At 64.6% G+C, this 109,738-nt stretch carries 115 protein-coding genes, 1 pseudogene and 1 riboswitch (2 of these 117 only partly in view); of the genes and pseudogenes, 56 read left to right on the top strand and 60 right to left on the bottom strand.

From position 1 onward, the window contains the following. A protein-coding gene (gene egtD, locus IVB23_RS35130) for an L-histidine N(alpha)-methyltransferase (RefSeq protein ID WP_247801552.1) crosses the window boundary here: on the top strand, positions 1–212 show its 3' end. It extends 760 nt beyond the left edge of the window; the window shows 212 of its 972 coding nt (coding positions 761–972); its start codon lies off the left edge, out of view; its stop codon occupies positions 210–212. Between the two features lie 9 nt (positions 213–221). On the opposite strand, the gene IVB23_RS35125 is transcribed toward egtD, so the two are convergent. Both IVB23_RS35125 and IVB23_RS35120 read right to left on the bottom strand, forming a co-directional pair. Continuing rightward, the gene (locus IVB23_RS35125) at positions 222–1,415 is read right to left on the bottom strand and encodes a low temperature requirement protein A (protein ID WP_061883063.1); all 1,194 of its coding nucleotides are present in this window, start codon (positions 1,413–1,415) and stop codon (positions 222–224) included. A gap of 24 nt (positions 1,416–1,439) precedes the next feature. Beyond that, positions 1,440–1,676 (bottom strand): BolA family transcriptional regulator, encoded by a 237-nt coding sequence (locus tag IVB23_RS35120; protein WP_008139419.1) that lies wholly within the window; start codon positions 1,674–1,676, stop codon positions 1,440–1,442. Between the two features lie 192 nt (positions 1,677–1,868). Between IVB23_RS35120 and IVB23_RS35115 the strand changes: the two genes are divergently transcribed. After that, the gene (locus tag IVB23_RS35115) at positions 1,869–2,228 is read left to right on the top strand and encodes a DUF427 domain-containing protein (protein ID WP_247801550.1); all 360 of its coding nucleotides are present in this window, start codon (positions 1,869–1,871) and stop codon (positions 2,226–2,228) included. A gap of 111 nt (positions 2,229–2,339) precedes the next feature. Here IVB23_RS35115 and IVB23_RS35110 read toward each other — a convergent pair whose 3' ends face one another. Further along, the gene (locus IVB23_RS35110; RefSeq protein WP_061883064.1) at positions 2,340–2,513 is read right to left on the bottom strand and encodes a DUF1328 domain-containing protein; all 174 of its coding nucleotides are present in this window, start codon (positions 2,511–2,513) and stop codon (positions 2,340–2,342) included. Positions 2,514–2,702: 189 nt separating this feature from the next. On the opposite strand from IVB23_RS35110, the gene IVB23_RS35105 reads away from it, so the two are divergent. Next, positions 2,703–3,887 carry an acyltransferase gene (locus IVB23_RS35105; protein WP_061882956.1) on the top strand — a complete coding sequence of 395 codons (1,185 nt, stop codon included), beginning with the start codon at positions 2,703–2,705 and terminating at the stop codon, positions 3,885–3,887. A 134-nt stretch (positions 3,888–4,021) separates the two neighbouring features. Here IVB23_RS35105 and purL read toward each other — a convergent pair whose 3' ends face one another. Next, positions 4,022–6,235 (bottom strand): phosphoribosylformylglycinamidine synthase subunit PurL, encoded by a 2,214-nt coding sequence (gene purL, locus IVB23_RS35100; protein ID WP_247801548.1) that lies wholly within the window; start codon positions 6,233–6,235, stop codon positions 4,022–4,024. 423 nt (positions 6,236–6,658) lie between these two features. Between purL and IVB23_RS35095 the strand changes: the two genes are divergently transcribed. From IVB23_RS35095 to IVB23_RS35085, 3 genes are all read left to right on the top strand, one after another. After that, positions 6,659–7,138: a PaaI family thioesterase gene (locus IVB23_RS35095; RefSeq protein WP_247801546.1), complete on the top strand. Its 480-nt coding sequence runs from the start codon at positions 6,659–6,661 to the stop codon at positions 7,136–7,138. Between the two features lie 76 nt (positions 7,139–7,214). Beyond that, positions 7,215–8,180: a DMT family transporter gene (locus IVB23_RS35090; RefSeq protein WP_061882959.1), complete on the top strand. Its 966-nt coding sequence runs from the start codon at positions 7,215–7,217 to the stop codon at positions 8,178–8,180. Positions 8,181–8,240: 60 nt separating this feature from the next. After that, a complete protein-coding gene (locus IVB23_RS35085; RefSeq protein WP_061882960.1) occupies positions 8,241–8,666 on the top strand; it encodes a GFA family protein in 426 nt (141 codons plus the stop codon). Between the two features lie 76 nt (positions 8,667–8,742). Here IVB23_RS35085 and purQ read toward each other — a convergent pair whose 3' ends face one another. After that, positions 8,743–9,444 carry a phosphoribosylformylglycinamidine synthase subunit PurQ gene (gene purQ / locus IVB23_RS35080; RefSeq protein WP_197967337.1) on the bottom strand — a complete coding sequence of 234 codons (702 nt, stop codon included), beginning with the start codon at positions 9,442–9,444 and terminating at the stop codon, positions 8,743–8,745. 169 nt (positions 9,445–9,613) lie between these two features. Between purQ and IVB23_RS35075 the strand changes: the two genes are divergently transcribed. Continuing rightward, on the top strand, positions 9,614–10,630 hold the full coding sequence (locus tag IVB23_RS35075) for a magnesium and cobalt transport protein CorA (RefSeq protein WP_028178834.1): 1,017 nt from the start codon (positions 9,614–9,616) through the stop codon (positions 10,628–10,630). Between the two features lie 10 nt (positions 10,631–10,640). Here the strand turns inward: IVB23_RS35075 and purS are convergent, their stop codons facing one another. Both purS and purC read right to left on the bottom strand, forming a co-directional pair. Then, a complete protein-coding gene (purS, locus tag IVB23_RS35070) occupies positions 10,641–10,883 on the bottom strand; it encodes a phosphoribosylformylglycinamidine synthase subunit PurS (protein WP_025037302.1) in 243 nt (80 codons plus the stop codon). 12 nt (positions 10,884–10,895) lie between these two features. Beyond that, positions 10,896–11,663 carry a phosphoribosylaminoimidazolesuccinocarboxamide synthase gene (gene purC, locus IVB23_RS35065; protein ID WP_173015815.1) on the bottom strand — a complete coding sequence of 256 codons (768 nt, stop codon included), beginning with the start codon at positions 11,661–11,663 and terminating at the stop codon, positions 10,896–10,898. A gap of 322 nt (positions 11,664–11,985) precedes the next feature. Here purC and IVB23_RS35060 point away from each other — a divergent pair, with 322 nt between their 5' ends. Next, positions 11,986–12,309 (top strand): DUF1476 domain-containing protein, encoded by a 324-nt coding sequence (locus IVB23_RS35060; protein WP_061882963.1) that lies wholly within the window; start codon positions 11,986–11,988, stop codon positions 12,307–12,309. Between the two features lie 133 nt (positions 12,310–12,442). On the opposite strand, the gene cynS is transcribed toward IVB23_RS35060, so the two are convergent. The 4 genes from cynS to IVB23_RS35040 form a co-directional block, all read right to left on the bottom strand. Next, on the bottom strand, positions 12,443–12,925 hold the full coding sequence (gene cynS, locus IVB23_RS35055; RefSeq protein WP_050991028.1) for a cyanase: 483 nt from the start codon (positions 12,923–12,925) through the stop codon (positions 12,443–12,445). A 14-nt stretch (positions 12,926–12,939) separates the two neighbouring features. Beyond that, on the bottom strand, positions 12,940–13,863 hold the full coding sequence (locus IVB23_RS35050) for an ABC transporter ATP-binding protein (protein WP_247801544.1): 924 nt from the start codon (positions 13,861–13,863) through the stop codon (positions 12,940–12,942). Positions 13,864–13,868: 5 nt separating this feature from the next. Further along, positions 13,869–14,711, bottom strand: coding sequence for a nitrate ABC transporter permease (gene ntrB / locus IVB23_RS35045; protein ID WP_247801543.1), 843 nt, complete (start codon positions 14,709–14,711; stop codon positions 13,869–13,871). Positions 14,712–14,865: 154 nt separating this feature from the next. Further along, the gene (locus tag IVB23_RS35040) at positions 14,866–16,248 is read right to left on the bottom strand and encodes a CmpA/NrtA family ABC transporter substrate-binding protein (RefSeq protein ID WP_247801542.1); all 1,383 of its coding nucleotides are present in this window, start codon (positions 16,246–16,248) and stop codon (positions 14,866–14,868) included. 160 nt (positions 16,249–16,408) lie between these two features. Here IVB23_RS35040 and IVB23_RS35035 point away from each other — a divergent pair, with 160 nt between their 5' ends. Then, a complete protein-coding gene (locus tag IVB23_RS35035; protein ID WP_247801540.1) occupies positions 16,409–18,358 on the top strand; it encodes a sigma 54-interacting transcriptional regulator in 1,950 nt (649 codons plus the stop codon). Between the two features lie 117 nt (positions 18,359–18,475). Here the strand turns inward: IVB23_RS35035 and IVB23_RS35030 are convergent, their stop codons facing one another. The 3 genes from IVB23_RS35030 to IVB23_RS35020 form a co-directional block, all read right to left on the bottom strand. Further along, complete coding sequence (locus IVB23_RS35030; RefSeq protein ID WP_061882968.1) at positions 18,476–19,354, bottom strand: sulfurtransferase; 879 nt, start codon at positions 19,352–19,354, stop codon at positions 18,476–18,478. 63 nt (positions 19,355–19,417) lie between these two features. After that, positions 19,418–20,551 carry an acyl-CoA dehydrogenase family protein gene (locus IVB23_RS35025; RefSeq protein WP_061882969.1) on the bottom strand — a complete coding sequence of 378 codons (1,134 nt, stop codon included), beginning with the start codon at positions 20,549–20,551 and terminating at the stop codon, positions 19,418–19,420. A gap of 35 nt (positions 20,552–20,586) precedes the next feature. Continuing rightward, positions 20,587–21,129, bottom strand: coding sequence for an OsmC family protein (locus tag IVB23_RS35020; protein ID WP_061882970.1), 543 nt, complete (start codon positions 21,127–21,129; stop codon positions 20,587–20,589). 247 nt (positions 21,130–21,376) lie between these two features. Here IVB23_RS35020 and IVB23_RS35015 point away from each other — a divergent pair, with 247 nt between their 5' ends. Next, positions 21,377–22,030: a TetR/AcrR family transcriptional regulator gene (locus IVB23_RS35015; protein WP_061882971.1), complete on the top strand. Its 654-nt coding sequence runs from the start codon at positions 21,377–21,379 to the stop codon at positions 22,028–22,030. A gap of 281 nt (positions 22,031–22,311) precedes the next feature. After that, on the top strand, positions 22,312–22,461 hold the full coding sequence (locus IVB23_RS35010) for a hypothetical protein (RefSeq protein WP_197488810.1): 150 nt from the start codon (positions 22,312–22,314) through the stop codon (positions 22,459–22,461). Between the two features lie 6 nt (positions 22,462–22,467). Here IVB23_RS35010 and IVB23_RS35005 read toward each other — a convergent pair whose 3' ends face one another. Beyond that, the gene (locus IVB23_RS35005) at positions 22,468–22,911 is read right to left on the bottom strand and encodes a DoxX family protein (protein ID WP_247801539.1); all 444 of its coding nucleotides are present in this window, start codon (positions 22,909–22,911) and stop codon (positions 22,468–22,470) included. Positions 22,912–23,089: 178 nt separating this feature from the next. Next, positions 23,090–24,298 (bottom strand): TrmJ/YjtD family RNA methyltransferase, encoded by a 1,209-nt coding sequence (locus IVB23_RS35000; RefSeq protein WP_247801537.1) that lies wholly within the window; start codon positions 24,296–24,298, stop codon positions 23,090–23,092. Positions 24,299–24,633: 335 nt separating this feature from the next. On the opposite strand from IVB23_RS35000, the gene IVB23_RS34995 reads away from it, so the two are divergent. After that, entirely contained in the window at positions 24,634–25,845 is a 1,212-nt protein-coding gene (locus IVB23_RS34995; RefSeq protein ID WP_061882974.1) for an NADP-dependent isocitrate dehydrogenase, read from the top strand. A 159-nt stretch (positions 25,846–26,004) separates the two neighbouring features. On the opposite strand, the gene ltrA is transcribed toward IVB23_RS34995, so the two are convergent. The 3 genes from ltrA to alaS form a co-directional block, all read right to left on the bottom strand. After that, entirely contained in the window at positions 26,005–27,381 is a 1,377-nt protein-coding gene (gene ltrA, locus IVB23_RS34990; RefSeq protein ID WP_247799886.1) for a group II intron reverse transcriptase/maturase, read from the bottom strand. A gap of 504 nt (positions 27,382–27,885) precedes the next feature. Further along, the gene (locus IVB23_RS34985; RefSeq protein ID WP_247801535.1) at positions 27,886–29,112 is read right to left on the bottom strand and encodes a cyclic nucleotide-gated ion channel; all 1,227 of its coding nucleotides are present in this window, start codon (positions 29,110–29,112) and stop codon (positions 27,886–27,888) included. 6 nt (positions 29,113–29,118) lie between these two features. Beyond that, positions 29,119–31,797 (bottom strand): alanine--tRNA ligase, encoded by a 2,679-nt coding sequence (alaS, locus tag IVB23_RS34980; RefSeq protein ID WP_247801533.1) that lies wholly within the window; start codon positions 31,795–31,797, stop codon positions 29,119–29,121. A gap of 223 nt (positions 31,798–32,020) precedes the next feature. After that, positions 32,021–32,109, top strand: a riboswitch (glycine riboswitch). Between the two features lie 146 nt (positions 32,110–32,255). Here alaS and gcvT point away from each other — a divergent pair. From gcvT to gcvP, 3 genes are all read left to right on the top strand, one after another. Further along, the gene (gcvT, locus tag IVB23_RS34975; protein ID WP_247801531.1) at positions 32,256–33,404 is read left to right on the top strand and encodes a glycine cleavage system aminomethyltransferase GcvT; all 1,149 of its coding nucleotides are present in this window, start codon (positions 32,256–32,258) and stop codon (positions 33,402–33,404) included. Positions 33,405–33,414: 10 nt separating this feature from the next. Further along, a complete protein-coding gene (gene gcvH, locus IVB23_RS34970; RefSeq protein ID WP_197967327.1) occupies positions 33,415–33,783 on the top strand; it encodes a glycine cleavage system protein GcvH in 369 nt (122 codons plus the stop codon). Positions 33,784–33,945: 162 nt separating this feature from the next. Then, positions 33,946–36,813: an aminomethyl-transferring glycine dehydrogenase gene (gcvP, locus tag IVB23_RS34965; RefSeq protein WP_247805017.1), complete on the top strand. Its 2,868-nt coding sequence runs from the start codon at positions 33,946–33,948 to the stop codon at positions 36,811–36,813. A 236-nt stretch (positions 36,814–37,049) separates the two neighbouring features. Here gcvP and IVB23_RS34960 read toward each other — a convergent pair whose 3' ends face one another. Together IVB23_RS34960 and recA are read right to left on the bottom strand one after the other, a co-directional pair. Next, on the bottom strand, positions 37,050–38,042 hold the full coding sequence (locus IVB23_RS34960; RefSeq protein ID WP_247801530.1) for a hypothetical protein: 993 nt from the start codon (positions 38,040–38,042) through the stop codon (positions 37,050–37,052). 102 nt (positions 38,043–38,144) lie between these two features. Beyond that, a complete protein-coding gene (gene recA, locus IVB23_RS34955; RefSeq protein WP_061882979.1) occupies positions 38,145–39,233 on the bottom strand; it encodes a recombinase RecA in 1,089 nt (362 codons plus the stop codon). A gap of 645 nt (positions 39,234–39,878) precedes the next feature. On the opposite strand from recA, the gene IVB23_RS34950 reads away from it, so the two are divergent. Then, positions 39,879–40,853, top strand: coding sequence for a transporter (locus IVB23_RS34950; protein ID WP_247801529.1), 975 nt, complete (start codon positions 39,879–39,881; stop codon positions 40,851–40,853). A 162-nt stretch (positions 40,854–41,015) separates the two neighbouring features. Here the strand turns inward: IVB23_RS34950 and IVB23_RS34945 are convergent, their stop codons facing one another. Beyond that, the gene (locus IVB23_RS34945; RefSeq protein ID WP_247801528.1) at positions 41,016–42,116 is read right to left on the bottom strand and encodes a choloylglycine hydrolase family protein; all 1,101 of its coding nucleotides are present in this window, start codon (positions 42,114–42,116) and stop codon (positions 41,016–41,018) included. A 732-nt stretch (positions 42,117–42,848) separates the two neighbouring features. Then, positions 42,849–43,571: an SGNH/GDSL hydrolase family protein gene (locus IVB23_RS34940; protein WP_245312230.1), complete on the bottom strand. Its 723-nt coding sequence runs from the start codon at positions 43,569–43,571 to the stop codon at positions 42,849–42,851. 185 nt (positions 43,572–43,756) lie between these two features. Between IVB23_RS34940 and IVB23_RS34935 the strand changes: the two genes are divergently transcribed. From IVB23_RS34935 to IVB23_RS34900, 8 genes are all read left to right on the top strand, one after another. After that, positions 43,757–44,989, top strand: a complete 1,233-nt coding sequence (locus IVB23_RS34935; RefSeq protein WP_197967321.1) for a hypothetical protein — start codon at positions 43,757–43,759, stop codon at positions 44,987–44,989. A 5-nt stretch (positions 44,990–44,994) separates the two neighbouring features. Further along, entirely contained in the window at positions 44,995–45,579 is a 585-nt protein-coding gene (locus tag IVB23_RS34930; RefSeq protein WP_061882984.1) for a protein-S-isoprenylcysteine O-methyltransferase, read from the top strand. Positions 45,580–45,788: 209 nt separating this feature from the next. Continuing rightward, positions 45,789–45,986 carry a hypothetical protein gene (locus IVB23_RS34925; RefSeq protein WP_082822273.1) on the top strand — a complete coding sequence of 66 codons (198 nt, stop codon included), beginning with the start codon at positions 45,789–45,791 and terminating at the stop codon, positions 45,984–45,986. Positions 45,987–46,078: 92 nt separating this feature from the next. Further along, positions 46,079–46,765, top strand: a complete 687-nt coding sequence (locus IVB23_RS34920; RefSeq protein WP_156505502.1) for a hypothetical protein — start codon at positions 46,079–46,081, stop codon at positions 46,763–46,765. A 665-nt stretch (positions 46,766–47,430) separates the two neighbouring features. Continuing rightward, positions 47,431–47,850 carry a Rap1a/Tai family immunity protein gene (locus tag IVB23_RS34915; RefSeq protein ID WP_156505486.1) on the top strand — a complete coding sequence of 140 codons (420 nt, stop codon included), beginning with the start codon at positions 47,431–47,433 and terminating at the stop codon, positions 47,848–47,850. Positions 47,851–48,086: 236 nt separating this feature from the next. Then, the gene (locus IVB23_RS34910; protein ID WP_247801526.1) at positions 48,087–48,323 is read left to right on the top strand and encodes a hypothetical protein; all 237 of its coding nucleotides are present in this window, start codon (positions 48,087–48,089) and stop codon (positions 48,321–48,323) included. Positions 48,324–48,492: 169 nt separating this feature from the next. Then, positions 48,493–48,693, top strand: a complete 201-nt coding sequence (locus IVB23_RS34905) for a hypothetical protein (protein WP_061882986.1) — start codon at positions 48,493–48,495, stop codon at positions 48,691–48,693. 153 nt (positions 48,694–48,846) lie between these two features. Further along, a complete protein-coding gene (locus tag IVB23_RS34900; protein WP_061882987.1) occupies positions 48,847–49,017 on the top strand; it encodes a hypothetical protein in 171 nt (56 codons plus the stop codon). 655 nt (positions 49,018–49,672) lie between these two features. On the opposite strand, the gene IVB23_RS34895 is transcribed toward IVB23_RS34900, so the two are convergent. Continuing rightward, positions 49,673–49,942 carry a DUF2798 domain-containing protein gene (locus IVB23_RS34895; protein ID WP_061882988.1) on the bottom strand — a complete coding sequence of 90 codons (270 nt, stop codon included), beginning with the start codon at positions 49,940–49,942 and terminating at the stop codon, positions 49,673–49,675. 315 nt (positions 49,943–50,257) lie between these two features. Between IVB23_RS34895 and IVB23_RS34890 the strand changes: the two genes are divergently transcribed. Further along, positions 50,258–50,491 (top strand): hypothetical protein, encoded by a 234-nt coding sequence (locus IVB23_RS34890; RefSeq protein ID WP_247801524.1) that lies wholly within the window; start codon positions 50,258–50,260, stop codon positions 50,489–50,491. A 23-nt stretch (positions 50,492–50,514) separates the two neighbouring features. Here the strand turns inward: IVB23_RS34890 and IVB23_RS34885 are convergent, their stop codons facing one another. Next, entirely contained in the window at positions 50,515–50,769 is a 255-nt protein-coding gene (locus IVB23_RS34885) for a hypothetical protein (RefSeq protein ID WP_247801523.1), read from the bottom strand. 108 nt (positions 50,770–50,877) lie between these two features. Next, positions 50,878–51,174 carry a hypothetical protein gene (locus IVB23_RS34880; protein WP_061883069.1) on the bottom strand — a complete coding sequence of 99 codons (297 nt, stop codon included), beginning with the start codon at positions 51,172–51,174 and terminating at the stop codon, positions 50,878–50,880. 381 nt (positions 51,175–51,555) lie between these two features. On the opposite strand from IVB23_RS34880, the gene IVB23_RS34875 reads away from it, so the two are divergent. Next, on the top strand, positions 51,556–52,020 hold the full coding sequence (locus IVB23_RS34875; RefSeq protein ID WP_061882990.1) for a PaaI family thioesterase: 465 nt from the start codon (positions 51,556–51,558) through the stop codon (positions 52,018–52,020). Between the two features lie 122 nt (positions 52,021–52,142). Next, entirely contained in the window at positions 52,143–52,382 is a 240-nt protein-coding gene (locus IVB23_RS34870) for a PilZ domain-containing protein (protein ID WP_247801522.1), read from the top strand. Positions 52,383–52,560: 178 nt separating this feature from the next. On the opposite strand, the gene IVB23_RS34865 is transcribed toward IVB23_RS34870, so the two are convergent. Further along, positions 52,561–52,785 carry a hypothetical protein gene (locus IVB23_RS34865; protein WP_061883070.1) on the bottom strand — a complete coding sequence of 75 codons (225 nt, stop codon included), beginning with the start codon at positions 52,783–52,785 and terminating at the stop codon, positions 52,561–52,563. Positions 52,786–52,937: 152 nt separating this feature from the next. Between IVB23_RS34865 and IVB23_RS34860 the strand changes: the two genes are divergently transcribed. The 4 genes from IVB23_RS34860 to IVB23_RS34845 all read left to right on the top strand — a co-directional run bounded on the left by IVB23_RS34860 (position 52,938) and on the right by IVB23_RS34845 (position 54,963). Further along, positions 52,938–53,342 carry a hypothetical protein gene (locus IVB23_RS34860; protein WP_061882992.1) on the top strand — a complete coding sequence of 135 codons (405 nt, stop codon included), beginning with the start codon at positions 52,938–52,940 and terminating at the stop codon, positions 53,340–53,342. Between the two features lie 102 nt (positions 53,343–53,444). Further along, positions 53,445–54,026: an Ada metal-binding domain-containing protein gene (locus IVB23_RS34855; protein WP_061882993.1), complete on the top strand. Its 582-nt coding sequence runs from the start codon at positions 53,445–53,447 to the stop codon at positions 54,024–54,026. A gap of 19 nt (positions 54,027–54,045) precedes the next feature. Next, positions 54,046–54,516, top strand: a complete 471-nt coding sequence (locus IVB23_RS34850; RefSeq protein WP_061882994.1) for a PaaI family thioesterase — start codon at positions 54,046–54,048, stop codon at positions 54,514–54,516. A gap of 117 nt (positions 54,517–54,633) precedes the next feature. Continuing rightward, complete coding sequence (locus tag IVB23_RS34845; RefSeq protein WP_061882995.1) at positions 54,634–54,963, top strand: hypothetical protein; 330 nt, start codon at positions 54,634–54,636, stop codon at positions 54,961–54,963. A gap of 76 nt (positions 54,964–55,039) precedes the next feature. On the opposite strand, the gene IVB23_RS34840 is transcribed toward IVB23_RS34845, so the two are convergent. The 4 genes from IVB23_RS34840 to IVB23_RS34825 all read right to left on the bottom strand — a co-directional run bounded on the left by IVB23_RS34840 (position 55,040) and on the right by IVB23_RS34825 (position 60,069). Further along, positions 55,040–55,396 (bottom strand): carboxymuconolactone decarboxylase family protein, encoded by a 357-nt coding sequence (locus IVB23_RS34840; RefSeq protein ID WP_247801521.1) that lies wholly within the window; start codon positions 55,394–55,396, stop codon positions 55,040–55,042. 10 nt (positions 55,397–55,406) lie between these two features. Next, the gene (locus IVB23_RS34835) at positions 55,407–58,628 is read right to left on the bottom strand and encodes an efflux RND transporter permease subunit (RefSeq protein WP_247801519.1); all 3,222 of its coding nucleotides are present in this window, start codon (positions 58,626–58,628) and stop codon (positions 55,407–55,409) included. Next, entirely contained in the window at positions 58,625–59,629 is a 1,005-nt protein-coding gene (locus tag IVB23_RS34830) for an efflux RND transporter periplasmic adaptor subunit (RefSeq protein WP_247801518.1), read from the bottom strand. The genes IVB23_RS34835 and IVB23_RS34830 overlap by 4 nt, the downstream gene beginning before the upstream one ends. Before the next feature lie 119 nt (positions 59,630–59,748). Then, a complete protein-coding gene (locus IVB23_RS34825; protein ID WP_028181092.1) occupies positions 59,749–60,069 on the bottom strand; it encodes a metalloregulator ArsR/SmtB family transcription factor in 321 nt (106 codons plus the stop codon). Positions 60,070–60,164: 95 nt separating this feature from the next. On the opposite strand from IVB23_RS34825, the gene IVB23_RS34820 reads away from it, so the two are divergent. Genes IVB23_RS34820 through ccoG form a run of 4 tightly spaced genes read left to right on the top strand, consistent with a single transcriptional unit; the run spans position 60,165 to position 63,596 of the window. Continuing rightward, positions 60,165–61,451, top strand: a complete 1,287-nt coding sequence (locus IVB23_RS34820; RefSeq protein ID WP_247801516.1) for an FAD-dependent oxidoreductase — start codon at positions 60,165–60,167, stop codon at positions 61,449–61,451. Then, the gene (gene trxC / locus IVB23_RS34815) at positions 61,448–61,891 is read left to right on the top strand and encodes a thioredoxin TrxC (protein ID WP_061883000.1); all 444 of its coding nucleotides are present in this window, start codon (positions 61,448–61,450) and stop codon (positions 61,889–61,891) included. The genes IVB23_RS34820 and trxC overlap by 4 nt, the downstream gene beginning before the upstream one ends. A gap of 25 nt (positions 61,892–61,916) precedes the next feature. Beyond that, a complete protein-coding gene (locus tag IVB23_RS34810; RefSeq protein ID WP_061883001.1) occupies positions 61,917–62,120 on the top strand; it encodes a DUF2892 domain-containing protein in 204 nt (67 codons plus the stop codon). 36 nt (positions 62,121–62,156) lie between these two features. Then, on the top strand, positions 62,157–63,596 hold the full coding sequence (gene ccoG, locus IVB23_RS34805) for a cytochrome c oxidase accessory protein CcoG (RefSeq protein WP_247801514.1): 1,440 nt from the start codon (positions 62,157–62,159) through the stop codon (positions 63,594–63,596). Between the two features lie 88 nt (positions 63,597–63,684). Here ccoG and IVB23_RS34800 read toward each other — a convergent pair whose 3' ends face one another. Beyond that, complete coding sequence (locus IVB23_RS34800; RefSeq protein WP_197967309.1) at positions 63,685–64,548, bottom strand: transglutaminase family protein; 864 nt, start codon at positions 64,546–64,548, stop codon at positions 63,685–63,687. A 181-nt stretch (positions 64,549–64,729) separates the two neighbouring features. On the opposite strand from IVB23_RS34800, the gene IVB23_RS34795 reads away from it, so the two are divergent. Further along, positions 64,730–65,668, top strand: a complete 939-nt coding sequence (locus tag IVB23_RS34795) for a transglutaminase family protein (RefSeq protein WP_247805016.1) — start codon at positions 64,730–64,732, stop codon at positions 65,666–65,668. Positions 65,669–65,774: 106 nt separating this feature from the next. Further along, positions 65,775–66,944, top strand: coding sequence for a GNAT family N-acetyltransferase (locus IVB23_RS34790; protein WP_247801513.1), 1,170 nt, complete (start codon positions 65,775–65,777; stop codon positions 66,942–66,944). Between the two features lie 5 nt (positions 66,945–66,949). On the opposite strand, the gene IVB23_RS34785 is transcribed toward IVB23_RS34790, so the two are convergent. Then, complete coding sequence (locus tag IVB23_RS34785) at positions 66,950–67,615, bottom strand: DsbA family oxidoreductase (RefSeq protein ID WP_247801512.1); 666 nt, start codon at positions 67,613–67,615, stop codon at positions 66,950–66,952. A 70-nt stretch (positions 67,616–67,685) separates the two neighbouring features. Continuing rightward, on the bottom strand, positions 67,686–68,507 hold the full coding sequence (locus IVB23_RS34780; RefSeq protein WP_247801510.1) for a helix-turn-helix transcriptional regulator: 822 nt from the start codon (positions 68,505–68,507) through the stop codon (positions 67,686–67,688). 101 nt (positions 68,508–68,608) lie between these two features. On the opposite strand from IVB23_RS34780, the gene IVB23_RS34775 reads away from it, so the two are divergent. After that, positions 68,609–68,839: a hypothetical protein gene (locus IVB23_RS34775; RefSeq protein ID WP_124163159.1), complete on the top strand. Its 231-nt coding sequence runs from the start codon at positions 68,609–68,611 to the stop codon at positions 68,837–68,839. 38 nt (positions 68,840–68,877) lie between these two features. Then, on the top strand, positions 68,878–69,276 hold the full coding sequence (locus IVB23_RS34770; protein ID WP_247801509.1) for a hypothetical protein: 399 nt from the start codon (positions 68,878–68,880) through the stop codon (positions 69,274–69,276). 136 nt (positions 69,277–69,412) lie between these two features. Here IVB23_RS34770 and IVB23_RS34765 read toward each other — a convergent pair whose 3' ends face one another. Then, entirely contained in the window at positions 69,413–69,967 is a 555-nt protein-coding gene (locus IVB23_RS34765) for an SET domain-containing protein (RefSeq protein WP_247805015.1), read from the bottom strand. A gap of 162 nt (positions 69,968–70,129) precedes the next feature. Here IVB23_RS34765 and IVB23_RS34760 point away from each other — a divergent pair, with 162 nt between their 5' ends. Next, positions 70,130–70,735: a hypothetical protein gene (locus IVB23_RS34760; protein ID WP_247801508.1), complete on the top strand. Its 606-nt coding sequence runs from the start codon at positions 70,130–70,132 to the stop codon at positions 70,733–70,735. 55 nt (positions 70,736–70,790) lie between these two features. Here the strand turns inward: IVB23_RS34760 and IVB23_RS34755 are convergent, their stop codons facing one another. Then, complete coding sequence (locus IVB23_RS34755) at positions 70,791–71,516, bottom strand: TetR-like C-terminal domain-containing protein (RefSeq protein WP_247801507.1); 726 nt, start codon at positions 71,514–71,516, stop codon at positions 70,791–70,793. A gap of 105 nt (positions 71,517–71,621) precedes the next feature. Between IVB23_RS34755 and IVB23_RS34750 the strand changes: the two genes are divergently transcribed. The 5 genes from IVB23_RS34750 (at position 71,622) to IVB23_RS34730 (ending at position 75,418) form a co-directional block, all read left to right on the top strand. Next, positions 71,622–73,013 (top strand): carotenoid oxygenase family protein, encoded by a 1,392-nt coding sequence (locus tag IVB23_RS34750; protein WP_197967301.1) that lies wholly within the window; start codon positions 71,622–71,624, stop codon positions 73,011–73,013. Between the two features lie 61 nt (positions 73,014–73,074). Continuing rightward, the gene (locus tag IVB23_RS34745) at positions 73,075–73,329 is read left to right on the top strand and encodes a hypothetical protein (RefSeq protein ID WP_247805014.1); all 255 of its coding nucleotides are present in this window, start codon (positions 73,075–73,077) and stop codon (positions 73,327–73,329) included. Between the two features lie 197 nt (positions 73,330–73,526). Continuing rightward, positions 73,527–74,081: a septation protein IspZ gene (locus IVB23_RS34740; protein ID WP_247801506.1), complete on the top strand. Its 555-nt coding sequence runs from the start codon at positions 73,527–73,529 to the stop codon at positions 74,079–74,081. A gap of 105 nt (positions 74,082–74,186) precedes the next feature. Next, a complete protein-coding gene (locus IVB23_RS34735; RefSeq protein ID WP_131871360.1) occupies positions 74,187–74,483 on the top strand; it encodes a hypothetical protein in 297 nt (98 codons plus the stop codon). Between the two features lie 14 nt (positions 74,484–74,497). Beyond that, positions 74,498–75,418: an SH3 domain-containing protein gene (locus IVB23_RS34730; RefSeq protein ID WP_247801505.1), complete on the top strand. Its 921-nt coding sequence runs from the start codon at positions 74,498–74,500 to the stop codon at positions 75,416–75,418. Positions 75,419–75,575: 157 nt separating this feature from the next. Here IVB23_RS34730 and IVB23_RS34725 read toward each other — a convergent pair whose 3' ends face one another. Continuing rightward, positions 75,576–77,231 (bottom strand): fumarate hydratase, encoded by a 1,656-nt coding sequence (locus IVB23_RS34725; protein WP_197967298.1) that lies wholly within the window; start codon positions 77,229–77,231, stop codon positions 75,576–75,578. 211 nt (positions 77,232–77,442) lie between these two features. Here IVB23_RS34725 and IVB23_RS34720 point away from each other — a divergent pair, with 211 nt between their 5' ends. The 3 genes from IVB23_RS34720 to IVB23_RS34710 all read left to right on the top strand — a co-directional run bounded on the left by IVB23_RS34720 (position 77,443) and on the right by IVB23_RS34710 (position 79,222). Next, positions 77,443–77,916 carry a hypothetical protein gene (locus tag IVB23_RS34720; protein ID WP_061883074.1) on the top strand — a complete coding sequence of 158 codons (474 nt, stop codon included), beginning with the start codon at positions 77,443–77,445 and terminating at the stop codon, positions 77,914–77,916. Positions 77,917–78,257: 341 nt separating this feature from the next. Continuing rightward, positions 78,258–78,431: a hypothetical protein gene (locus IVB23_RS34715; RefSeq protein ID WP_194393053.1), complete on the top strand. Its 174-nt coding sequence runs from the start codon at positions 78,258–78,260 to the stop codon at positions 78,429–78,431. Positions 78,432–78,547: 116 nt separating this feature from the next. After that, on the top strand, positions 78,548–79,222 hold the full coding sequence (locus IVB23_RS34710) for an isoprenylcysteine carboxylmethyltransferase family protein (RefSeq protein ID WP_247801504.1): 675 nt from the start codon (positions 78,548–78,550) through the stop codon (positions 79,220–79,222). Between the two features lie 27 nt (positions 79,223–79,249). Here the strand turns inward: IVB23_RS34710 and IVB23_RS34705 are convergent, their stop codons facing one another. The 10 genes from IVB23_RS34705 to flgB all read right to left on the bottom strand — a co-directional run bounded on the left by IVB23_RS34705 (position 79,250) and on the right by flgB (position 88,582). Then, positions 79,250–79,957: a glutathione S-transferase gene (locus IVB23_RS34705; protein WP_061883016.1), complete on the bottom strand. Its 708-nt coding sequence runs from the start codon at positions 79,955–79,957 to the stop codon at positions 79,250–79,252. Between the two features lie 194 nt (positions 79,958–80,151). Beyond that, a complete protein-coding gene (locus tag IVB23_RS34700) occupies positions 80,152–80,832 on the bottom strand; it encodes a lectin (RefSeq protein WP_247801503.1) in 681 nt (226 codons plus the stop codon). A 144-nt stretch (positions 80,833–80,976) separates the two neighbouring features. Continuing rightward, a complete protein-coding gene (locus IVB23_RS34695; protein ID WP_247801502.1) occupies positions 80,977–82,008 on the bottom strand; it encodes a Tim44 domain-containing protein in 1,032 nt (343 codons plus the stop codon). Positions 82,009–82,378: 370 nt separating this feature from the next. Further along, on the bottom strand, positions 82,379–84,958 hold the full coding sequence (locus IVB23_RS34690) for a PAS domain-containing protein (RefSeq protein ID WP_197967294.1): 2,580 nt from the start codon (positions 84,956–84,958) through the stop codon (positions 82,379–82,381). A 154-nt stretch (positions 84,959–85,112) separates the two neighbouring features. Then, positions 85,113–86,192 carry a flagellar biosynthesis protein FlhB gene (flhB, locus tag IVB23_RS34685; RefSeq protein WP_028180902.1) on the bottom strand — a complete coding sequence of 360 codons (1,080 nt, stop codon included), beginning with the start codon at positions 86,190–86,192 and terminating at the stop codon, positions 85,113–85,115. 12 nt (positions 86,193–86,204) lie between these two features. Next, positions 86,205–86,975 carry a flagellar biosynthetic protein FliR gene (gene fliR / locus IVB23_RS34680; RefSeq protein WP_028180903.1) on the bottom strand — a complete coding sequence of 257 codons (771 nt, stop codon included), beginning with the start codon at positions 86,973–86,975 and terminating at the stop codon, positions 86,205–86,207. Positions 86,976–86,992: 17 nt separating this feature from the next. Further along, positions 86,993–87,256 (bottom strand): flagellar biosynthesis protein FliQ, encoded by a 264-nt coding sequence (gene fliQ, locus IVB23_RS34675; RefSeq protein ID WP_028180904.1) that lies wholly within the window; start codon positions 87,254–87,256, stop codon positions 86,993–86,995. Positions 87,257–87,389: 133 nt separating this feature from the next. Then, the gene (gene fliE, locus IVB23_RS34670) at positions 87,390–87,698 is read right to left on the bottom strand and encodes a flagellar hook-basal body complex protein FliE (protein WP_028180905.1); all 309 of its coding nucleotides are present in this window, start codon (positions 87,696–87,698) and stop codon (positions 87,390–87,392) included. 17 nt (positions 87,699–87,715) lie between these two features. After that, a complete protein-coding gene (gene flgC / locus IVB23_RS34665; protein ID WP_028180906.1) occupies positions 87,716–88,141 on the bottom strand; it encodes a flagellar basal body rod protein FlgC in 426 nt (141 codons plus the stop codon). Between the two features lie 36 nt (positions 88,142–88,177). Beyond that, positions 88,178–88,582 (bottom strand): flagellar basal body rod protein FlgB, encoded by a 405-nt coding sequence (gene flgB, locus IVB23_RS34660; RefSeq protein ID WP_197967293.1) that lies wholly within the window; start codon positions 88,580–88,582, stop codon positions 88,178–88,180. Positions 88,583–88,936: 354 nt separating this feature from the next. Here flgB and IVB23_RS34655 point away from each other — a divergent pair, with 354 nt between their 5' ends. Together IVB23_RS34655 and fliP are read left to right on the top strand one after the other, a co-directional pair. After that, positions 88,937–89,911, top strand: a complete 975-nt coding sequence (locus IVB23_RS34655; protein ID WP_247801501.1) for a flagellar biosynthetic protein FliO — start codon at positions 88,937–88,939, stop codon at positions 89,909–89,911. Beyond that, complete coding sequence (fliP, locus tag IVB23_RS34650) at positions 89,908–90,666, top strand: flagellar type III secretion system pore protein FliP (protein WP_061883023.1); 759 nt, start codon at positions 89,908–89,910, stop codon at positions 90,664–90,666. The genes IVB23_RS34655 and fliP overlap by 4 nt, the downstream gene beginning before the upstream one ends. 202 nt (positions 90,667–90,868) lie before the next feature. Here fliP and IVB23_RS34645 read toward each other — a convergent pair whose 3' ends face one another. The 5 genes from IVB23_RS34645 to fliL form a co-directional block, all read right to left on the bottom strand. Next, complete coding sequence (locus IVB23_RS34645; RefSeq protein ID WP_247801500.1) at positions 90,869–94,552, bottom strand: tetratricopeptide repeat protein; 3,684 nt, start codon at positions 94,550–94,552, stop codon at positions 90,869–90,871. A 101-nt stretch (positions 94,553–94,653) separates the two neighbouring features. Then, positions 94,654–95,415 carry a flagellar protein FlbB gene (locus tag IVB23_RS34640; protein ID WP_247801499.1) on the bottom strand — a complete coding sequence of 254 codons (762 nt, stop codon included), beginning with the start codon at positions 95,413–95,415 and terminating at the stop codon, positions 94,654–94,656. Positions 95,416–95,424: 9 nt separating this feature from the next. Further along, positions 95,425–95,871: a DUF6468 domain-containing protein gene (locus IVB23_RS34635; RefSeq protein ID WP_247801498.1), complete on the bottom strand. Its 447-nt coding sequence runs from the start codon at positions 95,869–95,871 to the stop codon at positions 95,425–95,427. Next, complete coding sequence (fliM, locus tag IVB23_RS34630) at positions 95,868–97,070, bottom strand: flagellar motor switch protein FliM (protein WP_061883026.1); 1,203 nt, start codon at positions 97,068–97,070, stop codon at positions 95,868–95,870. The genes IVB23_RS34635 and fliM overlap by 4 nt, the downstream gene beginning before the upstream one ends. 19 nt (positions 97,071–97,089) lie before the next feature. Further along, positions 97,090–97,587: a flagellar basal body-associated protein FliL gene (gene fliL / locus IVB23_RS34625; RefSeq protein ID WP_131874774.1), complete on the bottom strand. Its 498-nt coding sequence runs from the start codon at positions 97,585–97,587 to the stop codon at positions 97,090–97,092. A 383-nt stretch (positions 97,588–97,970) separates the two neighbouring features. On the opposite strand from fliL, the gene flgF reads away from it, so the two are divergent. From flgF to flgH, 4 genes are read left to right on the top strand one after another with little or no spacing between them, the layout of a single operon-like run. Continuing rightward, positions 97,971–98,732: a flagellar basal-body rod protein FlgF gene (flgF, locus tag IVB23_RS34620; RefSeq protein ID WP_247805013.1), complete on the top strand. Its 762-nt coding sequence runs from the start codon at positions 97,971–97,973 to the stop codon at positions 98,730–98,732. A 16-nt stretch (positions 98,733–98,748) separates the two neighbouring features. Beyond that, positions 98,749–99,537 (top strand): flagellar basal-body rod protein FlgG, encoded by a 789-nt coding sequence (gene flgG / locus IVB23_RS34615; RefSeq protein ID WP_028182232.1) that lies wholly within the window; start codon positions 98,749–98,751, stop codon positions 99,535–99,537. A gap of 10 nt (positions 99,538–99,547) precedes the next feature. Continuing rightward, complete coding sequence (gene flgA / locus IVB23_RS34610) at positions 99,548–100,693, top strand: flagellar basal body P-ring formation chaperone FlgA (protein WP_247801497.1); 1,146 nt, start codon at positions 99,548–99,550, stop codon at positions 100,691–100,693. Positions 100,694–100,696: 3 nt separating this feature from the next. Continuing rightward, positions 100,697–101,461, top strand: coding sequence for a flagellar basal body L-ring protein FlgH (flgH, locus tag IVB23_RS34605; RefSeq protein WP_197967287.1), 765 nt, complete (start codon positions 100,697–100,699; stop codon positions 101,459–101,461). A 275-nt stretch (positions 101,462–101,736) separates the two neighbouring features. Here flgH and IVB23_RS34600 read toward each other — a convergent pair whose 3' ends face one another. The 5 genes from IVB23_RS34600 to IVB23_RS34580 all read right to left on the bottom strand — a co-directional run bounded on the left by IVB23_RS34600 (position 101,737) and on the right by IVB23_RS34580 (position 106,867). Continuing rightward, positions 101,737–102,063, bottom strand: a complete 327-nt coding sequence (locus tag IVB23_RS34600; RefSeq protein WP_247801496.1) for a transcriptional regulator — start codon at positions 102,061–102,063, stop codon at positions 101,737–101,739. Positions 102,064–102,067: 4 nt separating this feature from the next. Continuing rightward, positions 102,068–102,391 (bottom strand): type II toxin-antitoxin system RelE/ParE family toxin, encoded by a 324-nt coding sequence (locus IVB23_RS34595; protein ID WP_247805012.1) that lies wholly within the window; start codon positions 102,389–102,391, stop codon positions 102,068–102,070. A 1,040-nt stretch (positions 102,392–103,431) separates the two neighbouring features. Then, complete coding sequence (locus IVB23_RS34590) at positions 103,432–104,703, bottom strand: IS110 family transposase (protein WP_247799878.1); 1,272 nt, start codon at positions 104,701–104,703, stop codon at positions 103,432–103,434. Between the two features lie 277 nt (positions 104,704–104,980). Next, positions 104,981–105,760, bottom strand: a complete 780-nt coding sequence (locus IVB23_RS34585; protein ID WP_061883031.1) for a fumarylacetoacetate hydrolase family protein — start codon at positions 105,758–105,760, stop codon at positions 104,981–104,983. Between the two features lie 78 nt (positions 105,761–105,838). Beyond that, entirely contained in the window at positions 105,839–106,867 is a 1,029-nt protein-coding gene (locus IVB23_RS34580) for an aldehyde reductase (protein ID WP_247801495.1), read from the bottom strand. Positions 106,868–106,963: 96 nt separating this feature from the next. Between IVB23_RS34580 and IVB23_RS34575 the strand changes: the two are divergent. Continuing rightward, a pseudogene (locus tag IVB23_RS34575) lies at positions 106,964–107,363 on the top strand (helix-turn-helix domain-containing protein). A gap of 281 nt (positions 107,364–107,644) precedes the next feature. Here the strand turns inward: IVB23_RS34575 and dksA are convergent. Continuing rightward, entirely contained in the window at positions 107,645–108,010 is a 366-nt protein-coding gene (dksA, locus tag IVB23_RS34570) for an RNA polymerase-binding protein DksA (RefSeq protein WP_085966600.1), read from the bottom strand. Positions 108,011–108,228: 218 nt separating this feature from the next. Beyond that, positions 108,229–108,840, bottom strand: coding sequence for an NAD(P)-dependent oxidoreductase (locus IVB23_RS34565; protein WP_247801494.1), 612 nt, complete (start codon positions 108,838–108,840; stop codon positions 108,229–108,231). Positions 108,841–109,005: 165 nt separating this feature from the next. On the opposite strand from IVB23_RS34565, the gene IVB23_RS34560 reads away from it, so the two are divergent. Continuing rightward, complete coding sequence (locus IVB23_RS34560; protein WP_061883034.1) at positions 109,006–109,377, top strand: helix-turn-helix domain-containing protein; 372 nt, start codon at positions 109,006–109,008, stop codon at positions 109,375–109,377. Between the two features lie 3 nt (positions 109,378–109,380). Here IVB23_RS34560 and IVB23_RS34555 read toward each other — a convergent pair whose 3' ends face one another. Further along, positions 109,381–109,738: the 3' portion of a flagellar assembly protein FliX gene (locus IVB23_RS34555; protein ID WP_061883035.1), read on the bottom strand. The gene runs 56 nt beyond the window's last position; 358 of the gene's 414 nt are visible here — the last part of the coding sequence; its start codon lies beyond the right edge, outside the window — the gene reads right to left on this strand; its stop codon occupies positions 109,381–109,383.

Raw genomic sequence — 109,738 nt, 5'->3', positions numbered from 1 at the left:
TGCACCTGATCAGCAAGAAGAGCCAGACCGTGCGGCTGCTCGGCACCAGCTTCTCGTTCCGCTCGGGCGAGAGCATCCACACCGAGAACAGCTACAAATACAGCATCGAGCGTTTCGCCACGCTGGCGCAGGGCGCGGGCTGGCGCGTCCGCGAGAGCTGGATGGACGCGGCGAACATGTTCTCGGTACATGCGCTGGAGGTCGCGGAGTAGCGCCGGGGCTCAATGCTCCGCCGCTTCTTCCGGCTCGGATCCCAGCGACACCGACTCCCAAACCGCCACAACGATCATGATCATCGTGGTGGCGACTGACAGCCAGAGCGGCGAGAGGTCGGCTGCGAACCACCACAGCACCAGCAGCAGGGTGATGCCGATCCCGTGCGAGAGCTGGAGGAAGCCGCGGATCGCGTACTTGAAAAGGATGGTGCCGACCAGGAACACCAGTGGGCCGCCGACCGTGCTCACGATGGTGCGGGTGTCGGAATGGCCGCTCGGGTGTTTCAGCACCAGCTCGTCCGAGACCGCGGTCAGGATGATGCCGGCCACGATCGGCGTGTGCAGATAGGTGTAGGCGAGCCGGGCCAGGCGGCCGGATTCGGCGGACTTCGAGATGCGCTCGGCTCCGGCCTCCGCGCCCTTGTGAAAATAGATCCACCACATCGCGATGGCGCCGACCAGCGCCGAGACGAAGGCCAGGATGTTGTTCGCGGTCCAGTCGAGCTCGGCAAAGGTGGCGCCGTTGACGACGATGGCCTCACCGAGCGCGATGATCACGAACAGCGCGCAGCGCTCGGCCATGTGGCCGCCTTCGACGGCCCACGCCTCGAGCGAGGAAAACCCGAGCTTCGGAACCCAGAAGCGTGCCGCCGGCGAGATGTATTCCCAGGTTACCGCCGCGATCCACAGCCACAGCCGCGTATCTCCCTCGGACAGGCCGCCTGCGATCCACAAGACGGCGGAGATCGACAACCAGATCAGGATACGGATCGCGTTATGCCGCACGGCCGTTCGATGCTCCGGCGTTGCGAGCAGCCAGAATGCGGTACGTCCGACCTGCATGGTCGCGTAGGCAATCGCGAACCACAGGCCGCGCCCCTCGAACGCGGTCGGGATCGTCGTCGACAGCACGAGGCCGCCCAGCATCATCGAAAAGAGCAGGAGGCGGACCGGCGTCAGCTCGGGATTGAGCCAGTTGGTGACCCAGGCGGTGTAGACCCATACCCACCACACCGCGAGAAACAGCACCGCGACGTGTACCGCGCCGAGCGGCGTGAAATGATGCAGGAGCGAGTGCGAGATTTGCGTGATGGCAAAGACGAAGACGAGGTCGAAGAACAGCTCGACAAAGGTGACGCGGCTGTGCTGGCTCGGCACGATAACGCGAAACATCGCGCCGCGAGGATTGTCCGCAGCCATCATCGCCCCCGTGGCACGATCAGGTCAGGTGCCGGGCACGCCGGTTTGCAGCGCCAGCGCGTGCAGGACGCCCCCCATCTGGCCCTGCAGGGACTGATAGACGATCTGGTGCTGCTGGACGCGCGACTTGCCGCGGAAGGATTCCGAGATCACGGTCGCGGCATAGTGGTCGCCGTCGCCGGCGAGGTCACGGATGGTCACCTCGGCATCGGGGATCGCTGCCTTGATCATCGCCTCGATATCGTGGGCGTCCATGGGCATTCGGGTCTCGCTCCTTCTTCCAACCGTTTTCCAAGCGTTCGAATCGCTACCGGGGTCCCCTCGCCGGCAAGCCCAAACTTAGCGTGAATGGCCTTCTCCGTCACGCTTTCCGCCACTATATCCGTGATCCCATCAGGATAAAGGCACGACAAAGTGCCGCGCGCGGCAGATTGATCGAAAAGGCGTGAAATCATGAAGCTTCCAGGGCCCGACCACCCCATCACCATCACCCCAAATCCCCGGCGCGTCCGGGTGACTGCAGGTGACATCGTCATCGCCGAGACCGGCAAGGCGCTGACCCTGAAGGAGGCCAGATATCCGGCGGTGCAATATGTGCCAAGAGAGGACATCAACATGGCCCTGCTGGAGCGCACCGACCGTGTCACCCACTGCCCCTACAAGGGGGACGCGAGCTATTTCAGCGTCAAGGCCGACGGCAAGATGCTGGACAACGCAATATGGACCTATGAGACGCCCTTCCCCGCCATGACCGAGATTGCCGGCCATCTCGCCTTCTATCCGGACAAGGTGAAGATCGAAGAAGTGGGGTAGCGCGCTCCGTATGCCGCCGTCATGGCCGGGGCTTCTTCCCGCCTTGGACGCAATCGATGGGTGCCCGGGTCAAGGCCGCTGTCACGACCGAGCGTGTGGGGCGCAGCCCCGCTAAGCCCTGAAGATCGTGAGGCCCAGTATCAGCAGGACGAGGAAGATCACGACAAAGACGTAGAACAGGAAGCGGGCGATATCGGCGGAGGCGGCCGAAATGTCGGTGAAGCCGAGCACGCCGGCCACGATCGAGACAAGAAGGAAGATCAACGCCCATTTGAGGATTGTCATTGCCTGCTCCGCGACCGCCATGGCCGCGACAACGGCGGCCGATCCATTCACTCGTTCTAACTGCGGGTTGCGTCACGGGTTCCGCAACAACCCGGAGCGGCGATGCGGAGCTGTCGGGGCATGATTCGGCCTTGCTGAATCAGGTTCCCCGCTGCAACATTTGACGACATAGCCTGCTGGGAGGCGTGCATGACATCGATTTCCACCGTGGGGCATGCCGACATCAGCGCAGTGCCTAAAGCCAAATCGCGAAACCTGGCGCTTGATCGCGCCCGCACCTTCCTGACGCTGGTGGTGCTGCTCCACCATGCCGTGCTTCCCTATACCTATTTTGGTCATACCGATCCGAAGTACTTCTTCGGCTTCGACATGATCGTGCTCGCCACCGACAGCTTCTTCATGGCGATGTTCTTCTTCCTGTCGGGCCTGTTTGCGTGGTCGGGCATCGCCCGCAAGGGACCGCTGAACTATCTTGCAGATCGCCTGCTTCGGCTTGGCCTGCCGTTCGTGATCTGCGCATTCACGGTCATTCCGCTCGCCTATTACGCCATCTCCCTCCGGCACCATCCCGAGATCGGCTTTTCGGAATTCTGGTGGAATATGGTCACGAAGGGCCCGTGGCCGAGCGGGCCGATTTGGTTCCTTTGGGTCTTGTTCGCCTTCGACCTGGTTGCCTGCATCCTGTATCGGCTGTCGCCCAATTTGCTTGGTCCGATCAACCGGCTCTCGCTGTACGGTCGCCGCCGGCCCGCCGTGTTCTTCGCAGTCATGCTCGCCGTCACCACGGCGTTCTATGTTCCCGGGCTGATGCGTTATGGCCAAAGCAGCTGGTTCGAATTCGGCCCATTCTCGGTCCAGCACGGACGCGTGATGCTCTATGCGAGCTACTTCTTTTTCGGGGCCGGCATCGGCGTCGCAAATATGGATCGCGGACTGCTCGCGGCAGACGGTCGGATGGCGAAAGTGAGCTGGGACTGGATGGTGCTGGCGATCGTTCCGTATTGCCTGCTCTGGGTGCTGATCTTCATCAAGCGCGAAATACTGGGAAATCCGTCGCCGTTGCCGAACTGGTATGAGGGGCTCTACGCCCTCTGCTTCGCTGTCTTCAGCGTGGCCATCATGTTTCTGATCCTGGCCTTCTTTCAGAGGTTCAGGCAATCAGGCTCAGCCAAGCTGCTCGATCCGATGCGGGCGGACGCCTACGGCATGTTTCTGGTGCACTACCCGATTGCGCTTTGGCTGCAATACTGGCTGTTCGACTATGACCTGCCGGCGATCGTCAAGGCCACGATCGGGTTCGTACTGACTGTCGCGGCGAGCTGGGCGCTGACGCGAGCGTTGCGGCAGATCCCGGGCGCGTCGAAAGTGCTGTGAGGCATGGCCTCCCGTTACGGCGGGGTCGTAGCCCGGATGAGCGCAGCGATATCCGGGGTCCTGCCACAAGCGACAGCGGTCCCGGATATCGCTGCGCTCATCCGGGCTACGGCACTGACGTCGAAGCAGCCGTCTCAGGCCGCCTTCCCGCCCATATAATCCGGCAACCAGCGCTCGTGTGACGTCCGCAAGCTGTCGATCGACACCGGCGCCTCGCCGGCGATCGCGATGGCATCTCCGCCGGTGGTCCCAATCCGCACGCAGGGCACCTCGCAGCCACGCATCTTGGCGAGCACGCGGCCGGCTTCCGTCTCCGGCACGGTGACGAGATAGCGCGCCTGGTCCTCGCCGAACCAGTAGGCCTGCGGCACCAGCGCGGTCGGCGCCGCCAAGAGCTTGGCGCCGATGCCGCCCGCCATCGCCATCTCGGCGAGCGCGATCAAAAGACCGCCGTCGGAGAGGTCGTGCACGGCGGTCGCGGTGCCCGCATGGATCATGCCGCGCACGCAATCGCCGTTGCGCTTCTCGGCGGCGAGATCGACCGGCGGCGGCGCGCCCTCCTCGCGGCCGCAGATGTCGCGCAGGTACACGGACTGGCCGAGCCAGCCATGGGTCTCGCCGATCAACAGGATCGCCTCGCCCTCGGCCTTGAAGGCGAGCGAAACCGATTTGGTGAAATCGTCGAGCAGGCCGACGCCGCCGATCGAGGGCGTCGGCAGGATCGCACGGCCGTTGGTCTCGTTGTAGAGCGAGACGTTGCCGGAGACGACCGGGAAGTCGAGCGTGCGGCAGGCTTCCGAGATGCCCTTCAGGCAGCCGACGAACTGGCCCATGATCTCGGGCCTTTCAGGGTTGCCGAAGTTGAGATTGTCGGTGATCGCGAGCGGCTTGCCGCCGACCGCGGTGATGTTGCGCCAGGCTTCCGCCACCGCCTGCTTGCCACCCTCGAACGGGTCCGCCTCGCAATAGCGCGGCGTGACGTCGACGGTCAGCGCGAGGCCCTTCGGCCCGTCCTGCACGCGCACCACGGCGGCATCGCCGCCCGGACGCTGCATGGTGTTGCCGAGGATGACGTGGTCGTACTGCTCCCAGACCCAGCGCTTAGAGCACATGTCCGGCGTGCCGATCAGCTTCTCCAGCGCAGGCCCGAGGCCCATCGGCGCCGGCACGTCGCGGGCGTGCACGACCGCCAGCGCGTCGGAGGGGACATGCGGGCGGTCATAGAGCGGCGCCTCGTCGCCGAGCTCCTTGATCGGCAGGTCGGCCATGACGTCGCCGCCATGCTTGACCACGAAACGCTTGCTCGGCGTGGTGTAGCCGACGACGGCGAAGTCGAGGCCCCATTTCTTGAAGATCGCCTCGGCCTCCTTTTCCTTCTCGGGCTTGAGCACCATGAGCATGCGCTCCTGGCTCTCCGAGAGCATCATCTCGTAGGCGCTCATGCCGGTCTCGCGGGTCGGCACTGCATCGAGATCGAGGTCGACGCCGAGATCGCCCTTGGCGCCCATCTCCACCGCCGAGCAGGTCAGGCCCGCCGCGCCCATGTCCTGGATCGCGATGACGCAGCCCTTCTCCATGATCTCGAGACAGGCTTCCAGCAGCAGCTTCTCGGCGAAGGGATCGCCGACCTGCACGGTCGGGCGCTTCTCCTCGGACTTGTCGTCGAACTCGGCGGAGGCCATCGAGGCGCCGTGGATGCCGTCGCGCCCCGTTTTGGAGCCGAGATAGACGATCGGCATGTTCACGCCGGAGGCCGCCGCATAGAAGATCTTGTCGGCGTCGGCGAGGCCCACCGCCATCGCATTGACCAGGATGTTGCCGTCGTAGCGGCTGTGGAAGCGCACCTGGCCGCCCACCGTCGGAACGCCGAAGGAATTGCCATAGCCGCCGACCCCCGCCACGACGCCGGACACGAGATGCCGCGTCTTCGGGTGCTCGGGCGCGCCGAAGCTGAGCGCATTGAGGCAGGCGATCGGGCGCGCGCCCATGGTGAAGACGTCACGCAGGATGCCGCCGACGCCGGTGGTCGCGCCCTGATACGGCTCGATATAGCTCGGGTGGTTGTGGCTCTCCATCTTGAAGACGACGGCCTGGCCGTCGCCAATGTCGATCACACCGGCGTTCTCGCCCGGGCCCTGAATCACCCAGGGCGCCTTGGTCGGCAAGCCGCGCAGATGGATGCGCGAGGACTTGTACGAGCAGTGCTCGTTCCACATCGCCGAGAAGATGCCGAGCTCGGTGAAGGTCGGCTCCCGCCCGATCAGCTTCAGGATGCGCTCATACTCGTCGGGCTTGAGCCCGTGGGCGGCAACCAGTTCGGGGGTGATCTTGGGTTCATTCTTCGACATGGGCTGACACTCTTGCGGCGCTGACCGCTGCGTTCCCTCCCCCCTTGTGGGGGAGGGTTAGGGAGGGGGGTAAGCCCCACGGCCGGTGCCCGCGGCTACCCCCCTCTCCAGCTCTCCCCCATCGCAAGTCGGGCCTGCCCGACTTGCGCCAACCAATTATGCGCAACCGGGGTAAACCCCGGTTGCGTGGGGGAGAGAGCAGAGCGGAGCACGTGGTGAGCGCAACGCCAGACATCGGAAGACGCTTTTCCCTTGGATTCGAGACCGTTCTTAGGAACATACGGGGCTCGCGAAAAGCCCTTTATGGCGCATTTTCCCGCTGTCCCACGTTTTGCGCCGGGGGGCCGGCGGGAACGGGAATTGCACGGCGCGGTCGGATCGGATTTAAGGACTCAAGACCCGCAATTGAAGGCCTGATTTCCTTTGCACGAATTGACCAACGCACCCCCGCCCCGCCGCCCCGACCTCCATGTCGCCACCGAGGGCGAATTTGTGGGCTGGCGGACCTGGATTCGCGACAGTTTCGAGTCCCATGTCGGCCCCTTCTGGCACCGGATCGAGGCGGACGGCAGCGTCAGCTGCGCGTTCCGGGTCGAGAAAAAGCACCTCAACGGCTCCGGGAACGTCCATGGCGGCTGCTTCATGGCCTTTGCCGACTACTCCCTGTTTGCGATCGCCACCCATGTCCTGGACAGCCGGGCGGTGACGACCAACTTCGCCTGCGAATTCCTCGACGCGGCACGCGAGGGCGAGCTGATCGAATGCACCGGCGAGGTCACCCGCGCCGGCGGCTCGCTGATCTTCCTGCGCGGCAAGATGACGTCCGGGACGCGCGTGCTGCTCACCTTTTCCGGCACGATCAAGCGGATGAAGCGGAAGGCGCTCCCTCAGCCAAACGCATAGCTCGGCGGCTTCCCTTTTCGCGCGCCCTCGCCCAGACTTCCCGGCAAGCGCGTTCGCGCCGGGGAGCAAGCAAAAGGTGCCGCAGAGCACATCGGAGGCGGGTCGCACGGCGGCGTCCGCATCAGCGCCGTTGCCGTCCATGCCCGCCACCGGCGTGCGGAGCTGGCGCGACTGTGCGTTGCTGCTGGCACTGGCCTGCTGCTGGAGTTCCACCTATCCGCTGGCGAAGCTGGCGCTGGATACGATCCCGCCCATCACCTTCATCTCGGCGCGCTCGCTGATCGCGGCCGCTTTCCTGTTCGCGATCCTGTGGATGCGCGGGGTCAGCATCCCGACCGACGCGAAAGCCTGGAAGCTGTTCGCAACCCAGCAATTGATCAACTCGACCTTCCCGTTCCTGATCATCACCTGGTCGCAGCAATATGTGCCGGCCTCGAACACGGTGGTGCTGGCCTCGACCACGCCGATCTTCGCCTTCCTGATCACCTCGCTGATCACGCGGCACGAGCCGGCGACGCTGCTCAAACTCACTGGTGCGATCCTCGGCCTTGCCGGCACGATTCTCATCGTCGGCCTCGATGCGCTGCGCGGCTTCGGCAGCGAGATCGTGGCCGAGATCGCGATCCTGCTCGCCACCATCTCCTTTGCCTGCGCAACGATCTTCGGCCTCCGCCTGTCCGAATACGACCCGATGGTGGTGGCGGCCGGCTCGCTGCTGTTCGGCGGCCTCGTGCTGCTGCCGCCCGCGCTGCTGATCGATCAGCCCTGGACGCTGCACCCGACGCCGACGGCGATCGTGGCCACCATCGTCATGGGCATCGTTTCGAGCGCGCTAGGCCTGATGCTGTTCTACGTCTGCCTCGGCCGGCTCGGCACGCTGACGACGAACGCCCAAGGCTATTTGCGCATCCCGATCGGCGTCGGGCTCTCCGTGCTGCTGCTCGGCGAGAGCGTGCCGTCGAACCTCGCGCTGGGGTTATTGCTGGTGATGGCCGGCGTTGCCGCGATGACGGTGCCTGCGGAGAAGCTCAAGCTGCGCTAGGGTCTGGACTCAGCCAAGCTGTGGCCGTGGAATCAATCTGAACAGGAGAAACAGAAAAACATGGTGAGCGACACGAACGTTTGGGCCGGCCAGTGCCATTGCGGCGCGGTGCGCTTCGAGGTGACGCTCAGCGACGGCTTCAATTCGATCCGCCGCTGCACTTGCTCTTACTGCCGGATGCGAGGCGCCGTCATGGCCATGGCGGAAATGAGTGGGTTCAAGTTCCTGCAGGGCGAGGACGCGCTCACAACCTACCGCTTCCATACCGGATCGGCGCAACATTTCTTCTGTTCTCGCTGCGGAATATACACGCATCATCAACGGCGATCTGACACGACATCATATGCCGTCAACGTGGCCTGCCTGGACGGGGTAAGCCCATTCGACTTTGCCGAGGTGCCCGTCATGGACGGCGTCAATCACACCAACGATACCGGCAAGCCAACGCGTCGAGCAGGCACGCTCCGGTTTATCCCGGCTGACTAAAGCGGAATGGCTTTCGCAGCGGTCGCGAACGACACCGCCGCAATCACGGCGAGCGTCCGCTTCGACACCGGCAGGATCACGCAGCCTTTTCCAGATGCTGGACGAGGCCGGCGAACAGGCCGCGGCCGTCGGTGCAGCCCATGATGTCTTCGACGTGGTTTTCCGGATGCGGCATCATGCCGAGCACGTTGCCCTTGTCGTTGACGATGCCGGCGATGGAGTGCGCCGCGCCGTTGATGTTATGGGCCTCGTCGACCACACCTTCAGGCGAACAATAACGATAGAGCACCCGCCCCTCGCCTTCGAGCCGCTTGATGGTCTCTTCGTCCGCCTCGTAATTGCCTTCGCCATGGGCGACCGGCACGCGGATCACCTGCCCGGCATTGTAGCCGCGGGTGAACGGCGTGTCGGAACGCTCGACGCGCAAATGCACGTCATGGCAGATGAATTTCAGCCGCGCGTTGCGCATCAGCACGCCCGGCAGCAGGCCGGATTCGCAGAGGATCTGAAAACCGTTGCAGACGCCGAGCACGAGCCCGCCGTTGGCGGCATAGTCGCGCACCGCATCCATCACCGGGGCCCGCGCCGCGATCGCGCCGCAGCGCAGATAGTCACCGTAGGAAAATCCGCCCGGCACCACCACGAGATCGGTGCCCGCCGGCAGCGACGTTTCGGCGTGCCACACCATCGCGGGCTCGCTGCCCGAGATCAGCCTCAACGCACGCGCCATGTCGCGCTCGCGGTTGATTCCGGGAAAGACGAGGATGGCGGCTTTCATGGCAGGGGTTCCGACGGTGGGCGGGAATCGGGGCTGGCCAAAGGGCCAATTCGTGAAGAGACATAACCATTTGACGGGGATTTTACCAGTGCTAGCCTTGGTCGCGCGCCTTGTACACAGGCGATAGTCGCATGCCGATCGGCCAGTCGTTTCGCCCGGGATTGAAGCCATGAACGTCCCGTCGCTGCCCGCGTCCCCCTCCGAGCCGGTGCCCACCGAGGGCGTCGTCGCCGCCGGCGCCTATGTCGACGGCCGGCGCGTCGCCAATATCGCCATCAGCGAGGCCTCGAGCTGGCGGGCCAAGCCCGGCCACGTGGTCTGGATCGGCCTGCACGAGCCGGACATGACGCTGCTCGGCGCGGTCCAGAAGCAGTTCGACCTGCATGAACTCGCGATCGAGGACGCCAATCACGCCCATCAGCGGCCCAAGATCGAGCAATATGGCGAGGCCCTGTTCATCGTGGCGCGCACCGCGCAACTGATCGAGGGCCGGATCGCCTTCGGCGAGACGCACATCTTCGTCGGCGAAGGCTATCTGGTCTCGGTGCGCCACGGCGCCTCGACGTCCTACACACCGGTACGCGAACGCTGCGAGAGCTGCCCGCGGGCACTCGCGCGCGGCGAGGACTACATCCTCTACGCCATCCTCGATTTTATCGTCGACAATTACTCGCCCGTGCTCGAGAGCATTCACGAGGAGGTCGAGGGCATCGAGGACGACGTGCTCTCCAAGCCCCTCAGCAAGGCGCAGATCGAGCGGCTCTACATGCTGCGCCGCGACCTGCTGCGGCTCAGGACCGCGATCGGCCCGCTGGTGGAGGTCTGCCGCCGGCTCGAGCATGATGAGCTGTCGATGGTGCGGCAGGCCATGCAGCCGCTGTTTCGCGACGTCACCGACCACGTCCGCAACATCCAGGAGCGCATCGATTCCATGCGCGAGGTGCTGGCCTTCGCCTTCGAGGCCAGCCTGCTGGTCGGCCAGGCCCAGGAGACGGCGGTGTCCAAGAAGCTCGCCTCGTGGCTCGCGATCATCGCGATCCCGACCGCGCTCGCCGGCATCTACGGCATGAACTTCAAGCACATGCCGGAGCTGGAATGGGAGTACGGCTACTACATGCTGCTCGGGGTGATGCTGACGGCATGCGGCTCGCTGTACTGGCGTTTTCGCAGCGTCGGTTGGCTGTGAGCCATCCTGCTCACCCGAGCAGCTCGACCCGATAATTCTCGATCACGGTGTTCGCCAGCAGCTTGTCGGCGGCCTCCTTCAGCGCGGCTTCCGCCTTGGCCTTGTCGGCGCCGGCGAGCTCGATGTCGAACACCTTGCCCTGGCGAACGCTGGCGACGCCGTCGACGCCAAGCGACTTCAGCGCGCCTTCGATGGCCTTGCCTTGCGGATCGAGGATGCCCGTCTTCAAGGTAACGGTGACACGTGCCTTCACGTCAAACCTCTCTCAGCTCTTCACCAGCACCGGGCCGGAGCCCTGCGGACGCTCGTTCTCCATGAGGATGCCGAGACGCTTTGCGACCTCGGTATAGGCCTCGAGCAGGCCGCCGAGATCCCTGCGGAAACGATCCTTGTCGAGCTTCTCGTTCGACTTGATGTCCCACAGACGGCAGCTATCCGGCGAGATCTCGTCGGCGACGATGATGCGCATCATCTCGTTCTCGAACAGGCGCCCGCACTCCATCTTGAAGTCGACGAGGCGGATGCCGATCCCGAGGAAGAGGCCGGTGAGGAAATCGTTGACGCGGATGGCGAGCGCCATGATGTCGTCGATCTCCTGCGGCGTCGCCCAGCCGAAGGCGGTGATGTGCTCTTCCGACACCATGGGGTCGTTGAGCTGGTCGTTCTTGTAGTAGAACTCGATGATCGAGCGGGGCAGCTGCGTGCCCTCCTCGATGCCGAGGCGCTGCGACAGCGAGCCGGCGGCGACGTTCCGCACCACCACCTCAAGCGGCACGATCTCGACCTCGCGAATCAGCTGCTCGCGCATGTTGAGCCGGCGGATGAAATGGGTCGGCACCCCGATGTCGTTGAGGTGCTGAAACAGGTACTCCGAGATCCGGTTGTTGAGGACACCCTTGCCCTCGATCACCTGATGCTTTTTCGCATTGAACGCGGTGGCGTCGTCCTTGAAGTGCTGGATCAGGGTACCGGGCTCGGGGCCTTCGTAAAGAACCTTTGCCTTGCCTTCATAAATGCGACGCCGACGGCTCATGGGGATGTACCGTGTTTTGTTGAAATCCATGAATTTGGTGTGCTCCGGTTGATTAGGATTACGACCCACAGCGGAGCTGCCGTGAACGGCTGGGAACCCATCCATAAACCCTTGGAAACAGAACGGGAACCAAGCCTTCAGGCAACCTATCCGATTGGCTGTCCGAGCACAATCGATCCGGCCGTCCGGCGCCAACTTATACCATCTTGCCTGCGGCTTAACGGCCCGTTGTTTTGCCGATTCGTGCTATCTATGTAGGCATGCAGCCGGGTCGCCGCAACGGAAGGCTCCCGCGCCATTCAGCAGGAGATTTGGAACAGGCATGAGCGAGTTCGACAAGCGCCAGGAAGGCTTCGAGAAGAAGTATGCCCTCGACGAGGAGCAGAAGTTCAAGGCGGAGGCCCGCCGCAACCGGCTGCTCGGCCTGTGGGCGGCCGAAAAGCTCGGCATTACCGGTGACGCCGCCACCGCTTATGCCAAGGAGGTGGTCGCGTCGGATTTCGAGGAGGCCGGCGATGCCGACGTCCTGCGCAAGCTGACGGCCGATTTCGCCGCCAAGAACGTCGCGGTCACCGAGCAGGCGATTCGCGCCAAGATGAGCGAACTGCTCGCGGTGGCGGCTGCCGAGGTGAAGGCGGGGAAATAAGCGCCCGCGCGTCTCCCCCACACACCGTCATTCCGGGGCGTGCGCCAGCGCGAACTCTGGTGCGCAATTGCGCACCTGAGAATCTCGAGATTCCGGATCGCCGCTGACGCGGCGTCCGGAATGACCCCAAACCTCACTCTTCCTTGAAGCCGTATTCCGGCACGTTGCCGCTGGCGCCGTAATATTTGTACGGCAGGAACTTGCCGCTCATGGTGATCTTGACGCGGTCGCCCTTCGGGTTCGGCAGGCGCTCCATCACCATGTCGAAATCGATCGCCGACATGATGCCGTCGCCGTACTCCTCCTCGATCAGCGCCTTCCATGCGGGGCCGTTGACCATCACCAACTCGTAGAAGCGGTAGATCAGAGGGTCGGTCGGCGGCATCGGCATGCCGCGCATCGGCGTCTCGTTCAGCATCGCAACTTCCGCCTTGGACAGCCCGAACAGCTCGCCGGCATTGGCGGCCTGCGGCTTCGTCAATTTCATCTGGCCGAGGATCGCGCCGACGATCAGCACTTCGGAATAGCCGCCGATCTTCTCGCAGATGTGCTTCCAGCTCCAGCCCTTCTCGCGCTTGATGTCGAGCAGTTTTTCGGTGAGGTCTTCGCGTTTCATCAGGGGTCTCCGTGTCAGGCAGTCAGTCCGGGACTGGTCCCGGAGGTCCAGGTCTGTCGTTGCTCTTCGCCGTTCGAGGCGATCGTCAATCCAGGCTTGCCGATCTGCACCATCGGAACGTTGCGAGGATCGTGATCGGGTGTCTCGGCGGCAAAGGACTTGCTGCGCGTCACCAGGAAATCGATGATGTGGTTGCGCAAGGCGTAGTAGAGCGGATGGCGGTGCAGATCGGTGCGGCCGCGATCCCGCGGCAGCGGGTTCTCGACGACCTCGGCCAGCACCGCGCCGGGACCGTTGGTCATCAGGAAGATCTTGTCGGCGAGATAGATCGCCTCATCGACGTCATGGGTGATCATGAACGCAGTCTGCCCGGTCTCCAGGCAGATGCGCCGCACCTCGTCCTGAAGCGTGCCGCGCGTCAGCGCGTCCAGCGCCGAGAACGGCTCGTCCATCAGCATCATCTTCGGCGTGATCGACAGCGCCCGCGCGATGCCGACGCGCTGCTTCATGCCGCCCGACAGCTCCGACGGCCGCTTGTGCTCGGAGCCGGTGAGACCGACGAGATCGATGAAGGTCTGCGCATGCGCCCTCACCTTGGCGCGATCCCACCTCCGCCATTTCGAGCTGACGGCATAGGCGACGTTGCCGAGCACGGTGCGCCAGGGCAGAAGCGCGTGGCTCTGGAAGATCACGGCGCGGTCGAGGCTGGTGCCCGAGATCGCCTGGCCGTCGACGATGACGGCGCCCTCGCTCGGCGCATCGAGGCCGGCGAGGATGTTGAGCACGGTGGTCTTGCCGCAGCCGGAATGGCCGATCACGCAACAGAACTCGCCGCGCGCCATCGAAAGCCACAGGTTCTCGAATACGGTTGTCGTCGCGCCGCCCGCACCGGGATAACGCTTGGCGATGCCTTCGATGGAGACGAATTTGTCGGTCACTTGCCCTACTCCGGAAACGTGACCATGCGCGTGAAGCGCGCGAGGATCTGGTCGAGCAGCATGCCGATGACCCCGATCAGCAGGATCGCGATGATGACGTTGGTGATCGAGAGGTTATTCCACTCGTTCCAGACGAAGTAGCCGATGCCGGTGCCGCCGACGAGCATCTCGGCTGCGACGATCACGAGCCAGGCGATGCCGATCGAGATGCGCATGCCGGTCAGGATCGTCGGTGCCGCCGCGGGCAGGATCACCGTGAAGGCGCGCCTGACGGTCCCGACCTCCAGCGTCCGAGCGACGTTGATCCATTCCTTGCGCACGCTGGCAACGCCGAAGACGGTGTTGAGCAGCATCGGCCAGATCGAGCAGATGAAGATGACGAAGATCGCGGAGACCGAGGAATCCTTGATGGTGTAGAGCGCGAGCGGCATCCAGGCCAGCGGCGAGATCGGCTTCAGCACCTGGATGAAGGGATCGAGCGCCTTGCTGAGCAGCGCCGACATGCCGATCAGGAAGCCGAGCGGAATTGCGACCAGCACGGCCAGCAGATAGCCGGCGCCGACCCGCGCGATGGAATAGCCGAGCTGGATGCCGAGCCCCTTGTCGTTCGGCCCGTTGTCGTAGAACGGCCGCTTCATATGCTCCCAGAGCTTGGCACCGACGTCGAGCGGTCCGGGCATCGCCGATTTGCCCTGCGTCGCGGTCAGGCCCATCAGCTTGGCGTATTCGGGGCTCATCGTCGCCGTCGTGCCGGTCGAGCGCGTGGCGAGATGCCAGACGCCGAGAAAGACGGCGAGCAGCACGATGGAGACGAGGCCGGCGCGGAGACGGAGGGAGGATGTTGTCATCTCCCTCTCCCCGCTTGCGGGGAGAGGGTCGGGGTGAGGGGGAGCCTCCGCAGGGACGGTGAGAGCGGTACTCGCGGAGAGTCCCCCTCACCCGATCGCTTCGCGATCGACCTCTCCCCGCAAGCGGGGCGAGGTGAAGAGAGAACGACGATCATCACGACTGCTTCCTGATCTTGAAGCTCGCCACATAATCCTCCGGCTTGGCCGGATCGAAGGTCTTGCCCATCACCGCGAAGGACTTGTACGCGCTTGCAGGCGGCGACAGCCCCATCTCGGTCATCAGCTTCTTGGTGTCGGTGGCGAGGTACACCTGCTCGGCGATCGCCTTGTAGTCGACGTCGCCCTTGATCTGGCCCCAGCGCTTCATCTGCGTCAGCATCCACACCGCGAAGGACTGCCAGGGAAACGGATCGAAATCGACCCGCTTGGGATCGGTCTTCACCCCGCCGAGGCCGTCGGCATAGGTGCCGGTCAAGACCTGCTCCAGCACCGTGACCGGCGCGTTGATGTAGTTCGCAGGCGCGATCGCCTCCGCGATCTGCTTGCGGTTCTCCGCCTTCGACGCATAGGCGGTGGCATCGACGATGGCCCGCGTCAGCGCCGCAAAGCTGTTCGGCGCCGTCGTGATGAATTCGCGGCTGGCGGCGAAGCTGCAGCAGGGATGACCGTCCCAGATCTCCTTGGACAGGATGTGCATGAAGCCGACGCCGTCATAAATCGCGCGCTGGCAGATGTTGTCGGGCGCGAGGAAGCCGTCGATGTTGTCGGCGCGCAGGTTCGCCACCATTTCCGGCGGCGGCACCGAGCGCAACTGCACGTCGGTATCAGGGTCGAGCCCGTGCTCGGCGAGATAATAGCGCAGCAGATAATTGTGCATGGAATAGTCGAAGGGAATGGCGAACTTCATGCCCTTCCAGTCTTTCGGGTCGCGCTTGTCCTTGTGCTTCATCGCAAGCGTGATGCCCTGCCCGTTGATGTTCTCGATCGCAGGCACCGCGAACGGAATGGCATTGGCACCCAGGCCGAGCGAGATCGCGATCGGCATCGGAGCCAGCATATGCGCGGCGTCGTATTCCTTGTTGATGGTCTTGTCGCGAACCACGGCCCAGCCTGCCGTCTTCACCACTTCGACATTGAGGCCGTGCTTGGAATAGAAGCCGAGCGGAGCCGCCATGATGATCGGCGTTGCGCAGGTGATGGGAATGAAGCCGACCTTGAGGTCCTTCTTCTCGGGCGCGCCGGTCGCGGCGAAGACCTCCGTCGCCGTCTTGAGCGGGAAGAATTGCGACAGCGCCGCGAGCGCGGTCGACGCACCGACAGATTTCAGGAAGGCGCGGCGCGCCACGTCCTGCGGAAACATCGCGCGCATCACGGCGGAGGCGACGACACCCTCGTAGCGCTTCTCCTCGCTTTCGACAGGCTCGCAGCGCAGCGCCGCGGCTGCCTGGTCATGCTCTGCCGCGGATCGGTGCTGGCCACAGGCACAGCCGGCCCGAAGGTTGCGGTCGGGATCAAATGGATTGTCGAACGTGGACATCAGCCCTCCTGCGCGTCGTTGCGAGGAAGAATTACGCAAGGAGCATGCCACGGCCTCCAGATCGGCCAGCGCCTTGACGACGCAGCACTTTCGATCGAGCTTGGCCACTACGAAAATTCGTGATAAACGAGATTTCGTAGTTCAATTACGAGATTTCGCAATGGCAACGACGCCAATGCCCGTCCACGACGACGTGGCTCCCCCGATCGATCCGCGCATCGCAGCGTTCGAATCCTCGGTCGAGGCGACACTGCTGGTCGATCCCTTCAGCGACCAGATCGTCGATGCCAATCCCGCCGCCTGCTCCCTGCTCGGCTATGACCGCGCGCTGCTGCGGCAGACCAGGCCCAGCACACTCCACGCCGGCGAGCTTCCGGCCCTCACCGTCTTCACCCAGGCCGTGCTGCACAAGGGCGCCTACTGGACCACGGCACTCACTCCCCGCCACGCGACGGGGCAAGATCTCCAGCTCGAATATGCAGGCTGCGTGCTGCCGCATGACGGCCGCACGCTGCTGCTGCTCACGCTGACCGATCTCGACGCGCGCCGTCGGCGCAATGTCGATGCCGCCGCCGAGGATCACATGCGCAGCGGCATATCGACCTGGCAGCGGGTCGAGCGCGTCTTTCAGGACATCGAGCGCGAGAACCAGCTGATCCTGCGCGCCGCCGGCGAAGGCATCTATGGCGTGAACGCGGAAGGAAAGACTACCTTCGTGAACCCCGCGGCGGAGCGGATGCTGGGCTGGACCGCCGAAGAGCTGGTCGGCAAGGAGATCCACCCGATCGTGCACCACACCCACCACGACGGCCGCCATTATCCCGATCACGACTGCCCGATCTATGCGGCGTTCCGTGACGGCGCCGTGCATCAGGTCGATGGCGAGGTGTTCTGGCGCAAGGACGGCTCGCCGGCCTGGGTCGAATACACCTCCACGCCCATCCGCGACCGCGGCGTCGTGGTCGGCGCGGTCGTCGTGTTTCGCGACGTCAGCCAGCGACGCGAGGCCGACGAGAAGCTGCATGCGGCGCTCGCCGAAGTCGATCGCCTGCGCGAGCGGCTCGAATTGGAAAACGCCTATCTGCAGGAGGAGATCCGCATCGAGACCAATCCGCGCGGCATCATCGGTGGAAGCGAGGCGATCCAGAAGACGCTGCGCCAGGTCAAGCTGGTGGCGCCGACCACGGCGGCGGTGATGATCACCGGCGAATCCGGCACCGGCAAGGAGCTGATCGCGCGCGCCATCCACGAGGACTCGACCCGCAGCGACCGGCCGCTGATCCGGGTCAACTGCGCCGCGATCCCGCGCGAATTGTTCGAGAGCGAGTTCTTCGGCCACGTCCGCGGCGCCTTCACCGGTGCAATGCGCGATCGCATCGGCCGCTTCGAGCTCGCCGACGGCGGCACGCTGTTTCTCGACGAGGTCGGCGAAATCCCGCTGGAATTGCAGGGCAAGCTGCTGCGCGTGTTGCAGGAAGGCCATTTCGAGCGCGTGGGACAAGAACGCACGCGCGCGGTCGACGTCCGCGTCATCGCCGCGACCAATCGCGACCTCAAGCAGGAGGTCCAGCGCGGCCGTTTCCGCGAGGACCTGTATTTCCGCCTCAACGTGTTCCCGATCGAGACCGTCCCCTTGCGCGAACGGCGCGAGGATATTCCGTTGCTCGCGCAGCACTTCCTGACGCGCGAGGGCAAGGCGCTGAAGTCGAACCTGCGTCTGTCCGAGGGCGATGCGCGGCGACTGACCCGCTACGACTGGCCCGGCAATGTCCGCGAATTGCAGAATGTGATCGAGCGCGCTGCGATCCTGTCCCAGAACGGCCGTCTGCGCATCGATCTGCCCGACGGCTCCGGCGCGCAGGTTCTGACCGGCGCCGCACGCCCGGAGGCCGATGCGCGCCCGGCGGTCATGACCTCATCCGAGATGCGCGAGCATGAGCGCGCCAACATCCTGGCTGCACTCGAGGCCTGCTCGGGAAAAGTCTTTGGCCCCGGCGGCGCGGCCGAAATGCTCGATATCAAGCCGACCACGCTCGCCTCGCGGATCAAGGCGCTGGGAATTATGCCTCGTCCGCCGCATGCGGCCCATCCTTCGAGACGCCCGCCATAGGCGGGCTCTTCAGGATGAGGGCGGAGTGCGCGGCAACGGAAGCAACAGACACCGATGCCGCTTAGCCTCATCCCGAGGAGACCGCGAAGCGGTCGTCTCGAAGGACGAGGCGCGCGCTCAGGCCGCCTTGGTCGTCACGTCAGCTGCAATCGGCAATCCCTGCTCGATCGGCAGCGACGGATCGCGCGACCATTCGTTCCAGGAGCCGAAATACATCCGCACGTCCTTCACGCCGGCATTCTTCAGCGCCAGGAACGTGTTCGAGGCGCGCGCCCCCTTGAAGCAGTAGAGGTAGACCGGCGTGGTCTGCGAGATGCCGACGGTGGCGCATTCCGCCAGGATCTCGTCCTTGGACTTGAAGCGCGGCCCTTCGCCGGTTGGCTTCATCATGCGGTACCATTCCAGCCACACCGCGCCGGGAATGCGGCCCTTGCGCGGGCAGAAGTCCTTCCCATAAGGAGACGAGCTGTCGCCGATCCACTCGTCGACGTCGCGCACGTCGAGGATGGCGATGCCCGGCTTGCCGACGGCGGCGAGCATGGTCTTGGCGTCGATCAGGATCTCGCCGGCTTCAGGCACGATCGCGAACGAAGCCGCGGCCGGGGTCGGGACATCCTTGGTCACCGGGAAGCCCGCGGCCGACCAGGCATCGAAGCCGCCATGCAGCACCTTCACCTTGGGATAGCCGAGCATGGTGAGCAGGTAATAGCCGCGGCAAGACTGGCCGAAGCCGGAATTCATCGACTGCTCGTAGATGACAGCCGTCTCCTTGCCGGAAAGTCCGGCGCCGCCGAACGCATCGGCGAACTTGGTCTTCAGCTCGGCCATGCCCTCGGGCGTGGAGGTCGCCAGGAACGTGAAAATCTCGTGCACGTTGACGGCGCCCGGCAGATGGCCGGCGGCGTAGGCGTCGGGATTGCGGGTGTCGATGACGACACACGGCTCAGTCTTCAAGAGATCGGCGAGTTCGACGGCAGTGATCAGGACGTCAGTCATGGCAGCCTCTCCGTTGAGGTTGGGGGTCTTCGGGTGGACTCGTAGAACTCAAGAACTTGGAACTCAGGACTCGGCGAGCATCTTGCGCAGCTGCTTGGTGGCCGGCGTGACGATCGCGACGAAATAGGCCTCGCGCATGCGCCGCTGCGCGCGGTGGCTTTTGAGGTAGCCGCGCGCGCCACAATGCAGCATCGCCGCATGCGCCGCCGCGACGCTGGCCTCGCCGGCGCGAAGCCGCAGCGCGATCACCTTGCGCCAGTAGGTCTCCTCCTCGTTGTAGGGATCGCGCGCCAGCGCCATGGTCTCGGCCTCGAGTTCGGCGGCGAGATCGCGGAAATGCACCGGCTGCTGCGGCAGATAACGGTTGATATGGCCGAGGGGACTGTCGACCTCGTCCATGATGTTGATGCAATCCTTGATGAGGCCGAGCGCCATGCCGGCCTGGAGCAGGATGAAGCCGGCACGGATCTTCTTGACGAAGGGCCCGGCCGGATCGGCCAGGATCAGCTCGTCCGGCACGAACACGTCGCGGAACTGCACGCCATAAGTGCCGGTGCCGTCCATGGCAAGGAACGGCTTGCACGGCGTCAGCGTGATCGCGGGGTCCGAGCAGTCGGCCAGGAACATCACGGTGCCCGGCTCGCCACTTGCGGTGCCCTGGTCGTCCTCACGCTCGAAGATGGTGCCGAAATAATGGTCGGGACCGAGATTGGAGACCCAGGGCAGCGCGCCGCGCACGATATAGCCGCCCTCGACCTTGCGCCCCTTCAGCTTCAATTTCTCGATGCCGAAGAAGCTCTTCATGGGGTTGGAGAGCCCGGTGCCGCCGAGCACGCGCCCGGTCGAGAAGGCATCGCCGAAGCGTTTGGCGAGCTTCAGGTTCGTCGAGTTCGCCGCGTACCAGACCAGCGTGTCCTGGCACCAGGCCATGAAGGCCGTGGCGCCGCAGACTTCCCCGATCGCGGCCATCGCCTGGATGGCGCAGCGTAGATCGGCGGGGCCTTCGTGCGGCACGTGACTGCCCCACGCTCCGACCGCGCCGAACTTGCGCAGCACCTCGGCCGGATAGACCGTACCGTCGTCGATACCAGCGGCGAGCGGCGCGAGCTGCTCGCGCGCGATCCGCGCCACCTCGCCCGCAATGGACGGTGCGGGCTGATCCAGAACTGCGGCCCGCGATAAAGCCAGTGAACCCATGATCGTCTCCCGCACCTTGTCCTGATTGCCGTCTGCTAGATGCCGACCTCGAGATTGACCGGCCGGGTGAAGGTGTTGGCGACCGGCGACCATTTCTTCACATGGGCAACCAGCGCATTGATCTCGTCCTGCGAGACGCCCTCGCATTCCATGTCGACCTTGACGCGGACATCGGTGAATCCGACCGGCTTGTCGGAGGTGTCGCCGGTGCCCCAGACCGCGGTGATGTTGAGATCACCTTCGAGTTCCAGCTCGAGCTTGTTGACGATCCAGCCGCGATGCACGGCATTGGCGTGCAGGCCGACCGCGAGGCAGGAGCCGAGCGCGGCGAGCGAGGCTTCGGACGGATTGGGCGCGGTGTCGTCGCCCAGCAGCCCCGGCGGCTCGTCGACGATGTAGGGCGGCAGGTTGCGGATGTAGTTGGCGTGGCGGAACTTGCCTTCCGCGACCGTCTTGCACTTCAAGGTCTTGATGACCTTCGGATTCGCCTTGCCGCTCGCGATCAGCTGCTCGAGCCCATTCTTGTCGATGGGCGCGAGGCACCCCGTCAGCACTGTCTTTTGAACGACGGCAGTCATCAGTCTTCTCCCTGGCAGAAGTGGAAATCGGTAGGATACCGAACGGTCTGTTTCCTTGCATGGAGCGTGCCAGAAGCAGCCAAAAGCGAAATGCGAAGCATTGGAGCCGCTTAAGCGTCGCTGCCTGCCGATTGGCCAGCCCCCTCCTGCTCAAAGCCGGAGCAGATGACTGAGCGGATGCGAATCTTTTCAGCGCCAACCAGATGCGGCTTGCTGATGTGATGCAGCTGCGATTAAGTTGCAGCCCATGGCAAAGACGTCATCGAAGAAGAATTCGAACTCGCCCCACGCCGGCGCAGGCGACGACGAATCCGCGCGCGGGCGCCTGCTCAGTGCCGCGACGCATCTGTTCTGCAAGAACGGCATCAACGCCACCGGCATCGATGCGATCATCGAGGAAGCCGGCACCGCGAAGACCACGCTCTACAAATTGTTCGGCTCCAAGACCAATCTCGTCAACGCCGTGCTGGAAAGCGAAGGCAAGCAGTGGCGCGAATGGTTCATCGGCGCCATGGAGCAAGGCGGCGGCGATGCACAGGCGAAGCTCACGCGCATCTTTCCCGCGCTGAAGAGCTGGTTCGCGGAGGAGCGCTTCTACGGTTGCCCCTTCATCAACGCGGTCGGCGAGCACGACAAGGACGCCAAGCAGTTTCGCAACATCGCGCTGAAGCACAAGAAGATCGTGCTCGGCCATATCGAGAAGCTCGCCGGCGAGCTCGGCTCGAACGAGCCTGCGGTGCTCGCGCATCAGCTTGGCCTGATCATCGATGGCGCGATCGTCGCAGCCATGATCTCGCGCGACCCGGGCGTGGCCGATACGGCGGCACTCACGGCAGGTCCCCTGCTCGGCCAATCCAAGCCGAAGAAGAAGCGGGCGGCGGAGCAACTCGAGGCGGTCTGAGTCCGTAGGGACGGTTAGGAAACGCAACCGATCCCGTCTCTTCAGCGTCACGCGGGTATTCGAATGATGGTGTCCGCGTCCAGTGGGTCAGCCAGGCTTACCGACTCCTCGACCTGCGCACTCGTCGTCGCCACGGAGGCGGGTGTCCGCAACCAGCAAGCTGCTCCGCGCGCATAGTGCGTGTGTTCCGGCGCGTTGCCACTCAGAAGACGACTTGCCGTGTCGGTTCCTTTGGGCGACACTGGCCATATTTCAGAGAACGTATTTTTCGAGAGGGCGTGATGCCCGAGATACTGGAAGTCATGCTGTGGTGTGCCGCGCTCGCGACGTGGCTGATGCTTCTCTTCGCGTTCCTGGGCGATGCCTTGAAGCCGCTCGCAAGGAGCATCCGTCGAGCGATCGAGGACGCATTCAAGCCCCACGTGAAGTGACGCCGTCTACGTTGCCCGGTCCAGGCTGAATCGGCCTGGCCCGGTGACGAAGATCAACATCGCGCCTCCCATGATCGAGATGTTCTTCAGGAAATTGTTGTATTGACCAATCTGCTGCGCCCCGGCGGGATATTCCCAGTAGCGGTGCGCGATCACTGTCGCCATCAGCACGAACACGAACATCAGAACTGCGCAGTAGCGCGTGCCGAGACCGAATATCAGACCAAGGGATATGAGGACCTCGACCGCTATGTTGATGATGGTGAACAGCTCAGGTGCTGGAAGGTTCAACGATCTGAAATAGCCCACCGAGCCGCCGAAATTGGATAGCGCTCCGTACGCGCTTCCGACGAATACCCACGCAAGTAGAATGCGGCCGATCAAGATCAGCACGCCCGCTCTCCTTGTGGCGAACTCGTCGAGCGCCCGCGACTCCAATTGGGATTTCACTGAAAGAATCCCCCTGCTGTCCACGACCGGCTGAACACGTCCACGGCGAGAGCCAGCCTAGCATGATTGGCGGATCGCACGAAGCGCTCAGACCGCGCGCAGGCCAAGCCGCCGCTCACGAGTGTCAGCGGAGTTGACGCATATTCGTGGGACGTAGCGGAGCGCCTGGAGCCTGCTGCTACGGAGCGCTCGATCCGTCGGCCATCATCGCCGCAAGCCGCACCAGCTCCGCCTCGATATCGCGCTCCACATCGGCTGCGCGGACGTCGAGCACCCGATAGTCCCGCGCCTCCAGCCAGGTCCGCCGTCCCGCGCGGTCGGCCGCAATCGCCTCGCTCTCGCCCGGGTTGACCAGCTCGACCGCGATCCGGTGCGGGAACGAGACGAAGTCCGGGATGTGGCGCCCGACCGGGGTCTGGCGCTTGAACTGGCCGGCGAAGCGGCGGTCGCGGGTCAGCGCCTGCCACAGCAGGCGCTCGGCGTCGGTCGGGTTGCGGCGGAGCAGGCGAGCAAGGCCGCGCACGGTCGAGCCACTGTCGGGCACGCCGCCGCCCTGCCCGTGCTCGGCCAAGAGCGCGCGCAGGCGCGTGGCCTGCTCGCCGTCGAGCACGCCGCCCTTGGCCGGGCCCTTGCGTCCCTCCGCGATCGCCATCACCACCCCGTGCAGGGTGTGCATGTCCTGCTTGGTCGGCTCCATGCGGGTGAAGATGTTACGCAGGTTCACCAGCATGGTGTCGCGCTTCTCGGCCGGGCGCAGGAATTCGACCTTGTCGAGTTCGCGCACGAGATTGTCGAAGAAGGCCTGCATCTGGTGCTGCGAGGCGCGCTCGGACCGTTCCGGCATGGCGTGGGGCAGCTCGCCGGATGTGGCCCGCTTGAACCATTCGTAGCCGATCAACAGCACGGCCTGGGCGAGATTGAGCGAGGCAAAGCCCGGATTGACCGGGAAGGTGATGATGCGGTTGGAGAGGCCGACCTCCTCGTTGGTCAGGCCCCAGCGCTCCCGGCCGAACAGGATGCCGCACCTGCCGCCGGTCGCGACGTGCCCGGCGATCTCGCTGGCTGCGGCTTCCGGCCCGACCACCGGCTTGGCCTGGTCGTGGGGGCGTGCCGTGGTGGCGAACAGGAGGTCGAGGTCGGCGACCGCCTGCTCCACCGTGTCGAACAATTCGACCTTCTCCAGAATATGGTCGGCGCCGGCCGCGGCGCGCTGGGCGGCGATGTTGGGCCAGCCGTCCCTGGGGTTGACGATGCGAAGCCGGCCGAGAGCAAAGTTGCCCATGGCGCGCGCGGCCATGCCGATGTTCTCGCCGAGCTGCGGCTCGACCAGGATGACGATGGGACCGTCGAGGGATAGACCCGCCTTGCTCTTGTCAGTCCCCGACATCTCGCTTCGCTTTCACACTGTCTCTCAAGGCCTTGGCCAGGCGCTCTCAGGAATTGATTCAAGCCGCGCCTTCCGGCCGGCCCTGCCCGCCTGTCGTTTGCCTGTCCTGACGAAATTCTCAAGGGAAATAACGGGTTGGATTCGACTTTTGAATCTCGCTGGGAACGCGAGCCCGGGCCCGACTGCGGCCCGGCCGGCCGCTCCCCATCTGCGGAAGCTTGATGAGCTAAAAGTGCATAATCCCTTGGCTTTCGCCCGCCGCGCGGCGATGCTAAGAGGCGGCGGATATTCCCGTGGCGCGCCAAAAGCGCCGTTCCCAAGAGGCTTCCCCGATCATGGCAAAAATCAAGGTATCCAATCCCGTCGTCGAACTCGATGGCGACGAGATGACCCGGATCATCTGGCAGTACATCAAGGACAAGCTGATCAACCCGTTCCTGGATGTCGAGCTGCTCTATTTCGACCTGGGGATGGAATACCGCGACCACACCAACGATCAGGTCACCATCGACGCCGCCGAGGCGATCAAGAAGGTCGGCGTCGGCGTGAAGTGCGCCACAATCACCCCGGACGAGGCCCGGGTGAAGGAGTTCAACCTCAAGCAGATGTGGAAGTCGCCGAACGGCACCATCCGCAACATCCTCGGCGGCGTGATCTTCCGCGAGCCGATCATCTGCAAGAACGTGCCGCGCCTGGTTCCCGGTTGGACCAAGCCGATCATCATCGGCCGCCACGCCTATGGTGACCAGTACCGCGCCACCGACATCAAGTTCCCGGGCAAGGGTACCCTCTCGCTGAAGTTCGTCGGCGAGGACGGCACCGTGATCGAGAAGGAAGTGTTCAAGGCGCCCGGCGCCGGCGTTGCCATGGAGATGTACAATCTCGACGACTCCATCATCGACTTCGCCCGCGCCTCCTTCAACTACGGCCTGCTCCGCAACTACCCGGTGTACCTGTCGACCAAGAACACGATCCTCAAGGTCTATGACGGCCGCTTCAAGGACATCTTCCAGGAGATCTTTGACAAGGAGTTCAAGAAGGACTTCGACGCCAAGGGCCTGACCTACGAGCACCGCCTGATCGACGACATGGTGGCCTCGGCGCTGAAATGGTCCGGCGGCTATGTCTGGGCCTGCAAGAACTACGACGGCGACGTGCAGTCCGACACGGTCGCGCAGGGCTACGGCTCGCTCGGCCTGATGACCTCGGTGCTGCTCACCCCCGACGGCAAGACGGTGGAAGCCGAAGCCGCCCACGGCACGGTGACGCGGCACTACCGCGAGCACCAGAAGGGCAAGGAGACCTCGACCAACTCGATCGCCTCGATCTTCGCCTGGACCCGTGGCCTCGCCCACCGCGCCAAGCTCGACAACAATGCCGAGCTGGCGAAGTTCGCGAGCACGCTGGAGAAGGTCTGCGTCGACACCGTCGAGGCCGGCTACATGACCAAGGACCTCGCGCTCCTGGTCGGCGCCGACCAGCGCTGGCTCTCGACCACGGGCTTCCTCGACAAAGTCGCGGAGAACCTGACGAAAGAGCTGGCGTAAGCTCAGCTGTCATGCCCCGGCTCGACCGGGGCATCCAGTACGCCGCAGCCCATCGGCTGACTCACCGCCGCCTCTGGAAATCGGGATAGGGGGGAGTCTCGCGACTCCTCCCCTCCCACACCACCGTACGTACGGGTCCGTATACGGCGGTTCGGCGGATTATGCGGTGCGCTGAGCTGCGATGGACACCAGACCGAGTGAACCGAAGAGGGCGATTGGCAAGGCCATGTTGAGCGCGGGGCTGTTCGCGAGCCGCCAAGGGCCACGTGGGCTGCTGGCGGTCTTTGCCGCCAGAACCCGGCCGACGCCGCGGCGTCGCAACTCGGCAAAGCGAGCGGGTCCGCGCTTCCATTGCTTCCAGACGACGGCGCGCAACCGCCGCCTGATCCATTCATCAAGCGCGCGCAACACCGACGGAGTTTGGCAGAAGCCGAAGTAGCCGCGCCATCCTTTGAGATAGACGGACAGCTCCTTGACGCTCTGCGCGAGGCTTCGGCCGCCCGTGCGTCGCGTCAGCTCCCGAACCTTCGCCTTGAAGCGGGCGACGGCCTGCGGCGCGATACGCCGTCGTGGCGGCTGCTCCCATGTAAAGCTAAAGCCCAGGAACTTGCGGACACTCGGTTTGGCGACCGCGCTCTTGGCCTTGTTGACCTTCAGCTTGAGACGCTTTGCAAGGAACTTCTCGATGCCGGCCATCACCCGCTCACCCGCTTTCTGACTACGCACATAGACGTTGCAGTCATCGGCGTAACGCACGAAGCGATGTCCGCGCTTCTCCAATTCCTTGTCCAACACATCCAGCATCAGGTTCGACAACAGCGGCGAGAGCGGGCCACCCTGCGGCGTCCCCTCCTCAGTCGGGCTGACCAGTCCTCCCTCCATCACACCCGCGGTCAGAAAGCCGCGGATCAACTTCAGGAGGCGCTTGTCAGCAACTCTCTTGGCCACAAGCCCCATCAGGATGTCGTGGTTGACCCGGTCGAAGAACTTTTCCAGATCGATGTCCACGACAACGGCGTGCCCGGACGCAATGTAGGTCTGCGCCCGTTCCACCGCCTGATGCGCCGAGCGGGTCGGCCGGAAGCCGAAGCTCGCCTCGGAGAACGTTCCGTCCCAATCTGCCTGCAACACCTGCATCACCGCTTGCTGGATAAAGCGGTCGAGTACCGTCGGGATGCCGAGCGGCCGCAGGCCGCCCGATGCCTTCGGTATCTCCACCCGCCGCACCGGCTGTGGCTTGTAGGTGCCATCAAGCAACTGGGCGCGGATCGTGAGCCAGTGCTCCTTCAGGTAGGCCGGCAGTTCGTCGACGGTCATTCCGTCGACGCCCGCCGTACCCTTGTTGCGCTTCACTTGCGCCAACGCTTTCTTCAGGTTCTCACGCTCGACTACTGCTTCCATCGACGGCCCTGCGACCGCCGGGCGTTCGAGACTGGCCCCCGCCGCACTTGCTTCGACCTCTTGGGCGGCGGTATTCGGGGCTTCACCCCTTGTTCCGGTGCCCAAGTTCAGCTCGACCTGAGTTTTCTGTCGCATGGCTCGCGCGAGATGACCGCTCTACTGACCACTTCCACCGTTCGGGCCTTCAGCGGCGCGCTGCCGCCCACTATGCCCTCTGCTGACTTCTGCACGGCGGTCAGATCGCCTTGCGACGACCTCAGTCCCGTTGCCGGGACACCGCACAGACCTCCCGAGGTAAGACCGACCGCCTTCGCCGCACGCCCGCCGGATTTACCACCCCGACCCTTGATGACTATGGACTTCGCGATCAGTAGCTCGCTCGTCCGGCCGGGTAGGCCTCGTTATCCGGTAATTGTCCATCGAGCCGCGGCTTTGCTCCACGCTGTCTTCAGACCCCACCTCGCGATGACGCCCTTGCGCTTCGCTAACCCTTCGCCGTCATCAGGCTGGGTAGAGGACTTCCACCTCCAAGCTGTCGTTCATACTCGGCACACTACTGGGTCGTCCGGTCAAGCCGGACGACGACAGCGGAGGCGGCGTTGGCCGCTCCCCATATCTTCCAAGGTACGAGCGTTGGCCTCAGCCCGCTCCGCCTTCCTCCCCCGCCTGCGCCAGCTCCGCCAGCGCGAGATCGCCGGTGTCGGCGAGCCGTGCCTTGGCGGTGGTATGGACGTGGTCGGCGAGCGTCGGCATGCGCGCGATCAGCGCGTGAAAATCCTGGGCGTCGAGCACGAGCAGCCGGGTCTTGCGGGTCGCCGTCACCGTGCCGCTGCGCTTTGTTTTGTGAAGCAGCGCGATCTCGCCGAAGAAGGTGCCGTCGCTAAGGCGCACATGCTGGCTCGGCAGCGCGATCTCGACCTCGCCGGCGGTGATGAAATACATCGACGAGGCGACATCGCCCCGCCGCACCAGGATCTCGCCCTGCTCGATGGTGCGCGCGCGCAATAGGCGCATGATGTCGGCGATCTCCGCGGCCGACAGATGCGAGAACAGCGGCACCCGCGCCAGCATGCCCCAGGTGACGACGAAATCGCGCCGCTTCACCTCTTCCGCGAATGCGGTCGAGATGATCGCGACCGGCAGCGCGATCATGGCGAAGCCGGCGATGATGGCGAAGGTGGAGACGAACTTGCCGAGCGGCGTCACCGGCACGACGTCGCCATAGCCGACGGTGCCGAGCGTGACGATCGCCCACCACATCGCCTGCGGAATGGTGCCGAGCTTGTCGGGCTGCACGTCGCGCTCGATGGCGTAGAGCAGCGAGGCGAAGGTCAGCACCGCGCCGATCAGGATGACGATGCAGCCGATCAGCGCGCGCCGCTCGGCATGCACGGCCGCAAGCAGCGAGCGCATCGCCGGCGAATAGCGGATCAGCTTGAAGAACGGCAGCACGCCGAGCGCGGCCAGCGTCGCATGCCCGCCGGTGGCGAGCACGATTGCGGCGGGCAGGAACGCCATGAGATCGATGATGCCGAGCGCGGAGAAGGCGTAGCCGAGCCGGTCGGCCAGCGCGGAGCCCTTGCGCTGGGTGTGCCCCGCCACCGTCCACAGCCGCGCCGCATATTCCAGCGCGAACACGATCACGGACAGGACGGTGATGGCTGCGAACAGCGTGCCGAACTGCGCATCGAGCTCCGGCACCGAGGCGAGGATCATCGCGGCCACATTGAGCACGATGATCCCGATGATCAGCTGGATGAAGCGCGACCCGACCGAATAGGCCAAGGGATCGTGCTCCAGCAGATCGTAGAGGCGATCCCGAAATTCGGGATCGCGAAGCCCACGTCCGCGCGGAACGGGGGCCATGGCGACTTAAGCGCCCGCCATCGCTTTTTCGATCGCGGTGAGCGCGGCGGCCGCCTTGGCGCCATCGGGGCCGCCGGCCTGGGCCATGTCGGGCCGGCCGCCGCCGCCCTTGCCGCCGAGCGCCTCGGAGGCGATGCGCACGAGGTTCACGGCGTTGAAGCGCGCGGTCAGGTCCTGCGTCACGCCGACCACCACACCGGCCTTGCCGTCCTCGGTGACGCCGACGATGGCGACAACGCCCGAGCCGATCTGCTTCTTGCCGTCGTCGGCGAGGCTCTTGAGATCCTTCATCTCGATGCCTTCCACGGCACGCGCCATCAGCTTGACGTCGCCGACCTCGCGCACGCCCGAGGCTGCGCCGTTGCCGGCAGATGCGCCGCCGCCCATTGCGAGCTTCTTGCGGGCGTCGGACAACTCGCGCTCGAGCTTCTTGCGATCCTCCATCAGCGCGGCGATGCGCGCCGGCACGTCGTCGAGAGAGGTGCGCAGCTCGTTCGCCGCGGTCTTCGCCAGCGCCATGGTCTCGTTGGCGTGCCTGCGCGCGTAATTCCCGGTCAGCGCCTCGATGCGGCGCACGCCCGAGGCGACCGCGCTTTCGCCCGTCAGCGTGATCAGGCCGATATCGCCGGTGCGCTTCACGTGGGTGCCGCCGCAGAGCTCGACCGACCAGCCGAGCGCGTTGGCGCCGCGCTCGCGCGCAGTCCTGCCCATCGAGACGACGCGGACCTCGTCGCCGTATTTCTCGCCAAACAGCGCACGTGCACCGGCCTCGCGGGCCTCGTCCACGCCCATGATGCGGGTCGTGACCTCGTCGTTCTCCAGCACAACGTCGTTGGCGATGTCCTCGACGCGGGCGAGCTCCTCCGGCGTGATCGGCTTCGGATGCACGAAGTCGAAACGCAAGCGGTCGGGCGCGACCATCGAGCCGCGCTGGGCGATGTGATCGCCGAGCACCTGGCGCAGCGCCTCGTGAATGAGGTGGGTCGCCGAGTGATGCGCGCGGATCGAGGAGCGCCGCGAATGATCGACCTCGAGCTGCAGCGCGCTGCCGAGCCTGATTTCGCCGCTCTCGACCGTGCCGATGTGAACGAAGAAATCGCCGAGCTTCTTCTGCGTGTCGGTGACGCGGAACTTGACGCCGCCCTCACCCGTCAGCACGCCGGTGTCGCCGACCTGGCCGCCGGACTCCGCATAGAACGGCGTCTGGTTGAGCACGATCGCGCCCGTCTCGCCGGCCTTGAGGCTGGCGACTTCGTGGCCGTCCTTGACCAGCGCGGACACCACGCCTTCGGCGCTCTCGGTCTCGTAGCCCAGGAACTCGGTCGCACCCAGCTTCTCGCGCAGCGGGAACCAGACCGCCTCGGAAGCCGCCTCGCCCGAGCCCTTCCAGGACTCGCGCGCCTTCACCTTCTGGCGCTCCATCGCATCCGTGAACGCCGCCTGGTCGACGCCGATGCCGCGCGACTTCAGCGCGTCCTGCGTCAGGTCCAGCGGGAAGCCGTAGGTGTCGTAGAGCGTGAAGGCGACGTCGCCGTCGAACATGTCGCCCTTCTTCAGGCCCGCGCTCTTCTCATCCAGAATGGCCAAGCCGCGCGAAAGAGTCTTGCGGAAGCGGGTTTCTTCCAGCCGCAGCGTTTCCTCGATCAGATTCTCCGCGCGCATCAGGTCGGGATAGGCCTGGCCCATCTCGCGCACCAGCGCCCAGACCAGCCGATGCATCAGCGGCTCTTTCGCACCCAGCAGCTGCGCATGGCGCATCGCGCGGCGCATGATCCGGCGCAGCACGTAGCCGCGGCCCTCGTTCGAAGGCAGCACGCCGTCGGAGACGAGGAAGGCCGAGGAGCGTAGGTGATCGGCGATGACGCGGAACGAGGCCACGGTCTGCTCGTTCGGCCCGGTGCCGAGCGCGGACGCCGTCGCATCGATCAGGTTCTTGAACAGGTCGGTCTCGAACACGCTCTCGACGCCCTGGAGGATGCAGGCCATGCGCTCCAGGCCCATGCCGGTGTCGATCGAGGGACGCGGCAGCGGCTGGCGCTCCTCCTTCGTCACCTGCTCGAACTGCATGAACACGAGATTCCAGAATTCGAGGAAGCGGTCGCCGTCCTCCTCCGGCGAGCCCGGAGGCCCGCCCCAGATGTGCTCGCCGCGGTCGATGAAGATCTCCGAGCACGGGCCGCACGGGCCGGTGTCGCCCATCGCCCAGAAATTGTCCGAGGTCGGGATGCGGATGATGCGGTCTTCGGAGAAGCCGGCGATCTTCTTCCACAGCCCCGCCGCCTCGTCGTCGGTGTGGTAGACCGTGACGAGCAGCTTGTCCTTCTTCAGCCCGAACTCGGTGGTGATCAGCTTCCAGGCGAGCTCGATCGCGCGCTCCTTGAAATAGTCGCCGAACGAGAAATTGCCGAGCATCTCGAAGAAGGTGAGATGGCGCGCGGTGTAGCCGACATTGTCGAGGTCGTTGTGCTTGCCGCCGGCGCGCACGCATTTTTGCGAGGTGGTGGCGCGCTGATAGGGCCGCTTCTCCACGCCGGTGAAGACGTTCTTGAACTGCACCATGCCGGCATTGGTGAACATCAACGTGGGGTCGTTGCGCGGCACCAATGGCGAGGACGGCACGATCTCGTGGCCGTTCTCGGCAAAGAAGTTCAGAAAGGTCGACCTGATCTCGTTGACGCCGCTCATGTTCATCCAATCGGGTGTGCTTGGACCCGCTTCCTGCCATCCAAACCAGAGGTTAGGGCTGATATCTGCGGGCCAGAGCGCTTTTAGACAAGGCCTGCTTCAGTGTCCAGAAACTGTGCAAGGAGATCAGAGGGTTGCCGCAGGCGCGCAATCCCGGTTGAAAAGGCGAAACCGCCGCGTTGACAGGCTTGGCCGGCCTGTGGTCTGTAACCATCTATATCGTACGGCCACGTCGGGAGAGACCGGCTTCACTGCCGGCGCCGAAGGAGCAACCGCCCCGGAAACTCTCAGGCAAAAGGACCGCGTGGCTTTGACAGCATCTGGAAAGAGGCGCCGACGGGCCTAACAACCCGGGTGGCACCCGCCGACGGGATAATACTCTCAGGCACAGCGACAGATGGGGCTTCGACAGGTTGGCCCGGGGAATCGTCCCCGGGGAACCGCCGAGGACCCCTGTGATGCCAGTACCCGACGACCAGAAATCGCTCCGACAGACGCCCCTCCACGCCCTGCATGTGTCCCTCGGCGGCAAGATGGTGCCGTTCGCGGGCTACGACATGCCCGTGCAGTATCCTGCCGGCGTGCTGAAGGAGCACCTCCATACGCGCGCCGCGGCCGGCCTGTTCGATGTCTCCCATATGGGGCAGCTCGCGCTCCGGCCGAAGTCCGGCAAGGTCGAGGACGCCGCCCGCGCGCTGGAACGGCTGGTGCCGCAGGACATCGTGGCAATCGCGCCGGGACGGCAGCGCTACGCCCAGTTCACCAATGCGGACGGCGGGATTCTCGACGATCTCATGGTCGCCAATTTCGGCGATCACCTGTTCCTGGTCGTCAACGCCGCCTGCAAGGACGCGGACGAGGCGCATCTGCGCGCGCACCTCGCGGACGACTGCGTCATCGATTCTCTTGCCGACCGCGCGCTGATCGCGCTGCAGGGCCCGAAGGCGGAAGCGGCGCTGGCGAAATTGTGTGCAGAGGCGCCGTCGATGACATTCATGGATGCCGGCCCGCATGAGGTCGCCGGCGTCAAATGCTTCGTCTCGCGCTCCGGCTATACCGGCGAGGACGGCTTCGAAATCTCCGTTCCCGCCGCCGACGCCGAGCGCCTCACCAGGACGCTGCTCGAAAACCCGGACGTGCTGCCGATCGGCCTCGGCGCCCGCGACAGCCTGCGGCTCGAAGCCGGGCTCTGTCTCTACGGCCACGACATCGACACCGCGACCACGCCGGTCGAGGCCGCGCTGGAATGGTCGGTGCAGAAGAGCCGGCGCAGCGGCGGGTTGCGCGCCGGCGGTTTTCCCGGCGCCGACAAGATCCTTGCGCATTTCGATAGCGGCGCATCCCGCCGCCGTGTCGGCCTGCGCGCCGAAGGCCGCGCGCCGGTGCGCGAGGGCGCGCCGCTGTTTGCGGACGCGGCCGGCGGCGAGCCGATCGGCAAGGTCACCTCAGGCGGTTTCGGCCCGAGCCTGAATGCGCCGGTCGCGATGGGCTATGTGCCCACGAATCTGAGTGCGCTCGGCACCAAACTCTTCGCCGAGGTGCGCGGCCAGCGACTGCCGCTCGCAGTCGCCGCCATGCCCTTCGTGAAAAACACTTACAAACGCTGAGGACAAGACAATGACCACGACGCTGTACACCTCCGACCACGAATGGCTCGCGATCGACGGCGATACCGCCACGGTCGGCATCACCGACTACGCCCAGCAGCAGCTCGGCGACGTCGTATTCGTCGAATTGCCCAAGGTCGGCCGCAGCTTGAAGAAGGCTGAAGCCGCCGCGGTCGTGGAATCGGTGAAAGCCGCCTCCGACGTCTACGCGCCTGTTACGGGCGAAGTGCTCGAGGCCAACGAGGCGCTCGCCGCCGAGCCGGCGCTGGTCAATTCGGACGCGCAGGGCGCGGCCTGGTTCTTCAAGATCAAGATGGCCGACAAGAGCGAGCTCGGCAGCCTCATGGATGAGGCTGCCTACAAGGCGCACACGGCGTGAGATGACGAGGACAGCCGCCTCATACTCAGTGTCATCACCCGCGAAGGCGGGTGATCCAGTACGCCGCGGCCTCTCGGTTCAATCCGCGCTGCTGGTGAGTACTGGATGCCCCGCCTTCGCGGGGCATGACACCGACAGCCAAATCTAAAGCGAGGACCCATGATGACCGCGCACCGCAAGACCAACGGCGACACCGCCGCAAGTTTCGTCCGCCGCCACATCGGCCCCTCGGCGCGCGACGTCACCGCAATGTTAGAGGCCGTCGGCGCGAAAAGCGTCGACGCGCTGATGGCGGAGACGCTGCCGGCTTCGATCCGGCAGGCCACTCCGCTCGATCTCGGCAAGCCCTTGAGCGAAACCGAGGCGATCGCGCATATGGGCGAGCTCGCAGCCCAGAACCAGGTCTTCACCTCGCTGATCGGCCAAGGCTATTCCGGCACGATCCTGCCCGCGGTGATCCAGCGCAACATCCTGGAGAATCCGGCCTGGTACACGGCCTATACGCCCTACCAGCCCGAGATCAGCCAGGGCCGCCTGGAGGCGCTGTTCAACTTCCAGACCCTGATCTGCGACCTCACCGGGCTCGACGTCGCCAACGCCTCGCTGCTCGACGAGGCCACTGCCGCCGCCGAAGCCATGGCGCTCGCCGAGCGGCACTCGCAGGTCAAGGCGAAAGCGTTCTTCGTCGACAGGGACGTCCATCCGCAGACGCTCGCGGTGATGCGCACCCGCGCCGAGCCGCTGGGCTGGACCCTGATCGTCGGCGATCCCCTCACCGATCTCGACACGGCCGACGTGATCGGCGCGCTGCTGCAATATCCGGGCTCGTCGGGCGCTTTGCGCGACCTCAGGCCCGCGATCGCGGCGCTGAAGGCCAAGGGAGCGCTCGCAATCGTCGCGGCCGACCTGCTGGCGCTGACGCTGCTGGCCTCGCCCGGTGAGCTCGGGGCCGACATCGCGATCGGCTCCGCGCAGCGCTTCGGCGTGCCGATGGGCTATGGCGGGCCGCATGCGGCCTATATGGCGGTGCGCGATGCGCTGAAGCGCTCGCTGCCCGGCCGCATCGTCGGCCTCTCCGTCGACTCCCGCGGGATGCCGGCCTACCGCCTCGCGCTGCAGACGCGCGAGCAGCACATCCGCCGCGAGAAGGCGACCTCCAACATCTGCACCGCCCAGGTGCTGCTCGCCGTGATCGCCTCGATGTACGCGGTCTATCACGGCCCCGAGGGGCTCTCGCAGATCGCGCGCAACGTCCACCGCCGCACCGCCGTGCTCGCGAGCGGCCTGCGCAAGCTCGGCTTTGAGCCGCAGTCCGAAAACTTCTTCGACACGCTCAGCGTCGATGCCGGCGCCAGGCGCGCCGAGATCATCGCGCGCGCCGCGGCCGAACAGATCAATCTCGGCATCGGTGATGCGGCTCTGCGCATCGCGCTCGACGAGACCACGACGCCTGCGACGGTGGAAGCGGTCTGGCGCGCCTTCGGCGGCACCTTCGCTTATGCCGAGATCGACGCCGGCACGCGCGAGGCGCTGCCGGAGACGCTGAAGCGCACCACCCCGTTCCTCACCCATCCGGTCTTCCACGCGCATCGCTCGGAGACCGAGATGCTGCGCTACATGCGCAAGCTCAGCGATCGCGATCTCGCGCTCGACCGCGCCATGATCCCGCTCGGCTCCTGCACCATGAAGCTGAACGCGACCACCGAGATGATGCCGCTGACCTGGCCGGAATTTGGCTCGCTGCATCCGTTCGTCCCGCGCGAGCAGGCGAGCGGCTATCACGCGCTGTTCGCGCGGCTGGAAAGATGGCTGTGCGACATCACCGGCTATGACGCGATCTCGCTGCAGCCGAATTCCGGCGCGCAGGGCGAGTATGCCGGGCTGCTCGCGATCCGCGGCTATCACGCCGCGCGCGGGGAGAGCCACCGCAAGATCTGCCTGATCCCCTCCTCTGCCCATGGCACCAACCCGGCCTCGGCCGCGATGGCCGGCATGGACGTGGTCGTGGTCGCCTGCGAGAAGAACGGCGACGTCGACGTTGGTGATCTCCGCGCCAAGGCGGAGAAGCATTCGAACGACCTCGCCGCGGTCATGATCACCTATCCCTCGACGCACGGCGTGTTCGAGGAGCATATCCGCGAGATCTGCGACATCGTCCACGCCCATGGCGGCCAGGTGTATCTCGACGGCGCCAACCTGAACGCGCAGGTCGGCTTGTCCCGGCCGGGCGACTACGGCGCCGACGTCAGCCATCTCAACCTGCACAAGACCTTCTGCATCCCGCATGGCGGCGGCGGCCCCGGCATGGGCCCGATCGGCGTCAAGGCGCATCTCGCGCCGTTCCTGCCCGGACATCCCGCAACAGACGACGAAGCACCGGTCGGCCCGGTCTCGGCCGCGCCGTTCGGCTCGGCGTCGATCCTGACCATCTCCTACATCTACATCCTGATGATGGGCGGCGAAGGACTGAAACGCGCGACCGAGATCGCGATCCTCAACGCCAACTACATCGCAGCGCGGCTCGATGCGCACTTCCCGGTGCTCTACAAGAACGAGAAGGGCCGCGTCGCGCATGAATGTATCGTCGACCCGCGGCCGCTGAAGACGACCTCAGGCGTCACCGTCGACGACATCGCCAAACGGCTGATCGACTACGGCTTCCACGCGCCCACCATGAGCTTCCCGGTGCCGGGCACGCTGATGATCGAGCCGACCGAGTCGGAATCGAAGGCGGAGCTGGATCGTTTTTGCGACGCCATGATTGCGATCCGCAAGGAGATCGCCGAGGTCGAGGCCGGCCGCTTCAAGATCGAAGCCTCGCCCTTGCGTCACGCCCCGCACACCGTGCACGACATCGCCGATGACGATTGGAATCGCGCCTACACCCGCAGCGAAGGCTGCTTCCCCGACGGCGTCTCGCGCACCGACAAGTATTGGTGCCCCGTGGGCCGCGTCGACAACGTCTACGGCGACCGCAATCTCGTCTGCTCCTGCCCGCCGGTGAGCGATTACGCGCAAGCCGCGGAGTAGGATTTGTAGGGTGGGTTAGCGGGCGGTCGCGCGAAGCGCAGGCCGCCGGCGTAACCCACCACTTCAGCTTTCGCGGAGATAAACAGTGGTGGATTACGCCTTCGGCTAATCCACCCTACAACACTGAATGCGCCGCTAAAGCATGATCCGGAAAAGTGCGCAGCGGTTTTCCGAAAAGATCATGCTTAAACAACAACCTAAAGCGCGATGACGATTCATCCTAATCGCATCGCGCTTTAGGGCGCGATCAACGACTGGCGCTCGCCATCCCAGCGCCAAAGCCGTTCACTGGTGAGAAGCGTGCCGCCCCACCAGCGTTTGATCGGGTTGGGACCGCGAAAATCTTCCCGGCCCGCCAGGACCGCCTCGCCAAACTCCGTCAGCGACAGCCGGCTCCGGCGAAAGGCAGCATTACGACTTCTCGCGTTGTCCGGACCGAGTGTCGCCAGCTTGCTGTCCAGACCCGCGATCGCCGGCGCCGGGCCAAATGCGAGCCCTTCGAGCAACGCGCCCAACTCCCACGGATCGAACACGCGTGTTGCCAGCGCGCCCGGCCGAAACAGCTCATCGGTGCGACTGTGTCCGCCTGCAATCCGCTCGAGAAGCCGCGTCTCCGTCGCGCCCAGTCCCGTCGCCGGCGACGGCAGTTCTGCGAGCAGGTCTTCCATCGCCGGCTTCAGGAAAGACAGCTTGCCGAGCGGCCTGTCGAGCAGCCCGGCGCAAAGCTCGGGCGTCGGCGCGCGGTAAGCTTCCCAGGCCATGCTGGCGATCCCAAGATCGCTTTCCACGATATCGACCTGCCGCACGTCAGGGTGACGAAGCTCTGAGGGATCTGCTCCGCGCAGATCGAAATCGACGCGTCGCAATCTCAGCTTCTCCGTGATGGATGGTTCGGAACGCAAGTAATCGAGGAGCCAGATCAACTGCAATTGACTATTGGGTTCGGGATCGAACCACAGTTCGATGAGATCGACCCCGTAGGTTTCGCAGACCCAGAGCAACGCACCCGCCCGATCCTGGCGCCTGAGAAGGGGCGATTGACGGACGCCGACGCAATCCGACCAGTGCATCCCGTTAGACCACCACCTGGAGGCGAGATAGCTACTGAGGTGGTCAGCCGTGGGAAGTGGCCCGGAAGCGAAGCGATAGATGAAGGGGACGACCATGTCGGCGCGATCGGCGTGGGCAAGACCGACGCCGGACGAGCTGGTCAAGATCACACGCTTCATCTCGACGCGTCCTTCCTCACGCCAAACGAAACGGGCACCGATGACGTCGGCAACTCAACGTCCTCAGTGCCCGCTCCTCGCGAAAACTCGACTGCTTGAAACTTACTCGTCCGCCGGCTCCTCGCCGTCGGCGTCGCGCTCGGGCGTGCCGGCGAGAATCTGCTCGGCGATCAGGCCGGAGTTCTGGCGGATCGCGGTCTCGATCTTGGCGGTGATGTCAGGGTTGGCCTTCAGGAATGCTTTCGAGTTCTCGCGGCCCTGGCCGAGGCGCTGGCTGTCATAGGAGAACCAGGCGCCGGACTTCTCGACAATGCCGGCCTTGACGCCGAGATCGAGGATCTCGCCCATCTTGGAGACGCCCTCGCCGTACATGATGTCGAACTCGACCTGCTTGAACGGCGGCGCCAGCTTGTTCTTCACCACCTTGACGCGGGTGGTGTTGCCGACGACTTCGTCGCGCTCCTTGATCGCGCCGATGCGGCGGATGTCGAGGCGGACGGAGGCGTAGAATTTCAGCGCATTGCCGCCGGTCGTCGTTTCGGGCGAGCCGTACATCACACCGATCTTCATGCGGATCTGGTTGATGAAGATCACCATGGTGTTGGACTTGTTGATGGAGGCCGTGAGCTTGCGCAGCGCCTGGCTCATCAGGCGGGCCTGCAGACCCGGCAGCGCATCGCCCATCTCGCCCTCGAGCTCGGCCTTCGGCACCAGCGCCGCGACCGAATCGATCACCATCACGTCGACCGCGCCCGAGCGCACCAGCGTGTCGCAAATCTCCAGCGCCTGCTCGCCGGTGTCGGGCTGCGAGATCAGGAGCTCGTCGATGTTGACGCCGAGCTTGCGGGCATAGACCGGGTCGAGCGCGTGCTCGGCGTCGATGAAGGCGCAGATGCCGCCCTTCTTCTGCGCTTCTGCCACCGTGTGCAGCGCCAGCGTGGTTTTGCCCGAAGATTCCGGCCCGTAGATCTCGACGATGCGTCCCTTGGGCAGGCCGCCGATGCCGAGCGCGATGTCGAGTCCGAGCGAGCCGGAGGACACCGCCTCGATGTCCATGGACCGGTCGTTCTTGCCGAGCTTCATCACCGAGCCCTTGCCGAACTGGCGCTCGATCTGGGAGAGCGCGGCGGCCAGAGCTTTACTCTTGTCCATGGAAGATCCTTCGACGATACGCAGGGCAGTTGCGGACATTGGGTCGTGCTCCTTATGGCGAGGATTCGCGTGAGGGACAAACAATTGGCGAGGCAGCTCGGCGACAAAAGCAATGTACCCTATTTGTTCCTCGTTCGCAATATGTTCTTTTGCGGAAGATGCGAACGCTGGCCTGTTTCCGGCTGCAGTGGCCTGGTTTGATTTTTTGGGAGGGGTTTGGACTCTTGGTGCTGGGAGGGCGGGAGAAACCCGTCTGCGCATTTTACGGCGCCCCAGCTGATCGCCTCGCCAAGTCAAACTCTCCCGGCTTGGCTAAGGCCGCCCGCGTTCTAATGCCAGCTAGATCGAAGTTCAAACTGGCAGAGTAAGGCCACCTCAGTTGGCGGCCTCTTCGTTTTTTCGTCTTTGTTCAAACGGGACCTCCATCGCGTTTACTGTCCCGAGCGCCTCGTCTTCATCGACGACCTGTCGTCGCCCGGTCGCAGTCACGGAGCTTCGCAGTCATGGAGCTGTGTCGTTATGCTCGCCGGAGAGGCCAGCCCCTCGCATCCATGAGCGCACAGTCTCACACTCTCCTGCGTCACGCAGTCGGGAACAAGCTATTGTGGCGATGATTCGGATGGCTGATCCGCGCGTGAAGAGGGGTGGGGGTTTATGCTTAGGGGGCGAGCCCGGTGGCATCGCATGATGTCACGGGCGGGGCGTGCGGGCTTTGTGCTCGGCGCGATGGTGTCGTGCGGCCTGGCTGGACAGGATGCGGTCGCGGCCGAGAATGGGGCAGGTTTCTATCTGCTCGGCGGACGCGGGCCGATGGCGGGCTATCTGGCCTCTCCGGGGGTCTATTTCGAGAGCGACACCTATGTCTACGACGCGTCACTCGATGCGAAGAAATTGCTGCCGGCGGGCGGTCGGATCGTCGCGGATGTCCGCAGTCAGGTGCGGGCCGATTTCCTGAGTGGGACCTGGGTGACGCCCTGGCAGTTTCTCGGCGGCAATCTCGCCGTCGGCGCCACCATGCCTGTCGGCTATGTCCGCGTCTCGGCAGGCGTCGAATACGACGCGCCCGCGACGAAACAGATCATCAACCAGGCGCTGCGCGACAGTGCGACGATCGTCGGCGACCCCGTGGTCTCTGCGATGCTCGGCTGGCATTCGGGCAAATTCCACTGGACCACGGGCGTCATGGTCAACATGCCGGTCGGAGACTATCGCGACGGGGAGCTCGCCAATCTGGCCTTCCACCGCTGGGCGAGCGATCTGTCCGGCGCGCTGACCTGGTTTGATCCCGACACCGAGATCGATCTGTCCACCGCCGTCGGCATGACCTTCAACGGCACCAACAACGCGACCGACTACCGGACCGGCACCGAATTCCACGTCGAGTGGGCAGCCTCGAAGGCGCTGACCAGCGCGCTCTCGGCCGGCATCATCGGCTATCACTACCAGCAGCTCACGGGCGACAGCGGCGCCGGCGCCACGCTTGGCGCCTTCAAGGGACGCGTGACGGCGCTCGGCGGCACGATCGCCTATAATTTCGAGGCGGGGAAGACGCCTGTCTCGGCGCGGATCAAGGTGCTGCGCGAGTTCGAGGCCGAGAACCGCGCGTGCGGGACCGTGGGTTTGCTCACCGTGGCGCTACCCCTCACTGCGGCACGCTAAAGCATGATCCGGAAAAGTGCGAAGCGGTTTTCCGGAAAGATCATGCGTAGACAACAACCTGAAGCGCGATGACGATTCATCCAAATCTCATCGCGCTTTAGCCATGAAAAGGGGCCGCGCCGTCGCGCGGCCCTCGCTGTTCGGGACGAACGGCCGTCAGCCTCAGGACTTGTTGAACTGGAGCGGCGGCGGCGTCAGGTTGAGCTTGAAGGGTGCGACCTGAAGGCCCTTGGCGTCGAGGTCGAAGCTCGTCAGATCGACGGTCCGGAGCACCTGATCCCTGTAGCCCTTGATGTAGTACTTCTTCGCACGCAGATCGGCGATCGAGGTCCATTGCGTGTATTCGAGCTCGCCGCCCTTCGCCGCGGAGTCGATGAAGCCGATCGGGATGTCGAAATTGTTCATGATGTGCTCGACGAGGCGCACCGTCTGCGGGCCGTCGGCAACCTGCTTGGCCGAGGCGGCGTAGCCCAGCGCCCGGATGAAGCGCGAGGGCGGCGTTGGATCGCCGGGAATGCCGAGCAGGCCCGAGCCCTGGCCGAAGGGTTCGAAGCTCTTGCTTCCGATCTTGAGCGGGGCAGCGCCGACCGGCGAGATCCTGACGTAGTTGCGGACATTGGTGAGATGCCAGTCGAAGGTCGGCGAGTTGGTGAGGACACCGAGCGGGTTGTCATAGACCTTGAACTTGCCGTCGATCGGCTCGATCACGATCGAGGCGCCGGTGGCGTCATGGATCGGGAAATGGAAAGGCAGGGTGAAATTCACCATCGGCGCGGGCAGGTCGACGATCACCGCCTTGTCGAGCGCCGCCTTGACCTCCGCGACCGTCGCGAAGTTCGAGAGGATCCAGGTCAGGAACTCCCAGGGCGCGAGCGCAGTGCTCGGATCGGCCTTGTCGACAGGTGTGTAGCCGGCAAAGCCGGGGAAATAGAGTGCGCCGCCAGCGAGGCCCTTCTCATTCATGCCGTCCGAGACGAAGGGCTGGCCGAAGCTCATGACGCCGACGAAGCCGTAGCGGCTGCTCCATTTCGGAGCCGCCATCTTGGCCGGACGCGTGCCGATGAATTCATGGTTGCGCGGTACGACGACGACGTCGGACTGGGTCTCCAGCGCGTACTCCAGGGTGCGGCCATAAACGGGCGTGCCGTCGGCCGCCAGCACCAGAATGTTGGTGCAGGCCTGCGCCGGCGCTGCCGCCGCCATCGCGCCCGCCAAGACAGCGGCAATGCCCCGCCTGACAAATCCCCGGCCCCACTTGATCATGCCTCTGTCTCCTTGTTGAAGCGGCTGTCTTGATAGGTGGATGGAACCGCAACAATCGTGAACATGCGCGGCCTCTCATCGCGTTCTGCGCCGAAAAGGAGCGCTGCGGTGAATCGGAGCTTAATTGCCGGACTCGGCAGCTCTCCTGGTTCGGGATCATCTCCTGGAGCCCATCGGAAACATTCCGCCGGCCGAAGCCGAGAAACGCTACTACGCCATGCAACCGGCCATGGCGGCATAACTAAAACCAAACAGCCTCCGGCAATCCCGGGGCGGTTCACCTCTAGCTACTTGCGTGGTTGTCCCCTGAAGCGGAACCACAAATGACCGATCAGTGATAGGACTATGGCGGCCAGAATTATCGGGAGCCAGATCGACGTGGTTATGATGAACAAGGATATTATGACCACACGTCCAAAGACCGATTCGCTGACCGGATGCTTAAGACGAGCGAAATAGGCGTAGATAACAAAGATGGTGGCTGGCGCCATCCACGCGGCGACAAGCACCAGCAATAGGTCAATGAGTTGGCCCGCATGATGGGGTATGAGCGCACCTCCTGACAGCGTCGGCGCGAATTGATGCTACCGCTTCGAGAGACGCGGCAATTGCCGAAGAGAATTGGTCTTCGCGCGCGTTCGCGTACATCTATACGCTCGGCGCCGCTGTCCCTGGGCGGTACCCAAGGTCATCCGAGACCGCACAGCGTGCGAATCGCTGTTCCAGAGCTTTTCAACGCGCACTCGCTGAGATGGCTCGGGCAAGGGCTCGTCCAATGCAATCATAACCATCGGCGGTGTTGTGCAATCCGTCCCACGTTACAAGCGCGCTTTGCGCAACTCCGGCATGGATCGAGTTTCGCATCAGCGCAAAACGAGAGAACAGCCCGACCCGTTCCTGCTTCGCGACATCGGCGATGATGCCCTCCATCGTTGAGTAGCTAGCGGAAGCGAGCACCTGTGGCGCATATTGCAGATCCATCAGCACGACATCGGCAGACCCCGCCTTAAGTGCCCTTACCCCTTCAAGAACGCTTCTTTTGAGCCCTTGGTCCGGCCGGCCACCCCAGGCGACGTCATTGGTACCTAATTGCCAGATAACGAGATCAGGCGTGTGCGCGAAAACGTCACGCTCGAACCGCGCGATGTTGTTCGGAATCGTATCGCCGACTCGACCGCTGTTGATGACCTCGATCGTTGCGTTGGATCTAAGCCTCGAGAGTTCTCGGCGCATCACCTGCGGGTACGTGGCCGCGGACCGAAGTACCCAGAGCCCCACCGTCGACGATGATCCGATCGCGACAATCCTTAGCGGCTCACCAGATCTCAAACGCGCCGCCGTGCGGGGCAATTGTGCGCCCAGCGAAACATCCAAATTTGCAGCAAGGCATCTCTCGCCAGATGATGCCTCGTCCTGCGCTTGAGAGGGCGCCGTGCTGGACAAACCGACAATCACGGCAGCACCGATCGACGCTATTGTTCGAGCGGTTCGGCTTATGCATGGCAGAACAAATCGACCCATGTTCCCCAATAACTGGTCGATTCTCTCTTGACAACCCTTGGCTTCAAACGTCTGTTTTTGATTGCAGGTCGATTGACGCGTGGGGAGCGAGCAGCACGCATGAGTCCGGGGATAAGACAATGTCCGGCAAGCCTGTAGCGAAACGGTTGGTATTCCATATCGGCGGCTATGATCCAATCGCGTCGCATGCCAGCGCGCAACGACGCTTTGTGCGCGAAATTGCGAGGTTCCAACGTACCTGGTCAGTGAAAGCGGCCGTTGACGGTTTGCATGATACCGCCGACCAGATACGATGGAATGTGACGACAGCTGGCCCCGATTGGCTCGTCGAAACCGATTACCGTCTGGTCCGATGGCACGACGTAATTGAGGCCTTCGGGCGTCGAAGCATTGGCTCACGCATTTCCGTCGGCATTCTTGCGTTTCTGGATTTCGTTTTGACCGGCACTCTTTGGCGGTACTTGCTGACCAACTGGCGCTACGCACTGTTCTTTCTCTATCCATTGGTCATGTTCGGGCTGTTGATCGCGGCCGCCTGTTTGATTGCCCTGGTTGCATTCAAGATCACCGGATCCATTCCTACGGCTACCGGTGTCGGTTTCTTCGGGATCGCAGCCGTTTTGGCCGGCCCGTGGCGCTGGCTCCACCTGAGCGCCTTGTTCGATGATTGGATTTTCTCTCGCGAGTATATTCGATGCGGGAATTCGGAAATTGAGCAGAGGCTGGACAGGTTGGCCGCCGAGCTCGTGGTTGCGGCGACCAACTCTGCCGCAGACGAAATTTTGGTCGTGGGGCATAGCCTTGGCGCCGTGCTAGCGGTTGATCTACTTGATCGCGCCTTGAAGCTGGACCCTGCGCTCGGTCGGAAAAAGATTCCCGTCACATTCTTGAGCGTTGGATCATCCATACTCAAGATCGGCCTGCACCCGAAGGCAGTACGCTTTCGCAGGGCGGTGGAACGCGTCGCCAATTCCCGCGCGATCTTCTGGGGCGACTATCAAGCCCTCACCGACGTGTTGAATTTTTACAAATGCCGACCAATGGCCGAAATGGGCTTGTCGACAGAAAACGAGGCGACCGTCAGGGTCGTGAAGATTAGTCGAATGCTCAACGACGACATGTATCAACGCATCCGCTTCAATTTCTTCCGCGTGCACTGCCAGTTCGTCAGTGGAAATGACAGGCGAACATCGTACGACTACTTCATGCTCACATGCGGACCTATTTCAGCCAAATCCCAGACGCTCGCCCCGGATGGCGCTGTGTCGATGATCGCTGACGACGGAGGCCTTATTGCGGGCGCGCCGGCGTCGGAAAGCGAGCTGCTGGGAAATCCGGGCGCGGCAGCCTGATTCAAATGACGCCCACCATTTCAAAAGTCATCTTCGTTGCGTTGGTGATCGGCTGGTACGTCATACGCTATAAGTACGCGCGCCGTTCCCGCCGTGCGAGGGTTGTGCGGAGCGCTCGAGGCCCCCTGGAAACTGCGCTCCTGCTCATATCACTTTCGGGACTCGGACTTGTTCCGCTTGTCTACGTAGCGACAGGAATGCCTCGTTTCGCAGCTCACAGCTTTTATCCCGCGTTGGCTTGGCTGGGCTCTTTCTTTGCGATTGCGGCTTTGGGCGTGTTTCACCTGACTCACCGTGCACTCGGCCGGAATTGGTCGATAAGTCTCGACGTGCGAGAGAATCATGAGCTCGTGACGGAAGGGATTTACCGGAGAGTCCGACACCCGATGTATTCGGCATTTTGGCTGTGGGCTATCGCCCAGGCATTGCTGCTGCCGAATTGGATTGCCGGTTTCGCGGGCCTGGCGGGCTTCGGGATCTTGTTCTTTGGCCGCGTCGCAAGGGAAGAGCGAATGATGTTGCAGACGTTTGGCGACAGCTATCGCGATTATATGGCGCGGACCGGCCGGGTCTTCCCGTGGATACTCTAGTTAGGTCCCGGCATGTCTCGACCTGTGGTACGCACGAGACTGATTTGGAACCAGACGCCTCAATTTGCGTGCCATTTCCGCAACATACGGCAGAAAAAGCGGTCGGAACCGCGGGCTCCCCCGGTCTATTCGTTGGTGCCGTGGCGAGTGTCGGGTTATTCCTATGCGGGTCAGGTGAATCCAATCGTCCCGAACAATGGTGAGAAACGATGTTGAAATTCGCTGTCCTTGGAATCGCTTCGTTGGCCTTCGTGGGAACCGCAGCTGCTGCCGACCTGCCGCGGCCTCAGCCGGTTGCCGCCGCCGCGCCGGTTGGCAAAGCTCCGATCGGCAAATATCCCGTGGGTAAGAGCCCCGTGGGCAAATACCCGGTCGCTGCGCCGGCTCCATTGGTGACCAAGGGTTGATCTGACTATCCATTCGTACGCCAGCGGCGTTCGTTTGGGGGTAGCGGACTACCTGTGGCATCGGATCTTGGATCCAAGAGGATTCGAAGATGGTGGGAGTGATTCGGAAATATCCGGGTCTAGAGCTTCTTGCAAAGGCCGCCATGCTGGCGGCCTTTGTAGGCTTGGGGGCCGGGATCAGTAGCGCGCAACCACTCGTGGCGCGTGCAGACCAGCAGCAACGGGACACTGTCCCCAGTTTGGCGACGAAGCATGCGGCGAGCATGGCTGCTGCTACGCCGGCGATATCCGATGTAAAGCCAGCTCGAAGAGCTGCCGCCACGGGTCCCTACTACGTTGATTTTCGGGCCCGCACGGCGGCAACGTACGGTCATGCATTCGTCTGGTACGGAAAGACGGGCGAAAAGCAGGTCGAGGTCGCTGGTCTGGCTCCGGCCGGCGATGAGGTGCCCTATATCCTGGGACACATCATGTTTGTCCCTTCTGAGACGGGTGCGACCTACGGTGATCTCGACGAGCAATATCTGACGGCCAGCTATCGCGTCTATTTGTCTGAGGCGGACGCCAAGAAGGTCTTTGCTTATATCAAGCGCCAGCAGGACACTTCGCCGCTGTGGAATGCAGCAACGACCAACTGCACCGCTTTCATCGGACGCATAGCGACTTTCATGGGCCTCAACGCTCCGTTTCATCTGCTAAAGCCTGAGGAATACGTCAACAAACTCAGAGAGCTGAACGGGGGGCGAAAAACGGTGCAGCTTGAATCCGGTCGAAGCTAGAATCCTCGGATTGAGTTCATCCAGTTTTCCGCGCGTGAAGATGGGTGTGAGGTCTTCAAGAAATTCAAGCGAGCTTGTTCTTTGAGGATGCGGTTCGATACGACCAACATTCGTGCGCTGCCTCGCTTGGTTTATTAATAGGCCGGGAGACCATGAGAACGTCCGAGGCGCTGCGCAGCCAGGCAGTTCCACCTCCGCATGGCCATGACTAAGCTTTTGTTGGAAACCGTTCTGAGGATGAAGTCCTCCTTGGCGTAGTTGAGGAAGGTCGCAGAACCTGTCGTCGCAGGCAAAGCTCACCGCTTAGGCAATGGTTCTGCGTCGAGGCCGAGCATCAACATCAATCGACCTGTGCACGTCGCGTACACGGCCGGATAATAGACGCTCTCCGCGTCGGATCGGGACCTGTACCATCAGCACGCTTGTTGATTTGCGATCATGATCGGCGGTCAACGCGCGTAAAGCTGCGTGCTGTCAAGTCGACAACCGCTCTTTCGGCTTTGTGGAAATGGAAGAGCTGAGTTCACGTCGCTCGTATTGAGCGCGGTGGATCAGATGGCTTTTTTGAGCTAAGCCGTCTGAGCCGCCTGGAACGGCGCGGGCGGCCACTCTATTGCGGCATACTGAATGCAGTAAGCTATCGCGCCGCTGTTCGGGGGACGCGGATGCGGGTTCATGTTATTGTTGCCGGCCTAATCCTAGCGGTCATCGGGAAGGCCAGCGCCACGGTTGTCGATAAAGCAACCGACGCGCAAAAGTCTTGCGAACTGCTTGTTCAGAACTCGTTCCGCAATCAGGACGAAGCTCGATCCGCCGGCGTATGTGAGGGAATGATCGAGACTGCGATGCTCTTTTCACCAAATCTGCCAGCCAACGTGCGTGCATGCCCCCCCGCGCAAGGCAGCCCCTTGCAAAGTGCCAAGGTTTTTCTGGGGTATCTTGATAACAATCCGGATCGAGCGAGTGAGCCGGGGATCACCGTCGCCATCGAAGCATTCAGAGATGCCTGGCCCTGCCATGGGGACGATGCCGGGTCGTCCGCCGGAAATGGACCGAAGAAGCGTGCCCCCAAAAAAACCAAATAGAACGCGTATCTGCGGCCAGTGATGCTAGCCTTACGGTCCGCGGCGTTCACGTCAGGCAATGCACACCGTTGAGGTGCGCGAACTGAACCGCAGTGCACACCTCCACAACCAGCACTCAACGCCTTATCAGCAAGCGAAGCGCGCCTGGAGCCACATGGTTGGCCGCCGCTAACGAAGTCGTTCTGGTCGCAAGGTACGCGGGGTGCAAAAGCAGCCGATCGAGGAAGAAGACAAGCTTGGCCGAGATTGCGCTCAACTCGCGTTCGTCGAAGGCAGGGCTGAAACATGCCGTGCGCGCCGACCGGCAAAAGCGATTGATGGATTCATTCGCCCCTGGTTCGGACGATTGGGTGCAGGCCGAAAGGCTCCTCGTCAATTTCGAATCGCCTGCCCAGTTCATCGAGAGCTTCTGTCACCGGATGCGCCGCAGAGTGAATGATCATCCCCTTCGAGAGCGGCCTGAGCCGCATTGACGGAGTTCCGAGATTCATTTCGGCTTCCCATTCGCCTTGTGCGCACAACTGAACAGACGCGGATCCGTTTATGGATCCTAATGGATCATCACCGCGCGGATCCCGGGCACTATCGGTGACGAGGACGCCGATCGCGCTCCCGCCTTCCTCGCATGGATATGAGAACGCCATGTTCAAGCGGCGACGTTTCAAGCAACAGCTGACCCTCCAGGACCGGCTTTCCGCATGGGTGAAGCAGGTCCAGCAGCAGGCCTCCAGGCTTCCACCGGGTGCCGAGCGAGACGCCCTCCTCAAGAAGGCCCGCCAGGCCGACGTCGCCAATCATCTGCACGACTGGGTCAAATCGCCCGGGCTTCAGCCACCGAAATAGCCGGCAATCGGTGTTGCCTTCGGGAGCGGAGGCCGCCGCGCATCAAGGGCGCGGCCGGTGCGCCGTCATGTTTCCGCAATCTTGGCGCACCGAACCTTTTCGCGGTCTCCGGCCTTCTGTGGGGATGGGACCGCAACTCCGGGGAGCTCGGCCATGACGGACAACGACACGCAGCACGATGCGATCAGACGCAGTCCCCTGCTGGAGGCAGCGCAGAAGGAGATGGTGAAGTTCGAGCGCAAGGAAAACGAGTTCCGCAGGAAGGACCGTGAAGAGCGCGCCGCCGAGCTCCGCCTGCCCTTGAACGAGATCAAGATCCACTAGAGCCTGATCGGAAAAGTGCGCAGCGGTTTTCCGAGAAGATCATGCTTGAACAACGACCGAAGGCGCGATGACGATTCATCCTGATCGCATCGCGCTTCAGGCCCGCCCGGGATCGGCTTCGGTGTGGACCGAGGCCGTCCCCTATCGGCAGCAGACGCTGGTCGGTCGGTCCGGGGCGACCGCCTGCCGATCTCGATCCGGGCATCGCGGATGCGTCGCCGGCGAAGGCACTGCGCGCCGGCTAAAGGTATCTAAATACTACCGATAAGCTATTGGCGTGTCGATGACATTTCCAGGCACCCTACTGTGCATGGGGTTGTTTTCCAGTTTTTGAAAGTCGAGGCGTGCCTGGTGCCACCCACCGGACGGGCACGGCCGCCGTCACCCGGCCCGCAAACCCGCCTACAGCAGCGCCAGCAGCACCAGCCCAATCACCAGCACGACGAAGCCAGCCGCCGTCGCGGCGGCAAATGACCGCTCTACGTTATCCATGATGCCACCCCGTTGTCGGCGGGCCACGTTTCCCCCATGGCCGCGCCGAACGGATAAAATCTTGCCGACGGGTGTGTCGGCAGTGGTGCGAACGGATGTCGAAATTGGGACGGGTGCGCGGTCAGTCTGCGGCCGTTCGAGTGCGGCCTTCACATGCCGAGCGTTACGGGGCTTTTTCAAGCCTGCCGGCCGGCTCTCGGTCCCTCTCCTCCCGGGTCAGGCGCAGCGAGAAGGCGCGGATCGCAGGCGCAGCCAGCAGGACGACAGGCAGCATGGCGGCCCAGGCGATCAACCACGACACCATCCAGTGCCGAACGAACATCATCGGGCCGCCTGCGGGCAGGCTGGCGATGCCCGTTGCGACCAGCGAGGTCAGTCCGGACTGGATGATGCCGAAGACAAAATGGGAATAGCGGCGGGGAATGCCGAGCATGAGGTATCCATGGGTGCTTGGCTCATCAGGCAAGCAAGGCACATGCCGTCACCCGGTCGGGATACGGAAGCCTCACCGGGAACCAGCGTGTAGCCACACCTTGACCCGTCGCCCGGGTGCAACCTGAACGGAGTTCAGGAACTCTGTTCAGGGTCGGAGAACCACGGAGGCGAGCGCCCATCTGCGCTCCGCAGCCCGCCAACGGTCCCGTGTAGTCCGTAGCCGCCCGGGATTGATCCGACGGTGGTTTGGGATTGGACTGCGCGCGCCCAGGGCCTTGGGGGGCGAGGCCCATGCGCGCGATCGGTGCCTGCCATGCCGCTCTATTTCTTTCGAATCCGCAACGGCCGCTATTCCGGCTGCGCCGACCAGGCGACGGAATTTGCCAATCGCGATGCGGCCTGGAAGGAGATGACCAGCGTCTGCGCCGACATGACCGCCGGCATTGCCCGCAAGCTCCTGGAAAATTCCGAATGGCAGATGGAGCTGCTGGACGAGGCCAAGGAGCCGGTGTTCCGGATCCGCATCGTTGCCGAAACCCTCGACTAGCGAGGACCTCGGATCTGGCCGCGTCAGTCCGCGCTGGGCAGCCGCCGCATGGTGAACTCGATGTCGCCGCCGGGCAGTTCGCGCCAGGTCTCGACCGCACTCATGTAGCCGGCCTTGGGGTAGCGGGCGAAGAAGGCCTGCGCCCTTTCCCGCGCCGCCGCGCGCGGCAGCGTGAAGGTCTCGCGCAGATAACCGTCGCCGGCCGCATGGCCCGGCTTACCGGCCATCTTGCGCCGGCGCGCCATCCGCTCGGCGAGATCCCGCGGACGATCGGCCATGTCCTGTCCTCCTCTACGCGCTCCGCTCTCAGCCAAATGTAGGGCGCGGGCCGGATCAAGAGGGGTCCTGTCCGAAGGCGTCGTGTCGCCACCCGAACGGGGCTGCGGTCAGTTGGCGGCGGTGCCGCTCTTGGTCTTCTTCGGCGTACCGGTTACGGCCGATGCCTTCGGTCCCGCCGGCTGCTTCGGCGGATCGGAGCGCATGCCGCCCCAGGGATCGTTGGACGCCTTGGAATCCGGAATCTTCTTCAGCGTTTCCTTGTAGGCCTTGTCGCGCTCGGCTTCGGCGGCCTTCTCCTCCGGGGTCTTGCTCGGGGCATCCTGCAGCAAATTGAGATTGGGCATTTGCGCGTAGGCAGGTCCCGCCAGCACGGCCAGCACCGCGGCCAAACGGAAAAGCTTCATCATCTACTCCTTGATCATCCAGGCGCGTGGATCGCCCGCGCCGTGTCATCCTCGTCTCAGCCCGGTCGCAACCTGAGGCCGCTCAAGGCCGCGTGGGCCCGCTAGAGCCGATCCGATCTGCACGATTTGGGGGCATGCAGCCAGTCGTCCCAGATCGGGCCGCATTTGGTGCACCCGCTCAGCGCGAGACCGAGCGCGACCATGCCAACGACGAGGACATACCGACGCAACATCATCCACCCGTACCCAAGCGAGGCATCATACCGGCCCAAGTCAGGCAATTTCAAGCCGACGGGACCGGCGCAAGACCGGGTGACTTTGCCGCGCCGATGCGCGCACAATGCGGCGAAACATCCGGCAACACAGGAGAGCGCGACAGCAATGCAAATGCAGCCAGAAGCCGAGTTCGGCCTCGCCGACGCCCGCCGCATCCTGGGCGAGGTCTTTGCGCCCTGGGTCCAGGATCTCAACCTCGCGGTCGAGCGCATCGAGCACGCGCAGCCGGCAGACGTCCCGGACTGGCAGCCGGGCGCGCTGCTGCGCATGCCGTTTTCGGAGCGGCTGTGCCGGAACGGCGGCGTGGTCTGCGGCCAGGCCCTGATGGCGCTTGCCGACACCGCCATGGTGATCGCGATCCTCGCGGCCAACCGCGGCTACCGCCCCATGACCACGGTCGACCAGACCACGCATTTCATGCGCGCGGCCTCCTCAATGGACGTGCTGGCGGACGCGCGCGTGGTGCGGCTCGGGCGCACCATGAGCTTTGGCCGCGTCACGCTGCTCTCCGCCGCCGACAGCAAGCCGGTCGCGATGGTGTCGAGCGCGTTCGCGATGCTGCCGGGGTGAACGCGCTCCGCTTCAACGTCGTAAACAAAGTCTGAAGCGCTACGCAAGTAGCGCCAGTATTGAGTTTAGTTCAATGTAATTTCTATGCACTAATTCACAATCATCAGCAGGACCTGACGCGGATGATCGAGAAGCGCGCATCGCAACGTCACCGTGTTTTCAAAGGTGGAACGATCACCTTCGAAAACGGCGGCATCGCTTGCACGGTGCGAAACATGTCGGCAGGCGGCGCGGCGATCGACCTGGACGCCCCCGTCATGCTGCCGCAATCGTTCGAGCTCTCGATCGCGCGCGACCGTTTCGCACGGCATTGTCGCACGGTCTGGCGCAACGACAAGCGCGTCGGCCTCGCCTTCGTGTAGTCGTGCAGACGGTGTGAAAGACCGTTCGCATCGCACGCGCGATGCCGCAAGAAGTCGTCCGCCGGGACGATCGATCATGCGCTACCACAACAACGGCGCCTCGCGCGCTTGGCTGCGCTGCAAACAATGGGAGTGCGCGCGCGGCCGAAATCAAACCGGCAGGTCCGCAAGGCTCACTTCATTTCGGCTTCTTGGCAGGTTCGCTCGGGCGGGCGCCGCCCCACGGATCGTACTTGTCCTTGGGCTCGGGAATGCGCTCGAGCGCGGCCTTGTAGGCCCTCTCGTCGACCTTGGGCGTGTTGTCCGCCGGCTTGGCCCCGTCATTAGGCTGGCGCCGGCCCTGCGCCTGCGCCGAGGCAGCCGTCAGTGCCAAGACCGCCGCCGCTATGACCAAAATCCTCATCGGTGCAATCCCCCTCATGTGGGGTACAAACTAGCCGGCAATCGCGGAATAGCAAACGCCCACGGCTCCGCCCCTTCAGCAAGTTTTGATTGGCGCGGACTTCGTCGGATCGCATTCGTGCCTATTTGTCGGTCCGCAGGGGACCTTCACGGATGTTGCGGATTATTTCTCATGCAGCGCTGCTCGGTGCCGCGCTTGGTCTCGGTGCTTGCGGCTTTGCCGACAGCCGTGCACCGGTACCGGAATTCATGCGCATGAAGGAGACGGAGCAGCCACCGCCCGAAGCGCCTCCCGACGTCAAGCGCTTGGTGCGCGAGCAGATCGACGTCGTCTTTCTCGCAACGTCCTATCCGCGCGAGGTGCACGTCACCCCGCCCCGTCGCGAGGTGCGAGGACCGGGCTGGACGGCGTGCGTCCGCGCGCAGCTCACCTCCGCGACCGGCACGCCGCTCGGTGCCCAGACCTACATCGTGACGATATCAGGCGGACGCGTCGTCGACCGCCGACGCGCGGAAGAGGACGACATCTGCCGGACCGAGGCATACGAGCCGATCTAGTCTAGGCGCGCCCTGGACGATGTACGTCCGCCCCGGTCGTTTTCGGACACGGTCATCGCATCGGACTCGCACTCCTAGAATGTAGACGCTATAGCGGGCGCCATGCTCGACTTCGACGCCCACTACGCTGCCCTCCGCCGCCGTGACGCAACGTTGGACGGCGCGATATTCGTCGCGGTGAGAACAACGGGCATCTATTGTCGCCCCGTGTGCCCGGCGCGCACGCCACTTGCCCGCAACGTAATCTTCTATCGTAGCGCGGCCGCGGCTGAGCAGGCCGGCTTCCGTCCTTGCCTCAGATGCCGCCCGGAAACGGCGCCGTTCTGTCCTGCATGGAAAGGTTCCAGAACAACCGTCGAACGCGCAGTGGCGCTCATCGAGAAGGGAGAGCTCGATCGCGGCGGCGTGGAGAGGCTGGCTGAACGGTTGGGAGTCGGGGCGCGCCACCTGACGCGCCTGTTCGCCCGACATCTCGATGCGTCTCCGCTGCAAGTGGCGCTGTCGATCCGTGTACGGCGCGCCAAGCGGCTGCTTGACGCCAGCGATCTTCCGATGGCCGCCGTCGCGGAACGCGCAGGCTTTTCGAGCACGCGGCGCATGAGCACCGCATTCACACGACTCTACGGCCGCCCGCCATCGACCTTCCGGAGAAAGGCCGAAGCTTCGCGAGTCCAACACAGGTGAGCGCGATGAGGAGAGTTAGATGACTGCGAAGAGCTATGGAACAGTCGACGTCGAACGACAGAAGCAGATGAGTGGGCTGGAGTTCGTTAAAGGCCTTGCCGACGGAACCCTGCCCCTCAACACGATCGCCCAAACACTGGGTTATGATGTGGTGGAGGCTGAGCGAGGCCGCGTCGTCGTCGCGATCGTCCCCACCGGCGCTCACCTCAACCCGGCAGGCACTGTGCACGGTGGTCTCACGGCCACCTTGCTCGACAGTTGCATGGGGTTGGCGATCCAATCGGCCCTCGACAAGGGCACCGGCCAGACCACGCTTGAGTTCAAGGTTTCGCTGCTGCGACCGATTACGCCAGAGACCGGCCTGATCAGGGCCGAGGGCAAGGTTCTGAATTGCGGTCGCCGCATCGGAACGGCCGACGGACGCGTCACGGATGCCAAGGGGCGATTGCTCGCTCACGGCACGACCACGTGCCTCGTCTTCCCGACTTGAGACCAGGGGAACAAAGCCGCCGACAAAGTGCCAGTTCCGGGAAAAACCAGCATCGCGGCGGGGAACGATCACAGCCTCCCCTTCTTGTTACCGCCGAGGGCAGTCTCGGAGGAGGACATGATGAGGACGTTTACGATGGCCCTGGTGGCCGGCGTCGGTGCTTTGGCAGCCGCGTCGGGTGCGAAGGCTTCCGATATCTACACGACCAGCGAATACACCAATCCGGATCTCGTCCAGCAGGTACGGCTCGTCTGCGACGACGACGGCCGCTGCTATCGCACGCGCGGCGGTTCACGCGTGATCGTACGCGATTCCTACAACTACATGCCGCGCGACCGCTATTACGAGCGCCGGACCTATCATCGCCATTGGGACGACAGCCCGCGCGCCGGAGTCGGCATTCGTGCGCCCGGCGTGAGCGTCGGGGTCGGTGTCGACCGCTGGTAATCGATCAACGATGGGCGGGACCGGACGAGATGAACCGCCTGGTCCCGTTCGCATAATCGTGTCGGGCGACCGGCGACTATACGGCGGCCGATTGCTGCTGGAACTGCTCGTAGGCCGCGATCGCTTCCGCGGCGTACATCAACGACGGCCCGCCTCCCATGTAGACGGCCATGCCGAGCGCCTCCTCGATCTCCTGGCGCGTCGCACCGAGCTTGACCAGCGCCTCGGTGTGAAAGCCGATGCAGCCGTCGCAATGCGCGGCGACGCCAAGCGCCAGCGCGATCAGCTCCTTGGTCTTCTTGTCCAGCGCGCCGTCGCGCGTGGCGGCCTGCGCGAGCACGGCAAATCCCTTCATCGTATCCGGAATGTCGCTCCGCAGTTTCTTCAGGTTGGCCGAGATGTTCCTGGTGATGTCGACGTAGTTCTTGTCCATCGATTCCTCGCTAGCTGGATTTCGCGGCGGTTGGGACCTCGCGTGGCGCACGCAAGGCGATGTAGATGGCAGGTATCACCAGCACGGTGAGCAGCGTCGACGACGCAAGCCCGAACAGGAGCGAGATCGCCAATCCCTGGAAGATCGGATCGAGCAGGATGGTTGCCGCGCCGATCATGGCCGCAAGCGCGGTGAGCAGGATCGGCTTGAAGCGGACGGCTCCGGCTTCCAGCACCACGTCGCGCAGCGACTTGCCCTCGGCGCCGCTGTGCCGGATGAAGTCGACCAGCAGGATCGAATTGCGCACGATGATGCCGGCCAGCGCGATGAAGCCGATCATCGAGGTCGCGGTGAACGGCGCACCCAGCAGCCAGTGCCCGATCAGGATGCCGATCAGCGTCAGCGGGATCGGCGTCAGGATCACGAGCGGCAGACGGAAGCTCCTGAACTGGGCGACGACCAGCACGTAGATGCCGAGGATGGCTGCGCCGAAGGCCGCCCCCATGTCGCGGAAGGTCACCCAGGTGATTTCCCATTCGCCGTCCCACAACAGCGTCGGACGCGACTCGTCCGACGGCTGGCCGTGCAGGCTGATCGCAGGCTTCGGCAGCTTGCCCCAGTCATGGGCATCGACGCGATCGGCGACCGCGAGCATGCCGTAGAGCGGCGCCTCGAAGCGCCCGGCGAGCTCGGCCATCACCATGTCGGCAAAGCGCCCGTCGCGGCGGAAGATGGTCGGCGAGCCCTCCTCCATGGTTGCCTTCACGACCTGGCCGAGCTCGACCACGGTCTTGCTGCCGGGCAATGTATTGGCTGGCACCGGCGTGGAGGCCAAAGCCTCGTCCCAGACCAGGTCGCGCTTTCCGAGATGCACCGCGATCTCGATCGGGTTGCGGTCCTCGCCGCGATGCGAATAGCCGATCGAGGTGCCGCCGAACAGCGCCTGAATGGTGTCGTAGACGTCGCGCTGCTCGACGCCGAAGAATTCGAGGCGGTCCTGGTCGATCGAAAGCCGCAGCCGTGGTCGCTTCTCGCCGATGGAATCGTCGATGTCGACGATGAAAGGCACGTCCGCGAAGATCTTCTTGAGCTCGGCCGTGACCGCCCGGCGCGTGGTCGCATCGGGACCGTAGACCTCGGCAAGCAGCGTCGACAGCACCGGCGGGCCGGGCGGCACTTCGACCACCTTGATGCTGGTGCCCGCGGGCGGACCGAGCGCTTTCAGCTTCTCGCGCAGCTCGAGCGCGATCTCATGGCTCGCGCGATTGCGCTCGCCGCGCGCAGCCAGGTTAATCTGCACTTCGCCGAACTCGGGCCTCTCCCGCAAGTAATAGTGCCGTACCAGGCCGTTGAAGTTGAAGGGAGCCGGCGTGCCGGCATAGGATTGCAGCGTGGTGACCTCCGGTAATTGCCGCGCGATCTCGGCCGCGCCGAACAGCGTGCGCTCGGTCGCCTCCAGGCTCGCCCCTTCCGGCAGGTCGACGAGAACGGCGATCTCGGACTTGTTGTCGAACGGCAGAAGCTTGACGGTCACCGACTTGGTCGCAAACAGCGTCATCGACAGCAGCGTCGCGACGCCGACGGCGAGCAGGAATATCCGGGCCGACCGCTTGCTCCGCACGATCGGCGTGGCGAAGCGCCGGTAGAGCCGGCCGAGCCGGCCTTCGTCGTGGGCCGCATGTGTCGGGGCAATGTCGCCCTTCGGCGCGAGCTTGAGCATCAGCCAGGGCGCCACCACCATCGCCACGAAGAACGAGAACAGCATGGCAGCCGACGCATTGGCCGGGATCGGCGCCATATAGGGGCCCATCAGGCCCGACACGAACAGCATCGGCAACAGCGCCGCGACCACGGTCAACGTCGCTACGATGGTGGGGTTGCCGACCTCCGCCACCGCCTCGATGGTCGCCTGCAGGCGCGGCCGGCCATCGCGCATGGCCCAGTGCCGCGCGATGTTCTCCACCACGACGATGGCGTCGTCGACGAGAATGCCGATCGAGAAGATCAGCGCGAACAGGCTGACGCGGTTGATGGTGTAGCCCATCAGATTGGCCGCGAACATCGTGAGCAGGATCGTCGTGGGAATCACGACGAAGGTCACCAGCGCCTCGCGCCAGCCGATCGCGATCGCGATCAGCACGACGATCGAGATCGTTGCGAGCCCGAGATGGAACAGCAGCTCGTTGGCCTTCTCGTTGGCCGTCTCGCCGTAGTCGCGCGTCACCGTCACCAGGACGTCTTCGGGAATCAGGCGCGACTTCAGTCCTTCGAGGCGTTCGGCGATGCTCTCGGACACGACGACCGCATTGGCGCCGGCCCGCTTGGCCAGCGCCAGGCTGACGGCAGGCGTGCGCGTCCACTGTCCGGCGCTGTCACGCGATTCGGTCCAGACGCGGTGCTCGACGGTGCTCGGGCCGACGATGACGGAGGCGACGTCCTTGACGTAGACCGGCCGGCCGTCGCGGCTCGTGATGAGCAATAGTCCTATATCGGGAATGCCGGACAGCGTCTGGCCCGCCGCGACGCTCCGCACGATGCCGGCATAGCGGACCTGGCCCGCCAGGAACGAGCGGTTGGCGTCCTTGACCTTGGCCACGAGCTGCTGCAGCGTGATGCCGAACAGCGACAGCTTCTCCGGATCTGGCTCGACCCGGATCTGTTGCGCCGCGCCGCCGGATATGTAGGTCAGGCCGATATCGTCGACCTTCATCAGTTCCGCACGCAACTTGTCTGCGAGCTCGTAGAGGTCCTTGTCGGTCCAGCGGCTGGCAGCTTCCGGCTTCGGCGACAGCGTCAATACCGTAACCGCGACGTCATTGATGCCCCGGCCGACGATCAGCGGCTCGGGAATGCCGACGGGAATGCGGTCGAGATTGGCGCGGATCTTCTCGTGCACCCGCAGGATGGCGTCCTCGGACTTGGTGCCGACCAGGAAACGCGCGGTGACCATCACGCGGTCGTCCTCGGTCTGGCTATAGACGTGCTCGACGCCGTCGATGCCCTTGACGATCGACTCCAGCGGCTTGCTCACCAGCTCCACCGCGTCCGGCCCGCGCAGGCCGTCGGCATTGACACGGATGTCCACCATGGGAACGCTGATCTGCGGCTCCTCCTCGCGCGGGATCACCACGACGGCGATCAGCCCCACGACGAGCGCCGCAAGCAGGAACAGCGGCGTCAGCGGCGACGCGATGGTCGACTTGGTCAACCGTCCCGAGAGCCCGAGATTCACGGCCGCACCAATTGGTCGCCGGCTGAAATGCCGGACAGGACCTCGAGCCCGTCGGGGTGCGCCGGCGTCGGCAATTCGCGGCCACGCTGCACCGGCACGTCTATCATGCCGCTGTCCTTCTGCAGCCGAACATAGTCGATGCCGAACCGGCTCGTCACATAACTCGAGGGGATGACGAAGGCCGATCGCATGCCGCCGGAGATCCAGACCCGCAAGCGGTCACCGACGAAATATTCGCCGAGGCCTTCGACGGTCGCATCAGCAATGACGCGCCCCTCCTCGATCTGAGGATAGACGAGGTCGATGACGCCCGACTTGGCGGCTTCTCCGACGAACTCCGCGCCATCGACGCGAATCCTGTCGCCCGCCTTGAGCAAGCGCGCATGCCGCTCCGGCACGCGAAGCCGCAGCTTGAAGTTCTGTTGGGCGACGGTGACGATCGGATCGCCCGCGAGCACGACGGATCCTATCGTGATCAACCGCTTTAGCACGCGACCATCCGCCGGCGCGAGCACCTGCCCCTGGTTGAGCTGCTCGTTGATCACCGCACGTTCGGCCGTCTTGGCGCGCAGGCCGTTCTCGGCGACGTTCAGCGCGGTGCGCTGCTCGTCGAGCTTGATCCGGGGCAGGATACCGCGCTCGACCAGCCCCTCGGTCCGGCTGAAGTCGAGCTGCGCCTGGTTCGCCTGCGCCTGCAGCGCCTCGATCTGCGCGTCGAGCGACTTCATCTGCAGCACGAGCTTTTCGTCGCCGATGGTCGCGATTGCCTGGCCGGCGGCGACGCGATCCCCTTCCCTGACCTTGAGCTGAACCACCGTGCCGCCGATGCGTCCGCGCGCCGGCACCACGCTGGTGCTTTCGACCGTGGCGAAGACGGCCTTTTCATCGGCGATCGATTGCCGCGCGACCACGAGCGTTTCGGCCGCCGTCGCCGATGTTCCAGACAAGCCTATCGCCGAGAAAGCAGCCAGCAGGCCAAAATAACTCGCCATACATCGCATGGGACTCTTCCGTGTCATGACCAAAGCATCACCACGCCGCTGCGCAGCTCATTTCATCTGCATCGGAAAGGGGCGTGTTGATCCTGGTCAAGGCGCCCTCCTCCGAACTCTCCTAGGTTTCATCTGGTCCTTGCGGACTTCGGCGCGCAGAATGCCTGGTAGAGCGTCTTCAGCACCTCGCGTGCCGGCTCGCTCGCGATCGAATAGAAGATCGTCTGCGCTTCACGCCGGGCAGACACCAGACCATCCTTGCGAAGGAGCGCAAGATGCTGGGACACCGTGGAGTCCCGCAGGCTCAGGAATTCGGCGAGCTCGCCCACCGACCGCTCGCCGTCGATCAACTGGCAGATGATCAGCAGACGATGCCGGTTGGCCAGCGCCTTCAGCAGCTCGCTCGCCTGATCCGCCGCGCGTTCCATGACTTCAACGTTCATCTTCATACTTGCGTATATACGCAATTACGAATATATCGTCAAGCGCTGCACGACAGTCGGAACTGAACCGGCGGAGCGGCTTGGTCCAACGGAGGTAACCCATGGCGGAAGTTGTCGTAATCGGAGCTGGTCTGAGCGGAACACTGATGGCCTATGAATTGCTGCCGCAGTTGAGAAAGGAGGACCGCCTCAGCGTCGTCTCGCAAGGCGCCGTCTATCATTTCGTCCCATCCAATCCTTGGGTCGCAGTCGGCTGGCGCAAGCGCGAAGAGATCGAGATTGATCTGGCGGACGTCATGAAGCGCAAAGGCGTGCGGCTGCTGACGCAGGGCGCAAGGCGCGTCCATCCGACCGAGAACCGTGTCGAGCTCGGCGACGGCACGTCGATCGACTACGATTACCTGGTTGTCGCGACCGGTCCCGAACTGGCGTTCGACGAGATTCCGGGTCTCGGGCCCCAAGGCCATACCCAGTCGATCTGCCACGTCGATCATGCCACGCATGCGCGCGAGGCCTTCGAGAAGCTCGCGGCGAACCCCGGCCCGGTCGTCATCGGCGCCGTGCAGGGCGCCTCCTGTTTCGGGCCGGCCTACGAATTCCTCTTCATCCTGGAGACGAAGCTGCGCCGGCGAAAGCTGCGCGACCGGGTGCCGATGACGTTCGTCACCTCGGAGCCGTATATCGGTCATCTCGGCCTCGACGGCGTCGGAGACACCAAGGGTCTCCTGGAAAGCGAGATGCGGGAGAAGCACATCAAGTGGATCACCAACGCCCGCGTCGACAACGTCGCCCCCGGCCTGATGTCGGTGGAGGAGTTTGCCGACGACGGCACGTCTCGCAAGGCCCACGAGCTGCCCTTCGCCTATTCGATGATGTTGCCCGCCTTCCGCGGCGTCGAGGCGGTGCGCGGCATCGAGAAGCTGACCAACCCACGTGGCTTCGTCGTCGTCGACAAGCACCAGCAGAACCCCGCCTTTCCCAATGTCTTCGCGGTCGGTGTCTGCGTCGCGATCGCGCCAGTCGGCGCGACACCGGTGCCGGTCGGCGTCCCCAAGACCGGATTCATGATCGAATCCATGGTGACGGCGACGGCGATGAATATCGGCGCCCTGCTTCGCCGCAAGGCGCCCACGGCAGAGCCGACCTGGAACGCGATCTGCCTCGCCGACTTCGGCGACTCCGGCGTCGCCTTCCTTGCGCAGCCGCAGATCCCGCCGCGAAACGTCAATTGGTCCTCCAAGGGAGAATGGGTGCATCTCGCCAAGGTCGCCTTCGAGAAATACTTCCTGCGCAAGATGCGGCGCGGCGAGAGCGAGCCGTTCTACGAGCGCTTCGTTCTCGACAAGCTGAACATCGCCAAGCTCAAGGAGGTCCGAACCGGCACATGAGCACGACACGCCAGATCGTCTGCGGCCGTTGCGGACGCATCAACCGCCTGCCTGCCGAACGCGCGCCGCAAGGTGCGCGTTGCGGCGCCTGTCACCAGCCGATGTTCACCGCTCATCCGATCGAGGTGGACGAGGAGGCCTTCAGCCGCCATGTCGCGAGCAGCGACATTCCCGTGCTGGTCGACGTCTGGGCACCGTGGTGCGGCCCGTGCCGCGCCATGGCACCGATGTTCGAGCGCGCCGCGCAGCAGCTGGAGCCGAACGTCCGGCTGTTGAAGCTCAACTCGGACAACGCACCTGCACTGTCGTCGCGCCTCAACATCAGCGGCATCCCGACCCTGCTGTTGATGCGCGGCGGCCGCGAGATCGCCCGCCATTCCGGGACGATGGATGCGCGCAGCATCGTCGCCTGGACTGAATCCAACCTGACCCGTTCGTAAGTCGCCAGATGAAAAGGAGCCTGCCATGAATGTCGATAAAGCCGTCCTCGCCTTTGCGGGATTCGTCGTCCTGCTCGGTCTCGTACTGGGCACCTATGTGAATGCGTATTGGTACCTGCTGACGGCGTTTGCCGGGCTGAACATGTTGCAGGCCTCGTTCACCGGCTTCTGCCCGGCGGCGATCGTGTTCAGGAAGCTGGGCCTGAGCAGCGGTTGCGCGTTCTCCTGAACGCGCAATCCGGCCTGTGATGCGGGGGAACTTGCCATGACGGACGACACCTTCATCGAGGGACCTCTCTACGAGAAGCGGAGGAAGGTCTATCCGCAGTCGGTCCACGGTCCTTTCCGCAGCATCAAATGGGCGATCCTCTGCGTCACGCTCGGGACCTACTATCTGTTGCCGTTCGTGCGCTGGAATCGCGGACCTGGTCTGCCCGACCAGGCCGTTCTGATCGACTTCCCGCATCGGCGCTTCTATTTCTTCTTCATCGAGCTGTGGCCGCAGGAGGTCTACTACTTCACCGGCCTGCTGATCATCGCGGCCATGACGCTGTTCCTGATGAACGCGGTCGCCGGCCGGCTGTGGTGCGGCTACATGTGTCCGCAGACGGTGTGGACCGACCTGTTCTATGCGGTCGAGCGCTGGGTCGAAGGCGACCGGCGCGAGCGCATGCAGGGCGACAAGAGCTACTGGACGTTCGGTCACATCCGGAAGGTTGCACTCAAGCACTTCCTCTGGATCGTGATCGCATGGTGGACCGGCGGCGCCTGGGTGCTCTATTTCGCAGATGCGCCGACGCTGGTGAAGGAGCTTGCGACCTTCCAGGCGCCCTTCATCGCGTATCTCTGGATCGGCATCCTCACCGCCACCACCTACGTCTTCGCCGGCCACGCCCGCGAGCAGATGTGCATCTACATGTGTCCGTGGCCGCGGATCCAGGCGGCGCTGACCGACGAATGGGCGCTCAACGTCACCTATCGCCGCGACCGCGGCGAGCCGCGCATGTCGGTGAAGAAGGCGGATGCTGCCCGCGCGCAGGGCAATCCCGCCGGCGATTGCGTCGACTGTCATCAGTGCATCAATGTCTGTCCGACCGGCGTCGACATCCGCCATGGCATCCAGTTGGGCTGCATCCAGTGCGGCCTGTGCATCGATGCCTGCGACAACGTCATGAGCGAGATCGGCCGGCCCAGCGGCCTGATCGGCTACGACACCGACATCAACATGCAGCGCCGGCGCGAGGGCAAGCCGCCGATCTACCGCATCATCCGTCCGCGCACCCTGGTCTATGCCGCAGCCATCGCCATCGTCGGCAGCATCATGCTGTACACGCTCGCCACACGCGCGACGATGGACGTCAACGTGCTGCACGAGCGCAATCCGCTGTTCGTCCAGCTCTCGGATGGCGGTGTCCGTAACGACTACACCGTCCGCATCCTCAACAAGGGCCCGCAACGATCGTTCGCGATCGAAGTCTCGGGCCTGCTCGGCGCGACCCTTCGCGTTGCGGGCATCGCGCCGAGTTCCGACGGCAAGCCCGTGGTCGAGGTCGGGCAGGATCAGACCAGCGAAGTCCGGCTGTCGGTGCAGGTCGGCCCGGCCGATCTGCCGAAGACCTCGCGCGACATCGATATCGCCATCACCGACACGGCCAGCGGCGAGTGCGCGGGTGCCCGTGACCATTTCGTCCCGGGTGACAAATAGCTACCCGGTAAGACATCGCCGGCACAGGGGAGGAATGGACGGTCAGGCCGCTCACGACCGGAACTGGAGACGCCAGGCGTCCGCCAACTCAAGCGAGCACCCGCTGCTCCCGCGCCATTGCAGGTCGGGTCGGAATGGCATCGCAGTCCCGTACCTCGTTCGTGATCACCTTGAAGCGCACGAGTTCCGCCTGGCCAAAGGCGGTCGAAATGGCGACGTCGGCTGCATCCCTGCCGCGTGCGATCACGACGCGGCCGATGCGGGGATGATTGTGCCGCGCGTCGAACGTGTACCAACGTCCGCCGATATAGGCTTCGAACCAGGCGCTGAAATCCATCGGCGCCGGATCCGGCGGCACGCCGATATCGCCGAGGTAACCGGTACAGTAACGGGCCGGGATGTTGATGCAGCGGCACAAGGTGACGGCGAGGTGCGCGAAGTCCCTGCAAACGCCGATACGCTCCTCGTGGCCTTCGGAAGCCGTCCGGTCGCTTCGCGCGAATTGATAGCCAAACTTGATATGGCCGTGAACATAGTCGCAGATCGCCTGGACGCGGCGCCAGCCGCCGCTGATGCGACCGAACGTCGACCAGGCCAGATCCGTCAGCCGCTGGGTGTCGCAATAGCGACTGCCCAGCAGATACACCAGCGCTTCGTCGGGAAGCCAGTCCAACGGGATCTGTTCGGCATGAGGCGCAACCTCGTCGGGCAACCCGCTATCCTCGATGATGAACTCGTTTCGAATGTTGATCTGACCGACAGGGGCGACGAGCCGCGTGCAGACGTTGCCGAACCCATCCTTGTAGTCCCTGAGCGCAACGTTCGGCGACACCCGGATGGCATGGTCGGTCAGAAGGTCGCCTTGCCTTGACGGATGAACGGTCAGCATCAGCACCATCGGCACGTCCTGAAAACAGTTGAACGCAATGTCGTAGCCTGCCCGGATCCTCAAGATCGTGTCCTCTCGCATCGCCATTGATGTCGATCGACAAGCCCCGCTGGGGATCATTGGTTCCGCGTGCGCTACCGCGCACCTGCTGAAATGCAAGGCACTTGTGCGGTGTGCACACACAATTGGGCTCTTGGAACCGATGCAGAAGCAGGCTCATATGGTGCGAGCCCGAGTACAACAGATGCCCCTCTATTCTGTCCACCACAGCACGACCTACCGCTACCGGCAGCCCGTCAGACTAGGACAGCACCAGTTGCTGTTTCGTCCGCGCGACAGCTTCGATCAGCGTCTGCTCGCATGCCGACTCGCAGTGCGCCCCGAACCGTCGGAAATCCGCTGGATCCACGATGTGTTCGGCAATTGCATAACCCTCGTCGATTTTGCCGCCCCGACCGACGTGCTGGAATTCGAGACCACCATCCGGCTGGAGCATACACCCGAGAACGCGCCGGATTTCCGGATCGAGCCATACGCTCGCGAGCATCCTTTCGCCTACGACGAGACCGAGTTGCCGGATCTTGCACCGTACATGCTCCGGCATCATTCCGGCGACGTCGCCGTCGACGACTGGTTGTCGAAGTTCATTGCGCCCTCGGCGAGCCGGCCGACGGGGCAACTGCTGATGACGCTCAACGAAGCGATCGCCGAAGGTTTCTCCTATCGGAGGAGAACCTCGCACGGCACGCAAACGCCCGCCGAAACGCTCGACCTGCAGCAGGGAACTTGTCGCGATTTTGCCCTGCTGATGATGGAGGCCGCCCGATCGCTCGGTTTTGCGGCCCGCTTCATCACCGGTTACGTCTACGTGCCGGACCGCGACGGCCCGACACGGCTGGGCGGAGGCTCGACCCACGCATGGTGCTCGATCTATGTGCCGGGTTCGGGCTGGGTCGAGTTCGATCCGACCAACGGGATTGTCGGAAACCGCGATCTGATCAGGGTCGGAGTTGCCCGCACGCCGGCGCAGGCGATTCCGCTCTCGGGGTCCTATTGGGGGGAGGCGGACGACGAGCTCGGCATGGAGGTCGCGGTCAACGTGAAGACGGAGACCGGCCCGGCGCCCGAGGAGACAGGCACGGCGGCGCCGGATCGGGCTGCGGTATCCTCAACGGGACGTTAACGGGACCGCTCGAATTGATTTTGTGGCCCAACGCTATTTTTCCAATCTTTGCGCTAAGGATGATCCCCTGGGACGGGCTTTGCCCGCGTAGACGGGGACGACGGACGTGGTCGACATCGCGCATCAGACAGCGGTCAATCCGGCATCGGCAAGGGATGCCGGCGCCGCACGCGCGCTCGTTCCGCTCACGGCGATCGACCCCGGTCAGTGGCGCGCACTCGCGCAGCGCGCGGTCGAGCCGAACGGATATTACCTGCCCGCCTGGGAGCTGGCTGTCAGTGCGAGCGCGCGCGGCCGCAGCAATGCCTCGGCACTGCCGGCATTCGATGGATCTTCGACGCGGCTGATCGGACTGATGCCGGTCATATCGCTGTGGCGCGCCTGGAAGATTCCCCTGCCCGCGCTGGCGAGCGCGCATCCCTACGGCACGCTGTGCAGCCCGCTGATCGACGGCGATGCGCCGATCGAGGCCGCCACGCGGCTGTTGCAGCAGGCGCGCGAGGCCGGCGCGCATGCGCTCGTGCTGACCGACGTCGCGCTCGACGGCGCGGCGATGAATTCGCTGAAGCAGGTCCTGGATCGCGCCGGCCTGAAGCCGCGAATCCTCTCCTCCTACATCCGCGCCAGCCTCGATGCGACACAGGATGGTGAGACGCTGCTGCGCGAGGCGCTCGGCGCCAAGAAGCTCAAGGAGCTGCGGCGCCAGCGCCATCGCCTGGAGGAGCACGGGCCCGTCGTGTTCGAGGTCGCGCGCAGGCCCGACGAGATCGGGCCGGCGCTCGAGACATTTCTGCAGCTCGAAGCGGGCGGCTGGAAGGGCAAGCGCGGCACCGCGCTGGTCCAGCATGCGGGCGATGCGACCTTCATCCGCCGCGCCGTCCCCGCGCTGGCAGAGACCGCGCAATGCGAGATCGTCACGTTGCGCGCCGGCACGACGCCGGTCGCCGCCGGCATCGTGCTGCGCCACCAGGACCGCGCCTTCTTCTTCAAGCTCGGCGTCGATGAACACTTCGCAAAATATTCGCCGGGCGTGCAACTCACCCTCGAGCTCACCCGCCACCTCTGCGCCGATCCTGCCATCGCCAGCGCGGACTCGACGGCGAGCGCCGATCACCCCATGATCAATCCGATCTGGCGCGGACGCTTCGCGATCGGCGATGTGCTGATCCCGCTGCGCCGGCACGATCCGATCGTGACGCTGGTTCACGCGGCGGTCGCGGCGCACGGCATCGCGTATGCAGCGGCGCGCCGCGCAGTTCGCCTGCTTCGTAGATAGACCAGCTACTCCGCCGCCTGCGCGTTGATCTCCGCCGAGACCTGGCGGATGGCGCGCGCGAGCAGGTTCGGATCCTGCGCACCGGAGACGGCGTATTTCTGCGCGAAGACATAGGTCGGAACGCCGGAGATACCCTTCTCGGCGGCTTCCTGCGCATCCGCCGAGACGCGCGCCACATCCTCGTCGGTGGCGAGGCGCTTGCGCACGTCGTCGGCATCGAGACCGACATCGGCGGCCGCCTGCACCAGCACGTTCACGTCGGTGAGATCGCCGCCGTCGCGGAAGTACAGCTCCATCAGGCGCTGCTTCATCTCGGGCGCCTTGCCGATCGCTTCCGCCCACAGGATGAGGCGATGGCAGTCGGTCGTGTTGGGCTGGCGTGCCACCAGCTCCGGCCTGTAGACGAGGCCCTCCTCGCCCGCGGCCGCGACGACGCGCCCCGCAATGCCCTTATAGGCCTCGACCGAGCCGAACTTCTGGGTGAGATAGTCTTCGCGGCTGATGCCCTCGCGCGGCACCCAGGGATTGAGGAAGAAGGGCCGGAAGTTGAGCTTGACGGGAACGTCGGGCACGAGCGCCAGCGCGCTCTCGATCCGGTGCTTGCCGATATAGCACCAGGGGCACACCACGTCGGAGACGACGTCGATTTGGAGCGGTTTCAGCGTGCTCATGTCAGCGCCTCCTTCGGGCAGGTCACGGGTTCGCCCAAAGATAAGCAGAACCCGCCCCGAGGCAAGAGCGCTACGTCATGGCTGCCGCTATCTGCTTCAGCCGTTCGGCCGTGCGCTCGTCGGCCGGAAAGAACGTCTCCAGCGCGAGCTCCGACAAGGTGATGTCCACGGGCGTGCCGAACACCATGGTGGTGGAGAAGAAACTAAGTATCTCGCCCTCGTGCCGCAGCTTGAAGGGGATGGCGACATTGTCGCTCGACAGCGGCGCCGAACGCGCCGGAATGGGATAGCTCTTCAGATCATTGTAGAGCTTGATCAGCTCGGGATCGGCCGTGGCCTCGCATTGGCGGTGCAGCCGCTCCAGCAGATGGCCGCACCATTCCGCGAGATTGACCGTGCGGGGCGCCAGCGCCTCGGGATGGAAGGCCAGCCGCAGCACGTTGAGGGGCTGGCCGAGCAGATGCGGCGGGACGCCTGCGAGCAGCGGTGCCACCATGCGATTGGCGGAGACCAGGTTCCAGTGCCGGTCCACCGCAAGCGCGGGGTTGGGCTCATGTGCTTTGAGCACGAGGTCGATCGCCCGGCGGGCTGATTTCAAGGCGGGATCCTCCAGCGTGCGCTGCGGGAACGCCGGCGCGTAACCGGCGGCGACCAGCAGCACGTTGCGTTCGCGCAAGGGCACGTCGAGCCGCTCGGCGAGCCTCAGCACCATGTCGCGCGAGGGCGCGGCGCGGCCGGTCTCGACGAAGCTCAGATGCCGCGCCGAGATCTCGGCTTCGCCCGCGAGATCGAGCTGGCTCATGCGGCGGCGCTGCCGCCATTCGCGCAAATGGTCGCCGATATGGACCGGCTGGCTGCGTTCGGTACGTGCCGTGGAAGCATGTGCGTTCATGGTCGAAAACCTAGCATGCGGATTTCGGCCCTTCCATTACCCGCGAGGTAATCGAATTGGGGCGCGGCCGCGCGCATCTTTGGTCGCAACAGGAGATGACCATGATCGCACTGCTGCTCTACCGCACCGTTGCAGACCACGTCCTGCCCTGGGCCATGGCATTCGCAACCCGGATGCTGGCGCGCAGCCTCAACATGCCGGAGCCGCTGGTGCATTCGACCGGCGACTATGTCGTCGCCCGGGTCATCGCCTTCGAGCACGGCGTCGGCAGGAGCCTCTGCCCGTTCCGTCTCGCCCGCCTGCTCCGCGCCTGGTGGCGCGGTCGGCGTTGAGTTCCACCCCGAGCCCACCCCCACCGAGGAGACCCAAGATGATCGAAGCCTCCACCTTCCTGCGCCGCGCACTTCTCGCCGACGCCGTCTTCAGCGGCATCGCCGCGCTCGGCTTCACCTTCGGTGCAGGCGCGTTCGCGACACTGTTCAATCTGCCCGAAGCATTACTGCTCGAAGCCGGCCTGTTCCTGATCGCCTACACCGCGCTGGTCGGCTGGCTCGCCTCGCGCGCCTCCGTGCCGAGACTGCTCGTCCTGCTGGTCGTCGTCGGCAATGCGGCCTGGACGGTCGGCAGCATCGCCCTGCTGCTCTCTGGCGCGGTGTCACCGAACCTCGCCGGCGAGCTCATGGTCGTCGCGCAAGCCATCGCCACTGGCGTGTTCGCCGAGCTGCAATATGTCGGATTGCGGAAGAGCGGAAGCGTGGTGGCAGCGTGAGGCCACGTGTCATCGTCGCCCGGCCCGGCCGGGCGACGACAGTATTCAAGAGACAATCAACCCATGCGGACAAGCTGCGGCGTGCAGGATGGTTCGGTCCCGGCTCCGTGACACCTGAGCAGGCGACGTGGGCTTGTTATGCCCTTGCGCGACCGACCTTGCCGGAGAAGTGCTTGCCGTTCAGCTTCTTCTTTTTCGCCGTGCTCTTCGGGGCCGCCTTGGCTTCCGTGCGCACCTTCACCTTGGCGCGTTCGGCCCGCGCCTCGGCGCGCAGCTTCTTGCGCTTCCTCTCGCAGGAGTCGCATTTGCAGCCGATCGGCTTCAGATAGGCTTTGAAATAGTCGGTGCCGTAGTCGTAGTTGATCTCCTCGCCCGGCTCGATGTTCTTGATGGCGCGGATGAAGACCTTGCGCTCGCGCGGCCGGACGTCGGATTCGGCGTTGGGCCGGCAGGAATGGTTGATGTAGCGGGCGAGGTTCTTGCGCACCGACCCGTCGATGGTCCAGCGGCCGTTGAGCTCGAACAGATATTTGTTCTCGATCTCGTCCTGCTCGGGAATCTTGGAATCTAGGATCGGTCCGAAATAGCGGATGATCCGGGTGCCCTTCTTGATCGGCTTGGTGGCGAAGAGGCCGAGCCCAGTCTTGGAACGGCCGACGCGATAGGGTTTGTTCGAGGATGTGGCTGGCATGATCAGGAGTACGAAGGCGCGAACGAGGCTGGAGGAGCCCAAGCGAGCCGCTCTTCTAGAACGATTCCGTGCCGCTGTCAGGTGTCTGGCGGTGCTGTTTGAACCTTGCCCACAATCAAGGCGTCTGATGGTACGAAGTTCCAGCTGCCTCGAAGTGTCATCATGATCCGCATGACTGCCCCATCGCTCACCGCGCTGCTGATCTGCGCCGGCCTCGGCTGCGCTAACGCCCAATCCGTGGGCAGCAGTTACACCTCGACGGCGCCGAAGGACTGCCGCCAGGTCGGCAAGCCCAGCGACCTCGACGGCAGCACCACCCGGGTGTGTCCGGGCAAGGACGGGCTCGTAGTGCTGATCGCCGAGGATGATCTGCGCGAGACCGTCTCCGTCGGCCGCGATCGCAAGCAAGCGGCGGAGGAACCGGCAGCCGACGTCTGGTTCGTGCCGTTCAACTCATCGGAAAGCACCGTCGAATGGCGCACTGCCGGCGAAAAGCCGTTCGCGATCATCCAGCGCTGGCACATCGCGGACAACGCCGATCCCGACAGGCAGGGACGGCCGAAGACCAAGGCCATGCTGGTGGTGACCCGGCTGCCGCCGGGCCCGGTCTGCCACGTCGCCTATGTCGATGGGATCGCCAACCCGACCGCCAATGAGCTCGCCCGCAAGGCCGCGGACGATTTCGCCCGGGGCTTCACGTGCGGAAAGGACAAGGTGAAGATCATCGGCACAAGCGGGCGCGCCGTCGAGCTGGCCACGATGCGCTAGCCTCTCGCCCTGGCGAGGCGATGGACGCCTCGCCATGGCGAGAGTTGCGTTGGGATCAGGGGCCCGTCGGCTTGCCCGTGATCGGCGCCGTCAGCATCGCCTCGAGCAGGCGTTCGGCAGTCGTCCCCTCGGGCAAGCGACCGAGGATGTCCTCGAGCCGCCCGTCGAGCAGCAGCATCGTGAAGCCGTGCACCATCGACCAGGCGCGCGCGATCGCCGCGCCCTGCGTCAGCGTCAGCGCGTCTTCGCTGATCTGCTCCTGCCGCATCATGCCGATCGCATTGGCAAGCCCCGCGAAGGAGGCCTCGGCGGCCTCATGCAGCGACGGCCTCGAATAGTCGAGCCGTTCGGTGCGGAACATGATGCCGTACATGCCGGGATGCGCCTGCGCATAGGCGACATAGGCTTTCGGCCTCGCCAGCGCGCGTTCGAGCGGCGTTGTGGCGGCATCGCAGGCCGACGCCATCGCGGCGTTGAACTGGCGGAAACCGACGGCGGCGAGTTCGCTGAGCAGCCCGGTGAGATCGCCGAAATGATGCGTGGGCGCGGCATGCGAGACGCCCGCCTCGCGCGCCACCGCGCGCAATGTCAGGCCGGCGAGCCCGTCGCGCTCGAGCACCCGTTCGGCGGCCCTGAGCAGCGCCTCGCGCAGGGCCCCGTGATGATAGGGTGTCTCGGTCCTCGCAGCCGCCGGGCGCCGTGCGGGACGTGCCTGCCCCTTCGCTGCCGACGATGTCTTTCTCGGAGTGCGCGGGTTACGCGCGGTTTCGCTCTTGCCCATGGGACAAGCTATATGACGCAATATTGACAGTGTAAAGATTTCGCTTGACCGGAACGGCAATCGGTATTATCTGATCTTTACGATGTAAAGATAGGGAGCAACGCCGTGGAGCAGGTCGCCGAGCGCCGCAACAATATCGCACCGATCCCGTTCGAGGCCGACGCACCCTTCCTCAAGATCGTCGGCGAATTGCCGCGCGAGCTGAACGGCACGCTCTACCGCAACGGGCCCAATCCGCAATTCGAGTCGCCCGGCGCGCACTGGTTCGTGGGCGACGGCATGCTGCACGCCTTCCATCTCGAAAACGGCCGCGCAAGCTATCGCAACCGCTGGGTCCGCACGCCGAAATGGCTCGCCGAGCACGATGCCGGCCGGGCCCTGTTCGGCGGCTTCGGCCGCAAGCTGCCGGATGCACCGGCCAACCTCACCGATGGTGGCGTCGCCAACACCAACATCATCTTCCATGCCGGCAAGCTGCTCGCGCTGGAAGAAGCCCACCTGCCCACGGAGATCGAGCCGGGCACGCTGGCGACGCGCGGCTATCACAACTATCAGGGCCACGTCGCCGGCAGTTTTACCGCGCATCCGAAGATCGATCCCGTCACCGGCGAACTGGTGTTCTTCGGCTACAATGCAGCGGGACCGTTGACGCCTGCCCTCTCCTATGGAGCGATCGACGCATCCGGCAAGGCGACGCGCTTCGAGCGCTTCGAGGCGCCCTATGCCAGCATGGTGCACGATTTCATCGTCACCGAAAACCATGTGCTGTTTCCGATCCTCCCGATCACGGGCAGCATGGAGCGCGCGATGAGCGGACGGCCGCCCTATGCCTGGGAGCCGGACAAGGGCGCCTATGTCGGCGTGATGAAGCGCAGCGGCGCCGCCAAGGACATCGTCTGGTTCCGTGCCGAAGCCTGCTACGTCTTCCACGTCATGAATGCGTGGGAAGACGGTGACCGCATCGTCGCAGACGTCATGCAGTTTGAGGAAGCGCCGCTGTTTCCGCATCCCGATGGCCGCCCGACCGATCCGGAGAAGTCGCGGGCCCGACACTGCCGCTGGACGTTCGATCTCGCAGGCAATACCGACCGCTTCCAGCAGACATACCTTGACGATCTCACCGGCGAATTCCCCCGCATCGACGACCGCCGCGCCGGACTGAAAAACCGACACGGCTGGTACGCCTGCGCCAATCCAAAACTACCGATGTTCGGCGCGCTCTCCGGCATCGTCCATGTCGACGGCAACGGCCGAAGGCTCGGCCATTACCTGCTGCCGGCCGGCGACACCATCTCCGAGCCTGTTTTCGTCGAACGATCCAAGGATGCCGCCGAAGGCGACGGCTGGCTGCTCGCGGTGGTTTGGCGCGCAAGGGAGAACCGCAGCGATCTCGCCGTGTTCAATGCCACCGACATCGAGGCCGGCCCGGCGGCCTTGGTGCAGCTCGGCCACCGCGTCCCCGACGGCTTCCACGGCAATTGGGTCGGCGCGGCCTAGCCCTCGTCATTCCGGTCCGTGCCACTTGGCGCGAACCGGGATGACGGACAAGGAGTTTTCCATGCACATGCCCTCGATCACCGCAGGCGCACTTGTCCTCCTCGCCCTGACCGGCGCTGCGCTCGCATTCCAGCTGATCCGGCTGCGGCGAAGCCGCCATACCGTCTTCGACGGCAGCATCCTGCTCTGCCTCGGTCTGCTGACCGCCGCCACACTGCCGCTCCTGCCCTGGGCTGAATTGGCCGAAACGGCATTGGACCAGGTCGTTGCTGCCCTTCACCTCTTGGAGGTGACCTACGTCATATTGACGCTGTAAAGGTTTGCTTGACCCGGCATCGCCGTGCAATACGCGCTCGACGCGGTGCCGGCCTGCCGCTCTGGTCGAGCCTTGCGGTGGACTTTGCCGCCCGCAACAGTGCGACCTGGTTCACAAAGGGGTATCCCGAGTATCGCAAGATCAAGTACGGTACGCCCGCCCGCGCATTGCCCGACACACCCTGAACAGGATTGACGATGAAGGACGTATTCGCCCGTCTCGGCTCAGATCTCTTCTCCGCCATCCTCTTCCTGGTCATCTATCTCGTCACCGACAACGTCATCCTTGCGACATCGGTGGCGATCGCCGGCGCGGTTGCGCAGGTGGTCCATGCCCGCATCAAGGGTCAGCAACTCAATTACATGACCTATGCCAGCCTCGCCCTCGTCGTCGGGCTGGGCGGGATCACGCTGCTGACCAACGATCCCCGCTTCATGATGGCCAAGCCTTCGATCGCGCATTTCGCGATCGGCCTCATCATGCTCAAGCGCGGCTGGATGCTGCGCTACATGCCGCCGCTCGTCACCGAGACCGTTCCGGAATATGTGACGGCTGCGGGCTATGCCTGGGCCGTGCTGATGTTCGTGATCGGCGGCGGCATGATCGTGGTCGCCTCCACGGGCGATCTGAAGCTGTGGGCGTTCTACCTCACGGTGGTCGCCGGCGGCGGCAAGATCCTGGCCTTCGCCGTGCAGTATGTCGTTCTCAGGCTCATCGTCACCAGCCGCCGGCGCGCCGCCGCCCGCGCCTGATTGACCGATCGCAGGGTTAGGCAGGACCTGCGAGTTGGGCTATAGGCTCGCTTAAGGACGGCCGCGGATCGTCGCGGACCGCCGAGATTTGTTCGGGAGACGGGAATGGCCGTGGACGGCAATTGGAATCTGACCATGACGACGCCGATGGGCGAACAGCAGGCGACGCTGAGCCTGAAGGCTGCGGGCGGCACGCTCACGGGCACGCTGGGCGCGCAAGGTAACACCACCGAGATCTTCGACGGCACCGCCTCCGGCGACAACGTCTCGTGGAAGGCCTCGATCGACAAGCCGATGCCGCTCACCCTCGAATTCACCGGCACGGTCTCCGGCGACAGCATCAGCGGCGAGATGGGCATCGGCCCGATGGGCAGCTTCCCGTTCACGGGTGCGCGGGCGTAACGCACGCTGCGCCGATGCGTATGCTTCGTTTCATCGCGGCGGCAATCCTGTGTGTCGCGACACAAGCGGCGCGCGCGGATGACAGCGAACCGGCGTGGCGCGCGAGCGCGCTCGCTTTGGTGCCGGCAGGCTATGTTGCCGGCACCGCCTATCGAACCGAAGGCTCGACCGGCTATCTCGCGGTCTACCCCGCAACATCGAACGATCCCAAGACACCGGCAAGCGCCTTTGCGGCGCGCCAGGCTCTGGTCGTCACGCTGACGGCGGATGGGACGCGGGCGACGTCAGGCGAGCTGAAGCCGCGCCCCGACCCGGATCCCGACAGCGACGACAGCGATTTTGCAAGGCTGCACGCCGAGCTGGCCGCCAAGCGTTCGACGCTGCCTGCTGGAACCGAGCCCTGCGATCTCGGCGCCTGGTCCATCGACAAGGACCCGGGCGGCCTCAACGTGCGTGCCGAGCCGTCGGTCAAGGCGCGCGTGCTCGGCACGCTGCCGCCGCCCTATCGGCTGAAGCTCGGCGGCGCCGAGAACACGCCCGAGGGCGGCTGGCTCACCGAATTCCGCATCATCGGCTTCAAGGACGGCTGGTTCCTGATCGAAGGCGCGAAGCCACCCGGCAAGGACTACGAGGACGAGAAGCGATATCCGCGCAGCGCACCGAAGCCCTATGCCGGACGCGGCTGGATCGCCTCGAACAAGGTCGGTGCGGCCTATGCCAATGGCGCCACGCGCATGGGCGGGCTGTTCCAGGCGCCCTTCGCCGATGCCAAATGGATGCCGGCCCAGCGCGAGCTCGGCGGAGCGCTCGACACCGACGGCGGCCCGAGGCGCCTCTTGGCCTGCAGCGGCTTGTGGGGTCTCGTCGAGAGCCACGACGGCGTCCGAGGCTGGTGGCGCGCGCTGTGCTCCAACCAGGTCACGAATTGCAGTTGAGTGTTCTCCCAAGCCCCGCTTGCGGGGAGAGGGTTGGGGTGAGGGGGAGTCTCCGCAAGGACGGAGAGAGTTGGACTCGTGGAGAGTCCCCCTCACCCGGATTGCATCTTCGATGCAATCCGACCTCTCCCCGCAAGCGGGGCGAGGTGAGGAGGCCCTAGCCCAAATTCAACTCCTTGAAGAAGTCGTTGCCCTTGTCGTCGATGATGATGAACGCCGGGAAGTCGACGACCTCGATGCGCCAGATCGCTTCCATGCCGAGTTCGGGATATTCGAGCACCTCGACCTTCTTGATGCAGTGCTCGGCGAGGTTCGCGGCGGCGCCGCCGATCGAGCCGAGGTAGAAGCCGCCGTACTTCTTGCAGGCCTCGCGCACGGCGGGGGCGCGATTGCCCTTGGCCACCATCACCATCGAGCCGCCGGCGGCCTGGAACTGGTCGACGAAGGAGTCCATGCGGCCTGCCGTGGTCGGGCCGAACGCGCCGGAGGCGTAGCCTTCCGGCGTCTTGGCGGGGCCGGCGTAGTACACCGGATGGTTCTTGAAGTAGTCCGGCAGCGGCTCGCCCTTCTCCAGCCGCTCGCGCAGCTTGGCATGCGCGCTGTCGCGCGCGACGATCATGGTGCCGGTCATCGAGACGCGGGTCTTGATCGGGTGCTTCGAGAAGGTCGCCAGAATATCCTTCATCGGCTGGTTGAGGTCGATCTTGACGACCTCGCCGCCAAGCGCCTGTTCGACCTCGGGCAGATATTGCGCCGGATTGTGCTCGAGCTCCTCGAGATAGACGCCGTCCCTGGTGATCTTGCCGAGCACCTGGCGATCGGCCGAGCAGGACACGCCAAGCCCGATGGGAAGCGATGCGCCGTGGCGCGGCATGCGGATCACGCGCACGTCATGGCAAAAATATTTCCCGCCGAACTGTGCGCCGACGCCGAGGCTTTGCGTCATCTTGTGGATTTCCTTCTCCATCTCGACGTCGCGGAAGGCGTTGCCGTCGGGCGAGCCGTGCGTCGGCAACGCGTCGAGATAGCGGGCCGAGGCCAGCTTCACCGTCTTCATGCAGAGCTCGGCCGAGGTGCCGCCGATCACGATGGCGAGGTGATAGGGCGGGCACGCGGCGGTGCCGAGCGTGAGGATCTTCTCCTTGAGGAACGCGAGCAGCCGGTCCTTGGTCAGCACCGAGGGCGTGGCCTGGAACAGAAAGCTCTTGTTGGCGGAGCCGCCGCCCTTCGCCATGAACATGAACTTGTAGGCGTCGTCGCCCTCGGCGTAGATCTCGCACTGCGCCGGCATGTTGTTGGCGGTGTTCTTCTCCTCGTACATCGAGAGCGGCGCGACCTGTGAGTAGCGCAGATTGCGGCGCAGGTAAGCGTCGCGCGCGCCTTCCGACAGCGCCGCCTCGTCGTCACCGTCGGTGATGACGTTGCAGCCTTTCTTGCCCATGATGATCGCGGTGCCGGTGTCCTGGCACATCGGCAGCACGCCGCCGGCCGCGATGTTGGCGTTCTTCAGGAAGTCGAGCGCAACGAACTTGTCGTTCGGGCTCGCCTCGCCGTCCTCCAGGATCGCGCGGAGCTGCTTCAGATGACCGGGCCGCAGGTAATGGTTGATGTCGCCAAAAGCCGCCTCCGACAGCGCGCGCAGCGCCTCGCGCGACACCACCAGCATGTCCTTGCCAAGGACCTTCTCGACCCTGACGCCCTCGGACGAAATCTTCTTGTAAGGCGTCTCGTCCTTGCCCAGCGGGAACAGCGGGGTGTGCTTGTAGGGCGGAACGGGCTTGGACTGATCGGGAAAGGCGGTGGGAGCGTTCATGGGGCGGATCTCGGGGTTTCGGGGCCTCGCGGGCCTCCAGGCATAGAAGGGTTCTAAGCGCATTTTGGCCAGAAAAGAAAGGGAGCGGTGCGCATGGGAGAGGCTGGCCGGGCTCGGGAAGGCATTGGCACACCTCGTGGAAATGCCTCTGCCGCCCTTGCGCTTCGGGCCCGCCGACGCTTGAATGCGCGAGCTAAGGGCCTTTTTCATCATGACATTGAACTTGAACGTCCGCGGCGCGATCCTGGTCGCCGCCGCCATCGCCGGCCTTGTGGCCCTCGTCTCTCCCGCGCGCGCCGACCGCTGCGACGACAGCGCCAAGGAGCTGGCGAACCAGGTCGATCGCCTGAAGGTGAATTTCCGCGCCGCCAATGTCGTCTACATGACGCATCCGGCGGCCAAGGAGCTCTCCGTGAGTTGCCGCGGCGACAAATATTCGATCGAGCTCTATGCCAAGGGTGATCGCAAGCCCAAGCCGGAGTTCTATGCGCTGGTGGGATCGATGGCCGCGATCGTCTTCACCGTGACGAAGGACGACACGACGACGGGCGCGACACGCTGCCTGAAGCGGATGGGCCTGCTCCGCGGCGACAAGGTCAGCATGCGCTATCGCCGGCTCAACATGGAATGCACCCGCAGCAAGACGGAGGCGTCAATCGCGATCACGCGCGGCAAGGACGAATAGGGCGGCATACTCCTCGCTCTTGCTGCGGGCGCGGCGCAGCTGGCGCGCTAATAGCTGGCCACGTACTCCGTCATTGCGAGCGCAGCGAAGCAATCCAGAAATCTGTCCGCGGAGACAGTCTGGATTGCTTCGTCGCATCAGCGCAAAATTGCTACGCAATTTTTTCGCGAGCTCCTCGCAATGACGGGGAGAGGCCTCGTCGTCTCCTTGTTTGCACCGCGCAGATGAGACCTATACGCGGCATTCACCGCACCAATTCCTCGCATTTTAGCGATTGCCTTGAAGGAAATTTCGCTCCTCGCAGGGCAGGCTGAATTGTTTCCATATGTGAGGATTTGCGGATGAAGGTTTCCACCGTGGCGCCGCCGCCGATCGCGATCGTGGTCCCTAACTACGACACGACCAAGCAGCAGGACGACCAGACCAAGGTGAAGGACGAGGATCCGACCTTCAAGCCGCAGCCGCCCGCGCCGCTGCCGCCGGGTCAGGGCACGCGGATCGATCAACTCGCCTGACCAGGCTTGCCAAAGCTGAAGCGCCCGATCCGGTCGATCGGGCTTTTCGCGCGGTCGGCCGCATCTTTGCCGGATAGCTGCACCAATATCGTGCGCCGCTCGCCCGGGACCTGCGCATGATCGCACGCCTGCTGTTGCAGAACACGGTCTTCGTCGTCGCCATGGGCGCGGTGCTGTTCGCATGCGCCGGAACACTGCATTGGCCGTCGGCCTGGACGTTCCTCGCCGCCTCCGCATTCCTCGGCCCGCTCTGCGGCTGGTGGCTCTACCGGATCGATCCGGCGCTGCTGGCCGAACGTCTGCGGCCGGTGCTGCAAAAGGATCAGCCCGCGGCCGACAAGATGTTCATGGCCGTCTTCGTCGTCGTGATGCTGGCCTGGCTGGTCGTGATGGGGCTTGACCGGCGCTTTCAATCCTCCGACATGCCGACTGCGTTGCAGGCGCTCGGCCTCGCGCTGTTCCTGGCCTCGACACTGTTCACGATGTGGGTCTTCCGCGAGAATTCGTTCGCCGCGCCCGTGGTGAAGCTGCAAACCGAGCGCGCGCAGCACGTGATCTCGACCGGTCCCTACGCCCATGTCCGTCATCCCATGTACAGCGGCCTGGTGCTGTTCTTCGCCGGCGTGCCGTTGCTGCTGGGGTCGTGGTGGGGACTTGCGATGATGCCGCTCTTCATCGCCTTGCTCGCGGTCCGCATCCCCATCGAGGAGCGCACGCTGCGCGAGGGCCTGCCTGGCTATACCGATTATGCGGCACGGGTGCGCTACCGCCTCGTGCCCGGCGTCTGGTGAGGGCTGATCCTTTTCCGGTCCGAACCGCTAACCGTCCAGCTCGCGGTAGCGGCGGAAGATGCCCTGCTCGTTGAAGGGAATGCGGCGCTCGCTTTCGAGATAGGCCTTGATGTTCGGCCGCGCGGCGATGCGGTCGTGCAGACCGACTAGGCCCGGGACATCCGCTTCGAACGCCTTCATGCGCCTGGGGAAGGCATAACGCAGCCCGTCAACGATCTGGAATAGCGAGAGATCGACGTAGGTCAGGCGGCGACCGGTGACATAGGTGCCGCCGCTCCCGTCGAGAAGCCGCTCGAAATAGCCGAGATATTTCGGTACGCGCTCGTCCCAGAAGTCGGCCGTGCGCTTCTTCGCCGGTGCCTTCTGGTCCTCATAATAGAGCGAGGGTCCGAGCGGATGATGGGTGTCGTGGATCTCGACGACGAAGTCCGTGATCGTGAGCTGAAGCTGGTGCACCCAGAGCCTGCCGGCTTCCGTCTTCGGCGCAAGCCCATGGCGGGCGCCGAGATAGAGCAGGATGTTGGCGGTCTGGCCGATGACGAGCTTGCCTGCTTTCAGGAACGGCGGCGCAAAGGGCGGCGTGCCCTCGTGCGCGTCCATCATCTTCATCATCGCGGCAGTCCCGCGCGGACCGCGCGCGACATCGACGTAAGCGGCCCCCGCCTCCTCCAGCGCCAGCCGCACATATTCGCCGCGGCCCTGGATCTCGGGCCAGTAATAGAGCTCGTATTTCATGGGAGGGGTCCGTGAGCGTGAAGACTTACGAACCAATGTAGCATGCCGCTCGGGGTTCCGTCAGAGTGAGACGGAGGGTTCGCGCAACACACTCTTCATTGCGAGCGCAGCAATCCAGACTGCCTCTGCGGAAAGACTCTGGATTGCGTCGTCGCAAGGGCTCCTCGCAATGACGGGGGACAGAACTCCGTGCCTCAATTCGCCGCGAAGCAGTACAGCAGCCCGTCGCCGCCGGTGCTCTTCAGATCGGCCTGCGAGCAGCCGCCGTCTGGACCGCGCGAGGGGTGAGAGCTGTTCCAAGATTTCGAGGGCTCGTCGTCGCGCAGGCCCCGGCGATCGGCATGGCCGACCATCGCGGCGCCTTGCGTGCTCGATGTCCAGTTCTTGCAGGTGCGATCGTCCGGCCCGGCAAACGCGGTGCCGTCGGCCTGCGATCCCGTGAGGATGTCGTGCCGGTTCGGCTGGTCGCCGGCACCATTGATGACCTCACCCTTCTCGCTGAGCGCGGTCTGCTTGGTGAGGTTGTTGGCGGCGCCGTGCAACTCGGCGACGTCCTTGGCGATCACCGTGCCCTTGGCATTCTGCCAGGGCCCCTTGCCGATGCGGTCCCTGGCGTTGATCGCCGGCTTGCCGTCGGCGGGCTGCGTCGAGAGATAAGCGCGCCAGGTCTTGCTGCCGGCGCCGGCGGCTTGTGCAAGCTTCTGGCATTGCGCGTCGGCACCTTCGAGGCCACCGAAATCGGCGCCCTTGCCCGGCCCGTTGGAGGTTACGAAGAAGGTCATGTCGGCCGACTGCGCTTGCGCCGATGGCGTCGCCAGCAAAGCCATTGCGAGCGCCAGGCCTGAAATCGTTGCGGATCTCTCGATGCGGATCATGCTGTCCTCCCGTCTTGCTTGTCGTTAACCGCCTCATGTCAACCCGACACGCGGCCGCTTATTCCGATGCAGCGAGGCGAGGAGCTCAAAGAAAAGGGCGCCGTGCGGAACGCACGACGCCCTGGTTCCTCATGTGGCGAGCGATCAGTTGGTCTGCTGGATCGCCGACAACTCCCAGCCGCTGCCCGGCCTGCGGGCAAACGTCCAGATCTCGGTGGCCTCGCCCGGCTGCTCGCTGCCGGCGACGATTGCGCCGGTGTTGCGGTCGGCCGTCTTGTCGGTGAGCGCGAAGCGCAGCGCCACCGTGGCGTACTCGGTCTCGCCTTCCCGCCAGGCTTCCGCGAGGTCGCCCTGCAGCAGCTTGACGCCGGTCACCTTGTTGACGACGTTGCGTGCACGGTTCTGGGCAAGGTCCTGCTCGAAATAGGAGACCATTTCCGGCGTCGCGAGCGTGTGCAGCTTGGCCACGTCCTCGTTCGACCAGGCGGTCTGAACCTCGCCGAGCAGGCGCTCGAACGCCTCATAGTCGTCCGGCTTGATCTCGAGCGGCGCGTTGTTGGCACCGAAGCCGAAGCCGCCGAGGCCGCTGCCAAGGCCGCCACCGAGACCGCTACCGAGACCGCTGCGATAGCTCGTCTGCGGTCCGGGCGCGGCGCCTGCATCAGCATTTGCATTGGCATAAGCCGCCCGCGGGGCGTGACGGCGCTGCCACCACGACATCGCCAGCCGCACCACCAGCACAACGAGCGCGATCTGGATGATCAGGCCGAGGATCGAGGACAGGCCGCCGAGGCCGCCGAACAGGCCGCCGCCGAACAGCATGCCGAGGAGGCCTGCGCCGAGGAAGCCGGCCGCAAGGCCGCCCATGAAGCCGCCGGCCCGGCCGAACATGCCGCCGCGCGCAGGCGCGGAAGCCGCCGAGTTCATGCCTGCGCCGGGCTGGGTGTAGGTGCGGTTGAACTGCGAGGTCGAGCCCGGCGCGGTCGTGGTCGACGGCGGCGCCGAATAGGAGCGCGTACCGCGCGAACCGGACGACATGCCGCCACCCGCGCGGGCGTCGGCCGACGAGATCGTCAGCGCGGTCGGCAGCGCAAGCGCCAGCACGACGGCGATCGTGTTGAAGAGTTTCCGGGAGCGAAGCGAGAAAGTCATGTGCGTTTCCCAAATCCCCGGCATGGGGACGTGCGCTTAAGATGGGCAGACTTCCCGAAAAGTGAAGCCGGTTTCGGAGCCTGCGACTGCGGCCCTCAGTCGCGGGGATGTGGCAAAAGCCCATATTTGGCGAGGGCTTGGCCGGATCTGGCAAGGAACCGCGGTCGTCGGTTACCGGCGGGTTCGGAGCGGAATTTCAGCTTTCTCGCGCATCGTTGCGAAGCGCAACTCTATCCACCGTCATTGCGAGGACCCCTTACGAGGAAGCCATCCAGGATCTTTCCGTGGAGGCAGCCTGGATTGCTTCGCGGAGCCTGACATCGAGCCGCGCTTCGCGCGGACCCGGTGGCTCGCAATGACGGAGAATGCGGGAACGGCGTAGCGCCTCTTGCCCTCATCCCTGCTTGGTCATCGTCTCCTTCACGGCTGCCACGAGCTGGCTGAGCGTGAACGGTTTTGGCAGGAAGTCGAACTGCTGGCCTTCGGGCAGGCTCTTCTCGAACGCGTCCTCGGCATAGCCCGAGACGAAGATGAACTTGATGTCGGGGTTCTTTTCCCGCATCGCCTTCAGCAGCGTCGGGCCGTCCATCTCGGGCATGACGACGTCGGAGACGACGAGATCGATCGCCCCGCTCTGCTCCTCCAGCACCTCCATGGCCTCGACGCCGTTCTCGGCCTCGACCACGGTGTAGCCGCGCGAGCGCAGGCCGCGGGCGTTGAGCGCGCGCAGGCCCTCCTCATCCTCGACCAGCAGGATGGTGCCCTGCCCGGTGAGATCGGTGCGCGGCTTGGCCTCGGCGGGCGCGGCCTCCTTCGCGGCGCCGCCGGTCGCGCTGGCCGCGGCTGCGGGCTGCTCGACCTGCACGTCCTGCTCGGCGTGATGGCGCGGCAGGAAGATATGGAACGAGGTGCCCTGCCCCGGCTCGGAATCGACATAGATGAAGCCGCCGGTCTGCTTGACGATGCCGTAAACGGTGGAGAGCCCGAGGCCGGTGCCCTTGCCCACTTCCTTCGTCGAGAAGAACGGCTCGAAGATCTTGTCGCGGATGTCGGCGGGAATGCCGGTGCCGGTGTCGGCGACCTCGATCCGGACATAGTCCGCGGCCGGCATGCCCTTGTAGGCGAGCTTGCCCGCGTCCTCGGTGGTGACGTTTGCGGTCCGGATGATCAGCTTGCCGCCATCAGGCATGGCGTCGCGCGCGTTCACCGCCAGGTTGACGATCACCTGCTCGAACTGGGAGACGTCGACCTTCACCGGCCAGAGGTCGCGGCCGTGGACGAGGTCGAGCTTGACCTTCTCGCCGATCAGCCGGCGCAGCAGCATGGTGAGATCGGACAGCGCATCGCCGAGATCGAGCACCTGCGGCCGCAGCGTCTGCCGCCGCGAGAACGCCAGCAGCTGCCGCACCAGCGTCGCGGCGCGCGTCGCGTTCTGCTTGATCTGCATGATGTCCTGGAACGACGGGTCGGTCGGCTTGTGCGCGTTCAGCAGGAAGTCGTTTGCCATCATGATGGCGGAGAGCACGTTGTTGAAGTCGTGGGCGATGCCGCCGGCGAGTTGGCCGACCGTCTCCATCTTCTGCGACTGGTTGATCTGGTTCTCCAGCGCGCGCCGCTCGGTGGTCTCGAGCATGTGCACGATGGCGGCTTCCGCCTCGGTCTCGGCCGAATCGACCGGCGTCACGAAGAACTGGCCCCAGCGCTCCTTGGCCCCTTCCAGTGCCACCTCGACCGGCGCGATGTCGGCCTTGCCTTCGGCCGCCTGGTTGATGGCCGCGATCAAAAGCTGCCGGTCGCGCGAGCTGACCGCGCGGAAGATCGACTTGCCGGCGCTGTCGAGCCCGAGCGCCTGTCCGAGCTTGGCATAGCGCGCATTGGCCCGCACGACGTTGCCGGCGCGATCGACGGTCGCGATCGCCATCGGCGTGTGGTCGAAGAAGCGCATGAAGCGCACTTCGGCGGCGCGGTCGGGGTCGCTGCGCTCGTCGCGGGCGCGGCTGATCACGAGCGTGCGCGACGGCCCCGGCGCGCCGTCGGCGCCGAAGGCGAGCTTGTGATAGAGCCGCACCGGCATGGTCTTGCCGGTGCGCATGCGCAGGTCGATGTCGAAGACTTCGGTCTTCACCTCGCCCGGCACCGCCACGATGGAGGTGAGCAGCGAGGCGCCGTCGCCGGAGACGATGTCGGTGAGCTTGAGGCCGCCCGAACCGATCTCGGCGAGATCGTAGTCGAGCCAGTTCGCCAGCGTCGCATTGACGTAGGCGAGCTCGCCGGCCGGATTGACCGAGAAGAAGCCGCACGGCGCGTGATCGAGATATTCGATCGCGTGCTGGAGCTCCTGGAACACATCCTCCTGGCGTTCGCGGTCTCGGGTGATGTCGGCAATCGACCACACCGCGTATTTCGCCTCGCGCTTTCCGGTGCCGAGCGGGCGCACACGCATGCGCAGCCAGCGGCCCTGGTTGCCGTCATGGCCGGAGATACGCACCTCTTCCTGCTGCCGCTTGCCCTCGCGGGCGGCCTTGAGCAGCCGGAACACGGCTTCCGAGACGTCGGGGTTGCCGATGAAGACGCGCTCGACGGGGCGCACGTCCTGCGGGCCGGTGGCGCCGGTCAGCGTCAGATAGGCGGCATTGGAATAGACCACGTGTCCGCGCGCATCGGTGACTGCGAGCCCGTCGAAGGCGTGATCGGAGATGTGGCCAATGATGGGATCGTCGAGATTGCGGTCCGCGAAGCGGATGATGCCGGCGGCGAAGGCGAACAGGTTGAACAGGCCGACCATCGCCAGCACGGCGAGGATGCCCAGGATATAGGGCTGCGCCTGCGCGCGCCCGAGCGTCATCAGGCCGACGGCGACCGCGACGAGGCCGGCGGCCACCAGCAGCACCAGCGCAATGCTGCCCGAGCGCGGCGACGGCTCGTGCGCCGCAACGGGCTCGCGTGTGAGGTCGTGGTCGGTCTCAGCAGTCATATCGAGCTGGCGCAGCCTGTCGGCAGAGAATCAACGCGTTACGGGGCGCATGGGGTCCTCCCTGCCTGAATCGGACCCTGAGGTGCAAGGGCAGCAGCGGCGAAAGGTACGCTGATTCCCAGATTACGGCCATTTCCGGTATTTTTCGGGTGTTTTATCCCCGCCCGGCGCTGAATCCGCGCTTCAGCCGCATGACGTAGCCGATGACTTCGGCGACCGCATGATAGTGCTCGGTCGGGATTTCCTGGTCGATGTCGACCGTGGCGTAGAGCGCCCGGGCCAGCGGAACGTTCTCCACGATCGGGATGTCGTGCTCGCGTGCGATCTCCCGGATCTTGAAGGCTAGGTTGTCGACGCCCTTGGCGACGCAGATCGGGGCCGACATGCCCCGCTCGTAGGAGAGCGCCACCGAATAGTGGGTCGGGTTGGTGATGATCACCGAGGCCTTGGGAACCGCCGCCATCATGCGCTTCTTGGCGCGCTGCTGCCGCAACTGCCTGATCTTGCCCTTGATGTGCGGGTCACCTTCGGATTGCTTGAATTCTTCCTTGATCTCCTGAAGCGACATCTTCTGCCGCTGGAACCAGCTTCGGTACTGGAAGAAGTAATCGGCGATGGCGACGATCGCGAGCGCCGCGACCACCGCTCCGAGCAGATGAATGGTCATGCTGGTTGTCGCGCCGAGCATGCCGGCCGGATCGAGCCGGACCATCGCCTCCATGCGGTGCCGCTCCGGCCACAGGATCATGGTCATGACCGCGCCGAGCAAGACCAGCTTGCCGACGCCTTTGAGAAAATTGGCGGCCGCCTGCTTGCCGAAGATGCGCTTGAAGCCGGCGCCGGGCGAAATCTTGTTGAATTTGGGTTTCAGGGATTCGGCCGACCACACCAGGCGGTGCTGGAGCATGTTGCCGGCAATCGCCGCCAGCATCAGCATCAGGAGGGGCACGCCGACGGCCGCGAGCACGACGAATTCGATCTGCTGCATCAGCGCGAGCAGAGCCTTGCCGTCGGTCTTGATCATCCAGGAATTGGCGAGCAGGTTGCGCATCGGCGTCAGCAGCCCGCTGCCGACCGAGCCCGAGAAGGTCGAGACCACGAGCGTGCCGCCCGCCATCATGAACCAGGTGTTGATCTCCTGGCTCTTGGCGACGTCGCCGCGTTCGAGCGCATCGTCCAGGCGCTTTTGCGTCGGGTCTTCTGTTTGACTTTCGGGATCGTTGTCTTCCGCCACGTAGCGCCCCCGTCACTTGAGCGGCATCATCTGGTGCATGACACCGATGAAATAATCGAGAAAAGTGCCCATCATCGCGGTCAGCACCACGGCGAGCACCAGGAAGCCCGCGAAGATCGACAGCGGCACGCCGACGAAATAGACCTGCATCTGCGGCATCAACCGCGCCAGCACGCCGAGCCCGATGTTGAAGACGAGGCCGAACACCAGGAACGGTCCCGAGAGTTGCAGGCCCAGGCGGAACGCGGCGGTGAAGGCGCGCGTCGCCAGCGAGGCGACATCGCCGCTCGATACGGTCTCGCCCGGCGAGAAGATCGTATAGCTGTCGTTCAGCGCGGCGATCACCAGATGGTGGCTGTCGGTGGCAAACAGCAACGTCACGCCGAGAATGGTCAGGAAGTTGCCGACCAGCACGCCCTGCTGCCCCTGCGTCGGATCGACCGAGGTGACGAAGCCGAGCCCCATCTGCTGCGCGATCACGGATCCCGCGACCTGGAGCGCCGACAGCGTCACGCGCGCGGTCGCGCCCAGCACGATACCGATCGCGATCTCATGCAGCATCAGCACCAGCAGCGGCGCCAGCGAGCCCATGTCGACGTGGTAGGCGTTGCGATGCAGCGGCAGGATGATCAGCGTGAGCATCAGCGCGATCGACAGCTTTATCCGCGTCGGGATGTTGGTCTCGCCCAGCCCTGGCAGCAGCATCACCATCGCGCCGACCCGGGCGAAGGCGAGCATGAAGGAAGCGGCGAGCGCCGGCAGCAGCGAGACGTCGATGCGCATAATTCACGCATCTTGCCTCAGCCGCCGATGATTCGCGACGATATACGCATCATGTGGGCGTGGAGCGAGTCGGCCATGAACGGCAGCGCCAGCAGCATCGTGGCGAAGATGGCCAGGATCTTCGGCACGTAGATCAGCGTCTGCTCCTGGATCTGCGTCAGCGCCTGGAACAGCGACACGATGACGCCGACCACGAGGCCGACCACCATCAGCGGGGAGGACACGATCACGATGGTCCAGATCGCATCGCGTGCGACGTCGAGGGTCTCGGGTCCGGTCATTTGCAGAATTCCTACTCTGAATTGTTTTTCGTCATTCCGGGGCTCGCGCAGCGAGAGCCCGGAATCCATACTCCCGATCGTGATTATGGATTCCGGGCTCGCGACTTCGTCGCGCCCCGGAATGACAACCTCGTCAGATCGGCATCTTCATGATGTCTTCATACGCCGCGATCACGCGATCGCGGACCGAGACCAGCGTTGATACCGCGACGTCGGTGTCCGCGACCGCCGTCACCACGTCCATCACGTTGGCCTTGCCGGCGGCCATCGCCACCGTCTGCGCATCGGATTTGCGGCCGGACTCCATGACGCTGCCGACGGCGTCCTTCAGCAGCGAAGCAAAGGATTGCCCGGTCGGCTCGCTGCCCTTGCCGGCGCCGCCGTTCTCAAGCACGCGGGCAAGGTTGGCATAGGCGTTCGCGGCGATTGTCGGTGATGCCATGACTTAAGATGTCCTGTTCAGCTCTTGAGGATGTCGAGCGTGCGCTGGATCATCCGGCGCGTCGCACTGATGATGTTGAGATTGGCCTCGTAGGACCGCTGCGCATCGCGCATGTCGGTTATCTCGACCACCGAGTTCACGTTGGGATATTTGACGTTGCCGCTCGCATCCGCGGCCGGATTGTTCGGCTCGTATTTGACGCGGAAGTCGGACTGGTCGGGCTTGATCCTGCCGAGAGTAACGACCTGCGCGTCCAGCGTGCGGTCGAGCGCGGAGGAGAAGGTCGGAACCTTGCGCCGATAGGGATCGCCGCCGGCGGTCTGGGCCGTCGAGTCGGCATTGGCGATGTTTTCCGAGATCACCCGCATGCGCCCGGCCTGCGCGCGCAGGCCGGAGGTGGCGATCGCCATCGAGCGGGCAAAGTCGCTGCTGTCATTCGCCATGATGCGCCTCTAGCTCTCCTGGTTGCGGGATCACGCCTAGGCCTTGCCGATCGCGGTCTTGAGCAGGCGCAGGCTCTTGGAATAGAGCGAGGTCGCCGCCGCGTAGTCCATCTGGTTGCTGGCGGCCTTCATCATCTCCTCCTCGAGATTGACGGCGTTGCCCGCAGGACGGGTCTCGAAGCCGGCGTTCTTGTCCTGGTCGAATGCGGAGGCGGCGCCTGATGGCGTCATGTGCGAGGCGCTGGTACGGGTCAGGGCCAGCGGCCCCATGGCCCCCGTGACGGCGCCGGTCCTGTCGAACTTCGGCTCGACCAGGTCGCGCGGCCGGAATTTGGGCGTGTCGGAATTGGAGACGTTCTCGGACAGGACGCGCTGGCGCTCCTGGTGCCACTGCATCTTGGTGCGAAGCGCCGACAGCACCGGGAGGTCGTTGATGGACATCGTCGCGGCTCCTTCCGCCACCCTTGCGGACCCGAGGTCCGAAGCTAGGCAGAATTTGCCGCCTGTATGGTTAACAGCTGGTTAAGAGCGCTCTCGAAGCATGTCGGCGGGCGAGACACGATTTTCGCGCGCCCGTGATTCTACGCCTCGAAAAGTGGCATTAACCCAATCGTTTGGCGGAGCGTGCACAGGCCAAGAAGTCGTTTTGGATCGGGCGATTCATGGGTTATTAAGAGTTGGGGACGGCAAAACTTGCCGTGGAACGTTAAGAAATCGCAGCTTGGGGCATCGTACGCCGGTGGTTGGCAAAGCTGACCATGGGTACGAGAAAAGCGCCATTTGTCGGGGACAAGTATGCAAGGCAGCCCTATCACCTTCATCGTCGCGTTCATCGCCGTTCTGGCGTTGATCGGCGTCGCTGCATGGCTGGTTCGCCGATTCGGCAGCAGCCGGCTGGGCGCCAACACCCAGCGCGGCAGGATGCCCCGGCTCGCCGTGATCGACGCCGCCGCGGTCGACGGCCGGCGCCGTCTGGTGTTGGTCCGGCGCGACAATGTCGAGCACCTCCTGATGATCGGCGGCCCCACCGACATCGTCGTCGAGCCCAATATCGTTCGCGCCGCGCCGAGCCGCGACCAGCTCCCGCAGCGTCCCAACGCCGCCGAGCCGCCGCGCCTCGCCCCCATGCCCGACCTCACCGGTTGGGCCGACGAGGCGCCGCGACCGGAACTGCTCGATCATCCCGAGCCGCAGATGCCCGAGCCCCCGCCGCGGCCCGCCCGCCCATCCTTCGCCGACGAGGTGCGCCGTCCTGCTCCTGCGCTGGCCGAACGTCGCGGCGAACCGCCCCTGGGAGGCTTTACACCCGAGCCGATCGCGCCGCGTCCCGAGCGCGAACCACGGCCCGAGCCCCTGCCGCCGCGCATCGCCCGCGGCGAACCGCCGCTGATGCCGCGTCCGCCGCGCCAGAGTGAGCCGGTGAAGATGCCGCCGATGCGCCCCGAGCGCGCCGCGGCGCCCCCGCCGCCTCCGCCTGTGCCGCAGGCTGCGCCCGTTCCGCCGCCGGCACCGGCCCCTGTGCCCTCGAGCGCCGAGCAGAATCTCGCCGAAATGGCGCAGCGGCTAGAGGCTGCCCTGCGCCGCCCGGCCGGCGAAACGGTCGCGCCTCCGGTTGCGCCGGAGCCGCCGGCCGCGCCCCCGCGTGCCGCCCGCAGCGAGCCGCCGGCGCCACCCGCCCCGGCCGCGAAGCCGGCCGCGGAGAAGACCAGTTTTGAAAATCTCGAAGACGAGATGGCCTCCCTGCTCGGCCGTCCGAAGCCGTCTTCGTGAGGTTGTCGGCCCTCCCGCGTAGAGTTCTTTTCCTTTCTATCCTGATCGGCGCGGCCTCGCTCGCGATGCCGGCGCATGCCCAGGACATCAGCATCAATCTCGGCGGCGGCGCTGGCGGCGGCGGCGTCACCGAGCGCGCGATCCAGCTGATCGCGCTGCTCACGGTGCTGTCGATCGCGCCGTCGATCCTGATCATGATGACGTCGTTCACACGCATCGTGGTGGTGCTGTCGCTGCTGCGCACCGCGCTGGGCACCGCGACCGCCCCGCCGAACTCGGTAATCATCGCGCTCGCGATGTTCCTCACCTTCTTCGTGATGGGCCCGGTGCTGCAAAAGTCCTACGACGAAGGCATCCGCCCGCTTGTCGCCAACCAGATCGGCGTCGAGGATGCGCTCCAGCGCGCCTCCGTCCCCTTGCGCGGCTTCATGCAGAAGAACGTGCGCGAGAAGGACCTCAAGCTGTTCCTGGACCTGTCGGGCGAGCCCCCGCCGGCCACCCCCGACGAACTCGCCTTGCGCATCCTCGTTCCCGCCTTCATGATCTCCGAGCTGAAGCGCGCCTTCGAGATCGGCTTCCTGTTGTTTCTCCCCTTCCTGATCATCGACCTCGTCGTCGCCTCGGTGCTGATGTCGATGGGCATGATGATGCTGCCGCCGGCGACGATCTCGCTGCCGTTCAAGCTAATCTTCTTCGTGCTGGTCGACGGCTGGTCGCTGGTGGCGGGGAGCCTGGTGCAGAGTTACGGGGGGTAAGGCCCGGCCCGGCCCCACGTCGCCGCCGCATCCTCTCCGCCACCGGCAATTGCGCCCGCCCCCCTCCCCGTCATTGCGAGGAGCACTTGCGACGAAGCAATCCAGGCTGCCGCCGCGGAGAGACTCTGGATTGCTTCGGTGCGCTCGCAATGACGGAGAATGTCGAGCCGTCACGGGCCGCGCTTCGCGCGGCAACCAAACCCTACCGCGTCATCTTGATCTGCCGCACGACCGGGATCGTGGGCAGCGAGCCGGTGTGGTCGGACTCGTCCCTGGCCTGCGGCGCACGGGCGCTGGCGTCGGGGAAGCGCTGCTTCATCTCGCGCAGGAAGCCGTCCAGCGTATCGACGCTGGCAGCCAGCTTGGCGATCTCGGCGAATTCGGCGCTCGAGGCTGCGGCCGGCTTGCTGGCGATGTCGAAGGCGAGACGGTCGGCGCTCTCGCTCATCAGCGGCGCGTATTTCTCGCGGAAGCGCGACAGGCCGATCGAGTCGTCGGCGAGCGCATAGCCGACGGCGGCGCGGATGATGTCGCTCTTCTCGACCGCATTGAGCGGCTTGAAGTCGCGGAAACGCTCGCCGTAATAGAGTTCGATCTGCTCGGCGGACTCGCGCCAGCGCCGCGCCGCCCAGAAGATGTCGGAGCGAAGGCGGAGCACTTCGCGCCCGGAGACGTTGGAGACGATGTCGAGCGCGAGATCGTGGCGGCCGACGTCGCTCTGTGCGCGCGCTTCCAGGAGCAGGCGCTGCTGCCGGAGCTCGCCGGAGAGATCGCTGATGCGGCTCGCGCGCAGCGCGGTGATCGCCATGTCGGGCTTGCGGTTGGCGAGATAGATCATGGACAGGCGCGCGGCGACCTGGGCCCGTGCCGCGCCTTCAAGGCGATGATCGACCTGGTATTGCAGGAGCTCGGCGGCCTGGTCGAGCAGATCGATCGAGGCGAGACGGTCGGCGAGCCGGCGGATCAACTCGTCGCCGCGGCGGCCGATCGGCGTCAGCTCGCGGAACTCGTAGAACATCCCGAGCGCCTCGACCGGCGGCAGTTCGTCGCCCTTCGGCCCGAGGAATAGCTGCGTGAACAGCTCGGAGGCGAGATCCTGAGCCTGACGCGAAGCTTCGGCGTTCGGCTGAAGCCTCGTCGCGGTCCGCGCGGCGGTGAGCGCATCCCGGTAACGCCCGTTCTCGGCATACAGCTGCGACAGCATCTGGAGCGTCTTGACCTCGATCGTGTCGCCGCGCCAGGTCATCGACAACGTCTCGAGTTCGTGCAGCGCCTCTTCCTTGCCAATCTCGTCGCGCTTCTGACGCAGCGCGACCTCGAGCTGCTTGGCCTCCGCCGCAGCCGGCCGGTCGCTCGAGGCGACCGCGAACCTGTAGTCGTCCAGCGCATCCTTGTCGTGGCCGAGCGCCTCGGCGAGCCGGCCGCGCAGCACGGCGAAGCCGGGTGCAGCCTCAGGCGGGACACCGACCACCTCGAGCTCGCTGCGGCGCTTGGAGGCGCCGGCATAGTCCTTGACCTCGAGCGAGGCGCGCATCGCGTCCATCGTCACGATGCGCTGGATGTCGAGCGGCAGAGAGGCGATCGCGAATTCGACGTTCTTGAACTTCTCGCGCGCGTCCGCCCATTTGCCCTGGCGCGCATAGGCGAGCGCCTTCCAGAGCTGGGAATCGTGGCTGTTGCCGATCACGGGATTGGCGAGGTCCTTCAGGCCCTGCGCCGGCCGGCCGATCAGGATGCTCGCGATCGCATGCATGATCAGCGCACCACTCTCCTCCTTGTTGAGGGGATCGCTCAGCATCGCGTCGGTGACGGCCTTGGCTTCGTGATACATGGCGCGCGACATGTAGAACTGCGCGAGGTCGAGCCGCGGCAGCGAACGCAGTGCCGGTTCGACCGCCGAGATCGCCGTCATCAGCTCGCTCTGGCGCACCATGAAGTTTTCCGACTGGCCCTTGCGCCAGCCTTCGGGGCTGAAGATCGGGCGCACCGCGGTCGGCGCCCGCTCGGCCGAGATGTCGACCGGCGAGAGCGTCAAGCCCCCCTTCTTGCCGACAATCACCTTGTCGGAGCCGACCTCGACGCCGACCTCGTCGGAGTTGGGCCGGATCGCGATGCCGTGCGCGGATTCCAGGAGCGAGAGATCGACGAGATCCTGCCGCTTGATGAAGCCGCGCACCGGCCGCTGCGCGGTGACGACATAGAGCGTATCGCCGGCGTCGGGATCGGTGAGCTTGTGCAGAAGGCCCGGATTGGCGAAGGGGATCGCGATGTTGGCGAGTGCGGGATCGGTGATGTTGCGCGACATCATCAGCGGCAGCGGCGTCGCCTGGATCTTGTCGGCGAGCGTCAACAGCCAGTTGGTTTCCTTGCCGACCTCCTCGCTCGTCAGCGAATAGACCAGCGGACGGGTGAGACGGATGCGCACCGCCTGCCCCTTGTCGAGCGGGATGCGGCCGACCTCGCCGATCATGGCGCCGCCCTTGGTGCGGATCGCCTCGACATCGATCGGCTTCGGCGTATCGAACACCAGCCATACCGTGTCGCCGCGGCGGAACGCCGCCGCCGACGTTGCGACCTGAAGCGGGAACGTCACGCGCAATCCGTCGCTGTCGCGGCGCGCATCGACGCTGGCAACGGCGGGCTGCGCAGCCGGCGCCGCCTTGACAACTTCCTTGACCGGCTCTTTCGGCGCGTCGGCCGGCGCCGGCCTGGCAGGCGCCGCCGCGGCTTCGGGAGCGGGCGGCGGCTGCGCGGCTTCCTTGGGCACTTCCGGAGCGGGCGCAGCTTCGACCGCGGGAGCGGCTGCCGGTTTCGGCGCCTCGGTGGACGGCAGCACGGCGGGCGCTTCCGGCTTCACCTCGGGCTTGATGTCGATCTTGGCTTCGCGTGCGATCGTCTCGGAGGTCGGCGGCGCGATCTCGCTGCGGGGGTCCTTCGGCTTCTCGGCCGCCGGCTTTTGCGGCGCAGGCGCCGGTGCGTGACCGGCGGGCTTCATCTGTGCGATCGCCGCCTCGGGCGTCGCGGCCGCCTTGCCCTTGTCGGGCTGGAAGGCGACGTCGACGACGTAGTTCTTCTCGTCGCGGAACGAATGCACGTCCGAATCGCCGATCAGCGCGATCTCGACATTGGTCTGGTCGATGTCGGCCTTCTGCTTGATCGAGGCGACGTTCGGCGGCGCCGCGACGACCGCGTCCGCCAGATCGAAATTGAGGTTGGCGTTGAAGACGAGCGTGAGCTTCTGCTCGTTGAGCACGGAGGAGACGCCGACGCCGTCGGGCATCTCGAACACGAACCGCACGAAGGTCGGCTGCACCGAAGCACGCACGCGGATCTGCGGACGCTTCCTGGCCTCGGCCGCGGCGCGCTGGGCACGCAGCGCGCGCTCGGCCACGCGTGCGCGCTCGGCGAGTTCCTTGACCACGTCCATGGGCAGGCTCGGCGGCGGTCCCTTCCAGCCTTCGGGCAGCAGGTCGACGAAGGTGCGCTCGCCCGCGTTCATGGTGTTGACGGTGACGCGCCGCGCCAGCGACAGGCGGATCGCGCTCCCATCCGGGTCGCGGCGGGCGGAGTTGACGTAGTCGGGCGCACCTTCCGGGATCCGGTCGACCGGAACGTCGACGGGCCGGTCGAAGCGGATCACGAGGATGGAGCCTGCGGTCGTCACCTCGGAGGGAACGTCCTCGCCGAGCCTGATGACGAGACGGGCGAAGCCCCCGCCGGCGGAAAAACTCGCCTCGCCCCTGACCAGGTCGGCCGCCCGGACCGGGGCCGCAAGGCCAATCAGGAAACAGGCCGCCAGCAAGGGCGCTTTTCGGACATGACGCGACAATCCCCGCGCCACTGCGCGGGCTCGCGACACAAATCCAGCGGCAGCCTCTCGCGCCATTGGCGGCATTTCTTCCGGTTCGGCGGGCGTGCCGGCACTGGCGCCGGCCGTGCCGTCGAATCTAAGGTTTTCCCAATTAAGGACTTCTTAAGTATGAGCCCTCAATTCGGCTTTTGCGTCGGCTTGCCCTCGATCTTGGGAAGATCGCCGGCCGAGGCGGACTGATCGCCGCCGCCATTGGCGCGGCGGGCCATCTCGACCGTCAGCCGCTCGGCCGCCTCCGGCGACATCAATCCCATGATGTCCGACATTTTGCGAGGCGCGATGGCCGAGGCGATCTCGATCAGCACGCCCATCTCGAGCCGGTCGAACACCCGCGCGGCATCCTTGGGCTTCATCCCCTCATACATGGTCACGAGGCCCTTCATGCGCTGGGCTTCGGCGGCCTTCTGCTCGGCCTGCGTCGCGGAGATGCGGGTTTCCACCGCCTTCATCTCCTCGACCTTGTTCTCGATGCGCTTCTCGGCCGATTTCAGCAAGCTTTCGCGAATGTCGATCTCGCGCTGGCGGGCCTCGATCTCCTGCCGCCGCGCCTGCAACCGTTCCAGGATCGCACGTTCCGAGGCTGAGACCTGCGGCTGGGTTTCGTCGATCTTGACCGGGGTGCCGCCTTCCATCTTGGTCTCGGGCGCGGCGGGCTTGGGCGGCTCCTTCGGCGCGCCATGGGTCGATCCGGTGATGTCGGGGTCCTCGCCGCCGGGAAAATTCAGGTTCTCCTGCGCCCAGGATTTCCTGGCCTGGTTCGGCTTGTAGTCGAAGACGTAGCCGCCGTTGATGACGAGGCCGGCCACCTTCAGCGTGGCGAGGCCCGCGACGGCGACCAGGACGACCGGAATGACGCGGATGTTACGAAAGGACTTCATACCCAGGCTTTATGCGGCAAGGCCGTTGGTTCGCCGGCGCTCGGAGAAGGCTTCGGCCGCAGCCGCCACCGCCTTCGCCGTCGACGGCTTGGCCGCAGGCGCGGCAGCTGTTTCGGGGTTCGTCACGGGACGCGCGGCGATCGCGATCTTGGACAGGCGGCGCACCACGTTGTCGGCCTCGCCGAGCTGCCTGTAGAGCTGGTCCGACATCTGCGTCGCGGCGGCGAGCTGGCTGCCGAGGTTCTCGTTCACGTCGCGCACGGCGAGCTTCAGCCCGCCGATTGCGCGCTCGGCGATCTCGGTCGCGGTGATCAGCTCGCCGATGACCGCCTTCAGCGAATGCTCGTCCGCCTTCAGCCGCGTCAGCCGCTTGTTGAGCATGACGCAGTAGACGATCGTCAGCATCAGCAGGATAGCCACCAGCGTCTCGATCGCCATTCCCAGGGAGTGGTTCATGGGGCCTCCATCATCTTGTTCTGCTCGTCGACCTTCTCGAACATCGCAAGTGTCGTACTTGGCTTGCGCAAGGGTTTCGTCACGCGGATCGCGACGCGGTCGCCGACCCGGCCCATCCGCCCTTCGGTCAGCGTGACGTCGCCGCAGCGGACGGTGACGTTGGCGTCGGCGCGCATGTCCAGCGGCAGCGTGTCGCCGACCTTGAGCCGCATCAGCTGCTTGAGCGGAATGTCGGCCTCGTAGAGCACCGCATCGACGGCGATCTCGGCCTGCACGATCTCGGTGGCGAAATGGCCTTCCCAGACCGGGTCGCGGCCGAACTTTTCGCCCATGAACATCTGGAGCAGGACGCCCCGGATCGGCTCGATGGTCGCGTAGGGCAGCAGCAGCTCGATATTGCCGCCGCGGTCTTCCATGTCGATGCGCAGGCGGACCAGGATCGCTGCGTTGGCGGGACGGCTGATCGCGGCGAAACGCGGATTGGTCTCGAGCCGGTCGATCGTGAAGGTCACCGGCGACAGCGGCCGGAACGCCTGCTCGGCATCGGCGAGCACCACCTCGACCAGCCGCTTGACCAGCTCGGTCTCGATCGTGGTGTAGGGCCGGCCCTCGATGCGGAGCTGGCTGGTGCCGCGGCGGCCGCCGAGCAGCACGTCGATCATCGAATAGATCAGGTTGGAATCGACCGTCGCCATGCCGAAATTCTCCCACTCCTCGGCCTTGAAGACGGTGAGGACGGCGGGCAGCGGGATCGAGTTCATGTAGTCGCCGAAACGCACCGAGGTGATGCGGTCGAGCGAGACTTCGACGTTGTCGGAGGTGAAGTTGCGCAAGGACGTCGTCATCAGCCGCACCAGGCGGTCGAAGACGATTTCGAGCATGGGCAGACGCTCGTAGGAGACCATCGCAGAATCGATGATCGCGCGAATGCCGGAATGATCGTCGAGCGTGACGTCGCCGACGGTGAAGCCGAGGAGATTGTCGATCTCCTCCTGCGACAGCACCCGCTCGCCGGAGTTCTTGCCGGTGCCGAGATCGCGACTGCCGTCCTCGACCATGGCCGCCCATTGCAGGGCCATGGTCTCCGACAGCTCGTTCTCGGCGGCAGCCTTTGCGGCCTCGGCGGGATCCTCGGAATCGAGCGAGGCCTCCCACTGGGCGGCAATTGCATCCTGGTCGACCTGGTCGTTGCCCGCCATGATCCCTAGCCCGTCATGCTCACTGGACCACGACTTCCTTGAACAGCACCGCGCTGACCTGGATCGGGGCGACCGCCGCGTTGACGCGCTTGGTCAGCTCCTCCTTGAGGCGGAAGATGCCGGCGGAGCCGTTGAGGTCGGAAGGGCGCAGCTCGCGCACATAGGTCTGGAAGATGTCGGTGACGCGCGGCATCGTCGGCTTGATCGCCTCGATCTGCTTCTCTTCCTTCAGCTCCAGCACGATCTTCAGCCGCAGATATTGCACGCGCTCGCCGGGCGAGCCGGCGAGGTTGACCATGAGGTCGGGGACGTCGACGAAGGCCGGCGGCTTCGGCGGCGGCGCCGCCTCGGCATGGTGCTCGCCCTCGCCGTGACGGAAGAAGAAGAACCAGGTCGCCGCACCGCCGCCGAGGACGGCGAGCAGACCGACGGCCATGATGATGAGCTTGAGCTTGTTCTTCGGCGGAGCGGCTTCCGCGCCGTCGGCGGCTGCGCCGCCTTCCTCATTCTCTGCCATGGTTGCCGCGCTCGTTCATTTCTCAAAGGGGTCGAAAGAGCGAAGCCTCCTGGCAGACAGTGACGCGATACAAATGCCCCAGCGCAATGCGCTCCTCTGATGCGCAAACGCTACGGTAATAATGGTTAACGGAACCTTTCGATTGGGCCTCCGCTAGGAAAAATCTGCCGGGCAGACATGGCTAACAGAACCTTTCTGCCGCCCTTCCGCACCTCTCAAAAATCAGCAACCATTTGAATTTTCGAAGTTTTTCGAGTTGGCACGGCTTTCGCTGAGAGAGGACCGAGACCTCACGGTTTGGGAGAACCCGAGGTCTCGTTCACGGGATCCGCCAAGGCGCTTGGGAGAGCGAAATGGCAGATCTCACTCAGGGGAGATTTCCGATGCAGAACGCGCTTCTGATCGGCTTGTCACGGCAGATGACGTTGGAACGGCAGATGGACGTCATCGCCAACAACGTCGCCAATGCCAACACCAACGGCTTCAAGGCCGACCATTCGCTGTTCGAGGAGTATCTCAACTCGAACGCACGTCATGACAATTTCATCGGTCGCGACCGCCGGATCTCCTATGTGCAGGATCGCGGCACCTTCCGCGACGTCGGCCAGGGGCCGATGGAGCCGACCAACAATCCGCTCGACATCGCGATCAACGGCAACGCCTATTTCGCGGTGCAGGCCAATGGCGGCGAGCTCTATACCCGCGACGGCAAGTTCTCGCTCAACAGCACCGGCCAGCTCGTCACCGCGAGCGGCGATCTCGTGCTCGGCAATGCCGGCCCGATTACCTTCCAGCCGACCGACCACGACATCAATGTCGCGCCAGACGGCACCGTCACGGTGCTCGAGGGGACGGCGCGGACCGACTCGATCCGCGGCAAGATCCGCATGGTGTCGTTCGACGATCCGGCCAAGCTGACCAAGCTCGGCGGCAATCTCTATGGCGCCGGCTCGGCCAACCAGCAGGCCGACACCAAGTCCACCTTGCAGCAGGGTTACATCGAGAAGTCGAACGTGAATGCGGTCGGCGAGATGACCCGCATGGTCGAGGTGATGCGCAGCTACACCGCGATCGCCAGCCTGCTCCAGCAGCAGAGCGACCTCCACAAATCGGCGATCGACAAGCTCGCCGACGTTCCGGCCTGATTGAAGGAGAACTGACATGCAGGCGCTTCACACCGCTGCGACCGGAATGGCGGCACAGGAACTCAACGTTCAGGTGATCTCCAACAACATCGCCAACCTGCGCACCACCGGTTTCAAGAAGCAGACCGCGGCATTCCAGGACTTGATCTATGAGCACGTCCGCCGCGTTGGCGCCCAGTCGTCCGACCAGGGAACCATCCTGCCGGTCGGCGTCGACATCGGCGGCGGCGTCAAGACCGTCGGCACACCGCGCAGCATGACGCAGGGAACGCTGTCGCAGACCGGCAACGACCTCGATCTCGCGATCTCGGGCGACGGCTTCTTCAAGATCCTGATGCCCGACGGCACCTACCAGTACACCCGCGACGGCACCTTCCAGATGGACAATCAGGGCCGCGTCGTCACCGCGCAGGGCAACCCGGTGCAGCCGACCATCACCATTCCGAACAACGCCTCGGGGATCTCGGTCAGCGAGCAGGGCCAGGTCTCGGTGACGCTGCCGGGTTCGTCGACCTCGTCGATCATCGGCCAGATCGGCGTCACGCGCTTCATCAACAAGGCGGGCCTTCAGCCCGTCGGCAACAACCAGTTCATCGAGACCCCCTCGTCCGGCGCGCCGCAGGACGGCACGGCCAACTCCGAGGGTTACGGCAAGATCACGCAGGGCAGCCTGGAGCAGGCCAATATCGACGTCGTCTCGGAGATGAGCGACCTGATCGCCGCGCAGCGCGCCTACGAGATGAACGCCAAGGTCATCAGCGCAGCCGACCAGATGATGCAGTCGACCACGGCGCTGTTCCGCTGAGGTGATGACGATGATCCGCACCACGCTCGCCTCGATCTCGACCCTTCTGCTGCTGGCATTGCCGGCAGTGGCCGCCGACGAATTCATCGCCTCGCCGGCGCTGCGCGCCAGCGTCACCGTCACGGCGGACGTGGTGCGGATCGGCGATCTCATCGAGAACGCAGGATCCGCCGCGCTGATCCCGGTCTACCGCTCGCCCGATCTCGGCACCACCGGCACGCTGACGGTCGGCCAGGTGCTCGCGGTGCTGCGGGCAAAACAGGTGATCGGCGTCACGACCGGCGACATCAAGGAGGTCCAGGTCACCCGCCTCGCCCGCACGCTCGCGAGCAAGGACATCCAGGACGCGGTCACCGCTGCGCTCGAGCGCCGCTTCGGCCTCGGAGAAGCCGCCAACATCACCGTCACGTTCGACCGCGGCGTCGCCGAGATGCGGCTCGATGCCTCCAACACCGGCGCGCTCGAGCCGGTCGCAACCCGCTACGACGCCCGCAGCGGCCGTTTCGACGTCGCCTTCGAGATTGCCAACGACAGCAACTCTGCGCCGACCAAGCTGCGCTTCACCGGCACCGCGATCGAGACCGTGGAAGTGGCCGTGCTGACCCGCGACATCGACCGCGCCGAGCTTCTGAAATCCTCCGACGTCTCGCTGGAGCGCCGGCCGAAGGCCGAGGTCACCGGGCAACCGGCCGCGCGCGACCGCAGCATCGGCATGCAGCTGCGCCGGGCGATGCGCGCGGGCACGCCGCTCCGCGTCGCCGACATCGTCAAGCCCGACTTCGTGCTGCGCGATCAGGCCGTCACCATCATCTACCAGGTGCCCGGCCTCTATCTCACCACGCGCGGCAAGGCGATCGAGAACGGCGCCGAGGGCGACACGGTCAGCGTGCTCAATCTGCAATCCAAGCGCACGCTGACCGGCGTCGTTACCGGTCGTGGCCAGGTGACGGTCCAGGGTGGAAGTCAATCCGCGCCGATGGCGCCGGCCGTCGAGCAGACCTCGTCGATCAAGCGTGACGACGTGCCGCCGGCCGCAGCCCTGGCGCACAACCTGATCCAGACACCTGCGTCTGCAGCCCAGATCGCCCAAGCACAGATTCCGCAGTCCCCGATCCCGCAAGCTCGTCTCCCGCAAGCTCCAGCCAAGTCAGAGTAAGTCATGTCCAGGTTCAGTTCGGCTTTCCGCCTTCGTCGCATCGCGATCTCTGCCCTGCTGCTGGCAACTTGTGCCCTGGCGAGCGGCTGCTCATCGATCGACCGCCTGTCGCAGATCGGCGAGCAGCCGAAACTGTCCGCGATCGACAATCCGACGACGCAGCCCGGCTACAAGCCGGTGCAGATGCCGATGCCGAAGCCGGAAGTTGCCTCCTACAATCCGAACTCGCTGTGGCGCAACGGCAGCCGCGCGTTCTTCAAGGACCAGCGCGCCCGCCAGGTCGGCGACCTCCTGACCGTGACCGTGAACATCACGGACAAGGCCAACATCGAGAACGACACCTCGCGCAGCCGCACCAACAAGGAAGATTCCGGAATCACCGACTTCATCGGCTCCCAAACCATCACCCAGCCCAACAAGATCCTGCCCGGCCGTATCCTGACCGCCGACTCGACCTCGTCCAGCGAGGGCAAGGGCAGCGTCGACCGCAAGGAAGCCCTGCAAACCAACGTCGCCGCCGTGGTGACCCAGGTGCTGCCGAACGGCAACCTGGTCGTCGAAGGCAAGCAGGAGATTCGCGTCAACTTCGAGATCCGCGAGCTGATCGTGGCCGGCATCGTGCGCCCCGAGGACATCCAGAGCGACAACACCATCGACTCCACCAAGATCGCCCAGGCCCGCATCGCCTATGGCGGCCGCGGCCAGATCACCGACGTGCAGCAGCCGCGCTACGGCCAGCAGGTCATGGACGTGCTGCTGCCCTTCTAAGCCTCTTCAAGAGCTCCCACATCGTGTTCGCGAACCTAGGCGCGAACGACGGTGTACGACGCGGCCTCCGGTAGCTCCCCTGCCGGAGGCCGCATCTATTTTGAGGGGTGTGCCATAGCGGCCGCGAGTCAGTGTGCACCATTGCAGCGAGATCGCTGCTCAACCACTGTCATTGCGAGCGAAGCGAAGCAATCCAGACTGCCGCCGCGGAACGATTCTGGATTGCGTCGTCGCGAAGGGCTCCTCGCAATGACGGCGGAGAGGGCGTGTATTCCTCACGCTGCATCCGCGACGGCGCGTATCTCCAGACGCACGCCGGTCTCCTTCTGAAGCGCGTGGATCACCGCCATCAGGTTCTCGGTCGTCGGATTGCCGCGCGGTCCGAACATCCGCATCAGACTTTTCGGCGGACGCTCCAGCACCTCGCTGAGCCGATCGAATCCGATAGTGGCATTGATGTAGGTCCGCAGCGCCGTCCGACCGTAGTCGACGTCCCCCTGCAACAGGCCCTGCATCGCCTCCAGGAACAGCGCTTCGCGAAAGGCGGGATCGCGCTCTGCCCGCGCGCGAATGGTCTCTTGAAAACTATGGGTCAATGGCATCCGCCTATCCCTCACTCCGCTTGCGCGCTTTGTAGTCGCGCCACCGGCGCAGCGCGACACTGATATCGGTTTGCTGCTTCTGCTTGGTGCCGCCCCCCAGCAGGATCACCAGCAAGCTGCCGTCCCATCCGAAGTAGACCCGGTAACCGGGACCACGATTGATCTTCAATTCAGCGGCGCCCTCGCCGATCGGCTTCACGTTCGAGGTGTTTCCATCGGCGAGCCGTCCAATTGCAACGGAAACGGCAGCGGCCGCCTGCGCGTCGAGCCCGTCATGCCAATCCCGAAACGGGCTGCGGTCGCCGATCCGATACTCCGCTATCTCAATCTTTGGTACCATATTCGTTACCAATTTTCAATTCCAGAATTTCGGATTTTATAAATTTCTGTTGACAGGCTCCGACCATTATGTTCTCGTTTCGTTCCACAAGAGGGCGTATCGCGATCGTCACGAAACGAGGGATGGAATGCGGTGGCCGCGACGGCGTCGGCGCGCGATGGTGGTTGCAGGGCGGGAAACCGTGAGCAGCGATCGGCGCGATACGACACGGCGTTGAACAGCGTCTTCGCATGGCCTCGACGGCGAGCGCACGCCAGCCGTGGAGGGCCCAGCGAGGGTGTGCGCGGACGGAGAAGTCGTGTGGTCCTGACGCCCGGGGTCTGTGCGTCAAGTCTTGCGGTGATGTGGCGGCCAACCGGTGCGCAGATCAGTCAGCCGCAAGGCGACGGGGGCAATAGTGCATCGCTCCCCGAGGAGCGAATGCATGCATCCACCTTGTCCTTGGCCACATCAATCCCGACGACAACGCGACTGTTTTGTGCCATCATCCACTCCCTTCCTTGCTCGGTTCGGGCTCGAAGCCCATGCAACTGTTCGGGTTGAGGAAGACACGTCGAATCCGTTCCACGCTCCCCGACAGGCTCTAGGCCTTTGAGCACGAACGGGCTCGGATCCAGCGACGGGCGGTTGGTCAGAACCGCCCGTTGTCACATCCTGGCAGATTTTGCGGACACAAGAGCACGAAGGACACCGTTAAAACCATCGCGCAGGGAAGGCCGGGATGTCCCGGCATCACCTGTCGTCCACCCCGTGCGCGTTCTCCAGCACACGCGGGACTTCGGGTGCCAGCCGGCGCCCGGCCTTCCCTGCGCCTTCTTGATTTTCAGGAGGGCGAAGCGATTGCAAAACTCGGGCGAAAGACGCCGCGAGCATGCGAAGGCGTGTCCGCTTTTGCGAGTTAGGTTGATGAAGCGAAGTCGTGCCTCACACTCCGTCATTGCGAGCGAAGCGACGCAATCCAGAATCTTTTCGCGGCGGCAGTCTGAATGGCTTCGCTGCGCTAGGAAGAAACTGCTGGTTGTTTAGGGTCAGGCCGCCTCCGCGATGTGCTGGAGTTGGACGGTGAAGCCGAGCTTTTTGAGGCGCGCGACCAAGCGGCTTGCCTTGACCTCGGTGGGCCGACGGTCGAAGTAGGCGGCGCCGAGGTCGTGGTGCTCGGTGCCGTTTTTGAGGATGTGGTAGATGGCGGTGAGGAGCGAGGCGGCGACAGCGCAGATGGCTTTTTGAGGTCCGCGTCTGGCCTGCAAGCGGAAGAACTGCGCTCGGTAGTAACTGTTCTTTGAGCGCTTGGCGGCCCAAGCACATTGAACGAGCATCGTCTTGAGCCACGGCGCCCCCTTGCGCAGGCGCGAGGACTTGCGCTTGCCGGCGCTCTCGTTCTGCCCGGGGCACAGGCCGGCCCAGGCAACGAGATGGCCGGCAGTCTCGAAGCGGCTCATATCGGCGCCGATCTCGGATAAAATTGCCGGCGCTGCCACCGCGCTGATCCCGGGGACCGTGGTCAACAATCCGATCAAGTGGCGAAAGGGGATCTTGCCACCGCCTGCCTCCGCTTCCATGCCCTCGATCCGCTGAGCGATTTCGACATCAAGCTTGCGGATCGTCTCATCCAGACCATCGCGTTGCTTCAGGTGAAGCGCGAGCAGAAAGCGATGGTGATCCGTCAGGCGCCCGTGCAACGCATCGTAAAGCTCCTTCGGCGACGCCTTGAGCTGCTTGCCGGCAAGCTCGGCCAGCTTGTTCGGCTGCCGGACGCCGTCGATCATCGCCTGGATGATCCGCCGGCCGCTCGCGCCCATGATGTCGGAGATCACCGAGCCGAGCTTGATGTTGGCTTCCGCCAGCGTCTTGTCGATCCGCTGCACGTGCCGCGCCTGCTCGCGCACCAGTTGCTTGCGCGTTCGCGTCAGCGCGCGCAGCTCCTGTACCTTCTCCTCGGGAATGAAGCTGCCTTTGATCAGCCCGCAGGCCAACAGATCGGCGATCCACATCGCATCGTTCATGTCGGTCTTGCGTCCCGGCACATTCTTGATATGCGCCGCATTGGCGACGATCAATTCAAAGGCGCCTTCGCCCAGGATCCGGAACACCGGCATCCAGTAGACGCCCGTCGCCTCCACCGCCACATGCGTGCACCGGCTTTCTTCCAGCCACCTTCTCAGCTCCACGAGCGGGTCCGTCGTGGCCGCAAAAGTCCGGCACTCCCGCTGCGCCTTGCCATCGACCATGATCCGCACGCAGGCCACGACCGTGTCCCTGTGTACATCCAGCCCCGCCACCCGCTCATACAAAATATCCATGCTCCTCTCCTCAACAGTTAGCGCCGGCGGCATAGGCGCCTGTCAGAAAAGAATGCTAGGAAGCGTGCTCGAGGGCCATGCAGCCCCTCCGCGCCAGTGTGGGTTATCCAGGCAACCCGGGTCCAACTCGCAACCGGGCTCTCGCGCACCAGAGAGTAATCGACCTCTTTGCCGACGGCCTCTCAAAATACCGCATTTGCCCACGCTCCGACAGTTTCATCCAGCGCGCGTCGGCTCCTCAATGCCGGTCCCAACTCGCAATGACGGTGGCGAGAGCTCACGTAAACTCCACCTCCACCGTCCCGAGCCCGTCCAGCTCCATCCGCACCTTGTCGCCGGCTTTCAGCCACAGCGTCTTGACCAAGCTGCCCGTCAGCACGAGCTGCCCCGCATGCAGGCCCTTGCCCTCGGCGGCGAGATGGTTGGCGAGCCAGGCGAGCGCGTTGTGGGGATGGCCGAGCACGTCGGCGCCGGTGCCGTGGCTCACCTCCTCGCCGTTGACGAGGGCGCGGCCCTTGACCGCTTTCAGGTCAGGAACCGACGAGCGCGGCACCGACGGACCCAGCACGCAACCGGCGGCGAAGAAGTCGTCGGCGATCAAGGTCGGCGCGCCCATCGTTTCCCACTTCACGTAGCGGTCGTCGACGATCTCGATCGCGGGATGATAGGCCTCGACGGCCTCGCCGACCCATTCGGCCGTGAACGGCGCCTCGCCGGCGGCAAGGTCCCGCTTGAGCCGCACCGCGATCTCGCACTCGACGCCGACCCGGACATAATTGGAGGTGGCGAGCTTGGCGCCGCTGTCATGGACGCCCTTCTGGAACACGCCGCCGCCGCAGGGGTGCGGGATTCCGATATAGTCCTGCATCACCTGGCTGGTGCAGCCGATCTTGTAGCCGACGAGCGGGCCGACGTGCGGCAGCAGGAGATCATGCAGGGCGCGCTGCACCTGATAGCCCTCGGCTTCATCGGCGGGAGGACGCTCCAGCGCCGCAAGCGGCGCATGGTTGCGGCGCGCCAGCGCGATCGCCTTTGCGGCTTGGAGTATTCTGTCCATCGGCGCCGCCTCCCACGCTACGCATTCGAAGGCGACACTTCAGCATCCCCGCCGGGGCGTGACAAGCCAGGGGCAACCTCACGCCTTGACCAGGCCGAGCCGGATCAGGCTCTCCGCGGTCGCAAGGATCGCCTCGTGGTTGGAACGGGGCTCCCAGCCGAGCAGCGACCTCGCCTTGGCGCTGGTGGAATGCCGCACCCTGCCGAGCATCGGCACGACCGCACGCAAAAGGGGAATCCGGGTCGCGGCCAGCCGCACCAGCCAGTCGGGGGCCTGAAACCGCGGAACCCGGCGTGCCGACGGCCCGAGTTCCCGCCGCAGCACCTTGGCGATATCGAGGATCGACATCGTTTCACCGGAGACCGCGATGAAGCGCTCGCCCCTGGCCTCGGGCGCCGTCATCGCACGCAGATGCAGATCGGCGACATCGCGCACGTCGACCACGCCGAAATAAACCCGCGGCACCGCCGGCATGATGCCGTCGAGCAGCGATTTGACGATCTCGATCGAGCCGGAGAAGTCCGGCCCCAGCACGGGACCAAAAATGCCGGCGGGATTGACCACCGACAGTTCGAGGCCGCCGCCCTCGCGCGCGATGAAATCCCAGGCCGCCCGCTCGGCCAGCGTCTTGGATTTGATGTAGGGCTGCAGGTCGGGACCATCGAGATTGGTCCAGTCGGTCTCGTCGAACGGTTTTTCACGCGGCGGATGGCCGTAGCCGATCGCGCCCAGCGACGAGGTGATGACGACGCGCCTGACGCCGGCCTCGCGCGCGGCGCGCAGCACCCGCAGCGTGCCGTCGCGGGCCGGGACGATCATCTCGTTCTCGTCCTTGGGCACGCTGGTCGACAGCGGCGAGGCGACGTGCATGACGTAGTCGCACCCGTCGATCGCCTCGCGCCAGCCCGCGTCTGCCGTGAGGTCCGCCGTGAAGAAGGACACGGTTTCCGGCGCAGCCGCCCCGCCCTCGCGCAGCATCGCCAGCACGTCGTCCCGACGATCGGGCCGGCGTACCGTCGTCCGCACGGCATGGCCCGCGGCCAGAAGTTGCAGGACGACGTGAATGCCGACGAAGCCCGACCCGCCGGTCACCAGAACAGTGCTCATTGCCAAATTCCCCTCGATGCGAGGGCCGGCGGATCGGTTCCGCCGCGGCCCTGCTCAAGGCCGCATCTGGTCACTATCTCCAAGGGGACAAGTAGAATGGATTTCGAGACCGGTATGGAAAACCTGAACCAGCAACTGCGACGACGGCTGCGATTGCAGCCCGGATCCTGCCCTGCTCGGCGACTTCAAGCGCGCTATCCACGCGCTCGGCGGCAAGTGGAAACTGGAGATCCTGTTGACGCTGATGAACGGTGCGGTTCGCTTCGGTGCCTTGCGACGATCGATCGGCGGGATCACCCAGCACATGCTGACCACGCAGCTTCGCGAGCTCGAGCAGGATGGCCTCGTATCGCGCATCGTCCTCGCGGAGAAACCCTTGAGGGTTGCGTACGAGCTGACGGATGCGGCTTAGGGCCTCTTGCCGGCATTTAAGGAAATATTGAGCTGGTCCAGGCTTTATGGGGACGCGCGCCTCCTGGCGTCGCGGCAGACCTGATTGCAGCGATGCTTGATGCAGCTGGATCAGCGTCTCACCATTCGAGCCGATGTCGTTGATGCGACTCGCAAAACCTGCCCCACCTGAAGTGAAGGCTGTTTCTCATCCGAACTCACGTGAGCTCGGAGGAATCGAGTCTAGCCCATTGATCGTGATTCACTTTTCGCGATCACGCTTCGCGCGTTGCCGCGCGGCTGCAAGCGGCAGACAAAATGCGGATCACGGCGCCAAGCGGCACCTTGCGTCCCAAAAACAAAGAGCCGCACTTGGCGGCTCGGGCTCTATTCGTCGCGATAGACCTTCTCGCGTTTCTCGTGGCGCTCCTGCGCTTCCACCGAGAGCGTTGCGATGGGCCGGGCTTCGAGCCGCTTCAACGAGATCGGCTCGCCGGTTTCCTCGCAATAGCCGTAGGTGTTGTCCTCGATGCGCTGGAGCGCGGCGTCGATCTTGGCGATCAACTTGCGCTGGCGATCGCGGGCGCGGAGTTCGATGGCACGGTCGGTCTCGGACGATGCCCGATCGGCAAGATCGGGGTGGTTCACGTTCTCCTCCTGCAAAGCCTGCAGGGTGAGCTTGGACTCTTTGAGGATCTCATCCTTCCAGGCGAGGAGCTTCAAACGGAAGTACTCCTTCTGCCGGTCGTTCATGAAAGGCTCTTTGTCGGTCGGTCGGTAGTTTTTCAACTTTTCCAAGGGAGGCCTATCTGTCTAAGCAACGACTCGCATACGGAACGGGGTCCGTCGAGCGGGGCGTTATATAGCGGCCTCCTGTGACAGACAATATTTCCCCTCATCGCCCCGGTGCCGCCCCCAAGCCCTTGCACAGGAAGGTTTATCCTGGAGGGACCCGGGGGGCGGCTGGCGGCTCAATAGCCGACCGTGAAGCGCTGCCTCAGATGGGCGGGCCGTTCGATCTCGTCGGCGAGCGCGATGGCGTAGTCGGCGAAGGTGATCCAGCTCTTTCCGTTCGCATCTGCGAGAAGCTGGTCGCTCCCAAGCCGGAACTTGCCCGTGCGTTCCCCCTCGACGAACAAAGCCGACGGCGAGATGAAGGTCCAATTCAGGTCCTTTTCCTGCTGCAGCAGGTCGAGGAAGGCCGAGCCCGCCTCCGCCTCAGCCTTGTATTGGGTAGGAAAATTGGGCGTTGTGACCAGCTTCACGCCTGGGGCGACCTCAAGGCTGCCGGCACCGCCGACGACGAGGTAACGACCGACCTTGGAGTCCTTCGCCGCACCGATCAGCTTGAGCGGGTCACTGGCCAGGAAGTGCACAGAACTCACGGCGACGTCGTACCCGGTCCACAGCCTGGCGAGGCCGGCCTGGTCGAGCACATCCCCCTTGGTTGGCGTGACGTTGGGCAGGGCTGCGATCTTCTCGGGGTTCCGGGCGATGGCTGTGACGGCGTGGCCGCGGCGGGACAGTTCCCTGGTGATCTCCGACCCGGCTCGGCCCGAGGCGCCGGCGACTGCGATTTTCATGGAAGGCTCCTTTGCTGCTATAGTAACTATCAGTGACTAGATATCGCAAAGGATGCTGGTGTTAAGAGAGCACTTTGTGCTTACCTGATTACGCAACGGTAACCTGGACGCAACCGATCACGTACAGCTGACGCGCGCACCGCCAGCGGCGGAATGAGGCCGACGATGAAACCCGACGTTTACGCAGCGAACTGCCCTACCCGCCAAATCCTCGATCGCGTCGGCGACAAATGGGCGGTGCTGATCCTCTTGCTCCTGCGGGAGGAGCCGATGCGCTTCAATCAGTTGCGGCGCACGATTGAGGGCATCTCGCAGAAGATGCTGAGTCAGGTTCTCAAGTCGCTCGAGCGCGACGGCCTGATCAGGCGCCATGCCATCGCAACCGTTCCTGTCACGGTGGAATATTCGATCACGCCACTCGGGCTGACGCTGGCCGCGGCGGTCGATCACCTGCGCGATTGGGCCGAGCACAATCTGAAGGACGTGCTCGCGGCGCAGCGCCGCTACGATGTGCAGCAGAAGGAGGAAGCGGCGTAGACGTCAGGCCTGCCCGGCCTTCGCGAGCTCGACTTCGACGCGCAACTCGATCTCCGAGAGCACGGAATCGAGTCCGGCATCGCCCGACGAGGATTTGAGGTTCGCCGCAGCATCACGCAGACGCATCACGGTCGAGGCGTCGAGGTTTCCGGACAGCAGTCCCATCTTCAGATCATCGAGCACGTCGAGCGCCGTCCTGCCGCGGGCGACCGAGCGCTTGCGGCGCTCGACCGGATCCTCTTCGACGCCCTGCAATGCCAACAGCGCGTCGATGTTGGCGGTGGCCTTCGGTGCGGCAGCGCTCCGCGTCTCCTGTGCCGACGAGGTGTCGGGCAGCACGAAGGTGCCCGAGCCGGTCCGC

Source organism: Bradyrhizobium sp. 191 (assembly GCF_023100985.1).
In the GTDB taxonomy this organism is placed as follows: Bacteria; Pseudomonadota; Alphaproteobacteria; order Rhizobiales; family Xanthobacteraceae; genus Bradyrhizobium; species Bradyrhizobium diversitatis.
Note: the sequence above shows the minus strand (reverse complement) of the source record. Positions and strands in the feature narration are given on the sequence as shown.

What these genes read in the sequence shown, in the direction of transcription:
- IVB23_RS35125 (WP_061883063.1), bottom strand. Translation starts at nt 1,415, where the DNA reads ATGGCTGCGGACAATCCTCGCGGCGCGATGTTTCGCGTTATCGTGCCG.
- IVB23_RS35120 (WP_008139419.1), bottom strand. Translation starts at nt 1,676, where the DNA reads ATGCCCATGGACGCCCACGATATCGAGGCGATGATCAAGGCAGCGATC.
- IVB23_RS35115 (WP_247801550.1), top strand. Translation starts at nt 1,869, where the DNA reads ATGAAGCTTCCAGGGCCCGACCACCCCATCACCATCACCCCAAATCCC.
- IVB23_RS35110 (WP_061883064.1), bottom strand. Translation starts at nt 2,513, where the DNA reads ATGACAATCCTCAAATGGGCGTTGATCTTCCTTCTTGTCTCGATCGTG.
- IVB23_RS35105 (WP_061882956.1), top strand. Translation starts at nt 2,703, where the DNA reads ATGACATCGATTTCCACCGTGGGGCATGCCGACATCAGCGCAGTGCCT.
- purL (WP_247801548.1), bottom strand. Translation starts at nt 6,235, where the DNA reads ATGTCGAAGAATGAACCCAAGATCACCCCCGAACTGGTTGCCGCCCAC.
- IVB23_RS35085 (WP_061882960.1), top strand. Translation starts at nt 8,241, where the DNA reads ATGGTGAGCGACACGAACGTTTGGGCCGGCCAGTGCCATTGCGGCGCG.
- purQ (WP_197967337.1), bottom strand. Translation starts at nt 9,444, where the DNA reads ATGAAAGCCGCCATCCTCGTCTTTCCCGGAATCAACCGCGAGCGCGAC.
- IVB23_RS35075 (WP_028178834.1), top strand. Translation starts at nt 9,614, where the DNA reads ATGAACGTCCCGTCGCTGCCCGCGTCCCCCTCCGAGCCGGTGCCCACC.
- purC (WP_173015815.1), bottom strand. Translation starts at nt 11,663, where the DNA reads ATGAGCCGTCGGCGTCGCATTTATGAAGGCAAGGCAAAGGTTCTTTAC.
- IVB23_RS35060 (WP_061882963.1), top strand. Translation starts at nt 11,986, where the DNA reads ATGAGCGAGTTCGACAAGCGCCAGGAAGGCTTCGAGAAGAAGTATGCC.
- cynS (WP_050991028.1), bottom strand. Translation starts at nt 12,925, where the DNA reads ATGAAACGCGAAGACCTCACCGAAAAACTGCTCGACATCAAGCGCGAG.
- ntrB (WP_247801543.1), bottom strand. Translation starts at nt 14,711, where the DNA reads ATGACAACATCCTCCCTCCGTCTCCGCGCCGGCCTCGTCTCCATCGTG.
- IVB23_RS35040 (WP_247801542.1), bottom strand. Translation starts at nt 16,248, where the DNA reads ATGTCCACGTTCGACAATCCATTTGATCCCGACCGCAACCTTCGGGCC.
- IVB23_RS35035 (WP_247801540.1), top strand. Translation starts at nt 16,409, where the DNA reads ATGGCAACGACGCCAATGCCCGTCCACGACGACGTGGCTCCCCCGATC.
- IVB23_RS35030 (WP_061882968.1), bottom strand. Translation starts at nt 19,354, where the DNA reads ATGACTGACGTCCTGATCACTGCCGTCGAACTCGCCGATCTCTTGAAG.
- IVB23_RS35025 (WP_061882969.1), bottom strand. Translation starts at nt 20,551, where the DNA reads ATGGGTTCACTGGCTTTATCGCGGGCCGCAGTTCTGGATCAGCCCGCA.
- IVB23_RS35020 (WP_061882970.1), bottom strand. Translation starts at nt 21,129, where the DNA reads ATGACTGCCGTCGTTCAAAAGACAGTGCTGACGGGGTGCCTCGCGCCC.
- IVB23_RS35015 (WP_061882971.1), top strand. Translation starts at nt 21,377, where the DNA reads ATGGCAAAGACGTCATCGAAGAAGAATTCGAACTCGCCCCACGCCGGC.
- IVB23_RS35010 (WP_197488810.1), top strand. Translation starts at nt 22,312, where the DNA reads ATGCCCGAGATACTGGAAGTCATGCTGTGGTGTGCCGCGCTCGCGACG.
- IVB23_RS35000 (WP_247801537.1), bottom strand. Translation starts at nt 24,298, where the DNA reads ATGTCGGGGACTGACAAGAGCAAGGCGGGTCTATCCCTCGACGGTCCC.
- IVB23_RS34995 (WP_061882974.1), top strand. Translation starts at nt 24,634, where the DNA reads ATGGCAAAAATCAAGGTATCCAATCCCGTCGTCGAACTCGATGGCGAC.
- ltrA (WP_247799886.1), bottom strand. Translation starts at nt 27,381, where the DNA reads ATGCGACAGAAAACTCAGGTCGAGCTGAACTTGGGCACCGGAACAAGG.
- IVB23_RS34985 (WP_247801535.1), bottom strand. Translation starts at nt 29,112, where the DNA reads ATGGCCCCCGTTCCGCGCGGACGTGGGCTTCGCGATCCCGAATTTCGG.
- alaS (WP_247801533.1), bottom strand. Translation starts at nt 31,797, where the DNA reads ATGAGCGGCGTCAACGAGATCAGGTCGACCTTTCTGAACTTCTTTGCC.
- gcvT (WP_247801531.1), top strand. Translation starts at nt 32,256, where the DNA reads ATGCCAGTACCCGACGACCAGAAATCGCTCCGACAGACGCCCCTCCAC.
- gcvH (WP_197967327.1), top strand. Translation starts at nt 33,415, where the DNA reads ATGACCACGACGCTGTACACCTCCGACCACGAATGGCTCGCGATCGAC.
- gcvP (WP_247805017.1), top strand. Translation starts at nt 33,946, where the DNA reads ATGACCGCGCACCGCAAGACCAACGGCGACACCGCCGCAAGTTTCGTC.
- IVB23_RS34960 (WP_247801530.1), bottom strand. Translation starts at nt 38,042, where the DNA reads ATGAAGCGTGTGATCTTGACCAGCTCGTCCGGCGTCGGTCTTGCCCAC.
- recA (WP_061882979.1), bottom strand. Translation starts at nt 39,233, where the DNA reads ATGTCCGCAACTGCCCTGCGTATCGTCGAAGGATCTTCCATGGACAAG.
- IVB23_RS34950 (WP_247801529.1), top strand. Translation starts at nt 39,879, where the DNA reads ATGATGTCACGGGCGGGGCGTGCGGGCTTTGTGCTCGGCGCGATGGTG.
- IVB23_RS34945 (WP_247801528.1), bottom strand. Translation starts at nt 42,116, where the DNA reads ATGATCAAGTGGGGCCGGGGATTTGTCAGGCGGGGCATTGCCGCTGTC.
- IVB23_RS34935 (WP_197967321.1), top strand. Translation starts at nt 43,757, where the DNA reads ATGTCCGGCAAGCCTGTAGCGAAACGGTTGGTATTCCATATCGGCGGC.
- IVB23_RS34930 (WP_061882984.1), top strand. Translation starts at nt 44,995, where the DNA reads ATGACGCCCACCATTTCAAAAGTCATCTTCGTTGCGTTGGTGATCGGC.
- IVB23_RS34925 (WP_082822273.1), top strand. Translation starts at nt 45,789, where the DNA reads ATGTTGAAATTCGCTGTCCTTGGAATCGCTTCGTTGGCCTTCGTGGGA.
- IVB23_RS34915 (WP_156505486.1), top strand. Translation starts at nt 47,431, where the DNA reads ATGCGGGTTCATGTTATTGTTGCCGGCCTAATCCTAGCGGTCATCGGG.
- IVB23_RS34905 (WP_061882986.1), top strand. Translation starts at nt 48,493, where the DNA reads ATGTTCAAGCGGCGACGTTTCAAGCAACAGCTGACCCTCCAGGACCGG.
- IVB23_RS34900 (WP_061882987.1), top strand. Translation starts at nt 48,847, where the DNA reads ATGACGGACAACGACACGCAGCACGATGCGATCAGACGCAGTCCCCTG.
- IVB23_RS34895 (WP_061882988.1), bottom strand. Translation starts at nt 49,942, where the DNA reads ATGCTCGGCATTCCCCGCCGCTATTCCCATTTTGTCTTCGGCATCATC.
- IVB23_RS34890 (WP_247801524.1), top strand. Translation starts at nt 50,258, where the DNA reads ATGCCGCTCTATTTCTTTCGAATCCGCAACGGCCGCTATTCCGGCTGC.
- IVB23_RS34885 (WP_247801523.1), bottom strand. Translation starts at nt 50,769, where the DNA reads ATGGCCGATCGTCCGCGGGATCTCGCCGAGCGGATGGCGCGCCGGCGC.
- IVB23_RS34880 (WP_061883069.1), bottom strand. Translation starts at nt 51,174, where the DNA reads ATGAAGCTTTTCCGTTTGGCCGCGGTGCTGGCCGTGCTGGCGGGACCT.
- IVB23_RS34875 (WP_061882990.1), top strand. Translation starts at nt 51,556, where the DNA reads ATGCAAATGCAGCCAGAAGCCGAGTTCGGCCTCGCCGACGCCCGCCGC.
- IVB23_RS34870 (WP_247801522.1), top strand. Translation starts at nt 52,143, where the DNA reads ATGATCGAGAAGCGCGCATCGCAACGTCACCGTGTTTTCAAAGGTGGA.
- IVB23_RS34865 (WP_061883070.1), bottom strand. Translation starts at nt 52,785, where the DNA reads ATGAGGATTTTGGTCATAGCGGCGGCGGTCTTGGCACTGACGGCTGCC.
- IVB23_RS34860 (WP_061882992.1), top strand. Translation starts at nt 52,938, where the DNA reads ATGTTGCGGATTATTTCTCATGCAGCGCTGCTCGGTGCCGCGCTTGGT.
- IVB23_RS34855 (WP_061882993.1), top strand. Translation starts at nt 53,445, where the DNA reads ATGCTCGACTTCGACGCCCACTACGCTGCCCTCCGCCGCCGTGACGCA.
- IVB23_RS34850 (WP_061882994.1), top strand. Translation starts at nt 54,046, where the DNA reads ATGACTGCGAAGAGCTATGGAACAGTCGACGTCGAACGACAGAAGCAG.
- IVB23_RS34845 (WP_061882995.1), top strand. Translation starts at nt 54,634, where the DNA reads ATGATGAGGACGTTTACGATGGCCCTGGTGGCCGGCGTCGGTGCTTTG.
- IVB23_RS34840 (WP_247801521.1), bottom strand. Translation starts at nt 55,396, where the DNA reads ATGGACAAGAACTACGTCGACATCACCAGGAACATCTCGGCCAACCTG.
- IVB23_RS34830 (WP_247801518.1), bottom strand. Translation starts at nt 59,629, where the DNA reads ATGCGATGTATGGCGAGTTATTTTGGCCTGCTGGCTGCTTTCTCGGCG.
- IVB23_RS34825 (WP_028181092.1), bottom strand. Translation starts at nt 60,069, where the DNA reads ATGAAGATGAACGTTGAAGTCATGGAACGCGCGGCGGATCAGGCGAGC.
- IVB23_RS34820 (WP_247801516.1), top strand. Translation starts at nt 60,165, where the DNA reads ATGGCGGAAGTTGTCGTAATCGGAGCTGGTCTGAGCGGAACACTGATG.
- trxC (WP_061883000.1), top strand. Translation starts at nt 61,448, where the DNA reads ATGAGCACGACACGCCAGATCGTCTGCGGCCGTTGCGGACGCATCAAC.
- IVB23_RS34810 (WP_061883001.1), top strand. Translation starts at nt 61,917, where the DNA reads ATGAATGTCGATAAAGCCGTCCTCGCCTTTGCGGGATTCGTCGTCCTG.
- ccoG (WP_247801514.1), top strand. Translation starts at nt 62,157, where the DNA reads ATGACGGACGACACCTTCATCGAGGGACCTCTCTACGAGAAGCGGAGG.
- IVB23_RS34795 (WP_247805016.1), top strand. Translation starts at nt 64,730, where the DNA reads ATGCCCCTCTATTCTGTCCACCACAGCACGACCTACCGCTACCGGCAG.
- IVB23_RS34785 (WP_247801512.1), bottom strand. Translation starts at nt 67,615, where the DNA reads ATGAGCACGCTGAAACCGCTCCAAATCGACGTCGTCTCCGACGTGGTG.
- IVB23_RS34780 (WP_247801510.1), bottom strand. Translation starts at nt 68,507, where the DNA reads ATGAACGCACATGCTTCCACGGCACGTACCGAACGCAGCCAGCCGGTC.
- IVB23_RS34775 (WP_124163159.1), top strand. Translation starts at nt 68,609, where the DNA reads ATGATCGCACTGCTGCTCTACCGCACCGTTGCAGACCACGTCCTGCCC.
- IVB23_RS34770 (WP_247801509.1), top strand. Translation starts at nt 68,878, where the DNA reads ATGATCGAAGCCTCCACCTTCCTGCGCCGCGCACTTCTCGCCGACGCC.
- IVB23_RS34765 (WP_247805015.1), bottom strand. Translation starts at nt 69,967, where the DNA reads ATGCCAGCCACATCCTCGAACAAACCCTATCGCGTCGGCCGTTCCAAG.
- IVB23_RS34760 (WP_247801508.1), top strand. Translation starts at nt 70,130, where the DNA reads ATGATCCGCATGACTGCCCCATCGCTCACCGCGCTGCTGATCTGCGCC.
- IVB23_RS34755 (WP_247801507.1), bottom strand. Translation starts at nt 71,516, where the DNA reads ATGGGCAAGAGCGAAACCGCGCGTAACCCGCGCACTCCGAGAAAGACA.
- IVB23_RS34745 (WP_247805014.1), top strand. Translation starts at nt 73,075, where the DNA reads ATGCACATGCCCTCGATCACCGCAGGCGCACTTGTCCTCCTCGCCCTG.
- IVB23_RS34740 (WP_247801506.1), top strand. Translation starts at nt 73,527, where the DNA reads ATGAAGGACGTATTCGCCCGTCTCGGCTCAGATCTCTTCTCCGCCATC.
- IVB23_RS34735 (WP_131871360.1), top strand. Translation starts at nt 74,187, where the DNA reads ATGGCCGTGGACGGCAATTGGAATCTGACCATGACGACGCCGATGGGC.
- IVB23_RS34730 (WP_247801505.1), top strand. Translation starts at nt 74,498, where the DNA reads ATGCGTATGCTTCGTTTCATCGCGGCGGCAATCCTGTGTGTCGCGACA.
- IVB23_RS34725 (WP_197967298.1), bottom strand. Translation starts at nt 77,231, where the DNA reads ATGAACGCTCCCACCGCCTTTCCCGATCAGTCCAAGCCCGTTCCGCCC.
- IVB23_RS34720 (WP_061883074.1), top strand. Translation starts at nt 77,443, where the DNA reads ATGACATTGAACTTGAACGTCCGCGGCGCGATCCTGGTCGCCGCCGCC.
- IVB23_RS34715 (WP_194393053.1), top strand. Translation starts at nt 78,258, where the DNA reads ATGAAGGTTTCCACCGTGGCGCCGCCGCCGATCGCGATCGTGGTCCCT.
- IVB23_RS34710 (WP_247801504.1), top strand. Translation starts at nt 78,548, where the DNA reads ATGATCGCACGCCTGCTGTTGCAGAACACGGTCTTCGTCGTCGCCATG.
- IVB23_RS34705 (WP_061883016.1), bottom strand. Translation starts at nt 79,957, where the DNA reads ATGAAATACGAGCTCTATTACTGGCCCGAGATCCAGGGCCGCGGCGAA.
- IVB23_RS34700 (WP_247801503.1), bottom strand. Translation starts at nt 80,832, where the DNA reads ATGATCCGCATCGAGAGATCCGCAACGATTTCAGGCCTGGCGCTCGCA.
- IVB23_RS34695 (WP_247801502.1), bottom strand. Translation starts at nt 82,008, where the DNA reads ATGCCGGGGATTTGGGAAACGCACATGACTTTCTCGCTTCGCTCCCGG.
- IVB23_RS34690 (WP_197967294.1), bottom strand. Translation starts at nt 84,958, where the DNA reads ATGACTGCTGAGACCGACCACGACCTCACACGCGAGCCCGTTGCGGCG.
- fliR (WP_028180903.1), bottom strand. Translation starts at nt 86,975, where the DNA reads ATGCGCATCGACGTCTCGCTGCTGCCGGCGCTCGCCGCTTCCTTCATG.
- fliQ (WP_028180904.1), bottom strand. Translation starts at nt 87,256, where the DNA reads ATGACCGGACCCGAGACCCTCGACGTCGCACGCGATGCGATCTGGACC.
- fliE (WP_028180905.1), bottom strand. Translation starts at nt 87,698, where the DNA reads ATGGCATCACCGACAATCGCCGCGAACGCCTATGCCAACCTTGCCCGC.
- flgC (WP_028180906.1), bottom strand. Translation starts at nt 88,141, where the DNA reads ATGGCGAATGACAGCAGCGACTTTGCCCGCTCGATGGCGATCGCCACC.
- flgB (WP_197967293.1), bottom strand. Translation starts at nt 88,582, where the DNA reads ATGTCCATCAACGACCTCCCGGTGCTGTCGGCGCTTCGCACCAAGATG.
- IVB23_RS34655 (WP_247801501.1), top strand. Translation starts at nt 88,937, where the DNA reads ATGCAAGGCAGCCCTATCACCTTCATCGTCGCGTTCATCGCCGTTCTG.
- IVB23_RS34645 (WP_247801500.1), bottom strand. Translation starts at nt 94,552, where the DNA reads ATGGCGCGAGAGGCTGCCGCTGGATTTGTGTCGCGAGCCCGCGCAGTG.
- IVB23_RS34640 (WP_247801499.1), bottom strand. Translation starts at nt 95,415, where the DNA reads ATGAAGTCCTTTCGTAACATCCGCGTCATTCCGGTCGTCCTGGTCGCC.
- IVB23_RS34635 (WP_247801498.1), bottom strand. Translation starts at nt 95,871, where the DNA reads ATGAACCACTCCCTGGGAATGGCGATCGAGACGCTGGTGGCTATCCTG.
- fliM (WP_061883026.1), bottom strand. Translation starts at nt 97,070, where the DNA reads ATGGCGGGCAACGACCAGGTCGACCAGGATGCAATTGCCGCCCAGTGG.
- fliL (WP_131874774.1), bottom strand. Translation starts at nt 97,587, where the DNA reads ATGGCAGAGAATGAGGAAGGCGGCGCAGCCGCCGACGGCGCGGAAGCC.
- flgF (WP_247805013.1), top strand. Translation starts at nt 97,971, where the DNA reads ATGCAGAACGCGCTTCTGATCGGCTTGTCACGGCAGATGACGTTGGAA.
- flgG (WP_028182232.1), top strand. Translation starts at nt 98,749, where the DNA reads ATGCAGGCGCTTCACACCGCTGCGACCGGAATGGCGGCACAGGAACTC.
- flgA (WP_247801497.1), top strand. Translation starts at nt 99,548, where the DNA reads ATGATCCGCACCACGCTCGCCTCGATCTCGACCCTTCTGCTGCTGGCA.
- flgH (WP_197967287.1), top strand. Translation starts at nt 100,697, where the DNA reads ATGTCCAGGTTCAGTTCGGCTTTCCGCCTTCGTCGCATCGCGATCTCT.
- IVB23_RS34600 (WP_247801496.1), bottom strand. Translation starts at nt 102,063, where the DNA reads ATGCCATTGACCCATAGTTTTCAAGAGACCATTCGCGCGCGGGCAGAG.
- IVB23_RS34590 (WP_247799878.1), bottom strand. Translation starts at nt 104,703, where the DNA reads ATGGATATTTTGTATGAGCGGGTGGCGGGGCTGGATGTACACAGGGAC.
- IVB23_RS34585 (WP_061883031.1), bottom strand. Translation starts at nt 105,760, where the DNA reads ATGGACAGAATACTCCAAGCCGCAAAGGCGATCGCGCTGGCGCGCCGC.
- IVB23_RS34580 (WP_247801495.1), bottom strand. Translation starts at nt 106,867, where the DNA reads ATGAGCACTGTTCTGGTGACCGGCGGGTCGGGCTTCGTCGGCATTCAC.
- dksA (WP_085966600.1), bottom strand. Translation starts at nt 108,010, where the DNA reads ATGAACGACCGGCAGAAGGAGTACTTCCGTTTGAAGCTCCTCGCCTGG.
- IVB23_RS34565 (WP_247801494.1), bottom strand. Translation starts at nt 108,840, where the DNA reads ATGAAAATCGCAGTCGCCGGCGCCTCGGGCCGAGCCGGGTCGGAGATC.
- IVB23_RS34560 (WP_061883034.1), top strand. Translation starts at nt 109,006, where the DNA reads ATGAAACCCGACGTTTACGCAGCGAACTGCCCTACCCGCCAAATCCTC.